Here is a 115,343-nt window from a genome sequence, read left to right as displayed (position 1 = left end):
CCACCTGCAGGTTGAACACGTCGGCCACCATCTGCCGCCACTGCGCGCTCTTGCTGCCGCCGCCGGTGAGCAGGATGGTGTCGAACTGCAGGCCGGCCGCCACGAAGGCGTCGAAGCCGTTGCGCAGGCTATAGGTCGCCCCTTCCATCGCGGCGCGATAGAAATGCGCGGCAGTGGTGTTGTGCAGATCCATACCGAACAGGCAACCGCGTGCATCGGGCAAGTTGGGCGTGCGCTCGCCGTTGAAGAACGGCAGCAACACCAGGCCGTCGGCGCCGGGCGCAGTGTCGGCGATCATCGCTTCGGTCTGATCGCGGGTGATGGAGAACATGCGCATCACCGCTTCGGTGGCGACGGTGCAATTCATCGTGCAGATCAGCGGCAGCCAGCCGCCGCTGGACGAGCAGAACGCGGCCCAGCGTGCCTCGTCGTCCACCACCGGGTGATCGGCGTAGGCGAACAAGGTGCCACTGGTGCCCAGGCTCATGGTCAGGCGGCCCGGCACCACGTTGCCGGTGCCGATGGCAGCCATCATGTTGTCGCCACCGCCGGTGGTGACGCGTACGCCGGCCGGCAAATTCAACGCCTCGGCCGCGGCATCGGACAATGGGTAAACCGCGCCGGTGTCCACCAGCGGTGGCAATGCATCGCGCAGATCGCGCTGCGCATCCACCGCGCCGAGCATGCGCTCGGACCACTGGCGCGTGCGTACGTCCAGCCAGCCGGTGCCGGAGGCATCGCCGACCTCGGCAAAGCGCTCGCCGGTGAGCCAGAAGTTGATGTAGTCGTGCGGCAGCATCACCGTGGTCATTGCGGCGTACGCCTCGGGACGGTGCTTGCGCGTCCACGGCAACTTGGAGGCGGTGTAGCCTGCCATGATCGGGTTGCCGGCGGTTGCGACACTGCCTGCCGCGCCGCCGACCGCATCCATGATCTCGTCGCATTCCAGCGCGGTGCTGGTGTCGCACCACAGCTTGACCGGTGCGGTGACGCTGCCATCGGCGGCCACCGGCACAAAGCCGTGCTGCTGGCCGGAGACGGAAATACCGCGCACGCGCGCACGCTGCTCGCCGTCGAGCTGGGCAAAGCAATGCACGATGCCGTCGATCCACCACTGCGCCTGTTGCTCGCGGGTGCCGTCGTCGCGGCTGATCAGCTCCATCGGCGCTGCGATGGTGGCGACCACGGCGCGGTCCTGCGCGTCGTAGGCCACCAGCTTGACGCTCTGCGTGCCCACGTCCAGTCCTACGTACAAGCTCATTGCTTCACCAATCGGTTGTTGTTGAGTCCCACCTGCTGGGTGCGGCCTGCGCCCAGTTCCAGGTCCAGGGTCTGCCCGGCGTAGGACAGTTGATAACGCCCGCCACGATCGCTGTGCACCCGTGCCTGCTGCAAGCGACCGGCGTCCCATTCCAGATCGACGCTGGCACCGCCGCGCACACGCAGGCCGCGCACGCTGCCGCGCGGCCAGGCGCTGGGCAATGCGGGCAGCAAGAACACGCTGCCGCCCCAGCTTTGCAACAGCATTTCGGTGATGCCGGCGGTGCCGCCGAAATTGCCGTCGATCTGGAACGGCGGATGCGCGTCGAACAGATTCGGATACGTGCGTTCGGGCGAGATCAGCAATTGCAGGATGCGATACGCATGCTCGCCATCGGCCAACCGCGCCCACAGGTTCAAGCGCCAGCCGATGCCCCAGCCGGTGGTGTTGTCGCCACGGATTTCCAGCGTGCGTTTGGCGGCGGCGGCCAGCTCGGGCGTATCACGCAGGTTGATCTGGCTGGACGGATGCAGGGCATACAGATGCGAAACATGCCGGTGCTGCATCTCCGGCGCCTGCATGTCCCAATCCTGCTGCCACTCCTGCAATTGGCCGGCCTTGCCGATGCGGTTGGGCGGCAACTGCTCGCGCAGCGTGGTCAGCTGCCGGGCGAAATCCGCATCCACGTCGAGCAGCTTGCTCATGGCGATGCACTGCGCGAACAGGTCACGCAACAGCTGCGCATCCATGGTCGGCCCGGCACATACCGCCGCGCCGAACGGGTGCTGGTTTTCCGGCGAGATCGAGGGGTTGGTGACCATCGCCCCGGTCTGCGGGTCGCGCATCAGGGTGGCAACGAAGAACTCCGCCGCGCCCTTGAACAGCGGATAGATCTTGCCCAGGTACGCGCGGTCGCGGCCGTAATCCCAGCGGTCCCATAGCTGCTGCAGCAACCACACCCCGCCCATCGGCCACAGGCTCCACTTGGCGCCATCGATCGGGCCGGCCTGGCGCCACAGATCGGTGTTGTTGTGCACCACCCAACCGGGCGCGTCGTAGAGCGCCTTGGCGGTATGCGCGCCGGTCTTGGCCAGATCGAACAGCATGGATTCCAGCGGTTCAACGCACTCGTGCAGCGCGTTGGCCTCGCTGGGCCAGTAGTTCATCTCGGTGTTGATGTTGATGGTGTACTTGCTTTCCCACGGCGGCTGCATCAGGTCGTTCCAGATGCCCTGCAGGTTGGCCGGCTGGGTGCCGGGCCGCGAGCTGCAGATCAACAGGTAACGGCCGTACTGGTGATACAGCGCGGCCAGTGCCGGGTCGTTGCCGCCTGCGAAGCGTTGCACGCGTTCGCCGGTGGGCAGGCGTGCCGCGTCGCTGCTGCCCAGGTCGATCGCCACGCGCCGGAACAGGCGTTGATGATCGGCCAGATGCGCACGCAACAGCGCCGGGAAATCCAGCTTGGCGGCTTTTTTCAAACTTGCTGCGGTCAATGCAAGCGGATCGCCATCGACCGCATCGAAGCGTTGGTAACTGGTGGCTGCCGTGAGCAGCAGCACCACTTCATCGGCCGCTTCGATGCGCAGACGGTCGCGCAACGCGGTGACCGTGCCGCCCTTCACCTGCGGCAATACCCGCAATGCAAACCGCAGCTTGCCCTCGATGCCGGCGAAGCTGCCGTTGCGGCCACTGAACAGCAAACCGCCCTGCTCCGCGGTGACCTCGCCGCTTTGCGGGCTGTCGATGCCCACGCGCAGGGAAATGGCGCGTGGCCGGTCGCACGACAAGCGCACCACGATGCAGTGCGATTGCGCCGAAACGAACACCTCGCGCGTGTGCACCGCACCGCCGGAGCGGAACGTGGTGGTGGCCACGGCGGTGTCCAGATCGAGCTGACGCCGGTACTCGCTGATGCCGTCGGCACGATCGAAATCCAGCAACAGGTCGCCCAGCGGTTGATACGGCATCTGCTTGAGCGGGCGCGAGAGCAGCTTGGCATCTGCCAGTTGTTCGGCCTGGGTATAGCGCCCGGCGAAGATCAGCGCGCGCACCTGCGGCAACGCCGCCAATGCGTCCGGGCTGGTGGAATCGTAGGGGCCGCCCGCATACAAGGTGTCTTCGTTGAGTTGCAGACGCTCGTGGGCGATACCGCCCCACACCATCGCACCGAGCCGGCCATTGCCTACCGGCAAGGCCTCCACCCATTCATTGGCCGGTTCGCGATACCACAGCTGCAAGGCACCGGCGGGCGCCACCGCTGGCAAACCGCCGGCGGTTGCAACACGCGCCGCCTGTGCAGCCACCGGCGCGGCGCCCAGGACCGCAAGCGCGGCCCCGGTCGCCTTGCACAGTTCGCGACGGGTCAGCACGGCCACCGCCGTGCTGCATCACCGGAACCGCCCGCGACTGCCTTGCGGCGTTCCGGCATCTGCTTGCTCATCGACTGAAGACAGCCTGCGATCATCGACGACGCGCTTTGCCGGACGCAATCTTGCGCTGCAACACGCTGACCGGCTTGCCGTCGTACTGGATGGTGGTGTCGGTCTTGGGCGCGAGTGCGCCGGCGTCGTCGCGCGGGCCATCGACGAAGCGCACGTTGATGGTGCGTTTGGCCTGCATGCCGGTCCAGCTGCCTTCGCGCTTGCCGATGCTCAGCTCGCCCTTGGCCTGGTTCCAGACCAGCGGAATGCGGCTGAACTCGCCCTTCTCGTAGCCATAGCCCTTGCCGTCGTCCTCATACAGCGAGAACTGGCCATCGGCGCCGGTGTAGACCACCACGGTGAGCGGCGCATCCGGGATCTGGTCCACGTATTCCTGCACCGGGCCGGTCGGCACGATGGAGCCGGCACGCACGAACAGCGGCATGCGTTCGATCGGCGCGGCGGCTTCGATGCTCTGGCCGCCCTCGTAGCGCTTGCCGGTGGCGAAATCCAGCCAGCTGGTGCCGGCCGGCAGATATACCTGCCGCGAGGTGGCGCCGAAGCTGGTGACCGGTGCGACCAGGAATGCCGGGCCGAACAGGTACTGGTCGTTGATGTCGCGCGCCTTCGCGTCGGTGGGGAAGTCCATCATCATGCCGCGCATGATCACGCCATCGCGCTGGTAGGTATCGCCGGCCAGGCTGTAGATGTACGGCAGCAATGCGTAACGCAGGCGGTTGTAGTACGCCATGCTCTCGTAGAACGGCGTGCCTTCCGGGGCGATGTTCCAGATTTCGCGGTACGGGAACTGGCCGTGCGAGCGGAAGATCGGCACGAACGCACCGAACTGGAACCAGCGCGTATTGAGCTCGCGCCATTCCGGCAGATGCGCCGGGTCCTGGTTCTCGTAGCGCTTCTCCACCGCAAAGCCGCCGATGTCGAAGGTCCAGTTGGGCAGGCCCGACAGCGCCATGTTCACGCCACCGGAAATCTGCTCGCGGAGGTCATCCCAGCGCGAGACGATGTCGCCGCTCCACACCGCCACCGCGTTGCGCTGCGTGCCGGCGTAGCCCTTGCGCGAGAGGATGAACACGCGCTTGTCGTCGGCCGCGCGATCACCCACGTAGACGCCGTGGGTGTGCGGCAGCGGATAGGAGTTGAAGTACTCGGTGGACGAGCCCAGCGCATTGGGCGTGGTGCGTGCCTTGCGCTCGGCGATGTCCAGGTTGGAATGCACGTCCGGCTCGTCGGCGTCCATCCACCAGGCATCGAAGCCCTTGCTGTTGAGCTTTTCGTTGACCTGACGCCAGAAGATGGCCTGGGCCTTTTCCGAATACGGGTCGTAGAACGAGTTCTTGTAGCCCTTGCCGATCCAGTCCAGCTCACCCACTTCCACGTTGCGCTTGAACATGAAGCCGGCAGCGTCCAGTTCCTTGTAGTTGGCGGTGGTGGGATAGAACTTGGGCCAGATCGAAATCATGATCTGCGCGTGCATGTCGTGCACGGCCTTGACCATGCCATCCGGATCCGGGAAGTGCTTGGGGTCGAAATCATGCGAGCCCCAGGCGTCTTCCGGCCAGTACGACCAGTCGAGCACGATGTTGTCCAGCGACAGCTTGCGCTTGCGGTATTCGGCCACCGCGCCGACGAGCTCGTCCTGGCTCTTGTAGCGCTCACGGCTCTGCCAGAAGCCATAGGCCCACTTGGGCAGCATCACCGACTTGCCGGTGAGTTCGCGGTAGCCGGCCACGGCCTGGTCGTACGAGTCGGCCGAGACAAAGTAGTAGTCGATCATCTGCCCCGCTTCGGACCACAGCGACAGGTCCTTCGCTTCGGCAGCCGGCAGCGGGTCGCGATGCAGCAACGCGATGTAGCTGGGGTCGATCAGGTCCCATTCGATCTTGACGGGGTGGCGTTGGCCCGGCTCCAGATCCAGGGTGAACTCGTGATTCCACGGGTTCCAGTTCTGGCGCCAGCGGTCGATCACCAGCTTGCCGTCCACATACAACTTGGCGTATTCGCTCGAATACAGCGAGAAGGTGTGTTCGCCACCGGTGAGCGCTTCGATCTCGCCCTCCCAGCTGACCTGCATGCGGCTGTCCTTGTCCTTGGTGATCGCCTTCTTGGGGAACTTGGTCAGGTCGCTGAGGTATTGATAGTTCACCTCGCTCTCGCGGCGCTCCAGTACCTGCTTGCCGTTGATGGCATAGCGCGCGGTCAGCGCGCCGGCCTTGCCCTTGGCGTCGTACAGCTTCAGCGTTTTCGGCAGCGGCTGCAGGCCGCGCGGGTCGCCCAGGCGGCTGATCGAGTTGTTGTCCCACAGCAGGCCGTAGTTGCGGCTGGACACCAGGTACGGCACCGCCATGTCGATGTTGTTCTGTTGCAGTTCGACATTGCGGCCCTTCTGGTTCATCCAGCCCTGCTGGTGCTGGCCGAAGCCGTACAGCGCTTCGTCATCGGGCGACTGGAAGCGCTGACGCACGCTCAGGTATTGCTTGCCTTCCACCTTCAGCGGCGCAAAGCTGCGCCCGCCGGCCACTTCGGCCAGCACCGGCTTGCCGTTGGCATCGGCAAAGCTGACGTGGCCATCGACGGTGGAGACGGTGGCGGTGACCTTGCCGGTCTTCAGCTGCACGTTGTCGCCCTGCTCGGCCACCTGGAAGGCGGTGTCGCCCTGCACCGGCACGCGCATCAGGCTGGGGCTGCGGGCGAAGTCGCCGTCCGGGTCCGCGCTGACGCGAATGATGCCGCTATCGACCACCTGCAGACGCACCGGCGCAGCGCCCTTGGCACTCGGCACCACGGTGACGCCATCGGCGGCCTTGCGGACTTCCTGCGCATGCGCGGCATTGGCCAGCAGGGCCAGCGACAACGCCAGGCAATGGGCCAGCGGTGTACGCCGGTTGGCGGGCACGGTGCCGGCGGAACGGATGGTGGTTTGCATGGTCACTCCCTTTGAATTGCGAAACAGGCTGCGGGGGCAGCGCTGCGTGGTCTTGATGATGGTGTGGTCAACCGCGTTGCAGGCAGTCGTCCGGTGGGCGTGGTAGCGGCCAGGTGCATCGGTGCACCATGCCGCGTCGGTCGCATCTGCTGCGCCGGCATGAGGCCGGCGCAGCGGGTGTCACCCACGCTTACTTGAAGGTGGCGAGCTTGATCTTGAGCAGCTGCGGCGCGCTGGAGAAATTGACGCCGTAATCGGTCTGGTCGCCATTCCAGTTGCGCTCGAACTTCCACTCCGTGCCTTCGTAGACGCCCTCTTCGACGCGGTCGTAAATCATGTTGGCAGTCGCTTCGCTGGCCGGGTGCAGGGTCACGCGCGCGTGGTAGCCGGTGACCAGGAACTCGTCCGGGCCCAGCTCGGCGATCAGCGCAGCACCGATCGGCTCCGGGTTGCCCGGCGGCTCGCCCTTGAACCAGAACTGCGGCACACCGTAAGTGATGGTGGCGCTCCAGCGGTCGTTGAGCTTGAGCTCCTGCACGGCCTGGCCGGGTTCTTCGGCGGTGCCGTGCAGCTTGCCTTCCGACGCGGCCTTGGCGAACGGACGCATGCCGCGCTTGACCAGGTCAAAGCCCAGCGCGAACGGCGCCAGGGTTTCTTCGTTGACGTGCTTGGCACCCAACGGGTAGTTGGAATAGCGCGTGTAATCCATACCGAACGCCGACCAGCCGATGCCGTCGTGGCCCAATGTCGGGAACAGGTAGCGCGCGTACTCCGGGCGGTTACCGGTTTCGGCAACGAACAAGGCATTGTCCGGCCGCGCGTAACGCTCCAGCACCGTGGTGTACATGCGGTATTCGGGCATGTAGATGTCCGGCGCCAGCAGGTCGATATGCGGGCCGGCGGCCTTCCACACATCCAGCACGTTGTCGGTGGGGCCACCGCTGGCGTACTGGCCGGGCTGGCCCGGATTGAACGGGCCACGCAGCGCGGCGTTGACGTACATCGGCAACGGATATTCGGCCTTGCCGGCTTCGGTCACCTGGTCGATGTAACGGCCGATCGACCAGGCATGGAAGAACTCATCGGCATCGGCACCGAACACCTGCGCCCAGCTGCCGGGCTGCTTGTTCAGGCGCTTGAGCAGTTCCTCCGGCACCGGGCCGTCGAACAGCTTCTGCGCCATTGGCGAGAAGTCGCGCACGCTGCCATAGGTGCCCGCCTCGTTCTCCGGCTGGATCATGATCACGGTGTGTTGCGGGTCAACTTTCTTCAGATGCTGCATGAAGGCGACGAACGCCTTGCGGTCGGCATCCAGGGTGGCCTGCGCATGCGGCGACAGCGAGCCGATCGACTTGCCTTCGCGCGTCACCACGCGCGGAAAACGCTGGTTGTCGGTCTTGACCCAATGCGGCGCGTATTGCGGGCCGTTGTTCTTCCAGGTTGCAAACCACAGCAGCACCAGGCGCACCTTGTGTTCGCGCGCCTGGGTGAGCAGCGTATCGACGAAGGAGAAATCGAACTTGCCTTCTTCCGGCTCCACCTGTTCCCAGGCGATCGGCACCTGCACGGTGTTGGGGCCCAGCACCTGGATCGCCGGCCACACCTTGTCCATCACGCCGGGATAGTTGCTGGAGTTGTTGACCTGCGCGCCCAGGATCAAAAACGGCGCACCGTCGACCATCAACGCATGCTTGCCGTCCTTGCTGACGAACTGCGGCATCGGCGTCTGCGTGGCCGGCGCTGTTGCGCCGCTTGCCGGCGTGGCGGCGGTGTTTGCGGCCGGTGTGGCGGCGGCGGATGTTGCAGCGGTGTCCTGCTCGCCGGACTGACAGGCCGCCAGCGCCAGCGTCAACGCAGACAGCAGCAGCGGACGCAGACAACGGCGCGCAGTGGAAGAAGAGATCACACGCGTAACGGGGGAATGCATGGACATAAGTCTCCGTGTCACCAAGTATCGGTGCGGAAGGGGGAAACAGGAAGGGCGTCGCGATTGACCAGGTTGGCGTCGTCGGGGTTCTCGCTCCAGCCGTAGCGCACCGCCACCGGTGCAGGCACCGCATCGCTGCGCACGGTCACGCGGTCGCCATCGATCTGCGCAGTGGCCGGATAGAAGCGCTGATCGGTGCCGGCAATGCGAAAGCCCTGCACTGCACCGCCGCCGCGCACCTGCAATGCGCTGCCCTGCAGGTCGAAACTCAGCACCGCCTTGCCGCCGTCAAAGCTCGCCCGCTTGAACACCGGCGCGCTGTACACCAGCGTCTGGCCATAGGCCACATGCCGCGCGGCCAGCGCCAGGCGATGCCCCACATCGCGCTTGTTGGTGGGATGGATGTCGGTGGGGTTGCCGATATCGATGATCACCGCCTGCCCGGTCGCCGGCAGCGCCAAGGTCTTGGACTGCGACTCACGCAGCAGGGCCCACGGGCTCAGCTCGCCCTTGTCGCCGCCGGCCTTGAAGTTGGCCAGCTGCACCCACAAGAACGGCAGCGTCTTGTCGCCACGCTCGGCGCGCCACTGCTGGATCATTGCCGCGAACTGCTCGCGGTACTTCACCGCGCCGCTGTCGGTGGCATTGGTTTCACCCTGGTACCAGATCACGCCCTTGACCGGGAACGGCTGCAGCGGGTGGATCATCTGGTTGTACAGCAGCGTGGGCAGCTGGTTCTTGTTGTCGGTCAAGGACACCCGCACCGCGGCGGGACGGAACTTCCAGCCGCTCAACGCGCGTTTGGCGCCCGCGCTGGTCTGCACGAAGCGCTGCTCATCCGGGCCATGCATGCCGCCACCGCCGCTGAGGTCTTCCACGCGCACCGCGATGTGGTTGACGCCGGCATGCAATGCGGACGCCGGCACGCGGTAGACGCGCGGCAGGTTCCACTGCTTCTCGGTGGTACCGACCTGCTGGCCGTTGACGTAGGTGATGTCCGAGTCGTCGATCTGGCCCACGCCCAGCGATACACCGGCCTTGGCCTCGGCAGCGCTCAGGGTCACCGTGGTGCGATACCAGGCGATGCCGTCCATGCCGTCATAGCCGCTGGCTTCCCATTGCTGGGTGGTCGGGATGCTGTCCCAGTCGCTGTCGTCGAAATCAGATTCGCGCCATTGCGGCATATCGCCGTCGACCTTGGGCCAGCGCGCGATGCGCTTGCCGGTGGCGGCCTGCGCGGCGGCGTCGCGTTGCTTGATCGCCTCGATCGCGCCCTGGTTCCGGTCGGCATTCAAACCAAGCGACGCCGCATCCATCCACGCTTCGATGGAACTGCCGCCCCAGGTGCTGTTGACGATGCCGATCGGCACGCCGGTGCTGGCACGCAGCTCCTTGGCGAAAAAGTAACCAACCGCAGTGAACTCACCGGCATTGGCCGGCGTGGCCGCCTTCCAGTCGCCGCCGGTCAGGCGTGCTTCCGGCTGCACCGACCACGACTTGGGCACCTTGAAATGGCGCAGCTGCGGGTCGTTGGCCGCGGCCACCGCCTGTGCGCCATCGCTGGCCTGGGCAAGCGGCCATTCCATGTTCGATTGCCCGCTGGCCAGCCACACGTCGCCCACCAGCACATCGCGCACCTGCACGTCGCCACCGTCGCCCTGCACACGCAGCACGTAGGGGCCCCCGGCGGTGTGCGCGGGCAGCCGGACCTTCCACTGCCCGCTCTCATCGGCCTTGGCGGTGGCGCGCTTGCCGTCGAAGCTGACGGTGATGGTCGCCTTCGGCGTCGCCCATCCCCACACCGGCATCGGCTGGTCACGCTGCAACACCGCGCCATCGGCAAACAGCACGGGCAGCGTCGGCTGGGCCAGCGCGAGCGGGCTGGCCAGGGCCAGACCCAGCAGGCATGCGCGGCGGACGAAAGGAACGGTCATGCAGTGATCTCCAGGGTCGGCGCGGCCGGTCGGCGCGCAACGGTTCGGCGGGGGATGAAGGCGGTCACGGTACGACAGCGCGATGACGCGCGCAGGCATGCAGCGCTCATCGTGGGTCGCCGTAGAAGATGCCACGCCCACCGGTGGCGAAATACACCCGACCGGGACGTCGTGGGTCGCCGGTGACGCTATAGGGCTTGCCGAAGCGGTGCGCGTCGTCGTTGATGCGCAGCCAGTGCGCGCCTTCGTCGTCGGAACGGAATACGCCATCCACGCCGTCCACGCGGCCGGCCAGGTAGAGCGCCGGCGGCGTGCCGTCACGCAGCGGCTTGCCGATGCCCAGCGAGCGCGCTTCGTCGGGCCTGGACAGGGTCTGCAGGCGTCCGTACTGCCACCGCATCACACCCAGCGACGGGCTGGCCAGATACACCACGCCGGCACGCCATGGATCGGGCCGCAGTTGCGGGCGGGCGCGCTCATCGCGTGCCGGATTGCCGACCTGCTGCCCGGTGTTGCGGAAGCTGGCCCCGCCATCGGTACTTGCATACAGGCCACCGCTGGCGGTATCGACGGCATACCAGCGCTGCGCATCGACGCGGTCGGCCGCCACGACCGCGGTGTCCGGCAGCCCCTGCACGCGCTGCCACTGCTTGCCCATCGTGGCCGTGCGCCAGTTGCCGCCGCCCTGCGGCGCCCAGATCACCTGCGAGGCGTCTGCTGCAATCGCGATGGTGCCTGCGCCCTGCCCGGCCGGCGGTTCACTGGCGAACGCCTCCCAGTGCGCGCCACCGTCGCGCGAGACCAGCGCGCGGATCTCGTTGTTGCGACGGTCGCGCACCGTGCCGCTGCGCACCACCGTCATCGGAACCTGTCCGGCGGCGTCGATGCTTTCGCCATTGGTCAGGCGCGGGCCTGCGTATTGCAGCTGTGCGGTATCCAGGTCGTCGTGGCGAAATCCATCGATATCGCCGAGCGCGCTGAGCAGATGGGCACCGGCCATCGGGCTGAGCAGATCCAGCGGCACGGTTTCTTCCAGCCCGCGGTCCTGGAACCACCACTGCAGTGGCTGCTGCGTACTGGCGAAGTCCTGCAGGTTGCGCGAGGCCCAGATGCCGTAACCGGTAACGAACAGGGCGTGGTTGCTGTCGAACGGATCGATGGCCAGCGCGCCCATCCAGTGCGGACGCGCATGCGAGGTCCACGGCGCGGCGCTGTGATCGAACACCGCGTCGGCCAATAGCGGCGTCCAGTGCTTGCCGCCATCGACACTGCGAAACAGCTCATCGCGCGGCGTGCGGCGACGGAAGGTGCTGGCCAGTAGCACCTGCGGCTGTTGCGGATCCACCGCCACCGCGCCCCAGCCGAAGCCGTCGCCATTGGCCGGTTGCGCGATCGGACTGATCTCGCTCCAGCGCGCCTGCGCGGGGGTGTATTTCCATAGCGCACCACCGGCCATCAAATCCGGGCCGGGCTGATCGCCATAGCTCAGATACCAGTGCCCGTCGCGGCCTCCATCCATATGGCTGGGACGCAGCCCCTGCGGTTGCCCGGGCACTGCCGACCAGCTGCGGCCGGCATCCTCGGAAACATACAGACTGGTCTGCGCGGTGGACACGCCGACGTAGATCCGCGGCGTGGGAGCACCGGCGCGGCCACTGGCGGCGTCGAACACCACAAAGGCGATCCCCACCGCCTGTTCGCGTCCGACATGGTTGCGCGCCGTGGCGCCGGCCAATGCCTCGGCCGGAAATCCCTCCACCCGTGCCCAGTGCGCGCCGCGATCGGTGCTGCGCCACAGGCCGGCATCACGCGAGCCCAGCAACAGCACACGGCCATCGTGCGGGTCCACTGCCAGCCGCTCGCCGTTGGCGCGCCCCAGTTGATTACCGCCGAGCTTGAACGGCAGATCGGCGCGCGCGAAGCTGCGGCCGCGGTCGAACGAGCGCAGCACGGCTGCATTGCCGGCACGCGCGTGCATGTAGGTCCCGGCAGCCAGGTAGATGGCCTCGGGGTTGGCAGGATCGATGGCGAAGGCATCGATCCCCATCAGGTTCCAGTCGTCGGCGCCCAACCAGTCGGTCAGTGCCACCCACTGCTGCGTTCGCGCATCCCAGCGGTACGCGCCACCGACATCGGTACGGGCATAGGCAAGATCGCGCTCGGCAGGATGAAACAGCACGCCGGTGACAAAGCCGCCACCGCCGATGGCGACGCTACGCCATTGATAGGGTCCTGGCGTGGCGGGCTCGGCCGCAGCCACGCTGGACGTCATGAAGAGCAACACCAGCGTCAGGCAAACAGCAGTCAGCCACGCATGTGCTGCGAAAAGGCGGCGCTTAGTAGGCGGATCGATCACGGCGATCATTCCTCCGGCTCCCCTCGCGATCGATGGCGTGGCCATCGATAGGAAAAACACCGGTCCAACGAGCTGCCTGCACAGCTCGCCGGACCGGAGACGCACTTCCTACGGCGCGTTCTACAGGCTGGCCCGCAACGTCAGGCCATACCGACGGTCGTTGATCACGAAGTCGCGGTAGCGCGACTCGTTACCCAGGTAGCTTTCGCGACGGGTATCGAGCAGATTCACGCCATCCAGCGAAATCGACCACACATCATTGATGTTGAAACGCAGCGAGGCATCCAGCTGGCCGAAGCCCTTGTTGTAGACCGGCAGGTTGCCGGTGCCGTTGCCTGCAGTGGTCACCAGCCAGTCGCTGCGCCAGTTGTAGGCCACACGGCCCTGGAAGCGCGAGGTTTCGTAGCTGAGGATCGCGTTGTAACTGTTCTTGGACAGGCCTTCCAGCGGCACGGTCAGCGCCTGGCCATTGGTGTCGGTGGCGGTGGGGCTCGGCGCCTCGCTGTCGACGTAGGTGTAGTTAGTCTGCAGGCCGAAGCCACTCAGCCAGCCCGGCAGGAAGTCGAAGAACTGCGTATAGCCCAGCTCAGCACCACGGATCTTGCCGGCATCGCCGTTGACCGGGCGGGTGATCTGCCACACCTGTCCGTCGTACACCTCGTTGAAGACGGCATTGGCGATGAAGCCTTCCACCTTCTTGTAGAACAGGGTGCCGTACATCATCGAGCCCTGGCCGAAGTACCACTCCAGCGCGGTGTCGAACTGGTCGGCCTTGACCGCTTCCAGGCTCGGGTTACCCGCGGTGCCGGTGAAGGTCGAGGCGCCGCTGGACGAGGTGCCGGTGCTCAGGCTCAGGTTCGGGTTCAGGCGGTCGAAGGTCGGGCGCGAAATGCCGCGCGAGGCCGCAAACCGCCACTGCAGCTGATCGCTCAGCATCCAGCGCAGGTTCAAGCTCGGCAGCACGTCGGTGTAGGTCTGCTGTGCATCCACCGGGATCAGACCGCCGCCTTCGGCATCGGTACCGGTGCGCACGCCGCGCGAGCCGACTTCGGTCCGCACCACGCGCACGCCGATGTTGCCGTCGAACGGGATGTCGCCATCCACGCCGAAGCGCAACACGCCGTACGCCGCGTAGGTCTTCTCGTTCTGGGTGTTGATATTGTTCGGGGCAAATTCCAGCGGGCTGGCACCGAAGGTGGCCAGGCTCTGCTCGTAATTGGCCACCGCTGCATCCGACGCGGTCAGCGTGCGACCGAAGGTGCTGCTCTCACCGCGGAAGAAGTCGGTGATGGGGTTGGCCACCAGACCGATGCTGGGGAACTGCGAGAACGGCGTGCCCGAGCAATCGTTGATGCACATGAAGCGCCACACGTTGCCCTTGGTCTCGGCATCGCGGTCGGTATAACGCACACCGGCCTTGAAGCTGCGCACGAAGTCGCTGTCGAACGCCAGATCCATGTCCGAACGCCAGGCAAACTCGGTGCCGGTGTTGTCGTCCTTGTTGTCCAGGTGCCAGCGCCAGCCGTCGTAGTTGTTGACGTCGGCCAGGTAGCCTTCCGCGCCGCTGGCATCGGTCACCGACAGGCGCGGCAGATCGCCACGGAAGTCGACGTTGAACTGCGGGCTGGTGTCCTGCCCGGTGGCGATGATGTAGCGCGTGCCCTTGGTGGTGGCATCGACGTACTGGAAGTCGGTGCTCAGGGTCAGCTTTTCGTTGACCGTCCACTTGGCGCCCAGCGAGTAATCGGTGGTCACCGAGTGACGCTCGGTCAGGCTGGTATTGGATTCGGTCGGCACATTCTGGAACGAGCCATTGACGAACTCGTTGCGGCTGTTGACCTGGATGCCGGGCAAGCCCTGCATGTTGTTGGCCCCGGTCAACGCGAAGAACGAATAATCGTGCCAGCTGAAGTCGTAGTCCGAACGCAGCACCTGCGTGTAGACCTCCACCGAATCGTTCGGGCGCCACTGCATCGCAAACGCGCCGGTCTTGCGCTCGCGCTCACCGACGGTGGTGTTGATGCCGGCACCGTGCGGTACCGACACGCCCTGCCCTTCGTAGCCCGGCAGATCGGTCTGGGTATACCACGGCTCGATCGAGATGGTGTCCTGACGGAACGGGCTCTTCTGCTGCGAATAGTTCACCAGGATGCCGATCTCGCCGATGCCGGTCTGCCAGCGGTCGCTGAACAGGCCCGAGAACGCCGGCTTGCCGTCGTCGGCCAGGTCGTAATAGTTGTACTGGACGCTGCCGGCGATCTTGCGGCCTTCATAGTCGAACGGCAGGCGCGTGCGCAGGTCGACGGTGCCGCCCAGGCCACCTTCGATCATATCGGCCGACGGGTTCTTGTACACGTTGACGCCGCCGAGCAACTCGGCCGACACGTCCTCGAAGCTCAGGCCACGGCCGTCGTTGGCGGTGAAGATGTCGCGGCCATTGAGCTCGGTGCGCACCTGGGTCAGGCCGCGGATGGCGATCGAGCTGCCTTCGCCGTAGTTGCGCGAAATCTGGATGCCGGAGATGCGCTGCAGCGCTTCGGCGACGTTGTTGTCGGGCAGCTTGCCGATGTCTTCGGCAACGATGGAATCGACGATCTGCTCGGCGTTCTGCTTGACCAGCTGCGCCTTGGTGACGCTGCTGCGGGTACCGGTGACCTGCACCGTGTCCAGCTGCTGGGTGGTCGCATCCGATGCCGGTGCGGCAGTGGTGGTCGCATCCTGCGCATAGGCCTGCGCGCTCAACAAGGTAGCCACACTGATGGCCATCACGGAGCGGCGGAAATCACGGATCGAACGCTGACCCACAGCCCGGCCTGCCGGAATGTGGCGATGTTGCACTGACATGGTGCTCCCTCCCAGGACGCATGTACTGCTTGTTTTTAGCGGGCCGGTGCGCGAACGCCCTGCCCGTCGTTGTTGCTGGCCCGTATCTGCGCCCGGGACACCGGGTAGGCGGATGCGCGGTTTGCCCTGGCGGGCGGACCTGCGGCTGCGGCGGGAGCATAGGGCGCGGCCGTCATGCCACACCAATGAAATATTCCTGGAAAGCTATTCGTTAAAACTATAGCAACACTGGAAAACCTGGCAGGTCCGGCATCACGGCCCGAACCTGCGGATGCATACCTGACGGGCCCGACCGTGCGGAGCGCTGCACAGTCGGGCCGTGACCGTGCGCACTTACCAATTCATGCGCAGCACCAGCGAGTAGCGCCGGTCGTTGACGAACTGGCTGCGGGTGTACAGCCGCGTATCCACCTCGCCGCCCTCATAGGAGGTGGGCCCCATCAACACCTTGGTCTCGGTATTGGTCAGGTTGTTGGCCTGGATCCCCAGCTGCAGGTGTTCGTTGAAGCGGTAGAAGAACGAGCCATCCAGCTGGCCGTAGTCGTCGGCCCAGGTTGGCAACCGGGTGGCCGCATCGCTGGTGGTCAGCAGGTAGCGCGAGCGCCAGTTGTAGGCCAGCCGCAGCGACAGCGGGCCCTTCTCGTAGATGCCGGCCAGGTTGTAGCTGCGCCGCGACAGGCCTTCCAGTGGCAGCTCCACGCCTTCCACCGTGGTGCGGGTGTACGGGTCGATGGCGGTGTTGGCGCCGCCCTTGCTGTCGACGAAGGTGAAGTTGGCATTGACGCCGAACCCGCTCATCCAGCCCGGCAATTCGTCGAAGAACTGCGTATAGCCCACTTCGGCGCCGCGGATGGTGCCCTCGTCGGTGTTGTAGGGCCGGGTCACCAGCCACTGCCGGTTATCGTAGGTCTCGCTGCGGGTCTGGGTGGAGAAGTAGTCCTTGACCTTCTTGTAGAACAGCGTGGTGTACAGCATGTCGCTGTTGTCGAAATACCACTCCAGTGCGGTGTCGAACTGGTTGGCGGTCATCGGCTTGAGGGTCGGATTGCCCGCGGTACCGACAAAGTTGGTCGCATTGCCGGCGTCGTCGGTCTCCACGTTGAGCAGCACGTACGGCTGCAGCTGGGTGTAGTCCGGGCGCGCCATCGCCTTGGAGGCGGCGATACGCCACTGCAGGCTGTCGGTGAAACGGAAACGCATGTTCAGGCTCGGCAACACATTGGTGTAGCTGCCCTGCGAGTTGTTGTCGAAGTACTGCCCGGTGTAGCGGGCCTGCAGCTCGGGCGAAACGTTCAGGCCCGACAGGTCCTGGAACTGGCCGAAGCCTTCGGCCTGGGTCTTGGTCTGCACGATGCGCACACCGATATTGCCGTCCACCGGCACGCCCCAGGCCTCGTCGTTACCGAAGTACAGCGCCGCGTAGGCGGCCTGGGTACGCTCGAACTGGCGGTTGGTGTCCTGCGGCTGGTAGGTGTCCGGTGCCCAACCGGAACCGCGCAGGGCCACGATCTGCTGCTGCAGCAGTTCCGAGGCGCGACGGTAGTTCTTGACCAGCCCGCCATTGGGCACCACCAGCGTGGTCGGCACGTTCACCCCGCCGCGGAAGAAGTCGGAGAAGGTGAACAGCGACGACTCGTTGGGCAGGTACTGCGACATGTTGGCCAGGCCATTGGCGCTGCCGGGGATGGCTGCCCAGTTGTCCGACAGCACGCCCCAGTTGTACCCGGAGTTCTTGTTGGTCTGATTGCGGTCGGTGGCGCGCATGCCGAAGCGCGCAAAGCGCAGCCAGCTGCTGTCCTGGAAGGTGTATTCCAGGTCCACGCGGGTGGACAGCTGGCGCCCGCGGTTATGCCCCAGGTGATCCATCGCCGCCGCCCAGAAATAATTGGACGGGTCCTGGGTGAAGCCCTGGTTGGCGATCTGCACGGTCGGATACTTGCCCGACACGTCATAGGTCAGCCCCGGCAGATAAGTCGCACTGAACACGGTGAAGTCGAGCTGGTCGTTTTCCGACTGCACCAGCTGCACGTCGCCCTTGATCTGCAGGTTGTCGTTGAAGTAATGGCTGAAGCCCACCGACAGGTCCGAGGTGGTGGTGCGCTGCTCGGAATAGCGGTTGTCGGTATTGAAGCGCACACCATCGCCGGTCAGCAGGCCGCGCCAGGAGTTGGACACCGGCGAGCCGCGCTGGAATACGCCGTCCTGGTCGTACTGGAAGGTGGTGCCCGGCGCCGGGCTAATGCTGTTGTTGCTGTCGTTGAAGAATGCGGCGCGCTCCTGCCAGTTCATGTCGTAGCGCGAACGCAGGTACTGCGCGTAGATCTCGGTCTGGTCGCTGGGCTTCCACTGGAAGGCTGCGGCGATACCGTCGCGCTTGCGCTCGAAATCCAGCTGGCGCCAGTTCACTCCGCCCGGCACGAACACCTCGCTGCGCCCGCTGCCGGCCAGCACCGCATCGTCGGTACGACGCACGTACGGCTCGACCTGGATGCCGTCCGAGCGGGTCGCCAGTTCCGAATGGGCGATATCGATCATGAAGCCCATTTCGCCGACGCCGGCGTCCCAGCGATCGCTGAACAGGAACGAGGCCGACGGCTTGTACTTCTTGCTCATGTCGCCCCAGTTGACGTCGACGTTGCCGCCGACGATCCGGCCCGGGTTGTCGAACGGCATGCGCGTACGCAGGTTGACCGTGCCGCCCAGGCCGCCCTCGATGATTTCGGCCGACGGATTCTTGTAGACATCCACGCCGGCCATCAGCTCGGCCGGCACGTCTTCGAAACTCAGGCCACGGCCGCTGGCGGCGCTGAAGATGTCGCGCCCATTGAGCTCGCCACGCACCTGGGTCAGGCCACGAATCATCACGCCACTGCCTTCGGCGGAGAAGTGATCCGGGTCGCTGCGCGCGGCGAAGTGGTCGATGGTCACGCCGCTGACGCGCTGCAGGGTTTCGGTGACGCTGCGGTCCGGCAGCGCGCCGATGTCTTCCGCGCTGACCGAATCCACGATCTGGCTGGAATCGCGCTTGATCACCTGCGACTTGATCAGGCTGGCGCGTACGCCGCGCACTTCCACCGTGTCCAGATCCACCGCGCTGGCACCGGCGGTGCCTGAAGGCGCACCCCTGGCCGCCGGCGCCTGCTGTGCGTATACCGGCGCAGCGAGCAGCAGCCCGATGCTGACGGCCATGGCCGAATGACGCAAACGTGGGGCACGGCACGCACGCACGCCCGTGCCTGCCAAGGCATGGCTTGAAAACTTGGACATCTGAATCCCTCCCAGGACGCAAGACGACTGAAGACTGGTTGTCGCGACGCAAGACGCCCCGCGTGATCGTATCGGGACCGGCGCCGAGGCCAGTCCCGCTTTCGCTGCATGGCGGCTTTGCCGCCGATCACCTGCCCGACTTCACGTGCGCTTCAGCGTGCGATCTGACGCACAGGTATAGGCGCGCGGTCTAGCGCCAGCCAATGAAAAATTCACAGGCTGGTATTACTCCGTGGAATACAAATGGAAGAGCTTGTTAGGTAAGGGATTCTGTCCCGCGCAGTCCCGGATACAGCCGTCGCGCCGTGGTGCGCAACGCCTGCAGGATGCGTTCGGCACCCGGCGGAAGGATGTAATCGCGCCGACGGATGATGCCGAACGATTCCATCCGCACGCCCAGTTCGATCGGCAGCACGGTCAGCAATTTGGCCTGGATCAGCGGCGCCACCGATTCCACCGGCAAGGCCGTCAGCATGTCGGTGCCACGCAGCAGGGTCGAGGTGACCGGAAGTGACGAAGTCTCGATGGCGTTGGTCGGCGTCTGCACGCCGTGCTCCATGAACATCGAATCCAGGCGTGCGCGCAGCACGCTGTCGGCCGGCGGCAGGATCCAGCCATGCCGCACCAGATCGGCATGCTGCAGGCCGGCCCGGCTGGCCAGCGGGTGGCCGGCCCGCGCGATCACCGAATGCGGCTCGTCGGCCAGCGGCTCGAACTCCAGTTCGCCCACGCCCTCCGGGCCGAGGATGCGCCCGATCACGATGTCCAGCTGCCCATCCAGCAACTTGGCCACCAGCGGGCGGCTGTAGTCCATCTCCACCCGCACCAGGATGTCCGGGAACTCGCGCTTCACCTCGGCAATGGCCTGCGGCACCAGATTGGTGCCCGGATTGACCACGGTCCCGATCGAGGCCTGGCCCATGCGGCCGGCACGCAACGCGGCGATCTCTTCCTGCGCCCGGCCGATCTCGGACATCGCCGCGCGGGCGCGCCGGATCAGCACATGGCCGTACCAGGTCGGCTCGACACCGCGGGCATGCCGCTCGAACAGTTTCACCCCCAGCATGTCCTCCATTTCCGCCAGCAGCTTGGAGGCCGCCGGCTGGGTCATGCTGGCGGCCTCGGCCGCACGCAGCACCGAGCGTTGTTCGTGCAGATGCAGCAGCAGCAGGAGTTGGCGCGTCTTGAGCCGGGCTGCGTTGAACCAGGGGGTACCGGAATTTGCCATGAGGTGCGGTTGCGGCCGTGTATTCGTCGGAGGAATAGAATATGCCGAAAATTTCATTTGCAGCACATATCTCCCCGCGCGAGGCTAGCGCTCGCCGCAGCAGGAGCCCCTACCTCCCGGGCGCGGCCAGAACAGACGTGACCCATCTTCGACGAGGTGGCAACACGCACGCCATGACCGCGGAGGTGGACGACGATGACGGTACCTTGCCGGCCACTTGCGGGCCGTCGCTCCAGGCGTGCTGCGCGCGCCACGCCGCCTCCGGCGCGTTGCGGCGCCTCTTCCCCGCCCTGCGTTTTTCTGCTGCATTGCGCAGCGGCGACGGCTTGTTGCCGCGCGCAGTGCGCAAGTTCCCCCGACGTTGCCGGCCACCGGGTCGCCAATGGCCGCTTTCCGCTCTATCGCGAGTAACCGCATGACCTCAGATACCACCGCCAGCCTGTTCGCCCTGCCCCTGGTCGCCATCCTGCGCGGCATCACGCCGGAAGAAACGCTTGACCACGTCGGCGCGCTGATCGACGCCGGCTTCGACGCGATCGAGATCCCGCTCAATTCGCCGCGCTGGGAGCAGAGCATCGCGCTGGCCCAGCAAACCTATGGCGAGCGCGCCTGGATCGGTGCCGGCACCGTGCTGCGCAATGAAGACGTCGACACCCTGGCAGAGATCGGCGCGCGCTTCATCGTCACTCCCAACACGCGCCCGTCGCTGATCCGTCATGCGGTGTCGCGCGGGCTGACCGTGGTGGCCGGCTTCGCCACCGCCAGCGAGGCGTTCGACGCCATCGATGCGGGCGCCACCATTCTCAAGCTGTTCCCGGCAGCGACCTATGGCGCCGCGCATGTGCGCGCATTGCGCTCGGTGCTGCCCAAGCACATCCCGGTCTACGTGGTCGGCGGCGTCAGCCCGCAGACCCTGGCCGGCTTCATCGCCCAGGGCGCGGCCGGCGCCGGCATCGGCGGCGAACTGTACAAACCCGCGCAATCGCTCGAAACAACCCAGACGCATGCACGCGCCTTCGTGCAGGCCTACCAGGAACTGCAAGGATGAAGATCACCCGCCTCACCACCTACCACGCCGCACCACGCTGGCTGTTCCTCAAGGTCGAAACCGACGAGGGCATCACCGGTTGGGGCGAGCCGGTCATCGAAGGCCGCGCGCGTTCGGTGGAAGCTGCCGTGCACGAACTGGCCGGCTATGTCGTCGGCAAGGACCCGGCGCGCATCAACGACCTGTGGCAGACGATGTACCGCGCCGGCTTCTATCGCGGCGGCGCCATCCTGATGAGCGCCATCGCCGGCATCGACCAGGCGTTGTGGGACATCAAGGGCAAGGCGCTGGGCGTACCGGTGTACGAGCTGCTGGGCGGGCTGGTGCGCGACCGCATGAAGACCTATCGCTGGGTCGGCGGCGACCGCCCCGGCGCCATCATCCAGCAGATCACCGACTACCGCGCGCTGGGTTTTGACACCTTCAAGTTCAACGGCACCGAAGAAATGAAGCTCATCGACAGCGCGCGCGCGGTCGACGCAGCCGTGGTCAAGGTGGCCGAAATCCGCGAAGCCTTCGGCAATACCATCGACTTCGGCATCGACTTCCACGGCCGCGTCGGCGCGCCGATGGCCAAGGCGCTGCTGCGCGAGCTGGAACCGTTCAAGCCGCTGTTCGTCGAAGAGCCGGTACTGGCCGAACAGGCCGAGTACTACCCGCGCCTGGCCGCAAGCACCTCGATTCCGCTGGCGGCCGGCGAGCGCATGTTCTCGCGCTTCGAATTCAAGAACGTGCTGTGTGCCGGCGGCATCGGCATGGTGCAGCCTGATCTCTCGCATGCCGGCGGCATCACCGAATGCGTCAAGATCGCCGCGATGGCCGAAGCCTACGACGTCGGCTTCGCCCCGCACTGCCCGCTCGGCCCGATCGCGCTCGCCGCCTGCCTGCACGTGGACTTCGTCTCGCATAACGCGGTGCTGCAGGAACAGAGCATCGGTATCCATTACAACGAAGGCGCCGACCTGCTCGATTACGTCATCAATAAAGACGATTTTCAGTGTGTCGATGGCAGTATCGCCGCCCTGCCCAAACCCGGGCTCGGTGTGGAGATCGACGAAGACATGCTCAAGCGCGCAAACGAAAACCCGCCGGACTGGCGCAACCCGGTGTGGCGCCATGCCGATGGCAGCATCGCCGAATGGTGAGCACGCCGGAGCACACCGCCGTACTGGCGGTCGATAGCCGCTGCACGCATGGCGAAGGCGTGCTGTGGTGCGAGCAGCGCCAGGCGCTGTACTGGGTCGACATCGTTGAAAAGCGCCTGTGGCGGCATCATCCGGCCACGGCGCAATCGCGCTACTGGACGCTGCCCGATCGCCCGGGCTGCCTGGGCCTGATGGACGACGGCCGCGTGCTGGTCGCCTTGGCCAAGGCGATTGGCGTGGTCGATCCGGACAACACCGACGCCGACCTGCTGCCATTCGAAAAACTGGCCGATATCGAAGCCGACAACCCGCTCACGCGCAGTAACGATGGCCGCGTCGACCGGCATGGCAATCTGGTGTTCGGCACCATGGACGAACACGACAGCAAGGCCGCGCGCGGCGCGTTCTACCAGTTTTCGCTGCGGCACGGCTTGCGTGCGCTGCCGTTGCCGGGCGTATCGATCCCCAACTCGATCTGCTTCAGCCTGGACTGCCGCACGCTGTACTACTGCGATTCCGTGCGCCCGCAGATCCTGTGCTGCGACTACGACCCGGAGACCGCGCAGACCAGCAACACGCGCGTGTTCGCCACCCTGGATCGCGACGACGCCGAGCCGGATGGCTCGATCATCGACAGCGAAGGCCACCTGTGGAACGCGCAATGGCGCGCCTGCCGCGTGGTGCGCTACCGCCCCGACGGCAGCGTGGAGCGCATCGTGCAATTGCCGATCAAGCACCCCACCTGCAGCGCGTTCGGCGGCGCGGCACTGGATCGCCTGCACGTGATCTCCTCGCGCCTGGACCACAGTGCCGATGAACTCGCGCGCATGCCCGACGCCGGCGGCCTGTTCGTCTGCGATGTCGCCATCGCCGGCCTGCCCGAGAGCCGGGTGGCCAGCGCATGATCGCCGTCGATTGGGGCACCAGCAGCCTGCGCGCCTATCTGCTCGACGCCACCGGCGCCGTGCTGGAGCAACGCCGCGGCAGCGACGGCATCCTGGCCTGCCAGGGCCGCTTCGCCGAGGTACTCACCAGGCTGATCGCAGGCTGGGACGGCCCGCTGCTGCTGTCGGGCATGATCGGCAGCCGCAACGGCTGGGTCGAACAACCCTATCTGCCCTGCCCGGCCGGCACCGCCGCGCTCGCCCAGGCGATGCGCAGCGAAGACGACCTGCTGCCCGGCCGCGCGTTGTGGTTCGTGCCGGGCGTGAGCACCGGCGAACACGACGGCGTGCCGGACGTGATGCGTGGCGAAGAAACCCAGCTGGTCGGCCTGATCGCCGCACTTGGTGACGGTGAGCATGTCGCCTGCCTGCCCGGCACGCACAGCAAGTGGGCGCGGATCGCCAACGGCCAGCTGACCGGGTTCGCCACCGTCATGACCGGCGAGCTGTATGCCGTGCTGCGTCAACACAGCATCCTCGGCAAGCTGATGGACGACGATCACGCCGAACTGGACGCCGCTGCATTCCTGCAAGGTGTCGACCGCAGCGCCGACGCTGGCGGCCTCAGCCACCATCTGTTCGGCACCCGCACGCTCGGCCTGTTCGAACGCCTGTCCTCTGCGGCACTGCCGTCCTACCTCTCGGGCCTGTTGATCGGCCACGAACTGCGCGAGCACCGCGGCGATCATGCCATCGTGCATCTGGTCGGCAGCCCGGCGCTGGCCCAGCGGTATGCCCTGGCGCTGCAGCATCTGGGCGTCGAAAGCCAGCTGCATCCGGAAGACCTGGCAGCGGCAGGGTTGTTCGCGCTGGCCAGGCAGCGCGGGCTGGTCTGACCGGAAAAACGCAGGAGCAAGAAGCCCCTCTCCTACGGGAGAGGGGTTGGGGTGAGGGTACGGAGGTAGCCACCGTGTTTTCCAGCTGCACGAGGCTTTGCCCGTACCCTCATCCGGCGCTGCGCGCCACCTTCTCCCGACGGGAGAAGGAACTAAAGCCCCTCTCCCTGCGGGAGAGGGGTTGGGGTGAGGGTACGGCGGCAGACAGCCAACTCGACGAACTCACCTAACACTGCTCAAAGCGAGCACCGCCGTCAGCCAACCTGACTAACCGACAGGCACTACTTGCGCAGGACGGTACGCGGCTGCCGCAGCAAAAATCGCAACGCCACCCCTAAAGATCATCCACTCCACACCCGTCCCCCGACTGCTTTAGAATTGACAGGCTAAACGCCGGATTCCGCCATGCCTTTTGTTGTCACCGAAAACTGCATCAAGTGCAAATACACCGACTGCGTCGAGGTCTGCCCGGTGGATTGCTTCCACGTCGGCCCGAACTTTCTGGTGATCGATCCGGACGAGTGCATCGACTGCACCCTGTGCGAGCCCGAGTGTCCGGCCAATGCGATCTACCCGGAAGACGACGTGCCAGCAGGTCAGGAAGCCTTCGTCGCGCTCAACGCCGAGCTGGCCAAGGCCTGGCCGGTGCTGACCGTGCGTCAGGAACCGCTGCTCGATGCGGCCGAATGGGATGGCAAGCCGAACAAGTTGCCGCTGCTGCAGCGCTGATCGCCGCGATCAGATGCGGCGCGGCGCCCACAGCGCAGCCGCAACCCAACCGCATAACGCAAAACGGGCGCCAGGGGCGCCCGTTTTGCTGTCCAGCCGTGTGCCCCGCTCAGCCGCCAAGCTTGCCCTTGAGCGAGCTGATCACCGCCACCGGCGCCGCTGCCGTGGCCGGCATGCCGCGCGGGTCTACTGCCGACACGTAGCTGCCCGCATCGACCTTGACCACGCGCACCAGGAAGCTGGAGCCTTCGTAGCTCACATCGTAGGAACCCAGCATCTGCGCCTTGCTGGCGATGGTCAGGCCCGGAATCTCGGCCAGCGCCGTGCCGACCTTGGCGAACACCTCATCGCGCTCGCCGGCCACGGTAAAACCGCTGTTGGCGCTCGCCGACGGCGGCGTGTTGGCGTTCTGTTGCGTGGTGGAGGCCAGGGTTGGCACCTTCATCGCACCGGAGGTGTCGGGCAGGTTCAGGTCCGGCGGCACTTCCAGCGGCCGGGCTTCCGGGGCCAGCGCATAGTCGCCGCGCGCGCCCTTGTGAAACCAGCTGCAACCGCTCGTGGCAGCGACGGTGGCGGTCGCCAGCAACGCGAGCGACAGCACGCGGACGGGGGAAACGGAATGACGCATCGATAGATCTCCTGGGTCAGGCCGCGAGCATTTCGCGGCTGGAAAGCGCTTCCAACGCAATGGCGTCGGCGGCAAGGCGGTCGGCGGCAGGCTGGTGCGCCGCGGAGAGTGGCAGCAGCGGCAAGCGCAGGCCGTGCCCGATCCCGGCGCGCTGCAGCAACGCCTTGACCGGGATGGGATTGGATTCGATCCCGCAGAAGCTGTGATATTCGCTCAGGCGCGCATCCCAGGCGGTGGCGGCCTCGCGCTGGCCATCGCGGGCCAGATCGCACAGGCGACGGTAGGCTGCCGGCAAGGCATTGGATGCCACCGACACCAGCCCCGCGGCGCCGGACAGCATCGCGTGCGCCGCGCTGCCGTCATCGCCGCTGAGCACCACGAAGCTATCGCTGCGCAGTGCCACCAGTGCGGCAATGCGCTCGGGCTCGCTACGGGCCTCCTTGATGCCGACGATGCTGGGGTGCCCGACCAGTTCGGCCACCGTCTCCGGCAGCAGGTCGCAGCCGGTGCGGCCAGGCACGTTGTACAGCACCACCGGCAAGCCGCCGTTGTCGGCCACCGCCAGGAAGTGTGCTTTCAGCCCGGCCTGGGTCGGACGCACGTACGGCGGCGTGACCACCAACGCGTATTGCGCGCCCAGCGCGGCGGCGCGACGTGTCTGCGCAATGGTCTTTGCCGTACCGGACAGCCCGGTGCCGGCGAGCACCGGTACCCGGCCGGCCACCTGCGCCACCGCGGCGCGCAGTAGCGTGTCGTATTCGTCGTCGCTCAGCGCGGCGGCTTCGCCGGTGGAGCCGGCAACCACGATTCCCTGCACGCCACCGTGCAGCTGCTGCTCCAGCAGCCGCCGCCAGGCATCCAGGTCGAGTGCGCCATCCGGGCCGAAAGGGGTCGCCAGCGCGGTGATGATGCCGGAAAGGGACAAGATTCTGCTGCTCTTACGTGACAGGGAAGGCCCGCGCGGGCGCGGGTTGAGACCACCCGCATGTTACTTGCGGCGCGAAACCACGGGCAAGTATGCTGGTCACCGCCAGGGCGCCTGCCCGGGCGGCCATTCAGCCTGATGCAATGCCGGAAGCCCCTTTGACCGACTCGACCCCCCGGCCTTTGCCGACCGAAAACCACCTCCTGATCAACGCCTACACGACGCATCCGGAGTCCCCCCTGTTGCCCGTCACCCGCCGCATCGCCGACAGCGGCTGCAATCTCGTGGACGCCCGTCTGGCCACGGTGGGGCGCGATGTCTCGGTTACCGCACTGGCCACCGGCTCCTGGGATTCGGTCGCCAAGCTCGAAGCGATGCTGACCCGGCTCGAACGCGAGGAAGGCCTCAAGCTGGTGTGGTACCGCACCGGTCCCAAGCAGACCCAGTCCAACCTGCTGCCCTACATCGTCGAAGTGATCGCCGCCGACAAGCCCGGCATCCTGTTTCAGCTGGCCGACTTCTTCGACCGCCAGGGCATCACCATCGAAAACCTGCAGAGCACGCGCTACCGCGCCATGCAGACCGGCGCGGAGATGTTCTCTGCGCAGGTGACGATCGGGGTGCCGGCCAACATGCACATCGCCGCATTGCGCGATGATTTCCTGGAATTCTGTGATCACCTCAATCTCGACGCGATCATGGACCCGATGAAGTTCTAAGGCAGACGTACCATGGCCATCGCCCAATCCGCGCTGAAACAGATGTTCGACCACATCCGCTCCGAGACCGACTGGAACCTCGATGGCCCGCTGCGCTGGGAATATTTTTTTGCCGATCCGGCGCAGGAACCGCTGCAGAAACTCGCCGAGCAATTGACCCAGGATGGCTACCGCGTCATCGATATCTTTCTCGGCGAACGCGACGAAGACGATGGCGACGACGAGGAGTCGTATTTCCTGCATGTGGACAAGAAAGAGCACCACACCATCGAGTCGCTGAATCAGCGCAATGCGCAGTTCGACGCACTCGCCAAACGTTTCCATGTGGCTGCTTATGATGGGATGGATGTCGGCCCGGCCTGACCGCGCCGCACGCCCCTCCCGCTGAGGCTGAGCAACGATGACCGACGCTGTGCTGGAATTACCCGCTGCAACCTTCGACCTGCCGCTGGCGCTGTCCGGCGGCACCCAGACCACCCTGCGCGACTACGCCGGCAAATGGCTGGTGCTGTACTTCTACCCGAAGGACAGCACGCCTGGCTGCACCACCGAAGGCCTGGACTTCAACGCGCTGCTGCCGCAGTTCAAAAAGGCCGGTGCGATGGTGCTGGGCGTTTCGCGCGATTCGGTGAAGTCGCACGACAACTTCTGCGCCAAGCAAGGCTTCACCTTCCCCTTGATCAGCGACAGCGATGAAGCGCTGTGTCGCGCCTTCGACGTGATCAAGGAAAAGAACATGTACGGCAAACAGGTGCTCGGCATCGAGCGCAGCACCTTCCTGCTGTCGCCCGAGGGGCATGTCGTGCAGGCCTGGCGCAAGGTCAAGGTCGCCGGCCATGCCGAGGCCGTGCTGGCTGCAGTGAAGGCGCACGCCAAACAGTGACCCCCCTCGCCTCCCGCGTCCTCCATCACCCTGCACCTGCAGGCGTGATGGCTCGCCCCTGCTCCATCACTTGGAAGACCCAATGACCCGAGGCAAGCGCATCTACGTGCTGGACACCAACGTGCTGATGCACGATCCCACCGCGCTGTTCAAGTTCGAAGAACACGATGTGTTCCTGCCGATGCAGGTGATCGAGGAGCTCGACAACGCCAAGAAGGGCACCTCCGAAGTCAGCCGCAATGCGCGCCAGGTCAGCCGGTTCCTGGACGAATTGCTGGAAAACACCAACGCCGAGCAGATCCAGGCCGGCATCCTGCTCAGCCACCCGCAGGGCATCCAGCTCAAGGGCCAGGCCGCGATCGGCCGGCTGTTTTTCCAGATCAAACCGATCGACCCGGGCCGCACCTTCGGCGCCATGCTGCCGGACAACAAGATCCTGGCCTCGGTGCTGGCGCTGCGCGAAGACCATCCGGACGTGCCGGTCATTCTGGTGTCCAAGGACATCAACCTGCGCATCAAGGCCTACATCAGCGGCCTGGTGGCGGAGGATTATCAGAACGACCGCGCGCTGGACGATTTCAGCCTGCTGTTCACCGGCGCCATCGAGCTGCCGGAAGACTTCTGGCAGAAGCACAACGAAGACCTGCGCAGCTGGAACGAACGCGGCCGCACGCACTACGAGATCGTGCTGGCCGAGGACGAAGACTGGTACCCCAACCAGTACCTGTACCTGCCTGGCGAAGACGAGGTGGAACTGCGTGTGGCCAAGGTGGGCGGCGGCAAGGCTACGCTGTGCCTGGTGGACGACTTCCGTAGCGGCCAGCATGCGGTGTGGGGCATCGTGGCGCGCAACCGCGAGCAGAATTTCGCGCTCAATGCCTTGATGGACCCGGAGATCGATTTCGTCACCCTGCTCGGCACCGCCGGCACCGGCAAGACCCTGCTCGCGCTCGCCGCCGGATTGGCGCAGACCATGGACCAGCAGCGTTACCGCGAGATCATCATGACCCGCGCCACCGTCAGCGTGGGCGAAGACATCGGCTTTTTGCCCGGTACCGAAGAAGAAAAGATGACGCCGTGGATGGGCGCGCTGACCGACAACCTGGAAGTGCTCACGCACAATCAGGAAGGCGGCGCATGGGGGCGCGCCGCCACCAACGACCTGCTGGCAAGCCGCATCAAGATCCGTTCGATGAACTTCATGCGCGGGCGCACCTTCCTGTCGCGGTATCTGATCCTGGACGAGGCGCAGAACCTCACGCCGAAGCAGATGAAGACGCTGATCACCCGTGCCGGCCCCGGTACCAAGATCGTGTGCCTGGGCAACGTCGAACAGATCGACACGCCCTACCTCACCGAAACGACCTCGGGTCTGACCTACGCGGTGGATCGCTTCAAGGCCTGGCCGCACAGCGCGCACATCACGCTACGGCGCGGCGAGCGCTCGCGCCTGGCCGACTTCGCCTCGGAGGTGTTGTGATGCGCGCGCTTCGCGGCGCGGCGGCGCTGGCCGTGCTCGCGCTGGCCGGCTGCGCCACCACGCAGGGACCATCCAGCGTGCCGACCAATCTCAAGAACGGGCAGTCGTGGATCATCACGCGCCAGGGCGTGGCCGAGCAGGTGCTGCAGACCTGCTCGCGCGACAGCCCGGCGCGTCATCCGGGCCAGATCACCGGCTACTGGGCACCGAACCATCAGCAGATCGAACAGCTCGAATCCCGGCAGGACGCGTTGACGCCCACCATCGCCGAGCCGCGCGAGTTCGACCGCCAGTACGTGGGTGTGGTGATCGGGGGCCAGCAGCTGATCTACATCAACGCCTTCAAGCTGCCGAACACGCCGCAGATGAAACCGGCCACCGAGGCGATCCAGGCCTGCGATGGCGGCAACATGTTCTGGGGTGCGTTGTACGACCCGCAGACCGGCGCGTTCTCGCAGATCGCGGTGAACGGGGCACCGCCGTGATCCTGCGGTAAGCGCTGGCAGGCGCAGGCAGCGTTCAGACACCGGTTCTGCACAGCTGCAATCGGACCGTGCAGAATCGGCGCATGACCACGCCCAGCACGCTGTCCGCATTGACCATCGCCGGCTCCGATTCCGGCGGTGGTGCCGGCATCCAGGCCGACCTCAAGACCTTCGCCGCGCATCGCGTGCACGGGTTATCGGCGATCACCGCCTTGACTGCGCAACATACCCGCGCCGTCACCGCCGTGCACATCCCGCCGCTGCCATTTCTGCAGGCGCAGGTGGATGCCTGCTTTGCCGATTTCCAGATCCAGGCCGTCAAGCTCGGCATGCTGGCCAATGCCGACGTCATCCATTGCGTGGCGGACCTGCTCGAACGGCATCGCCCACCATTCGTGGTGCTCGATCCGGTGATGGTGTCCACCAGCGGCGCACGCCTGCTTGAAGACGCCGCGCTGGACGCCTTGCGCACCCGTCTGCTGCCGCTGGCCACGCTGGTCACCCCCAACACGCCCGAAGCGGAGCTATTGACCGGCCGCCGCATCGACGACGCCGATGCCGCCGAACACGCCACCGCCGCGCTGCTCGATCTGGGCGCCAACGCGGTGCTGCTCAAGGGCGGCCATCTGCACGAAGGCGCACGTGTGTTCGATCGCTTCGATGACGGCGTTACCCAGGATGTCTTCATGCATCCACGTGTGCAGGTCGACGCGCATGGCACCGGCTGCAGTCTGTCGGCCGCGATCGCCGCACAACTGTGCCAGGGCCTGTCGCTCCTCAATGCCTGCGAAGCGGCCATCGACTACGTGGCACGCGCAATCCACCTCGGCCAACGCCCCGGGCACAGTGATGTGCTGGTGCTCGACCACTTCGGCGCTGCGCACGGCGCATGAGCGTACACAGCACCACCATGAGCGCGAGCGCCGCCGACGGGCACCGCTGGCAGGTGATGCGCTACGCGCCGGCACAGCCACTGGCCGCGCTGCTATGGCTGCCGGCCTTGGGCGTGGCGGCGCGGCATTATCAACCGTTCGCGCAGGTGCTCGCATCGGCCGGCATCGCGGTGTATCTGCACGAATGGCGTGGCAATGGCAGCAGCAGCCTGCGCCCGTCGCGCGAGTACGATTGGGGTTACCGCACGCTGCTGGCCGAGGATCTTCCGGCCAGCCACGCCTTGCTGGATCGGCACGACCCGCAACTTCCACGCATCCTGGGCGGCCATAGCCTGGGCGGCCAACTGGCCTGCTGCCACGCCGCGCTGCGGCTCACGCCGGCGACGCATGCCTCTCCGCTTGCACAGCTGTGGCTGGTGGCCAGCGGCTCGCCTTACTGGCGCCATTTCCCGCGCCCCATGCGCTATGGCCTGCCGTTGGCGTTTCGCGCCCTGCCGTGGCTGGCAAAGCTGCGAGGCGTGCTGCATGGGCGCAGGCTCGGCTTCGGCGGGACCGAAGCGCGCGGCCTGATCGCCGATTGGGCACAGGTGGGCCGCAGCAACCGCTATCGCGCCGCCGGCACGACCTGGGATCTGGAACATGCACTGGGTGCATTGACCACTTCGATCACTGCGCTGACCTTCGCACGCGACAACTTCGGCCCGCCGGCGGCGTTGCACGCACTGCTGGACAAGATGCCGCAGGCACATGCCCGGCTGCAGCACCTGCAGGATGCGCAGCTGGGCGTGCGCAGCGATCACTTCGCATGGATGAAGGCGCCCGCTGCAGTGGCTGCCGCGCTCGTTGGCAGCCTTGGTGTCGAGGTCAACGGCAATCGAAGTTCACAAAGGGATTGACGAGTACGTCGGGCATCCGCATAATTCCGCTCCTGACGAGGCGCCCGTAGCTCAGTTGGATAGAGTACCTGGCTACGAACCAGGCGGTCGGGAGTTCGAATCTCTCCGGGCGCACCATCTTCAGGAACCACAAAAGACAGCATTGAACCGCTGTCTTTTCAGTTGAACGTCCAGCTGTGTTGCAGCGGATGACAAGTCAAAAACAAGATATGCGCCCGTAGCTCAGTTGGATAGAGTACCTGGCTACGAACCAGGCGGTCGGGAGTTCGAATCTCTCCGGGCGCACCAATCTTGAAGAAAATGACCAGCTTGCTGGTCTTTTTTTTGCCTGTCGTTTGCTCCCTGCCCTGCACCTCCGGCATTGCAACCACGCAAGGCGAGCGGCGGCATGACGCTGGAAACCAGGACAAGATCGCCGTTGCGTTCAACACCCGGGACATGGATGGCCGCGCGCATCGCCGTGCAGGCAGAACGGTCGCACTGCCGAAGCAATCGGCTTTCACTGCGCACGTCGAACGCCTGCACACGACGATCAAGCCGTGGCGCGCACCGCTTCCGCGCCGCCCACCACCACGACCGGCAACAACGAGGTCACTGGATGTCCGGCGTCGCGCCATGCATCCAGTCCGCCGCGCAGCGGGCGCACATCGCGATAGCCACGCTCACGCATCCGCCCCGCCAACCAGGCCGCAGACACTTCGTCCGGGCATGCGCAATAAATCACCACACTGCGCTCGCGCGGCACGCTGGCCAGGATCTGCGCAAGCTGACGCTCGTCGGCAAATACCGCGCCAGGGATCGTGTAGGGCTGCAGGTCGCGATACCCCGGTGCCCGGATATCCAGCACGGTGGGCCGCAGGCTCTCATCGCCATCCAGCAACGGCACCAGCTCCTCCACCGCGATGCGCGCATGGTCCAGCGACCGCAGCAGGCTGTGGCGGCGCCACCAACGCCAGCCGACGTAGCCCGCCAACAGCGCTACGAGCACCGCCACGGCTCCGGAGCCCAGCTCCGACAGGAAGCCGAGCACATCCTGCACCTGATCGGCGAACACGGCCCCCAGGCCCAGCCCGACCAGGGCCCACAGCGAGGCACCGAATGCGTCGTAGCGCAGGAAGGCGCCGGGCCGTACCCGCATCGCGCCGGCCATGGGCACCGACACCATCGACAGGCCCGGCACGAACTTGGCCACCGCCAGCACCCGCACACCCCAGCGCGAGAAAAACCGCTCGGTCTGCTTCATGCAGGTATCGCGCGACAGCGACAACCGGCACAGCGACTGCAAGGTGCGGTTACCGAAACGACGGCCGGCCAAATACCAGGCCAGATCGCCCAGCAGGCTGGCCAGCACCGACACGCCCCACGCCGCCAGACCGGCCAGCCACGCATCGCTACCATCGCGCAGCGCGTAACCGGCCCCAACCAGCACCAGTGTCGGTAACGCCGGTACCGGCAGCCCGAGCGACAATGCCAGTACGTTGGCGAACACCAGCGCCAATCCGTACTGTTCGATCAAGCCTTGCATGCGGGGATCCTGCGCGACGGCGAGCGACCATTATCCGCCCTTGGTCATGCCACCGGCTGCCTGGCAGCAACGAAACGATACGTTTCGGCGAGCGCCTGCAACCAGTGCGCGAACAAGTGGTCCCGACGCAGGGCACGCCGCCACCACCCCAGCGCTTCGCCCTCCTCGCCCGGCCGCCACGCCAGGTAGAACGTCTCGTCGGCTTTGGGGGTTTCCACCGGCACCTCGACCAGCAGGCCGTCGTGCAGCGCGCCGCGTGCGTACGGCTCGGGCAGGAAGCCGTAGCCGGCACCGCCAAGCTGCAGCAACAGCTTGGTGTGCATGTCCGGCACGGTCAGCACATCGCGTCCGGACAATAGGCCGACGGTGCGCGGCAGCAGACGCCGCGCCGAGTCCGCCACGGCAATCGCCCGATGCTCGGCCAGCTCGGCCACGCCCAGTCGTTGCGCGCCCGCCAGAGGATGCGTGGCCGCCACCGCGAACACGAAGCGCAAGGTGCCGATCGGCTCGGCGACATAGCCGCCCCCGCTCGGCCCCTCGCCGGCCGCCACGATCAGGTCCACACGCCGGTCCAGCAAGGCCTCCCAACTGCCGGACAGCGACTCGCTGAGCACGCGCAGCCGGGTGCTGTCGGCCACCGTGTAGAAGTCCAGGATCTGCGGTTGCAACAACGCCGCCGGCAGGACCGCGTCCAGCCCGATCGCGAAATCCGACTCCCAACCGGAGGCTACCCGCCGCACCCGCACCTCCAGCTCCTGCGCGGCGCGCAACAGGTGCCGCCCTTCGCGCAATAGCTCGCGTCCGGCCTGCGTCGGCGTCGCCTTGGGGCCGACCCGCTCGAACAGCTGCACTCCCAGGTCCTCTTCCAGCTTGGACACCGTGTAGGAGATGGTCGAGGGCACCTTGAACAACACCTTGGCCGCTGCGGCAAAGGAACCACGGCGGTCGATCGCATCCAGGATCTGCAAGGCCTCGAGGCTGATTTTCATTGTTCGATTTTTTCGATGATAGCGACCAAATCTACTCGCTTTTTCTCCCGCGCGTACAGGCAGAGACTACGCATCAAGCCGCTGGGACAGCGATTCAGCCCCCAGCGCCAATTCGAATCTTTCAAGGAGCAGCATCATGTTGAATGTCCGCAAGAGCGAAACCCGTGGCCGCGCCGAACACGGCTGGCTGTCCTCGCGCCATACCTTCTCCTTTGCCAGCTACCACGATCCGCGCCATATGGGCATCGGCCCGCTGCGGGTGATCAACGAAGACAAGGTGGTCCCGGGCGAAGGCTTCGGCACCCACGCCCACCGCGACATGGAAATCATTTCCTACGTCCTGGGCGGTGCGCTGGAGCACAAGGACAGCATGGGCACCGGTTCGGTGCTGCACTACGGCGACGTGCAGCGCATGAGCGCGGGCAGCGGCGTGACCCATAGCGAGTTCAATCACTCGTCCAGCGAGCCAGTGCACTTCCTGCAGATCTGGGTGATGCCCGAGCGCAACGGCATCGAACCGAGCTACGAAGAAAAGCACTTCGATGCCGACAGCAAGCGCAACCAGCTGCGCCTGATTGCCTCGCCCGGCGGCGAAGACGGTTCGCTCCGCTTGCACCAGGATGCACGCCTGTATGCCTCGATCCTGGACGGCGACGCACGCCTGCAACAACCGCTGGCCGAAGGGCGCATCGGCTACGTGCAAGTGGCGCGCGGCAACCTGAGCATCAATGGGCAGGCGTTGTCGGCCGGCGATGCCGTGCAGATCATCGGTGAGCCGGAGATCGTGCTGGCCGATGCCCGCGATGCAGAAGTGCTGGTCTTCGATCTACCCAAGTAAGTGCCGATACGCCACTGCGGCACGCGCAGGCTTGCGCGGCCTGCAGCGGACGGGGGCACACGTCAAAACACAAAGCCCGCTTCTGCGGGCTTTGTGTCGTATGCGGGTGTGCTCGTCCTGTCATCCACGTCTGACGCCCCTGGCAGACATCATGCCGCGCTGATGCCTCCATGTACCGCCTTGTGCCTAGGCCGCCTGCGGCTTCATGTCCGCAGCGGCCGGTGCGCCGGCTGCTGCAGCGCCGGGATCGTCACCATTGACCAGCGCGAACAATGCGTCGGCATCGGCTTCCAGCACGCGCGCCGATCGCGCCAGATCATCGACCATCTGTGCCTGGTCGCGCGCCTGCACGCCGATCGATTGCAGCGCCGTGTTGGCGGTCGAAATGTCCTGCGCCTGCTCCTGGCTGGCCGCCGCGATCTGCTCCACGGTCGCGGTGACGCGCAGCACCGAGGTCACCACATCCTGCATCACGACACCAGCCTGTTCGGCCAGGCGCGAGCCATCGCCGACCTGGTCGGTCGCGTTGTCGATCAGCGAGCGGATTTCCCTGGCCGAAATGCTGCAGCGCTGCGCCAGACTGCGCACTTCGGTCGCCACCACGGCAAAGCCACGGCCCTGCTCGCCCGCCCGCGCCGCTTCCACAGCGGCATTGAGCGCCAGGATATTGGTCTGGAAGGCGATGCCGTCGATGACCTCGATGATCTGGCCGATCCGGTCGGTGGCCGAACGGATCCCGGCCGTGGTCTTGACCACGTCGGCAATCACGTCCGCACCGCGCCGCGCCACGGCAGCCGACTCCTCGGCCATGCGTCGCGCCGAGCCGGCATTGTCGGAATTGGCGCGCACCGTCGCGGCCAGCTGATCGATCGTGCCGGACGTCTGCGCCACCGCGCTGGACTGCGTGGACACGCGGTTGACCAGGTCCTGGTTGCTGGCGGAAATATGATGCGACTCGCGCTGCACGTTCTGCGCGATGCTCATGGTCTGCCGCATGAGGTCACGCATGCGTTCGGCCGAGCGCACCTGGTCGGTCACGTCGGTGGCGTACTTGACCACCTTGTACGGGCGTCCGGACACATCCAGGATCGGGTTGTAGGACGCCTGGATCCACACCGCACTGCCGTCCTTGTGCAGGCGGCGATACCGGCCCACATCGAACTGGCCGCGCGCCAGCTTCGCCCAGAAGTGGCGGTACTCGTCGGATGCGCGGTAGGCGGCATCGACAAAGACGCCATGGTGCTTGCCGATCGCCTCTTCCGCCGCATACCCGAGAATCGCCAGAAAGTTGTCGTTGGCAGCCAGTACGCGGCCGTCGAGATCAAACTCGATGACCCCCATCACCTTGTCGATGGCGCGCATGCGGCCATCCGCATCGGCAGAATCGATCACCTGGCGCGTCACATCGGTGGCGTACTTGACGACCTTGTATGGGCGACCCAATGCATCGAGGACCGGGTTGTAGGACGCCTGGATCCATACATCGGCACCGTCCTTGCCGATGCGCTTGTAGCGACCGGCGTCGAATTCCCCGCGACCAAGCGCGCCCCAGAACGCACGATAGGCAGCCGACTGACGCGTTTGCGCATCCACGAACATGCCGTGGTGTTTGCCACGGATCTCATCGAGCCGATAGCCCATCACCTGCAGGAAGTTCTGGTTGGCATCGAGTACCGTGCCATCCAGCGAAAATTCGATGACTGCCATGACCTTGTCGATCGCGTCGATCCGCCCTTCGAAATCGGCGGTCTGCCGCACCTGCTCGGTGATGTCCGTGGCGTACTTCACCACGCGGTAGGCCTTGCCCGCTCGGTCCAGCAACGGATTGTAGGAGGCATTGATCCAGACCTCGCGGCCGTGCTTGTCCAGACGGCAGAAACGCCCTGCGTTGAAATCGCCGCGCCGCAGCGCCGCCCAGAACTGGCGATAGCTCTCGCTGTCGCGATCGCTCTTGGTCACGAACATGCGGTGATGCTGGCCGACGACCTCTTCGCGCCGGTACCCCATCAACGACAGGAAGTTCTGGTTGACTTCGAGAATGCGGCCATCCAGATCGAATTCGATCACCGCCATCACCCGGTCCACCGCGTTGGCCTTGTGCTGCAGCCCACGGCTCCAGGAAGAGAACAGGCGTCCAAGCAACGATAGGCGCATCACATCGACATCCGAGATATGGGTCACCCCCTTAACGACCTGCGCACCGGTTACTTGACCGCAATTGCAACCGGCGTCTCGCGCGGTTCAGATGCAGCCACGTTGGAGGCCGACCCCAGCCAGACAGGTTCACCGTGGGGACATCCAGACGGCCGTCTTGGCTGCCAGCGTCACTGCCTCAATCGACAAGTAAACGCGCTTCAACAACTGGCATGTACGGGCGATGCCATGAGCTCCGGATCCAGATGCAACCGAGCCCACGAGCTGGATCTCGGATGCACTGCATGTGCGCAGGGGCAGCTCGCCGCGTCAGATCAGCCATTGCCTGAGTTGCACGCATCCCAGCGATGAGCACTGCGCGCACACGGAGTCTGGTTTGCCGCAATCAGCCGCAGTTACAGCACGTGACGGTCGATACCCGGCACCTGGGATCACTGGTTAGCCATCACTTCCAGGCGCAGGCCGCCTGCACGCCCGGCGACGTGACTGCGCTTTTCGCAGCACAGCTGCGCATTGCGTGCTCACTCATCGGGTTGGACGCACAAGAACGATACGTGAGTGCAATGCACGTCGTCGCCGTGCGCGATCGGCGTTCGGCATGGCAGTAGTGAGAAAAGTGGCACCCCGGATGACCAGATCATGCATTCGCTGCGATGGCTGCCACCCAGTCCGCGTTGCAGGCGCAAAGCAACCGGAATCGATCAGGAATCCCCAATTGGATGGAACGCAGAATGGAGTCGATGTGCCTTCATCCGCGATCTGCCATTGGCCGCTTTACCACGTGCCGCTTCGCAGACAGTCGCACGCCGGAACGCGCCTTACCCAAACCAAGAACAAAAACAAAAACGCCTGCAAATCAATGATTTGCAGGCGTTCGGAACACTGGCGGAGCGAGAGGGATTCGAACCCTCGATAGAGCTTTTGACCCTATACTCCCTTAGCAGGGGAGCCCCTTCAGCCGCTCGGGCATCGCTCCAGTTTTGCGTCCTGCCGCGATGTCCGTGGCAGGCCGCGAAGAATACCGGGTAACAGGGGCTAACGTAAACCCTTTATGACGATCAATTCGAAGAATCGTCGCCGTGATGCGCGCCAGAGGCGACCGGCTCGTCCCCACGTTGGATGCGCTGATAGATCTCTTCGCGATGCACAGCCACATCTTTCGGTGCGGTGATACCGATACGCACCTGATTACCCTTGACGCCGAGCACGGTAACAGTGACCGAGTCGCCGATCATCAAGGTTTCGCCTACCCGGCGAGTGAGGATCAACATTTTGCAAATCTCCTGGAACCGGTGGGTTTCCCACCAGCATCGACGGCCTCCTGAGTGAGACGCGCCCTAGGTAAAGGGAATAGACCAGAAATGGTAGCGGGACATCCTGCCAGCCATCAAGGCATAGCAGGACAAGTGTTCAGCCCAAGTGTTGCTTGACCCAGGAGGGCACACCGTCGAGTGCGGTCGCAAGGGCGGGCCCGTCCTCGCCACCACCCTGGGCGAGATCCGGACGGCCACCGCCCTTGCCACCGATCTGACTGGCGATATGGCCGAGGAGTTCCCCCGCCCTCACCTTGCCAGTTGGGCTGCCATTCACGCCGGCAACGAGCGCAACCTTGCCGGCCGATGCACCGGCCAACACGATCACCGAATCGCCCAGCTGCTGCTTCAAACGGTCCATCGCATCGCGCAGTGCCTTTGCGTCGAAACCTTCCAGGCGCACGGCAACCACCTTGACCCCGGCGACGTCGATCGCACCGGCACCGAGGTCGGCCGTCACGCCGGAGGCCAGCTTGGCCTTGAGCGATTCCAGCTCGCGCTCAAGGCGCTTCTGACGCTCGGTCAGCGCGCGCACCTTGTCGACCACCTCGGTGGTGTTGCCGCCGAGCAGACTGGCCGCGTCGGACAAACGGCGCTCTTCGTCGGCCACGTAGTCCAGGGCGCCCTGCCCGGTCACCGCCTCGATGCGGCGCACGCCAGAGGACACGCCGCCCTCGGAGGTGATCTTGAACAGACCGATGTCACCGGTGCGGGTGACATGGGTGCCGCCACACAATTCGGTGGAATAGCCGCCCATCTTCAGGACGCGCACGTTTTCGCCGTACTTCTCGCCGAACAAGGCCATCGCGCCGAAATCCAGAGCCTCCTGCATGGCCATGTTGTGCACTTCGACGCTGTGGTTGGTACGCACTTCGGCGTTGACCTTGCGCTCGATTACCGCCAGTTCTTCCGCGGTAATGGGCTGGAAGTGCGAGAAGTCGAAACGCAGGCGATCGGGCGCCACCAGCGAACCCTTCTGCTGTACATGCGTGCCCAGTACTTCGCGCAGCGCGGCGTGCAGCAGGTGCGTCGCCGAATGGTTGAGGATGGTCTTGCCGCGGCGCTGCACGTCGATGCCTCCGGCCAGCACATCGCCCAGCGCGAGCGTGCCTTCGGTAATGCGTCCCACATGGCCGTGGAACTGGCCGGCAAATTTCTGGGTGTCTGCAACCTCGATCGATACACCGGTATTGCTCAACTGCCCGCTATCGCCGACCTGTCCACCGGATTCTGCATAGAACGGGGTACGGTCGGTGAACACGATGACCTCATCACCAGCCTCGGCACGCTCGACCGGACGGCCCTGCTTGAGCAGCGCGACAACCTTGAGCGCGTCGGCGTCATGCGCCTCATAACCCAGGAACACGGTCGGCGACATGGTGGCAACCAGATCGGCGGGTAGCGCGACGCCGCCGCCGAACTTGCCTGCCGCGCGCGCGGTTTCGCGCTGCCGCTCCATCGCAAACTCGAAACCCTCCATATCGACCCGCATGCCGCGCTCACGTGCGATGTCGGCGGTCAGGTCGACCGGGAACCCGTAGGTGTCGTACAGACGGAAGGCATCGGCGCCGGGAATGACCTCCTGCGAGCGTGCCGCCACGTCGTCGAAGATCTTCATGCCGGCGTCCAGCGTCTCGGCAAAACGTTCCTCTTCCGCCAAGAGGGCGCGTGCCACGGTGTCCTGCGCGGCGGCCAACTCAGGGTAGGCCTCGCCCATCAGCTCGACCAGCGTCGGCACCATCTTGCTGAAGAACGGCTGGCGAACACCCAGCATCCAGCCATGGCGCAGCGCACGCCGGATGATCCGCCGCAGCACATAGCCGCGACCTTCGTTGGAAGGCAGTACGCCATCGACGATCAGGAACGAACAGGCGCGGATGTGATCGGCGATCACACGCAACGACTTGTTTTCAAGATCGGTGATGCCGGTCAGCGCACTGGCCGTGCCGATCAAGGCCTGGAACAGATCGATCTCGTAATTGGTATGGACGTGCTGCAGGATCGCGGCCAGACGCTCCAGCCCCATGCCCGTGTCCACGCACGGTGCCGGCAGCGGCACCAGGGTGCCGTCGGGCTGGCGGTCGAACTGCATGAAGACCAGGTTCCAGATTTCGATGAAGCGGTCGCCATCTTCGTCGGGCGAGCCGGGCGGGCCGCCGGCGATGTGATCGCCGTGGTCGAAGAAGATCTCGGTACACGGACCGCACGGACCGGTGTCGGCCATCTGCCAGAAGTTATCCGACGCATACGGCGCGCCCTTGTTGTCGCCGATGCGCACGATGCGGCTTTCCGGAATGCCGATCATGTCGCGCCATAGGGCGAATGCCTCTTCGTCGGTGTGATACACCGTGACCAGCAGGCGGTCCGCCGGCAACTTCCAGACCTGGGTCAACAGCTCCCATGCCCAGGCGATGGCGTCCTTCTTGAAGTAGTCGCCGAACGACCAGTTGCCCAGCATTTCGAAGAAGGTGTGGTGGCGCGCGGTATAGCCCACCGAGTCCAGGTCGTTGTGCTTGCCGCCGGCGCGCAGGCAGCGCTGGACGTCCGCGGCGCGCACGTAACTGCGCTTTTCCGCGCCAAGGAAGACGTCCTTGAACTGGACCATGCCGGAATTGGTGAACAGCAAGGTCGGGTCGTTACCCGGCACCAGCGGCGCGGATGGCACGATGGTGTGGCCCTTCCCCTCGAAAAACGCGAGGAAGTCACTACGGATCTGGGAAGTGCTGAATTTGGCAGGTGCGTTCATGAGCTGGCATTGGGCGGGCGGCAGTCCCGGTCACCCAATGAAATGTGGGCGCAGAGGAGCGGAACAACCTGAAACCACGAAGGGTAGCAGGCCTGACGCCCTCAGTCCTCAAGGTCGAAGCGGGTGGCGCGACGAATGCAGTCGCCGTCGAAACCGCGCCTGGCCAATAGATCGGCGGCCTTGCGCCGCTGCGGCAGATCGACCGGCCCTTCTTCACCAAACCGGCGCCGGATCAGATCACGTGCGTTCTCGATCCAATCGCCTTCAAACGTGGCCATGGCAGCACTGACGGCATCGCTATCCAGGCCATGGGTTCCCAGCTCGGCACGGATGTGCAGCGGGCCATAGCCCGACCCGGCGCGGTTACGGACCACTGCTGCGGCAAACCGGGCGTCATCCTGCCAACCTTCGCCCGCAAGCCGCTCGACCGCGGCCTGTGCGACCTCCGGCTCGATCCCGCGCGCCAGTAGCTTTCGGTTCAATTCCTTGCGTGAATGCTCGCGTCGCACCAGCAGGCCGAGTGCGCGCTGGACCGGCGTCTGCTCCTTGAACCGGCGTCCCCGCTTTGGTGCGGGTTCTTGCTCGTCCATCGTGACGTGTCCCCCTAACGCTGAATCAATGCGCCCTCCGTGGCGCCTGCCCTCCTGGCCTTCGATAGATCTACCGCGAGAAGCAACGGCACTGACTCCGCCGTCCTCGCGATAGAAAAACTTGGCGCGTCACCTGCAGCTGGCTAACAAACTGATCGAAAGCGCTTGAGTCCGCCGAGTCCATCACCGGACCCGGCCGGCCGTCTGCAGTGCCAACGCACCTGTCGCAGCCGGCCGCCAGCGGTTGCGCTTATTCCTTCTCAGCGTCGTCGCCTGCTTCGCGGGGCGCTTCGGCGGGCTGGAACTTCTCGCGCAGCTCTGTTTCGAGCTTGGCAGCGACCTGCGGGTTGTCGCGCAGGTAGCCACGCGCATTGTCCTTGCCCTGACCGATACGCTCGTCGCCGTAGCTGTACCAGGCACCCGCCTTGTCCACCAGCTTGGCTTCCACACCCATGTCGATCAGTTCGCCTTCGCGGCTGATGCCTTCGCCGTAGAGGATTTCGGTCACGATCTGCTTGAACGGAGGCGCCAGCTTGTTCTTGACCACCTTGATCTTGGTCTGGTTGCCGATGATCTCGTCACCCTTCTTGATCGCGCCGATACGACGGATGTCCAGGCGCACGGAGGCGTAGAACTTCAATGCGTTACCGCCGGTGGTCACTTCCGGGCTCTGGCCCGGCATCATCACGCCGATCTTCATGCGCAGCTGGTTGATGAAGACCACCAGCGTGTTGGATCGCTTGATGTTGCCGGTCAGCTTGCGCAGGGCCTGGCTCATCAGGCGTGCCTGCAGACCCGGCAACTGGTCGCCCATTTCGCCTTCGATTTCCGCCTTCGGGGTCAGTGCGGCCACCGAGTCGACCACCACGATGTCCACCGAGCCCGAGCGCACCAGCATGTCGGCGATTTCCAGCGCCTGCTCACCGGTATCGGGCTGCGACAGCAGCAGGTCGTCAACGTTGACGCCCAGCTTGGCGGCATAGATCGGATCCAGCGCGTGTTCGGCATCGATGAAGGCAGCCGTCCCGCCCTTCTTCTGGCACTCGGCAATTGCCTGCAGGGTCAGCGTGGTCTTGCCCGAGGATTCCGGGCCGTAGATTTCCACGACGCGGCCCTTCGGCAGGCCGCCGATCCCCAGTGCGATGTCCAACATCAGCGAACCGGTCGGAATGATCTCGACCGCCTCGATCACGCGGTCGCCCATGCGCATCACGGAGCCCTTGCCGAATTGCTTTTCGATCTGGCTCAGTGCGGCGGAAAGGGCGCGCTTCTTGTTCTCATCCATCTGGGTGATCCTTGTCAGTGATTTCGGTGTGGAGCTAAAGTAGCGGCGGTGTATCGCACAGGCTGAGACTGGCGGCGACACACTCAGATTAACGATGCAGACCCTGCGCTGGCAGCGGTGAATCCTGCGCTACCGGCTGAGAAAAAAGCCAGCGCGCACATCGGCGCAATCCTTAGCGATTGGGCCTCAGCAGCCCGCAATACAGGCCTTCGATGGCGAAATCCTGATCCGGCAGCACTTCGATCGGCGCATAGTCCGGGTTGCGCGGCAGCAGCCGGATCCGGTCCTTGCCGATCTTGAGCAACTTGACCGTGATCTCTTCCTCGATCCGGGCCACCACGATCTGCCCGGAGCGGGCGTCGCGGGTGCGGTGCACGCCAATCAGGTCGCCGTCGAAAATGCCCTCGTCGCGCATGGAGTCGCCCTGTACCTTGAGCAGATAGTCCGGTGAGGGCGAGAAGAACACCCGGTCGAGCACGACGAAGTCGTCCGAGCCGATATCGGCACCAATCGGCAAGCCCGCCGCCACGCGGCCCAGGACGGGCAAGCGCAGCACATCGTCGCGCGCCGGCTCGCTCACCGGCGGCGTGCGCGGCGGCGCGCCCTGCCCGGCCAGCCGAATCCCGCGCGCCTGTCCCGGCACGCGGCGGATCGCCCCGGCCTGCTCCAGGGCCTCCAGGTGATATTGCGCGGCACGCACGCCCTTGAAGCCGAAAGCGCGGGCGATTTCGGTCTGCGAGGGCGGAACGCCGTCGGTCTCGATGCGCTCGGCGATCAAGGCCAGAATGGCTTGCTGGGTATCGGTCAGGTCCATGGTTAGTAGTATTACTACTAACGGCACGCGACGCAATAGCCAGAGGCTGCGGTCGTTCGGCTGCGGTCGTTCGGCTGCGATGACCGGCTCCGCTATCGCCGGCTGCGCCAGATCGAGAACAGGATCCAGATGCCGCACAGGCCGGCACCGATGAACCCACCGACGCCCAGCCCGAGCAGCCAGCGGCTAGCGCTACCGCCGACGCTGTTCATGACGATCGACGAGCCGATCACCAGCGCGGCGGTGACGATGCCCATGGTGAGGCGATTGGCAGCGCGGTCGACCTGGTCGCCGAACTCGCGCAAGGCGCGCGTTTCCACCTGCAACTGCAGCTTGCCGCGCCGCGCGGCCTGGATCAGCCGCTTGAGATCGCGCGGGAGATCGCCGATCAGGTCGATAGCGCCGGTCACGGTGCGACGGCTGCGCCGCAACATGGCGCGTGGTGCATAACGCTGCACCACCACACGCTCCAGATAGGGCCGCGCTTCGGTGGCCATGTCGAAGTCCGGGTCGAGCTGGCGCCCCATGCCTTCGAGGGTGAGGAAGGCCTTGATCATCAGCGCCAGATCCGACGGCAGCGTCAGGCCGTGATCGCGCAGGATCGCGGTGACGTCGCCCAGCATCGCGCCGATGCGCAACTCCTTGAGCGGCACGCCGCGGTACTCGTCGACGAAGGCTCCGATGTCCTGCTGCAAACGCGCCTCGTCGATATCCAGACTGGTCCCTGCCCACTCCAGCAACACGTCGATGACCGCGTCGGCGTCGTAGCTCACCATGCCATGCAGCAGCTGTGCGACCTGAAACCGACGCTGCTCGGACACCCGCCCGACCATGCCGAAATCGATGACCGCGATCCGGCCATCGCGCAGGTAGAAAATGTTGCCCGGATGCGGGTCGGCGTGGAAGCAGCCGTGCTGCAACACCATCTTGAGCACGATGCCGGCGCCGGCCCGCGCCAGCGCACGGCGGTCCAGTCCCGCCGCATCGACTGCCTGCAGGTCGCGCCCGGGGATGCCGTCGATGAATTCCTGCACATTGAGCGACTCGCAGGTCCACTGCCAGTACACCGCCGGCACCACCACCTGCGGGTCGTGCGCGAAGTTGGCGGCGATGCGCTCGGCATTGCGGCACTCGGCGGCGAAGTCGAGCTCGCGCCGCAGTGAAACGGTGAACTGCTGCACCACTTCGGTCGGGCGATAGCGCTTGAGATCCGGTGCGCGTGTCTCGACGATATCGGCCAGCCGCGCGAGCAGGCGCAGATCCGCATCGATGGTGTCGCCGATGCCGGGGCGAAGGATCTTCAACACCACCGGCGTGCCATCGGCCAACCAGGCGCGGTGGGTCTGCGCCAGCGATGCAGCGGCCAGCGGGTGTTCGTCCAGGCGCGCGAAGACGGTGTCCGGTTCGGCGCCCAGCGCGGCCACCAGCTGGGGGCGGACCTGCTCGAACGGCAATGCGGGCACCGCGTTCTGCAGCTCGCTCAGCTCGTCGATCCACTCCGGGGGCAACAGGTCCACGCGCGTGGCCAGCACCTGGCCCAGCTTGACGAAGGTGGGCCCGAGTTCTTCCAGTGCGCGCCGCACGCGCACCGCCGCAGACATGCGCAAGCGACCTTCGGCGTTGTTCCAGTGCAGCAGCCGGCCGGCACGTTCGAGCACATCGGCCAGCCCGATCCGGCGCACCACATCGCCGAAGCCATACCGGATCAGGACCGCGGCGATTTCCTGCAGACGCCCGAGGTCACGGACGGTGCCCAGCGCTTCCCACATCAGTGCACCGCCTGCATGTAGCGGGCTGCGTGACCGTGCGCGCGGAACGGCGGCGGTGCAGGCGACCTGCGGGCATCCGGTCTATTCGCCTGCGGTCGATGCCATCGCCAGCATGTCTCCGCTGGCGCTGGACGCACGCAGCGCGCGTCAGAAACGCATGCCTGCAGGGCGACATCGGAACGGTCGCTGCATCCGCGTGCGTGCAACGCAACAGAACACACCGCAGCGGCCGCACAGCCGCCAGAAAAAACGGACGGCCACGCATCATCAACGGCAGTGGAAAGCAGCAGCAACATCGGCACGCAGGTCGGCAGGCAGACCCTGTTTGTAGCCGATCTCGGCGACGCTGTCGCGTCTTTGGCCGGGCCCAGGTTTGGCGCGACTCACAAATCGCGGCAGGCAGCAGCCAGGCGGATCTGGGCAGCGCAGACCGCCGGATGCAACCGGTTCGGCCCATTCGGGGCCGCGCCCGCGCCCGCTCGACGGCAGCACAGCGGCCTGCTGTCGCTCCAGGCAGGCAGGACTGCGCCTGTGCACCGACTACCGCGTGCGGGCAGTGGCGCGGTGTTGCGATGCGCTCAATAACGCAGCCGCAAGGTCACCCCATAGGTCCGCGGCGCGCCCAGGAACGCGTTCCAGGAGCCGGCCTGCAACGGTGTATCGATGACGATCTGTCGATAGGTTTCGTTGCCCAGATTCTCCGCCCAGGCTTCCAGCAGCCAACGCTTGTCGTCTGCACCGATGCCCACCCGCGCATTGAGCAAGGTGTAACCGGGTTGCGCTTTTTGCGGATCCAGATCCGAGCCGGCGTTGTACTCGGAGCTGTATTTGGCTCCGACGTTGGCGCGACCGGTCAAGCGGTTGCCCAATGCGTGCTCGTAGGTCACCGACAGGTTGGCCGACCAGCGCGGCGCAAAGCTCGCTCGGCTGCCGGGCAGCAACGCCAGCTCTGCATCGGGCAACACATCATCGCCATAGGTGGTGTCTGCATAGCTGAGCCCGCCCTGCACCATCAGCCCGGGCAAGGCGCCCTGCCAGAGCACTTCGGTATCGATGCCGCGCGACACCACGGTGGGAATGGCGCGAACCACGAAACTGGTGCCGAGAAAATTGTTGAGCTGGAAGTCGCTGAAGTCCTGGTAGAACAGCGCTGCGTTCACCAGCAGGTTGCCGCCGAGCCAGGTGGTCTTGGCGCCGAGTTCGTAGCTGTCGACGAATTCGCCCGGAAACGAGGTGTCGTCCACCGGCAGGATGCCTTGCACGCCGCTGGACAGGCCGTCGGAAGATTGCACGCGGTCGAGGTTGAAACCACCGGCCTTGTAGCCGCGCGCCGCCGACGCGTAGGTCATCAGTGATGCATTCCAGCGATACGCCAGCTTGGCGGTGCCGGACCACTCGCGTTCGGTGCGGCGCTGTTCGGTCAGGCGGCCGGCGTGGGCGATATTGGTCCAGGGCAGACAGCTGAAGCCGATGACCTGCGGCGCAATGGAAGGCACTGCAGCTGCGGGCACGCCGCGCGAGACGAGCGCAGCGCCGATGCGCCGCAACGCTGCCGGATCCACCTGCCCGTCGGAGGCAAAATAACTCGCGCAGGCCGGGCTCCCATCGGGGTTTTCAAACGCCGAGCGCAAGGCCTTGTGCTCGTAGGTATAGCGCAGGCCGACCACCACATCCAGCGCATCGGTGGCATGCCAGGTGTTGTTGGTGAACAGCGCGGCGCTGGTGCCGTCCTGCCGAAACCGGTCCTGGCTGCCCTGCCCGCGAAACAGGCTGCCGGCGGGCAGGCCGGTCGTATCGGCGAGAAAACGCGTTGCGTCGGCGCGTGCTGCCAATGCCGGATTGATGCGTGCAAGCATCACGCTGGACAGATAGGGCTCGTAGGCGCTGCCAAACCGGTAGGACTCGTTGCGGTGCAGGGTTTCGTCGGCATAAAACGCGCCGACCAGCCAGTCGACGCGCTCGGTGGACCCGGCCAGGCGGAGCTCCTGGCTGAAGGTCCTGAACTTGGTGAGCATCTCGTTCTCGCGCGCCTGGCGGTAGAGGATGTCGGCAGCGCCATAGTCGAAATCCAGGCCGTTGACCGACTTCCAGTCGCGCAGCGCGGTGATCGAGGTCAGCACTGCATCGCTCAGCCAGGGCGTGGTCCAGTCGACCTGCGCCGACACGCCCTTGTCACGGATGTCCTGCGCCGTGCTGCGGTTGCTGTAGGCGCGCCTGCGTTGCGGCTCTGCACGCGGGCTCGTGCCCTGCCCGCCAGGCGCCAGCGCATCGATCAGGGCGGCAGTGGGGCCACGCTCGGTGGTCACGGTGACGCAGCAGTTTTCCTTGCGACTGGTGGCATCGGCGGCAAGATTGATGTCCAGATCATCGCTGGGCTCCCACAACCACTGCACCCGCACAGTACGCAAATTCTGGTCGCCATCATCGGTTGCGGTACGGGGGCCGGCACCGGTCACCACCTGGTCGAAGCCGTCGCGACGACGTCTGGCTGCATACACGCGCAACGCACTGGTCTCGCCCAGCGCGTCGTTGAACGCGCCCGCCACGCCGAGCGCACCGTAATTGCCCGCGGTGATCTCGGCATCGGCACTGCGGGTGAAACTGGGGCGACGTGTGACCACGTTGATGACGCCGGCAGAGGTGTTCTTGCCGAAGACGGTGCCCTGCGGTCCTTTCAGCACTTCGATGCGTTTCAGCTCGCCCAGGTCGGCAAAGCTCACGCCATTGCGTGCACGCGCCACCCCGTCGATGACCACGCCGACCGAAGATTCGAGCCCAGCGTTGTCGCCCACCGTGCCGATGCCGCGGATGCGTGCAGTGGTCTGCGCTGCGCTCTGGCTGCTGGTCACGATCAAGCCCGGCACCAGCACCTGCAGTTCCTTGATGTCGTGCACGCCGCTGTCCTGCAGCAGTTGTTCGGGCAAGACCGACACGACCACCGGCACATCCTGCAGCGATTCCTCGCGCTTTTGCGCAGTCACCTTGAGCGCAGCCAGGGTCGCCGGCTCATCAGGCACGGTCTGCGCCGAGAGAGGCCGTGCGGGCAGCGCTGCCAACAGGGCAAGCGCCAGCACGGTGCGGTGGTGCCGTTGCATATCCATGAGTGTCCCCCGACGAGATCGCGTGCGCTGCCTGCAGCCAGTGCCGCAGCTATGCGCGCGGTGCCACCTTACCGGGTTCGACGCCCTGTCGCGTGCCACCAGCGGAATGCGCGGAGCGCCCGACGAACGCGGGCCGCACGCAGGATGCATGCAAGCCATGCGCCGCCAGCGGCAGGACTCATCGGCAATGGAGAACGGCAGTGCCCACGCTCACACTAAAGTCGCAATGCCCGCGATCCGCCGCGCGAGATGCCTGCTCGCGGAATCAAAGCAGTGCGCTCAGCCCACGCAACGCGGCCACCACGGTCTGGCGCCGTACCGCATCGCGATCGCCAGCGAACTGGAACAGATGCGCCGTGGCGTAGCCGCCGCGCCGCTTCCAGCCGATCCACACCGTGCCGACCGGCTTGTCGTCGCTACCGCCGCCCGGCCCGGCGATGCCGGTCACCGCGACTGCGATGCTTGCACCGGAGTTGACCAGCGCGCCGGAGACCATTTCGATCACGGTTTCGCGGCTGACCGCACCGTGCACTTCCAGCGTCTGTGGTCGCACGCCCAGCAAGGCCTGCTTGGCCTCGTAGCTGTAGGCGGCCATGCCGCAATCGAACCAGTGCGACGAGCCGGCGACATCGGTCACTGCCTTGGCGATCCAGCCGCCGGTGCAGCTCTCGGCCGTGACCAGTCGCTCGCGCGCAGCAAGCAGTTGCTGACCCAGGGTTTCGGCCAGCTGCTGCAACTCGGAATCGGCGGACAAGGACATGGGCACGGCGATGAAGGAAGGCAGCGGACGTTTTAGCCCAATTCGCAGCCCCTGTCTGCGGCTGGCCCGGCGCGCCGGCCCCGGCGGCGTAGCCGCGATTCAGTCGCACTGTGTTGCCTGGCAGCGGAAGCGAGGGCATGGCGTGCACAACGGCGCTCGCTGCGCCGCCGCTGCGGCGATATGACGTCCATCCGCCGCCGCCACGCCAATCCTTTCCAGACCGCCCTGCTCCAGCTTGCGCCGCCGCTGCAGCCCACCACGGGTGATCTGCAGCCGCGCCGGCGGAGACTGGTGCGCAGCTCGCCCATCAGCGCACGGGCGATGACCTGGCAAGGCGGCTTGCGCAGCAGCCGTAAACGAAGGACCTAGGTTTCCCAGTCTTCCCGGCGGTCCGGCAGCATCGCGCGCAGCGGCGCGCCATCGTCGCCTGCGGCAAGCCGCTCGGCTTCGACCATCGGCAGGTCGACGTCGAGCAACCAGCCGTCCTCGTCAGCCTGCTCGCCGCGGACCACTTCCAGCTGGTGCAGCTTGGAACGCAGGCGGCCGGCCGACGGCGGCAGCCGCAGTTGCCCGGTCACATGACGCAGATCCAGGCGTTGGCCGAGCGCGTGCTGCAGCTCTTCCAGACCGCGGCCGTCGCGCGCGGAGATCCACACGCGCTCGCGGCGCGCCGGGTCGGGAATCCCGTCCTGCGCGTCGTGACGCACTTCGGCGCCGTCGATCCTGTCGATCTTGTTGAACACCAGCAGCTGCGGCAGATCGCCCGCACCCACGGCATGCAGCACTTCGTCGACCTGCAGGATGCGCTCTTCGCGCAGCGGGTCGGCCGCATCGACGATATGCAGCAGCAGATCGGCCTCGCGCGCCTCCGACAGGGTCGAGCGGAACGCGGCCACCAGTTCATGCGGCAGATCGCGCACGAAGCCGACCGTATCGGCCAGGATCGCACTGCCGCCCGGCAACGCAATGCGGCGCACGGTGGGGTCCAGGGTCGCGAACAGCTGGTCGGCCGCGTAGGCGTCGGCGCCGGTCAGTGCGTTGAACAGCGTCGACTTGCCGGCATTGGTGTAGCCCACCAGTGCGATGCGCGGCAATTCACTGCGCAGACGCGCGCGGCGCATCTGATTGCGCTGCACCTCGACCTTTTCCAGCCGCTTCTGCAACTGCTCCACGCGCTTCTGCAGCAGGCGGCGGTCGGTTTCCAGCTGGGTTTCGCCGGGGCCACGCAGGCCGATCGCACCGCCGCGCTGGCGCTCGAGGTGGGTCCAGCCGCGCACCAGCCGGGTGGCCATGTGGCGCAACTGCGCCAGCTCCACCTGCAGCTTGCCTTCGTGGCTGCGCGCACGCTGCGCGAAGATATCCAGGATCAGCCCGGTGCGGTCGATCACCCGCCGCTCCAGGTAGCGCTCCAGGTTGCGCTCCTGGCCGGGCGACAAGGTGTGGTTGACCAGCACCAGATCCGCGCCGGTGGCCTCGGCCGCCGCCTTGACCTCTTCCAGCTTGCCGCTGCCGATCAAGGTCGACGGGCTGGGTTTGTCGATGCGCGCGGTGAGCGTTGCCGCCACCGTGGCGCCCGCCGACTTTGCAAGGTCGGCGAACTCTTCCAGCACATCGTCCTCGGCAGGCCCACCGGAGTGGGTCTGAATCAACAGCGCGTGTTCACCCTTGCGTGAGCGATCAAACACGCACTACTCCATTACTGCTCGACGTCGTCATCTTCCGCTTGATTACCTTCATTGGATTGCACGTACCCACCACCCGGCCCCACGCGCACATTGCGCGCCGGCACGACCGTGGAGATGGCGTGCTTGTAGACCATCTGACTCACCGTGTTGCGCAACAGGACCACGAATTGATCGAACGATTCGATCGTGCCCTGCAGCTTGATGCCGTTGACCAGATACACAGAGACCGGCACTCGCTCGCGCCGCAGCGCATTGAGGAATGGATCCTGTAAAGATTGCCCCTTAGCCATCGAAAACTCCTCGTCGTTCTTGTTCTTATTGTCCCGGTCGACACCCGCCATCCCCAGCCGGCCCCGGAAACGGGATGTTACACGCCTGAAGGCGACTGCACAGCGGGACGATGAGCGAGGAAGCCGACAAGTGCGTCATCCAATCGATGCCGATCACGCTCCGGGTCGAACCAGCGCGCGTCGAGCTCGCCACGCAGCCAGGTGAGCTGCCGCTTGGCCAGCTGTCGGGTCGCCTGCACCGCCTTGTCACGGAATTCGGCCAGGCTGCCGGCCCCATCCAGATACTCCCAGGCCTGGCGATAGCCCACCGCGCGCACTGCGGGCAGATCCAGCGGTGCGGCCACCGCCTGCATCTGTGGTAACGCCCGCAACTGCCGCACCTCTGCCAGAAAATCCTGCGCCAGCATCGCGTCCAGGCGGTGTTCGATGCGTGCATGCAGCACCGCACGCTCGCATGGCGCCAGTACCACCTTCAGCACCCGAACCGGCAGCCGCGGCCCCGGCGGTAGCGCCTGCCAATAACTGATGGGCCGCCCGCTGACGCGGTAGACCTCCAGCGCCCGCTGGATCCGCTGCGGATCGGCGGCGTGGATGCGTGCCGCCGCGACCGGGTCTACGTGTGCCAGCTGCGCGTGCAAGCCGGCCCAACCGAGCTGCTCGGCCTCGGCCGCGATGGACGCGCGCACCGTCGGGTCGGCCTCGGGCAATTGCGACAGGCCTTCCAGCAACGCACGGAAATACAGCCCGGTGCCACCGGCGAGAATCGGCAACTTGCCGCGCGCCACGATGTCGTCGATCGCCTTGCGCGCATCGGCGGCGAATTCGGCGGCCGAATAGACCTGCCAGGGATCACGCAGATCGATCAGGTGATGCGGCACCGCTGCCCGCATGCCGGCATCGGGCTTGGCCGCGCCGATGTCCAGCCCGCGGTACACCAGCGCCGAATCGACGCTGACGATTTCCCCATCCCAGCGCTGTGCAGCCTCCAGCGCCAGCGCAGTCTTGCCGCTGGCAGTGGGGCCCATCAGGGCGATCGCCAATGGGCGTTGGTCGGCAGGCATCAGTCCTCGTCCGGCCAACGGATCGTCGGCGCGGCCGATGCACTGACGCGCGGGACGGGAATGGCCGCCATGGCGTTCCACACCTTCAACGCATCCACGGTCGCCACCACATCGTGCACGCGCAGCAGCAGCGCACCGTGCTGTGCGGCGATCAGATGTGCCGCCACCGAGCCGTGGATGCGTTCGGCGGCGATCTCGCGCCCGGTCAACTCGCCGATACTGCGCTTGCGCGACAGCCCCGCCAGCACCGGCAGGCCGAATTCCTGCAGTCGCTGTAGCTGCGCCAGCAAGGTGAGGTTATGTGCAGTGGTCTTGTCGAAGCCGAAACCCGGGTCAAGGATCAGCCGTCGCTTGTCGATGCCGGCCATCTCGGCGGCGAAGATGCGTTCGGCCAGAAACCGGTGCACCTCACCGACCACATCGTCATAGTGCGGCGCGTCCTGCATGGCATGTGGCGCGCTGCGCGCATGCATCAGCACCACGGGGACGCGCAGGTCCGAAGCCGCCTCCAACGCTCCGGGCGAACGCAACGCATGGACGTCGTTGATCATGCCGGCGCCGGCCGCGACCGCCGCACGCATGACCTCCGGTTTGAAGGTGTCCACGCTGATCGGCACGCCGGTGCGCTGCGCCAATGCCTCGATGACCGGAATCACCCGCTGCAGCTCCTCTTCCACCGACACCGCTGTAGCGCCCGGGCGGGTGGATTCGCCGCCGATGTCCAGCACCGCGGCGCCCTGTTCCACCAGCAACAGCCCATGCGCGATTGCCGCTTCGCAGGTCGCATGCTGGCCGCCGTCGGAGAACGAGTCGGGCGTGACATTGACGATCCCCATCACCTGCGGTGCATCCAGTCGCAGGCTGCGGCCGGCGCAATCCAGTTTGAGGGCGGTATCGAACATCGGGCGGTGTCTCCGTGGGGTGGCTGCGATCGCTCGCACATGGGCCTTGATGCAGCCCGATAACGCATCAAGGCCGGGAATCGCTTCCCGGCCTTGATGGATGCATCTGCAGATCGGCGTTTGACCGGCTCAGATCTGCTCGGCGGGTCCGGCGATCGGCGGCAACGGACGCGGGCTGCCCTTGTCGTTGTTGTTGCCACCGTCCTTGTCGGACTTGCCCCAACCGGCCGGCGGCGGCGGCTCGCGGCCTTCCATGATGGCGTCGATCTGCGGTACGTCGATGGTTTCGTACTGCAGCAGCAGCTGCGACATGGCATGCAGCTTGTCCAGATTCTCGGTGAGGATGGTCTTGGTCTTGCTGTAGGCCTTGTCAAGGATCGAACGCACCACTTCATCGATCTTGCGCGCGGTCTCGTCGGAGACGTTCTTGTGCTGCGTCACCGAACGGCCCAGGAATACCTCGTCCTCTTCCTCGCCGTAGGCCACCGGGCCGAGCTCGTCGGACAGGCCCCACTTGGTGACCATGTTGCGAGCCATCTTGGTGGCCCGCTCGATGTCGTTGGACGCACCGGTGGTGACCTTGTCGCCGCCGAAGATCAGCTCTTCGGCAACGCGACCGCCGTACAGCGAGCACAGCTGCGATTCGATGGCGACACGGTTCATCGAATAACGGTCGCCTTCCGGCAGATACATGGTCACACCGAGCGCGCGACCGCGCGGAATGATGGTGACCTTGTAGACCGGATCGTGCTCCGGCACCAGACGCCCGACGATGGCGTGGCCCGCCTCGTGATACGCGGTGAGCGTTTTTTCGTCCTCGCTCATGGCCATCGAACGACGTTCGGCGCCCATCAGGATCTTGTCGCGGGCACGGTCGAAGTGATCCATACGGACCTCCTTCTCGCCGCCGCGCGCGGCAAACAGTGCCGCCTCGTTGCACAGGTTGGCCAGATCGGCGCCGGAGAAGCCCGGGGTACCGCGCGCAATGACCATCGGCACCACGTCGTCGGCCAGCGGCAGCTTGCGCATGTGCACGCGCAGGATCTGCTCGCGACCCTTGACGTCCGGCAGACCGACCACGACCTGGCGGTCGAAGCGGCCCGGACGCAGCAGCGCCGGGTCCAGCACGTCGGGGCGGTTGGTGGCCGCGATCACGATCACGCCTTCGCCACCCTCGAAGCCATCCATCTCGACCAGCAACTGGTTCAAGGTCTGCTCGCGCTCGTCGTGACCGCCACCCAGGCCAGCACCGCGATGACGGCCCACCGCATCGATTTCGTCGATGAAGATGATGCACGGCGCGTGCTTCTTGGCCTGTTCGAACATGTCGCGCACGCGGCTGGCGCCGACGCCCACGAACATTTCGACAAAATCGGAGCCGGAGATACTGAAGAACGGCACCTTGGCCTCACCGGCGATCGCCTTGGCAAGCAGCGTCTTGCCGGTACCCGGCGGGCCCACCATCAGCACGCCACGCGGAATCTTGCCGCCCAGCTTGGTGAACTTGGTCGGGTCACGCAGGAAGTCGACCAGCTCGCCGACCTCTTCCTTGGCCTCGTCGCAACCGGCAACGTCGGCAAAGGTGATCTTGATCTGGTCTTCGCCCTGCAGCTTGGCGCGCGACTTGCCGAAGCTCATCGCGCCCTTGGCGCCACCACCACCGCCCTGCATCTGGCGCATGATGAACAGCCAGAAGCCGATGATGAGAATGACCGGCAGGAAGTTGAGCACCAGCGACCAGAAGCCCGGCCCGGTGGACGGCTTCTGGCGGGTCATTTCGATGTTCTTGCTGTAGAGCACGTCGACCAGCTTGTCGTCGCGCGGACCGTAGACGGTGGCTTCGCTGCCGTCGGTGCGCTTGAAGCGGATCGCATTGACGGCGAGATTGGTCTCGTCGGTGTAATCCACCGACTTGACGCGCCCGGAGTCAACTTCTTTCAGAAACTGGGTGTAAGTGATCGAGTCGGCACCGACGCCACCCGCCATCCGCGGCGAGAAGCTCTGGAAGACAACCATCAGCACAACTGCGACGACCACCCACAGCAGCAGATTCTTGGTCAAGTCGTTCATCCTCATTGGCTCCGGTGCCCTCTACTCTTATGCTTGAAATACGGTGGTCATTGGCAGCTTACTTGATCTGGACACGCTTGCCCTGACCGAGCGCATAAACTTCCGGGGAGCGCTTGCGCGAGGCCGCCGGCTTGCGGATCGTCACCTTGTCATAGCGGCGGCGAAGCTCGCGAATGTAGTCGTCGGATCCCACACCCTGGAACAGCTTGATCAGGAACGCCCCGCCCGGTTTGAGGTGGGTATCGGCAAAGTCCATCGCCAGTTCCGCCAGGTGCATCATCCGCGGTTGGTCGACCGCATCCATGCCACTCTTATTGGGGGCCATGTCGGACAGAACAAGGTCCACCGGCACATCGCCCAACATCGCTTCGAATTGCGATAGGACGGCCTGCTCCCTGAAGTCGCCGTGAAGGAAGTCCACCCCGGCCAGCGCCGGCATGTCCAGGATGTCCAGCGCCAGCACCCGGCCGCTGTCGCCCATGGACTTGCGCACCTGCTGCGACCAGCCGCCGGGCGCGGCGCCCAGATCGACGACGACCATGCCCGGTTTGAGCAGCCGGTCGCGCTGCAGCAGCTCCTCCAGCTTGTAGGCCGCGCGCGAGCGCATGCCTTCGGCCTGGGCCTTCTTCACATAAGGGTCGGCGAAGTGTTCCTTGAGCCAGCGCTGGCTGCTTTTACTGCGGGAAGGCATTGGCAAAGGGGTCCGAACGGGCGGCCATGATACCCTGAACACCCTTTGCTTCCCTTCGATCCTGCATGTCCATTGTTCTCACCTCCGCCCAGAACCGTTTCCTGCGCGGCCAGGCCCACGACCTCAAGGCACTGCTGCAGACCGGCGGCAAAGGGGTCACACCGGCATTTCTGGCCGAACTCGAGGAAGTGCTCGAGCGGCATGAACTGATCAAGGTGAAGGTCGCCTCCGAGGATCGTGAGACGCGCGATGCATTGATCGCCGAGCTGGTCGAGCAGACCGGCAGCGCTCTGGTGCAGCGGATCGGCCACGTCGCCATCCTGTACCGCCCCAGCAAGGAAAAGCGCCAGATCGTGCTGCCGCGCGGCTGAGCCAGACGAGTTCGTTATGCCCCTGAGCCAGGAACATCCCGATTACGCCTATGCGCTGCGCGCGGCCGATGGCCGCCATGCCAAGGTCAACGACCAGATCCTGCAGCAGAGCTTCATCCTGATGCCCGATGTGCTGGTGGAGCGCTGGCCGGTCCAGACGCTGGAGCAGCTCCAGGTCAGCCACATGGAGGCGGTGCTGGCAATGAACCCCGCCGTGATCCTGCTGGGCACCGGCGATCAGCAACGCTTCCCCGACGCGCAGGTGCTGGCCGCCTGCCTGACCCGCGGCATCGGGCTGGAAGCGATGACCAACGCCGCCGCCGCGCGCACCTACAACGTGCTGGCCAGCGAAGGCCGCCGGGTGGCGTTGGCGATGGTGTTGCCGGGCTAATCGGGTGAGGCGGGATTTGGGAATCGGGATTGGGGATTCGTAAGAGCGGGCTGTAGCGAGCGGCGCGTTTATTCGCCTACCCCGGACCGATGCGTCACCAGGTGACCAGGCGAAACGTACCCGATGCCCGGGCATGAACAGCCCAAGGCGGTTGCGAATCCCGAACCCCGAATCCCAACTCCCCAATCACTTTTTCGGCAAGTACAGCAGCGGATCCACCGGCTTGCCGTTGTAGCGGATCTCGAAGTGCAGCATGTCGCGGGCGGCGCCGCTGCGGCCCATTTCGGCGATCTGCTGGCCGGCCTTGACGCTCTGGCCCTCGTTGAGCAGGCGCTTGCGGTTGTGGCCGTAGGCCGACAGCCACTGGTCGTTGTGCTTGATGATGATCAACTCGCCGTAACCGACCAGGCCGGCGCCGGAATACACCACCACGCCATCGGCAGCAGCACGCACGGCCTGGCCGCTGGCACCGGCGATGTCCACGCCCTGCTTGGTGGTTTCGCCGGTGACGAAGGTGCCGACCACCACGCCGTCGGCCGGCCAGCGCCACGCAAACCCGCTGCTGACCGGTGCGGCGACCGGTGCCGCCGGCCGTGGCGGGACTACGGTGCCGGCAACCGGGGCGCTGCTGCTGCCGGGCTTGCTGGCACCTGGCGGATACAGCTTGAGGGTCTGGCCGGGATAGATCGTGTTGGGCGAGGACAGGCCGTTCCACGCGGCCAGATCCGGCGCGGTGATGTTGGTGCGGCGCGAGATGGCATACAGGGTGTCGCCACGCTGAACGGTCACCGTTGCACCGGGGCGCGGCACCGACGGACGCGGCGCCGCAGATGGACGTGCGGACGAAGAACCACCACCGGCTCCCGGCGATCGCACCACCGTGGCGCTGCTGCAGGCGGCCAGCCCGGCCGCCACCATGAGCAGGACTGCTGTCTTGCGTACCGAATTCATCTGCAACTTGCTCATCCGTTGGTTGTCTTCCACACCAGCCACCCTGCTCCCACCGCCAGCACAGCCATCGCTACCCAGCCCAGCGGCTCGATCCAGCGATGCAGCGCGGCTTCGGCGCGCGCACCGCCCAGCCGGATCGCGCCGGCGACCAGATACACGCGCTTGCCGCGACCGACCAGCATGCTGGCGATGAACGGCAGGATCGGCACGCCGACCACGCCCGAAGCCCAGGTAAAGATCTTCAGCGGGATCGGCGTGAAGCCGACCAGCACCAGGGCCCAGAATGCCTTCCACGGCGACTCGGCCACCAGCGCGCGCAGGGTTTCGATCTGCGCCTGGATCTTTGCGCTCCAGCCCAGCCATTCAATCAGCGGCTGCAGCGCGGCGAAGGCGAAGTGGCCGAGCAGATAGCCCACCAGCGCGCCACTGAGCGAACCGATCAGGCTCAGCGTGGCGAACCATAGCGCGCGCTTGGGCTCGGCCAGCGACATCGGCGCCAGCATCACCTCCGGCGGCACCGGAAAGATGAAGCCCTCCACGAAACTGAGGCCGGTCAGCAGCGCCGGAGCGCGGCGGTGGCGCGACCAACGGATGGCCACGTCGTACAACGGCCCGAAAATCTTCATCGAGGAACTCTCATGGGGTCAATCCAGCATGCCCGACAACAGCGGGACGAACGTGACCGGGGCCAGAACCTGTTGTGCGATGGCGCCGTCGGCATCACGGGTGAGTTGCACCAGCGACTGCGAGGACGCACCGCCCACCGGTGCGACCAGACGTCCGCCGACCGCCAGCTGATCGACCAAGGCATCGACCAATGCCGGCGCAGCGGCAGTGACCACGATGGCGTCGTACGGGCCATGCTCGGGCCAGCCGATGCGGCCATCGTCATGTTTGCTGCGCACGTTCATGCCCAGATGGCGGAAGCGCTTGCGCGCCTGCCGCAGCAGGTCGCCGATGCGCTCGACCGTGTAGACCTCCAGGCCCAGCGCCGCGAGGATCGCGCCCTGGTAGCCGGAGCCGGTGCCCACTTCGAGCACCTTGGTCGGCGCCACCTGCAGCACCGCCTCGGTCATGCGCGCCACCACCCAGGGCTGGGAGATGGTCTGGCCATGGCCGATCGGCAGCGCGGTGTCTTCGTAGGCGCGCGAGGCCAGCGCTTCATCGATGAACAGATGCCGCGGCACGGTGCGCATGGCGTTGAGCGTGGCCTCGTCCTGGATGCCGGCCTCGCGCAGGCGCTCGACCAGGCGGTCGCGCACGCGCTGCGAGGTCATGCCAATGCCTACCGATTCCGGTTGCAGGCGCAGCCTCGGCGTCATGCCGGTCCATCCAGCGCAGCGGTCAATCCGCCCACCCAGCCAGCCACGGTGTCCAGCGCCTGGTAGCGGGTGAGATCGACGTGGATCGGCGTGATCGAGATATGCCCGGTACGCACCGCATGGAAATCGGTGCCGGCGCCGGCATCCTGCTCGGGGCCGGCCGGGCCGATCCAGTACACGGTGCGACCGCGCGGATCGCGCTGCTCCACGCAGGGCTCGGACCGGTGACGGTTGCCCAACCGGGTGACCTCGAAACCAAGCACATCCGACCAGGGCAGATCCGGCACGTTGACGTTGAGGATGGTGTCGGCGGGCAACGGGTCGGCCTTCAGGCGAGCGACGATTTCCACCGCAGCGCGCGCGGCGGTCGCATAGTTGTGCGCCTGGTGGTTGTGGGTGACCAAGGACACCGCAACCGCAGGCAGGCCGAGGAACCGGCCTTCCATCGCGGCGGAGACGGTGCCCGAATAGATCACGTCGTCGCCCAGATTGGCCGAGTTGTTGATGCCCGACACCACGATGTCCGGGTCGTAATCCAGCATCCCGGTCAGGGCCAGATGCACGCAATCGGTCGGGGTACCGGCCACCGCGCAGGTCTGCGCATCGATGCGGCGGGTGCGGATGGGTACATCCAGGGTCAGCGAATTGCTGGCGCCGGAGCGGTCGCGGTCGGGCGCGACCACCATCACTTCATGACCGGCATGGCGCAGCGCCTCGGCCAATACCTGGATGCCGGGGGCGTCGACACCGTCGTCGTTGCTAACCAGTACGCGCATGGGACTCCTCGGAAAACCGGGCCATGATACCGGATGCGTCCCTGGGCTTCGCGCTTGATCTTCGCGGACGTCTGAGGTTGGAACGGTTACGCTGTTGCCATGTCGCACCCTGAAGACGAAGACGACGCCGCGCTGTTTCGCGCGGCGATCGGCACGGTCAAGCCGATCCGCGAGGTCGCGCCGCCGGCCAACGCCAAGCCGCGACCGAAACCGCGCGCGCGCATGGCCGAGCGCGACGAGGCCGATGCGCACTCGGAATTTGCCCGCCTGCTGCGCGACAGCGGGCCGCTGGAGGCGGGTGACACTGCCAGCTACCGCCGCGACACGCTTCCGGCCCGCCTGTTCCAGCGACTCAAGCGCGGCCAGTTTTCGGTGCAGGACGAACTGGACCTGCATGGCGCCACCGCAGCGCAGGCCGAGGCGTTGCTGCGCCAGTTCCTGCTCGAGGCGCATGCGCACGAACATGGCTGCGTGCGCATCATCCACGGCAAGGGCCTGCAGTCGGACAACGGCACGCCGGTGCTGAAGAACCTGATGGACCGCCTGCTGCGCCAGCGCAACGATGTGCTGGCGTTCCATTCGGCGCCACCCACGCAGGGTGGCACCGGGGCCTTGCTGGTGTTGCTGGCGCGGAAGTAGTCGCAACCTGGCGAGGCCGCGCACGAGCGGTCCTGGCGGCGCGGGGCGCCGGAGACATGCTTGTCGCGGCCAGGGCCGCTCCTACGAGAACGACGCTCAGGCGTCGGTACGCAGCTGCGGCGCGGCACGGCCGGCGTCGCCGACTTCTCCCAATTCCCAAAGCACCGCGGTGGCGTAGCAGCCCGGCGGCAGTGCGAATTCCACCTGCAGGGTCTGCGCTTCCGGCCAGCGGTAATCCAGGCCTTGCGGACGCAACCGCAATGCGCGGCGCTCCTGCTTCAATCCTGCCGCTTCAAGGCCCTGACGCAAGACTTCCGACTGCGGATCCGACAGGGCGCCCTGCTCCACCGCTGCAGCCTGCCCGGTCGAGCGCAGTTCGCCCGCGCCCCACAACGGGCCGCTGGGATGGATATCGAACCGCGCCAGCCGTTCGGCCAGCACCTCGCTCCACGGCTCCGGACCAAACACGCTGCGCGAGCCGTCGAGCATCCACGCCTCGCCGTCCAGGCCGATATCCCAACTGCCCTGCTCCACACGTGCGCCCAGCACGCGATTGAACAGCGACGAACGCGCGGCCGACAGCAGGATCGAGCGTTGATCGTTGCGCAGGCGTCGCTTGGGGGCCGGGGCCAACGTGCCGTCGGCGTCCTGCGCGTAGCCGAACATCGCCAGCGCGGAGGCGACATTGCCGCCGTCGCGGCCGAAGCGCTGTTCGCCGAACCAGTTGGGAATGCCACGCGCCGCAATCGCCTGCAGACGTCGTTCGATGGTCTCGCGCTCACCTTGCACCTGTCGCAATGTCAGCACGAAGCGGTTCCCGAGCAGCGCGCCGCGCTGCAGCTTGCGGTGATGCCAGGTGCTTTCGACCACCTGCATCTGCGCATCGTCGAGCGTTGCCAGATCCGGCGCGATGCGTTTTGGCAGATGCACGCTGAAGCGCTGCGTGGTCACCGCATGGCGATCCTTCAAGCCGGCGTAGCTGACGCCCATCTCGGCGATGCCTGCCCAGTGCGCCAGTTGCTTGGCGACGTAGGCGGTGTTCTGGCCGCGCTTGCGAATGGTGAGCAGCAAGTGTTCGCCTTCGCCGGATGGCTCGAACGACGGTAACTCGTCGACCTGGAAGTCTTCCGGGGTGCTGCGCATTGCCGCGCTCAGCACTGCAGGCCCGTGTGCGCGTGGAAGCTGGGAGGCTTCGCTCATGGTGGTGTTCGCCTTTGCGCCGACCCTTCGCGCGCTGTGTGCCGAGCTCTGGGCGCGGGGAATGTGAGGACGCATGCCGATGCGCGGCATGCAGGAGCGCGTCTAGACGGCGATCTTGCCCAGCAGCACCGCCGCCTGCGCCGCGATGCCTTCGCTGCGACCGGTGAAGCCGAGCTTTTCGCTGGTGGTGGCCTTGACGCTGACCGCATCCAGCTCGATCGCCAGCAGGCCAGCGATGCGCTCGCGCATGGCCAACGCATGCGGGCCGACCTTGGGCCGTTCGCAAATCACCGTGATGTCCGCGTTGCCCACGCGCCAGCCGCGCTCGCGCAGCAACTGATCGCAATGCTGCAGGAACTGCGCGCTGTCAGCGTCCTTCCAACGCGCGTCGGAGGGCGGGAAATGCACGCCGATATCGCCCAGCGCCAGCGCGCCCAGCATGGCATCGCACAGCGCATGCAGCACCACGTCACCGTCGCTGTGCGCGAGCACGCCATGGCTATGCGCCACGCGCACGCCGCCGAGCATCACGTGATCGCCATCGCCGAACGCATGTACGTCGTAGCCCTGGCCGATTCGGAAATTGAAGGACATGGATCAAACCTCTTCGGGACCGGGAACCCGGGAACCGGGTCCCGGAACGGCAGATGCCAAGACAGTAGACGGTGGACCGAGGCTGTCCGGGTCCCGGCTCCAGGGCTCCGGGCCCCGCCTCGCCAATTCGAATTCGAAGCGCGCCAGATCCGTCGGCGTGGTGACCTTGAAGTTGTCTTCGGCGCCTTCCACCAACAGGGGGCGCAGCCCTAGGCGCTCCATCGCCATTGCCTCGTCGGTCACCTCCACCCCGGCCGCCGACGCTTCGGTGAGGCCGCGGATGAGTTGGTGACGCCGAAACAGCTGCGGCGTGAGCGCACGCCACAGGCGTTCGCGCGGTTCGGTGCCGTCGATGCCACCATCGTCGCCGGCACGCTTGAGCGTGTCGCGTACCGGTGCGGCCAGGATCGCGCCGACCGGGTCGCCGCGACCGATTTCCAGCAGCCGATCCAGATCGGCCAGCGCCAGGTTGGGCCGTGCGGCGTCGTGCACCAGCACGAAATCGTCTGCGCGCACGCTCTCGGGCAAGGCCAGCAATCCGGCCAGTACGGAGGCCGCACGCGTGGCGCCGCCGACGCAGGTCAGCACCGGTGTGGATTCCACCGCAGTCCAGCCGGGCCAGTCGGCATCGCCGGGGGCGATCGCCACCAGGATGCCGGCCACGGCCGGATGCGCGGCCAGCGCCGCCAGCGTATACGCCATCAACGGCTGACCGCCGGCAGGCAGATATTGTTTGGGCACCGGCCCGCCAAACCGCGTGCCGCGCCCTGCGGCCGGCACGATTGCCCAAATGGAGCCGGTCATGGGTGATCCACCGGATCGGTGGCGTCGGGCGCTTGCTGTGCGGGGACCGCTGCATCAGTGGCTGCGGGTGACGGCAGCGGCGCATCCTCGACCACGCGATAGAACGTCTCGCCCGGCTTGATCATGCCCAGCTCGCTGCGTGCGCGTTCCTCGATTGCCGCTTCGCCGTCCTTCAAATCCTTCACCTCTGCTGCCAACGCCTGGTTGCGTTGGCGCAGACCTTCGTTGTCCTGTGTCTGATGCGCGACCTGGGCTTCCAGCATCATGACTTCGCCGGAATTCCCAGGCCCGAACCAGAAGCGGTACTGCAGCCAAGCCAGCAGCACCGCCAGCACCAGCAGTAGCCAGCGCCAGTTGCGCACGGCTTATCGCTTGATCGAGACGAACGCATCGCGGCCGGCGTAACGCGCGCCGGACCCCAGTGCCTGCTCGATGCGCAGCAGCTGGTTGTACTTGGCGACGCGGTCGCTGCGGCACAGCGAGCCGGTCTTGATCTGCGTGGCGGTGGTGGCCACGGCGATGTCGGCGATGGTGGTGTCTTCGGTTTCGCCCGAGCGGTGCGAGACGATCGAGGCGTAATTGACCGCATGCGCCATGGCGATGGCTTCCAGCGTTTCGGTCAGCGTGCCGATCTGGTTGACCTTGATCAGGATCGCATTGGCGGTACCCGAGTCGATGCCCTGCTTGAAGATCTTCGGGTTGGTGACGAACAGATCGTCGCCCACCAGCTGCACCTTCTTGCCGACGCGGTCGGTGAGCAGCTTCCAGCCGGCCCAGTCGTCTTCGGCCAGGCCGTCTTCGATGCTGATGATCGGGTACTGCGCGACCCAGTCGGCCAGGAAGTCGACGAACTGCTCGCTGGTCAGGCGCTTGTTCTCGCCGACCAGGTTGTACTTGCCGTTGTCGTAGAACTCGCTGGAGGCCACGTCCAGGCCCAGCAGCACGTCTTCGCCGGCGGTGTAACCGGCCTTGCCGATCGCTTCGAGGATGGTGTCCAGCGCTTCAACGTTGCTGCGGAAGTCCGGCGCAAAGCCGCCTTCATCGCCCACCGCCGTGCTCAGGCCGTGGCCCTTGAGCACCGACTTGAGCGAATGGAAGATTTCGGTACCGGCGCGCAGCGCTTCGGAGAACGAGCTGCAGCCCACCGGCAGCACCATGAACTCCTGGAAGTCGACGTTGTTGTCGGCATGCGCGCCACCGTTGATGATGTTCATCATCGGCACCGGCAGCTTGACGTCGGCCTCGGTGATGGTGGACAGGTACTGCCACAGCGGCTGCTTGCGCGAGGCGGCCACGGCATGCGCGGCGGCCAGCGAAACACCCAGCAGTGCGTTGGCACCCAGGCGGCCCTTGTTCTCGGTGCCATCCAGATCGATCAGGCGACGGTCCAGACCCTGCTGGTCGGCCGCATCGAAGTTCTTCAGCGTCTCGGCGATGGTGCCGTTGACGTTGTCCACCGCGTGGCGCACGCCCTTGCCCAGGTAGCGGGTCTTGTCGCCATCGCGCAGCTCCACCGCTTCCTTGGTGCCGGTCGATGCGCCCGAGGGCACGGCGGCGCGGCCGAACGAGCCGTCGTCCAGCGTGACTTCGGCCTCCAGCGTGGGATTGCCGCGGGAATCGAGGATTTCGCGGGCGAGGATCTTGGCGATAGTGGTCATAGGTCGATCGGTTACCAGTAAGGGGGAAGTACACCGGAAACAAGCTGCCGGATTATCGCTGCACACCGGTCCATTGCCAAATCGCATTGGCCCGATGAGTGCCTGACCGGCAAGACTGTGCAGCTAGGCCTTCAGTCCCAGCAGCGACAAACAAGACAGCAGTAGCAAGAGCAGCAGCAGCGCCAAGCCCATGGCTGCAGCGCCCGGCTGGCGACGCAGCGAGAATGCGACCGGGCTGGCGACGAACCCGCCGATCGCCACCAGCGCGCCCACCAACAGCGTGACAACCATCGGAACGCGCGTGGCCTGCATCGCATGGTTGCCGTCGCCCGGCATGCCGATGCTGGCGGTTACCAAGAAGGCCATGACGGCCAGACAGGCCCATGCAGCAAGCGACATACCCAGCGCCATCCAGCCCCAGGGCCAGTGCCGCCAGTGCCGGCGTTGGCGACGCGATGCCGCCAACGCCCACGGATCGGAACTCATGCGAAGCGCGCGAACCCGTGCTTCTTGGTGACGGCGTCCAGTTCCATCAGCGTTTCCAGCAGCTCTTCCATGCGGTCCAGCGGCCACGCATTGGGGCCATCGGACAGCGCCTTGGACGGATCCGGATGGGTTTCGGCAAACAGGCCGGAAATACCGACCGCCACTGCGGCGCGTGCCAGCACCGGCACGAACTCGCGCTGGCCGCCGGAGCTGCTGCCCTGCCCGCCCGGCAACTGCACCGAATGGGTGGCGTCGAACACCACCGGGCACCCGGTGTCGCGCATCACGCTCAGCGAGCGCATGTCGCTGACCAGGTTGTTGTAGCCGAACGAGGCGCCACGCTCGCAGACCATGATCTGCTCGTTGCCGGTCGACTTGGCCTTGTCCACCACCGGCTTCATGTCCCACGGCGCCAGGAATTGGCCCTTCTTGATGTTGACCGGCTTGCCGGCGGCGCAGACGTTCTTGATGAAGTCGGTCTGGCGTACCAGAAAGGCCGGGGTCTGCAGCACGTCGACGACGGCGGCGACCTCGTTCATCGGGGTGTATTCGTGTACGTCGGTGAGCACCGGCACGCCGATCTGCTTTTTCACTGCGTCCAGCACCTTCAGGCCTTCCTCCAGGCCCGGGCCGCGGAAGCTGGTGCCGGAGGTGCGGTTGGCCTTGTCGAAGCTCGACTTGAAGATGAAGTTGACCCCGAGCTTGCCGGTGATTTCCTTGAGCTTGCCGGCCACGTCGAGCTGCAGCTGCATCGACTCGATCACGCAGGGACCGGCGATCAGGAACAACGGCTGATCCAGACCAACTTCGAAGTCACACAGTTTCATCAGGTCACCTTATTTCGATTGAAGCCCCTCTCCCATCGGGAGCGGGGTTGGGGTGAGGGTATGGTTTGCGAAGTACTGCTGAAGCATGATGGTTTGCCCTGGCTGGCGCGTAGCGACGCGCTCGTCATGGCTGCCACCTTCCAGTGCATTGCGGCGCGCCCTCATCCGCCCCTACGGGCCCCTTCTCCCGACGGGAGAAGGGAGTCGCCATGATCTGAGCCCCTCTCCCGTCGGGAGAGGGGTTGGGGTGAGGGTGCGGTTGCGAAGCACTGCTGAAGCATGATGGTTTGTCTGACTGGCGCACAGCGACGCGCTCGTCATGGCTGCCACCTTCCAGTGCATTGCGGCGCACCCTCATCCGCCCCTTCAGGGCACCTTCTCCTGACAGGAGAAGGAACAACTCACGCACGCGCTTCCTTCAACAACTTGCCGCCCGCCTTCTTCTCGCGCGCGGCGCGCACGAAGCCGATGAACAACGGGTGCCCGTCGCGCGGCGTGGACAGGAATTCCGGGTGCGCCTGGCAGGCCAGGAACCACGGGTGCGCATCGCGCGGCAGTTCCACCACTTCCACCAGCGTGTCGTCCATCGACTTGCCGGAAATCACCAGACCGGCGTCTTCCAGCTGGGTGCGGTAGCGATTGTTGAACTCATAGCGGTGACGATGACGCTCGGCCACCACGTCCTTGCCATAGACCTCGCGTGCCAGCGTGCCCGGCTTGAGCCGCTGCTCCTGCAAGCCCAGCCGCATGGTGCCGCCCAGGTCGGATTTTTCGTCGCGCTTCTCGACTTCGCCGGTGGCGGTGCGCCATTCGGTGATCAGGCCGATCACCGGATGCGGCGACTGGCGATCGTTCTCGGTGCTGTTGGCCGCGTCCAGGTCGGCAACATGGCGCGCATAGTCCACCACCGCCGCCTGCATGCCGTAGCAGATGCCGAAGTACGGCACCTTGTGCTCGCGCGCAAACTTGGAGGTCTGCACCTTGCCTTCGAAACCGCGGTCGCCGAAGCCGCCCGGCACCAGGATGCCGTCGATGTCCTGCAAGGCCGACATGTCGCTGCCCTCCAGATCCTGCGCCTCCAGCCACTTCAGGTTGACCTTGGTGCGCTGACGCAGGCCACCGTGGCGCAACGCTTCGGCCACGGACTTGTAGGCGTCCTGGTGATCGACATACTTGCCGACCACGGCGATGTTGACCTCGTCCAGCGGATGCTTGACCGCATCCACGACCGCCACCCACTCGGACAGATCGGCGGCAGCGACCTTGTCGCGCAGCTTGAACTGGTCGATGACCAATTCGTCCAGTCCCTGGCGCAGCAACTCCAGCGGCATACCGTACAGCACGTCGATATCCGGGCAGCTGATCACCGCGCGCTCGGAGACATTGGTGAACAGTGCGATCTTGCGACGCTCCGAATCCGGCACCGCCTGCTCGGAGCGGCACAGCAGCACGTCCGGCTGGATGCCGATCGAGCGCAGTTCCTTGACCGAATGCTGGGTCGGCTTGGTCTTCAACTCACCGGCCGCCGCGATGTACGGCACCAGGGTGAGGTGCATGAACATGGCCTTTTCGGCGCCGCGCTCGGTGCGTACCTGACGGATCGCTTCCAGGAACGGCAGCGATTCGATATCGCCTACGGTGCCGCCGATCTCGATCAGCGCCACATCGAACCCAGCCGTGGCCTCGTCGATGCAACGGCGGATTTCATCGGTGATGTGCGGGATCACCTGCACGGTGGCGCCCAGATAATCACCGCGACGTTCCTTGCGGATCACGTTCTCGTAGATCCGGCCGGTGGTCACCGAGTTCTTGCGCGACAGCCGCGTGCGCACGTAGCGCTCGTAGTGGCCAAGGTCCAGGTCGGTTTCGGCACCGTCGTCGGTGACGTACACCTCACCGTGCTGGAACGGGCTCATCGTGCCCGGGTCCACATTGATGTACGGGTCCAGCTTCATCATCGTGACCTTCAGGCCACGCGCTTCAAGAATGGACGCAAGCGAAGCTGCGGCGATGCCCTTGCCTAGCGAGGACACTACACCGCCTGTTACGAAAATCAGGGGAGTCATGGGGCTCAAGGCCTCCCGGAAAGCCATAGTTTAACGGGTGACGGGCGAATGCCCAAGGGTTGTGTGACGGCGAGGCCATCCAGCACGGAAAATTCGGCTACGCATCTGCAAATGCAGACGCCCCGGCCGAAGCCGGGGCGTCCATGTCACGCGATGACCTGACAGAAGACTCAGCGCGAGGGCTTTTCTTCTTCCTCTTCCTCGCGCGGAGCGCTGTCGGCCTTGGGCTTCTGCGCGGCGGCAGCGGCGCGGCGCTCGGCCTTGCGCTCGGCGTCGGTCTTGGCCTTGGCGTCGTCGCTCTTCTGCGCAGTGGCGCCCTGCCCGGCCTGCTGCGGTGCCGCCTGCGCCATGACGGGAAGTGCCGCCACGGCGGCCGCACCCAGGGTGAGCATCAGAATATGCTTGAACTTCATGGTGTCCTCCGGTTCGGTGACATCCTCAGGTGGGGACGTTTGGTTCCGAAACCAACGCCAGGGTAGCCACCGTCACCCCGCCCCGCACTGAACGCCTGCCACGTGCAAAAAGTTGCCTCAGCCCCCACACTTGCGCGTCGTTTCACGTGCCAACGAGATGCATGAACACCCGTTATAACGCCGCCGATATTGAAGTGCTGTCGGGCCTGGACCCGGTCAAACGCCGCCCGGGCATGTACACCGACACCGCGCGCCCGAACCACCTGGCGCAGGAAGTGATCGACAACTCGGTCGACGAGGCGCTGGCCGGCCACGCCCGGCAGATCGAGGTCACGCTGTACAAGGACGGCAGCTGCGAGGTGTCCGACGACGGCCGCGGCATGCCGGTGGACATCCACCCGGAAGAGAAGATCCCGGGTGTCGAATTGATCCTGACCCGCCTGCACGCCGGCGGCAAGTTCAGCAACCGCAACTACACCTTCTCCGGCGGCCTGCACGGCGTGGGCGTGAGCGTGGTCAACGCGCTCTCGACCAAGGTCGAGCTGTTCATCAAGCGCGAAGGCAGCGAGCACCGCATGGAGTTCCGCGACGGCAACGCCGCCTCCAAGCTCGAAGTAGTCGGCACCGTCGGCAAGAAGAACACCGGTACGCGGCTGCGCTTCTGGGCCGACCCGAAGTACTTCGACACGCCCAAATTCAATGTGCGCGCACTGCGCCACCTGCTGCGGGCCAAGGCGGTGCTGTGCCCCGGCCTGACCGTCAAGCTGCATGACGAAGCCACCGGCGAGCAGGACAGCTGGTACTTCGAAAACGGCCTGCGCGACTATCTGAAAGGCGAGATGGCCGAGCATGAACTGCTGCCGGCCGAGCTGTTCGTGGGCAGCCTGAAGAAGGACACCGAGATCGTGGACTGGGCCGCGGCCTGGGTGCCGGAAGGCGAGCTGGTGCAGGAAAGCTACGTCAACCTGATCCCCACCGCGCAGCACGGCACCCACGTCAACGGTCTGCGTTCGGGCCTGACCGATGCGCTGCGCGAGTTCTGCGATTTCCGCAACCTGCTGCCGCGCGGCGTCAAGCTGGCGCCGGAAGATGTCTGGGACCGGGTCACCTTCGTGCTCAGCCTGAAGATGACCGACCCACAGTTCTCCGGGCAGACCAAGGAACGCCTGTCGTCGCGCCAGGCCGCCGGCTTCATCGAAGGCGCCGCGCATGACGCTTTCAGCCTGTATCTCAACCAGAACGTGGAGATCGGCGAGAAGATCGCGCAGATCGCCATCGACCGTGCCAGCGCGCGGCTGAAGACCGAAAAGCAGATCGTCCGCAAGAAGGTGACCCAGGGCCCGGCCCTGCCCGGCAAGCTGGCCGATTGCATCAGCCAGGACCTGTCGCGTACCGAGCTGTTCCTGGTCGAAGGCGACTCGGCCGGCGGCTCGGCCAAACAGGCGCGCGACAAGGATTTCCAGGCGATCCTGCCGCTGCGCGGCAAGATCCTCAACACCTGGGAAGTGGCGTCCGGCAGCGTGCTGGCCTCCGAGGAAGTGCACAACCTGGCGATCGCGATCGGCTGCGACCCGGGCAAGGACGACATCACCGGGCTGCGCTACGGCAAGGTGGTGATCCTGGCCGACGCCGACTCCGACGGCCTGCATATCGCCACGCTGCTGACGGCGCTGTTCCTGCAGCACTTCCCTGCGCTGGTAGCCGCCGGCCACGTGTTCGTGGCGATGCCGCCGCTGTTCCGCGTGGACGTGGGCAAGCAGGTATTCTATGCGCTGGACGAAGAAGAAAAGACCACGCTGCTGGACAAGATTGCGCGCGAAAAGATGAAGGGCCAGATCAGCGTCACCCGCTTCAAGGGCCTGGGCGAGATGAACCCACAGCAGCTGCGCGAGTCCACCATCCATCCGGATACCCGCCGGCTGGTGCAGCTCACCATCGACGATGGCGAACAGACCCGTTCGTTGATGGACATGTTGCTGGCAAAAAAGCGCGCCGGCGACCGCAAGCAGTGGCTTGAGAGCAAGGGTGATCTGGCTTCATTGGAAGTTTGAAACCGCCGAAAACTTAAAACATTTCGGAAGTTGAAGCCCTCTCCCGCCCGAAGAGGGGTTTGGGGTGAGGGTACTGGGCGAAGCCACTGTGTAATGGATGACGCGAGGCTTCGCCGGCACCCCCATCCGCGCCTGCGGCAGCTCCCCCCCCCCATTAAGGCGGACTATGTCCCGAAGGGAGAAGGGCGCGCTTTTGGCGACGCGCATCCTTGCGCGGACCAGGCAACCTGCCTCGCAGGCCGCGTCGGTTCACACGGCATCCATGCCTGCCCGCGCATTCACCGGGCCCCAGGGGTCCAGCATCGGCACTGCTCCAACGTAAGCCCATTGACCCGCTCCGCAACGTTCCGACGCAGCGCGCCCGCGACCTGCTGCTGGACGGCAGCATCGCGCCGACCACCATGGCGATAGTGGACGTCGTCACGCGAGTGTCGGCAGAAAAGTCAGCGTGTCGACGCCGGGCGATGACCCGGCTGTATCCGGGGCTGCAGTGCCGCTCAGACCGCGCCGGGCTCGGTGGCTTTGACGTTCCAGCCCAGCCACTGGTAGACGCGGTAGCGCGCGATGCCCAGGTATTCGTGCAGGGCCACATCGGCCAGGGTGAAGTTGTAGCTCTGCGGCAGCACCGACCAGGAGGCGGTCAGCCAGTCCGCACGCACCGGCACGGCATCGATGCCGAAGTGGTGGAAGTACAGCTCGGCGCGGCGCAGATGCGTGGCCGAGGACACCAGCACGATGCGGTCGGGCCGGTGCGCGCGCAGCAGCGGCTGGCTGAACTGCGCGTTCTGCCAGGTGTTCATGCTGGAGGGCTCCATGATCAGATCCGCCCGCTCGATCCCCAGCCCGATCAACACGCGCTGATAGACCACCGCCTCGGACAGGCCCAGGCCGCGCGCGTCGCCACCGCTGATCTCGATCTTGCAATCGCCGCCGCTGCGGCGGCACTGCTGGTACAGCCGCGCCGATTCGACAATGCGGCCGTAGGCGAACATGTTGGCCTCGGCCACCGCGTCACGCCCCTCCGGGCGCACCGTGCCGGCGCCGAGCAGCACGATGACGTTGCGCGCGCCCCACGCGTTGAAGTCGTTGACCCCGGTGCGCTGCAGGTGTTGCAGCATCCATGACGGCAACGGGCCGCAGCCCACGGCAAACACCAGCGCCAGGCTGATGCCGCCCAGCACGCGCGAAAATCGCCGCAGGCCGCGGCGATCGATCAACCAGGCAAACCCGAACAACACGCACACCAGGGCAAGCATCATCGAGGCAGGGTCTCACTCAGAACGCACAGGCACACCGCCGGTGGCAGATCGCTTGCGCAAGGGCCGCATCGTGGTCGCGGTGCGTGACCGCACCGCGACACCGTGTCAGGTCCAGCCGAACAGCTCGAACATGCGCAGGATCAGATACGCCACACCGCCGGCCGCGGGAATGGTGAGGATCCAGGCCCAGACGATGCGCTCGATCACGCCCAGCCGCAGCGAGCGCGGGTTCTTGGCAAAGCCCACGCCCATGATGGCGGTGGAGATGCTGTGCGTGGTGGACACCGGCATGCCGAAGTGCGCGGCCACGGTGAGCACCGTGGCCGAGCTGGTTTCGGCGGCAAAGCCGTGGATGGGATGCAGCTTGACCATCTTGTGGCCGAGCGTCTTGATGATCTTCCAGCCGCCGGACGCCGTGCCGGCCGCCATCACCACCGCGCAGGTCAGCACGATCCACATCGGGATACCGGCACCGGCGGCCAGACCGGTGCCCGGGTGCAGGAACGACAGCCAGCTGGGCAGGTCATCCAGTGCGCCGGCCGACTGCGCGCCGATCAGGGTCATGGCGATGATGCCCATGGTCTTCTGCGCGTCGTTGTGACCGTGCGCGTAGCCCATGTACGCAGCCGAGGCGATCTGCGCCTTGCCGAAGAACGCATTGACCCAGCGCGGCCGCGCCAGCCGCCCGATCGGACCGCCAAGCCTGGACATGCCGGCGATGATCGCCCACAGCAGCACCATCACCACGATGCCGAGCAGGAAGCCGGCGATCGGCGAGGTGATCATCGGCACGAACACCTTCCACAACAGGCCCTTGTTCTTGGCCCAGTTGCCGATGTTCTCCGACCAGATCAGCGCGTCCCAGTTGTTGTGCGCCGCGGCCAGGCCGGCGCCGCACAGGCCACCGATCAGCGCGTGCGAGGACGACGACGGAAGGCCCTTCCACCAGGTGATCAGGTTCCAGATGATGCCGCCCAGCAGTGCGCACAGGATCACCTGCGGGGTGACCTCCACCACGCTGGTGTTGAGCAGGCCCGAGGCAATGGTCAGCGCCACTGCGGTACCGGTGAGGGCGCCGATCAGGTTCATGCCGGCCGCCAGCATCACCGCCCAGCCCGGCGACAGCACCTTGGTGGCGACCACGGTGGCGATGGAGTTGGCGGTGTCGTGGAAGCCGTTGATGAACTCGAACACCAACGCGGCCAGGATCACCACCAGAACAAGGGTAAGCACGCGGCGACCTCAGCTGTTCTTCAACACGATCTGGTACACCACCACCCCTGCCTCGCGGCAACGGTCAATGGCTTTTTCCAGGATCTCGAAGAACTCCTTGAGCAGGAACATCTGCAGCGTATCCAGGCGGCCGGAATAGATGTCGCGATACAGCTCGAGCATCAGACGGTCGGCCTCGTTCTCGAGCATGCGCAGCTTGTCGTTGAGCGCGGTCATGCGATCGATGTTCATGCGCGGCAGGTCGTCGACCATCTCCACCACCACCGCGGCAGCCTGCTCCAGCATCGCCGCGCGCGGGGCGAAGTCGATGTGTTCCAGGTGCTGGGTGGCCAGCGAATAGCGGTCGGCAAACTTCTCGACCTGCTTGGGAATCTTGTACAACGCCGAACCCAGCGCTTCGATGTCTTCGCGCTCGATCGGGGTCATGAAGCTGTCCACCAAGGCCTGGCCGATCTTGTCGGAGGCAGCGCGTTCGCGCAGGCGGGCGAGCTTGAAGGCGTCCAGTGCGGGCTGCCGGTCGGACTCGCGCATCATGGCGTGCAACGCCTTGGTGCTGTCGTAGGCGGCCTGCGCCGCTTCGTTCAGGAGCGAATAGAACTGCTTGCCGGAACCGAAGATGGTCTGCAACGAGAACATGGGTGGAGAACTTCCTGCCGTCGAGGGAGGACGGCACCAGGGGCGAATTATGACCGGTCCATGACCTGTCTGGGTATATCGACGCCGCCTGCGGCCTTCACGCCGGCATTTCCCGGCTCGAACCACCCTGTGGTTTGCTACCATGCTTGCGCGCCTTCGGGCGCACCCTATGGAAGACGACCCTATATTCCCCCGTTGCCGCCCCGCCCTTGCGCGCGCCGGCCAACTCCGTGCTTGCCCGCCCTCCCCTTCACTGACCGGGGAAGACGCCCGTGGTTGAGTTTCTGATTGTCATCGCCCTGATCCTGTTGAACGGCTTCTTCGCCATGTCGGAGATGTCGTTGATGACCTCGCGCAAGAGCCGCCTGAAGCAGATGGCCGGCTCCAGCAAGCGCGCCGCACGGGCGCTGGCCCTGGCCGAAAGCCCCGAGAACTTTCTGTCCACGGTCCAGATCGGCATCACCCTGATCGGCATCCTGACCGGTGTGTTCGGCGGCGAAGCCATCGGCGAGGCGATCAGCAGCTGGCTGCAGGGCGTGTTCCCGGCCTTGTCTGCCTCGTTCGAGCTGGTCGGCAAGCCGCGCCCCTACTCGGTGGTGATCGGCAGCACCCTGGCCGTGGCGCTGATCACCTTCCTGACGTTGATCTTTGGTGAGCTGGTGCCCAAACGGCTGGCGCTGCGCAACTCCGAGGATATCGCCGGGGTGGTCGCGGTGCCGATGACCTGGCTGGCCAGGATCGCCGCACCCGGCGTGTGGGTACTGGCGCGCTCGACCCGGCTGGTGCTGCGCATGCTGGGCATGGGCAAGGACGAATCGGCATCGGTGACCGAAGAAGAGATCCGCATGCTGGTGGCCGAAAGCCACGAGGCCGGCGTGATCGACGCGCACGAGCGCGACATGATGAATCGCGTGATGCGGCTGGGCGACCGTACCGCCGACAGTTTGATGACCCCGCGCAACCGCATCGCCTGGCTGGACGCCAACGCCGAGCCGGAACGGAACTTTGCGGTGATGCGCGAGCATGAATTCTCGCGTTACCCCGTGTATCGCGGCAGCGACCAGGACATTGCCGGGGTGCTGGAAGTCAAATCGCTGGTTACGCGCATGGGCGGGCACGGCGAGAACCTGTTCCAGGCGCTGCGCGAGACCTTGTTCGTGTCCGAATCCACGCACGCGATGAAGCTGCTGGAGATCTTTCGCGAAGAACAGCAGTCGATGGCCCTGGTGGTCGACGAATATGGCGAGATCCGCGGCCTGGTGACCATCAGCGACCTGATGGGTGCGGTGGTCGGCCGTCTGCAGGCGGTGGAAAATACCGACGAAGATGCGCTGGTGGTGACGCGCGCGGATGGTTCGCTGCTGATCGACGGCTCGCTGCCGGTGGAAGAGCTGCGCGAGGTGCTGGGTGCCGAACTGCCGGATGCCGACGAAGGCGACTACCACACGCTGGCCGGGCTCTGCATCTATTACTTCGGCCGGATTCCGCAGGCCGGCGAATTCTTCGACTGGGCGGGCTGGCGGATCGAGATCGTGGATCTGGACGGCGCGCGCGTGGACAAGTTGTTGCTGAGCCGCGTCGGCGACGAGGGCAGCGATGACATCGTCGGATAACGGCGCGCCGCCTTCGGAGGACGCCGGCAGCGAACAGATGCGTTACCGCAACGAAGGCATCCGCAGCCTACTGGCGGCCTTCAGCGACGGCGACCCGGAGCACGTGCTGCGTGTGCGCGAGATCCTGGCCGATCTGCAGCAGAGCGCATTCGGCGTGTTCCTGTTCCTGGCGATCCTGCCATCCTTCATTCCCATTCCCGGCGTGGCCGGCGGCATCAGCGGCCCGCTGACGGTATTGATCGGCCTGCAGATGATGTGTTGCCTGCGCAAGCCCTGGGTGCCGGGGTTCATCGGCGACCGTGGCCCGAAGCGGCGCACCAGCCAGCGCTTCGTGGCGAAGCTGGCGCCGACCCTGCAGCGGCTGGACCGTCTGCTCAGGCCACGCCTGCATGGTGTGCTGGACCGCATGCCGGCGCAGGTGTTCACCGGGGCGCTGCTGGTACTGGTTGGCGTCCTGCTGACGCTGCCGATCCCGTTCACCAACTATCTGTTCGGGCTGATTCTGCTGCTGTTTGCGCTGGCCCTGCTGGAGCGCGATGGCGCCCTGATGCTGGCGGGCTGGGCGGCGGCATTGATCTCGATTGCCGTGTTTGGCGTGACCTCGGATCAGTTGGTGGACCTGATTCGCGGCTGGTGGCCGGTGGCCTGGCGTTGAGGCTGCGGTCACCGGCGGGCATTGGTGTGCCTCGCTGATGTAGTTTGGCTGCGCGTGTGTCGGTGGTGGAGCGTGCGGTGTGCTGGCCCGCGGAGGTTTGGCGACGGTGCTGGCTGAGCTGGCTTGGTGAAAACTGTCTGGACAGTTCTCCGCAGCGCCGATCTGTTTCCGGGGCGCTGAGGTGATGCGAGCGACCTTACCCTCACCCCAACCCCTCTCCCGCAGGAGAGGGGCTTACGCGCGTTGCGCGCGGTGTTGCGCTACACGCGCGCCGGGGCCTGCACGACCCTTCGCTCTTGCTTGGAAGGGCTGATGTCTCTTACTTGGCAAAAGGGCTGCTCGTCGTCGCTACACCAGGTCAGGTCTTGCTTACTTCAGATCGACCACGCGGTTGTCCGAAAGGCTGGCGGTGTCGTCGGTCACGGCGGTCATGACGAAGTACAAGGCCTTGCCGAGCAGGCCGCTCGGGCCGTCCCAATATTCGGCCGATTCGGCGCGCACATGGATCAGACGCAGGTTGGGGTCGTCCTTGCCACCGGGGAAAAACACCTTCATTGCCGGCGACCACAATGCATCGATCTTGGCGCGGTCGTGGACGACACGCGCGGTTCCGGCGACCGACACATAGGTATTCCTGGATGCCGATGCGTAGGCCACGTTGACGCGCGAGTCGGCGGCGATCTCGGCCACCTTCGGGCTGTCGGCTGCGGTGGCAAACCACAGGTCGCCATCGAATTCCACTTCCTGCGTGCCCAGCGGACGGCTGACCAGCTTTCCGTCCGCCGACACGGTGGTGAACATCGCGATGTCCACGCCGCGAATCAATTCCGCCAATTGCTTAATGCTGTCGCTGCGATCCTGAAATTGCATGCCTGCCTTCCTGATGGAGATGCACGCATCTGAGCGGATCGCCGCGCAAAGCGACGTGAATCACGCAGTGGTCACGTCCAGCTCGCGGCAGGCAGCGGCCGCGAGTTCGAACGAGCGCAGACGTGCGCTGTGGTCGTAGATGTTGGCAGTGAACAACAACTCATCGGGCGCATGCCGATCGATGAAGGCCGCCACGCCGTGCGCCACCTGCTCCGCATCGCCCAGCACCGTGCATGCGAGCGCGCGCTCCACGCCGGCGCGCTCGTGCGGCTGCCAGAAGGCGTCGATGTCATCGATCGGCGGCGGAATCTTGCCGGGCTTGCCGCGTCGCAGATTGACGAAACTCTGCTGCTGGGTGGTGAACAGTCGCCGCGCCTGCGCCTCGGTGTCGGCCGCCACCACGTTCAGCGCAAGCATCGCGTGCGGCTTGGCCAGCTGTGCGGACGGGCGGAATTCGCGGCGGTAGATCGCCACCGCTTCGTCCATCGCGTCGGGCGCGAAGTGCGAGGCAAATGCGAACGACAAGCCCATCGCCGCCGCCAGCCGCGCACTGAACAGGCTGGACCCCAGCAGCCACACCGGCACGTCCAGGCCGGCACCGGGAACCGCCCGCACCAGCTGTCCCGGCACGGCGGGCGCGAAGTAACGCAACAACTCCGCCACATCCTGCGGGAACTGGTCGGCGCTATCGAAATAACGGCGCAAGGCGCGCGCGGTGGGCTGGTCGGTGCCGGGCGCGCGGCCCAGCCCCAGGTCGATGCGCTGCGGATACAGCGAGGCCAGCGTGCCGAATTGCTCGGCCACCTGCAGCGGGGCGTGGTTGGGCAACATGATGCCGCCGGCACCGACACGAATGGTCTTGGTGCCCCCGGCCACATGACCGATCAGCACGGCGGTGGCCGCGCTGGCGATCCCGGGCATGTTGTGATGCTCGGCCAGCCAGTAACGCTGGTAGCCCCAGCGCTCGGCGTGTTGCGCCAGATCGAGCATGTTGGCGAAGGCGTGGGTGGTGTCGCTGCCTTCGCAGACGGGCGCCAGGTCGAGCACGGAAATGGGCGTCATCGGACGGCTCCGGGAAGAATGATGTGCAGGAAATGGGGCTGCCCGGAGGGGATTGCCAGCGGTTTCATGGGCGCTGAGGGGATTACAGCATTCCAGCAGTCGGACAACGGGTGGGGTTATGGGACCGAGTAGTGGCAAGCATGCACTGGGGGCTGCAATGAAGCGGAGTGCTCCGTGGCCTGCCCGACTCTCGGCACAGGGGCCCTCACCCAACCCTTCTCCGGCGGGAGGGGCTATTCCTTCTCCCTCCGGGAGAAGGTGGCGCGTAGAGCCGGATCAGGGTAAGGGCGAAGCCTGGTGGACCTTGGGTGCACGCTTGTCGTGCTGTCCGCTGGTGTTCGTATGCTCAGCGCCATCTTGCTTGCAGGCGAACGCCTTGACTGCGCCGCGAAGCGTGGCCGCTGTGGGATCTGGGCACTGCCTATGATGGCGCCGCTCCGTCTACGACTGGCTGCACATGTCTCCGATTGCCGCGCCTGCCCTTGTACCGCCCTCGCCTTCTGCGCAGATCGCAGCGAGGATCGATCGCTTGCCGGCCAGCGCCACGCTGTGGCGGCTGGTTGGCCTGCTGGCGCTGGGCGGCTTCTTCGAGCTGTACGACCTGTTCCAGACCGCCTACATCAGCCCCGGGCTGATCGCCGACGGCATCTTTGCCAGCGGTGCCGACGGCGCGTTCGGCATGTCCGATCAGGCCGCGTTCGCGGCGGCGACCTTCCTGGGCCTGTTTGTCGGTGCTGCGCTGCTGAGCCCGTTTACCGATCGCTTCGGGCGCCGCCCGGTATTCACCTTTGCGCTGGTCTGGTATACCGCCGCGACCGTGGCGATGGGGCTGCAAGGCACCGCCACCGGCGTGATCGTGCTGCGCCTTCTGGTTGGCATCGGGCTGGGCATCGAGCTGGTCACCATCGATACCTACCTGTCAGAACTGGTGCCGCGGCACATGCGCAGCGCGGCGTTCGCATTCGCGTTCTTCGTGCAGTTTCTGGCGGTACCCGCCGTCGCCCTGGCCGCCTGGCTGCTGGTGCCGCACGCGCCGCTGGGCGTCAGCGGCTGGCGCTGGGTAGTGCTGCTGAGCGGCGTGTTTGCGTTGGCGATCTGGTGGTTGCGCAGCCGCCTGCCGGAATCGGCGCGCTGGCTGGCCGCGCAGGGCCGCCACGCCGAAGCGGACGCAGTGCTGGCGCAACTGGAAGCCCGCTGCATGCGCGATCTCGGCGCGCCGTTGCCGGCACCGCAGGCGGCCGCCGCACGGCCGACCGGCCAGACAGAGGTCTTGCGGTTGTGGCGCGCGCCGTATCGCGGCCGCATCGGCATGCTGGTGGTGTTCCATGTCTTTCAAGCCATCGGCTTCTTCGGCTTCGGCAACTGGCTGCCGGCGCTGATTGCCGCCCAGGGCAACGGGGTGAGCAGGAGCCTGGGATATTCGTTTGCGATCTCGCTGGCCTACCCGCTGGCGCCGCTGCTGTTGCTGCGCGTTGCGCAGCGCTGGGAAAACAAGTGGCAGATCACCGCATCGGCGCTGGGCGCGGTGGTGTTCGGGGTGGCGTTCTCGCTGCAGCAGCAGACCATCGGCATGGTGTTGTGCGGCGCCATGATCGCGTTCTGCAATGCCTGGATGAGTTTTGCCTATCACGGGTACCAGGCCGAGCTGTTCCCCACCACATTGCGCGCGCGTGCGGTGGGCTTCTGCTATTCGTTCAGTCGCCTGTCCACCGCGTTCAGCAGCGTATTGATCGGCTGGTTGCTGAGCCGCGTCGGCAGCCACGGCGTGCTGGGCTTCATCGTGATCAGCATGTCGATCGTGGCGAGCGTGATCGCCGTATTCGGCCCGCGCACGCGCAATCGTGCGTTGGAAGACATCGCCGGCTAGCGGGTGCGCGGTGGCGCTGCGCGCATCATGCGCCGCGCGTGGTGGCGAGCGCCGCCCTGCCCCGCGCCTGCGCGTCAGGCGCGGCGCCCAAGGCCACCGTGCGGTCGGCCACCGCGGCCAGGCTGGTGCGATGCGAGACCACGACCAGCGCAGTCTGCGGCAGACGCTGCCGCAGCATGCACAGCACCTGGTGCTCGGCATCTGCATCCAGCGCGCTGGTGGCTTCATCCAGCACCGCCAGGGCGGGCTGGCGCAGCAACACCTGCGCCAATAACAACCGCTGTACCTCGCCCCCGGACAGACGGCTGGGTTGCCCGTGGATGACGGTCTCAAGCCCCTGCCCCTCGCGCTGCAGGCGTGCGCGCAAACCGACGTCGCTCAGCGCGTCCCACATGCGCTCCTCCGGCACACCCGGCAGCGCCCAGTCCAGGCAATCGCGCACGCTGCGCTGCCACGGCCGCACGCCCTGCCCGAGGTAGGCGCCATGCCGGACCAGCTGCCGGTAGGCGGCAAAATCCAGCCGACGCCCGCCCATGTGTGCATCGAACAGCTGCGGTGACGTCTGCCCGGACAGCACATCCATCAGGCTGCTCTTGCCGATGCCGGACGGGCCTACGACCAGGGTCATTTCACCCGGCACCAGCACCAACGCAGCGATCTCCAGCCGGGCCAGCGGCGGCGCCAGCGCAATGCGCTCGATCTGCAGTGCGGCGGGCAGCGAACAGGCGGCGACGGCAGCAGCCGGGGCACGGGCGGCGCCCAGATCCACATGGCGCTGCCACAGTTGCAGGGCCGGCCAGGCAGAGCGCAGTTGCTGCACGCTTTGCCGCGTGGTGACCAGATAAGGCAGCAGCCGCCCCAGCAGCAGGCTGACCGTGATCAGCGCAGCACGCTCGCCGCCTCGCCACAGATTGGCCAGCACCAGAATGCCGGCGATGGCGGCCACTGCCGTGAGTTCGAGCACCAGTCGGCTGCTGGCCACCAGTGCCTGCTGTTGTGCATAGCCCTGGCCCAGGCGCGCGGAGATGCGCTCGTAATGCCCGGTTTCCACGTCCTCGCGCTGGAACGAACGCACGTGGCGCAGACGCCGCGGAAAGTCCTCGCTCAACCAGAACAACTGCGTCATGTCGGCCACGTAGTCGCGGCTGATGCGCGCCTGCGCCGCGCTGCTGGAAAGGCGCAGGCCCAGCCACGCCAGCAATGCCAGCAGCGGCGTGGCAAGCAGCAACGATGGTGCGATCAACACCGCAATGCACAGGCTCACGGCGGCCGTAATGCCGGCCACCAGCAACTGCAGCACGGCACTGAAGCCCTGCGTTGCGATCTCGATGTTATAGGTCAGCACATTGGCGATTTCGGCGGAGCTGGTACCCGCCAGCGCGGGCAGCGGCGCATCAATCAGGGCGGTATGCACACGTCGGCGCAGGCCCAGCGCATAGCGGCTGGTCAACCGCGCCGCCAGCCGGGCGCCCTGCCAGCGCAACGCGGCGAACACCAGGCTCACCAGCACAAACAGGCCGGCCTGCACCGGCAAACCACCCGGCACGGTGAGCCGATAGCCGGCCAGCTGCACGCCGTGACCGGGCTGGACCAGCGGAACCAGACACACCGCCACGATGCTGCCGACGCAGGCAGCCGCCAGCGACAGCGCCACGTACATCATCATCGATGGCACATCTGCCGGCACCAGCGTGTCGGCGAAGCGGCGCAGCACGGCCACCACGTCATGGCGAGCGATGGCCTTATGCATCAGCAGCGCGCAATGCAGTGCTGCGCCGCGTCCACAGCACTGCGACATGCCGGGGCGGGCGGCGCGCAGTCTGCGCACGGCCATTGCGGCGGTGGGTTCATCGCAACACCTGCAGCACCGCCTCCAGCGAGGCCTGCGGCTGCGCGCCACGACGCAGGGTCGACATGCCGATACGCTGCACCTGAGCGACAAACCGTTGCCACCCTGGCTGCCCGGCCGCATACGGCTGGTCGCGCGCCAGGCACTCGGCGATCTGTGCGGTGGGCACCGGAACCAGGCCCGGCGCGGACGTGCCGGACGATAGCGGGGAGAGCATCACCACCGCACACAGCTGCAAGGGCGTGGGCGCCAGCGTGGCCTGGCCATGACGGATATCCACTTCGAACTTCTCCACGCCGCTGCGACGGACAATGGTGGGTGAGGCACTGATCCAGGCGCGCGTGCGCGCATCGACCAGCGCAAGCGCCTCGGGCCGCAGATGCAGAAAGTTGGCCACGCCGGTGGTCAGCAGGCTGTCCGGGGCGACGAACACGCCGTCTTCGGCAACGAACTCCAGCCCATGCAGCAGGCAATGCAGGGCGAGCGTGGATTTCCCCGCGCCGCTGGCGCCCAACAACAGCACGCTGCGCCCACGACGGCCGACGCAGGCCCCATGCAACGGCACCAGCCCCATGCCACGCGCGGCCAGCAGGAACACGGCGAACTCGATCAGCTCGTAACGCACGTGATAGGCGTGCACCAGCATGTCCTCGGAGACCACCAGCATCGCGCGGCGCTCGGGCACCGAGAGCATCAGATAGTTGCAGGCATCCATGACCCCGCACACCAGCCCGCCGACGGCGTGCGTGCGCACCGGCGGCGGCACGGCAACACTGCCGTGCGATACGCGCGGCAGCAGATCCAGGCTGATGTGGAACTGCGGTGCACCGGGCAGGTGATGCGCCGGCAACCCGGCATACGCGGCATCGACCAGCGCCAGCAGCGCATGACTGTCGCTGCTGAAGTGGAACAGCGCACCGAGAATCTGCCGCTGCACGCTGAAACGACGCGGCCGCTGCTCGCCAAACGGATCGGCGGCCAGCACGCCCGGCGTGGCCAGGGCTGTGTGCTCGCCCGGCGGCATGTGTTGCGCCAATGCAGCCGACTGCGGCATGCCTGTCCATCCATTGCATCGATCAGCCGGTGGGTGCCGATTCGCTAGACAAAGGTTGCATCGACACGGGTGATGCATCGCCGCGCCGCCGTCCCGCCGCTGGCAGCGCGACAGCGCAACCAAAGACGCCTGCATGCGCACCTACTGCCGAGCCGAATGCCGGTGTCTGCGCACGCCGCCGCTGCGCGCCACCTGGCGACAGAACGAGAGCCTTGTGCAGATGCTAAAGATCCAGGTCAGTCATTCGTATTTCCTGCGTTACGACCCCAAGCAATGGGAGCGCGGCAAACCGTACCCGCCCTTGGCGACGCTGCAGATTGCCGCGCTGCTGCGCGGCCGTGGCCATGCGTTGCGCCTGTTCGATGCCATGCTGGCCGACGATGTCGAGGAGTACGCCAGTGCGCTGCAGGACGCGCAACCGCAGCTGGTGGTGTTCTACGAGGACAACTTCAACTTTCTCACCAAGATGTGCCTGAGCCGGATGCGCGAGGCGGCCTGCCGCATGATCGGGCAGGCGCATGCAGCCGGCTGCCGCGTGCTGGTGGCGGGCTCCGATGCGTCCGACAACCCGGATGTCTTTCTGGCTGCCGGCGCGCACGCAGTGCTGATTGGCGAAGGCATCGCGCCACTGATCGAACTGATCGAACGCCTCGAGGCCGACCCGCAGATCGCCACGAGCGAGTGGCTGGCCGGCGTTGCGCGCATCGCCACCCGCGATCCTGCCGTGGTGCGCGCGCATCCGGGTGCCCAGCCGCCGGACGCGCGCCTGAGTGGCCTGCCCGCCTGGGACCTGGTCGACATGCCGCGCTATCGGCAGTTCTGGCAGCAGCGTCATGGCTATTTCAGCCTGAACATGGCGGCCTCGCGCGGTTGCCCGTTCCGGTGCAACTGGTGCGCCAAACCGATCTGGGGCAACCATTACAAACGCCGCGGCGCCGAGGACGTGGCCGCCGAGATGATCCATCTCAAACGCAGCTTCCAGCCCGACCATCTGTGGATGGCCGACGATATTTTCGGCTTCCACATCGACTGGGTGGAAACCTTTGCGCAACGCCTGACCGAGGCCGATGGCACCATCCCGTTCACCATCCAGACCCGCGCCGACCTGGCCAGCGAACGCATGGCTGCGGCACTGGCGCGGGCCGGATGCGCGGAAGCCTGGATCGGCGCAGAAAGTGGCAGCCAACGCGTGCTGGACCGGATGACCAAGGGCACGCAGGTCGCCGAGGTGATCGCGGCGCGCCAACGCCTGGGAGCACAGGGCATCCGCGTGGGATTTTTCATCCAGTTGGGATATCTGGGCGAAGACCTCGACGACATCCTGGCCACGCGTGCGCTGGTGACGCAGGCCAACCCCGACATCATCGGCGTCAGCGTGTCTTATCCCCTGCCCGGTACCAAGTTCTACGAAGAGGTCAAAAACCAGCTGGGCGGCAAGACGCATTGGCAGGACAGCGACGATCTGGCGATGATGTTCCATGGTGCGTACGACTCGGAGTTCTATCGCAGCGTGCGCGACCTGCTGCACACCCAGGTCGATCTGCAACAGGCACGCGCCGGCATGGCCGCCGACGCATTTGCACGCGCGGCCGAGGCGCTGGAAGCACGTTGGTCTGCGCTGATCGCCGTTGAACATCGCCACCGGACCGAACCGCTTGCCACGCTGGCCGCACGACAACCACGGGCGTTGGCCACCGTGCTGGTGGGCTGAGCACATCCGTGGCGCGAGTTCGCTGTGCACGCCATGTAGCCACCTTCATCGCGGCACCCTGCGAGCCGCTTGACCGCACCACCCCCGCGACGCGTTTCAGACAACGACGCGTCGCGACACCTCCCTTCGACCTTCCGGATCACGCCCGCATGCAGCCTTCGCTCCGTACCATCAAACACGGCTTGCACACCGCCACCGAGCAGCTGGCGCACGAGCTGGCACAGCCGGGCGACAGCGCGCCGCAGTGGGACCGGCTGCAGTGGCAACTGGCGGCGGCCGCGGCGGCGGCACATGGCGTCTCCCCGCTGCTGCAGCGCCGCTCGTTGTGGCAGGACGCGCAATGGACGGCCTTCCTCACCGAGCAACGCCGCCATGTCGAAGACCGCCACCGGCGCATTGCCGTGCTGCTGGCCCGTATCGACAGCGCCGCCCGCAGTGCCGGCATTGCCCTGGTGGGATTGAAGGGCACCGCCTTGCACCGGTTGGGGGTGTACCTGCCCGGCGATCGCCCGATGGCCGATATCGATCTACTGGTGGAGCCGGACGCTGCACCCGCGGTTGCAGCGGTGCTGTGCGAGCTGGGCTACACCGCCTCGTTCGAACAGTGGAAGCACCAGGTGTTCAAACCCATCCGCGGCAATGCGGTGGCCGGACTGGGCGAGCATCGCGACGCTCCGATCAACATCGAGCTGCATACGCGTATCCAGGAGCGCCTGCCGGTGCGCGGCGTGGACATCACCGCACGCATCTGGCCGGAGCATGCGCAGCCGGGCCTGAACCCGTATCCGTCGACTGGCGCGCTGATGAGCCACCTTCTCCTGCATGCCGCTGGCGGCATCTGCCATCGCAGCATCCGCTTGATGCATCTGCACGATCTTGCGTTGCTGGCCACCCGCATGGGGCCGCGCGATTGGCAGGAACTGTGGGAAGACCCGGCGGTGTCGCCCTGGTGGGCATTGCCGCCGTTGTTGTTGTTGCAACGTTACTACCGCACGGTGGTGCCGCCTGCGGTGATGGCCCGCCTGCATGCGGAATGCCCGCGACTGCTGCGCAGGCGCGCCGCGCGACAGACCCTGACCACCGCGTCGTGCTCCAACCTGTGGTTGTCCGCACTGCCGGGGATCGAATGGTCCGGCTCCTTGCGCGAAGCGCGGCAGTATCTGCGCGAGCGCGTGGTGCCCTCGGCCGAGAGCCGCAAGGAGCGCGCGGACATGCTGCAGACCCAGCTGTGGCTGCAGGACCAGCCATGGGTGCGCCAGACCCAGGCACGCCGCCTGATGACGCGACTGACCCGGCCGGTGCCCCGCACCGACATGCTGTATGTGGTGCGTGCGGCGCTGGAGGGCTATCTGCAGCCGGCGTAGCAGCAAAGCGATTGCGTGTGTGCCATGCCACGCGACGTCTGCGCGGCGTCTGCTGCGGCCGAAGGTGCGGCTCAGCGGCGCGGCGTTGTACGCGCCGGTCGGGCCGTTACCGCCGCGTGCCGGCTGCCACGCGCTGCGCCACGGCCGCATCGGGCGCGATCGCCCGTCGGCCAGGTGCACGGCGCACTCCGCAGCTGCGCCACGGGTTGGGCACGCCCCAACGCCGACCGTCGTTCCGCGCTACGGCGCTGCACCCGACCCGTCAAGACAACGGTCGTGCGTCGCATACCTGCCGATAGAGCTGCTCGAACAGGCGGGTGGTGAACGCGGCATCTTCGCGCACTGCGCGGCACTGCGCCGCCCAGGCCAGGCGCAGGCGCAATTGGTCATCGCCGAGCACCTGCCGGACTGCCTCGGCCATTCCGGCCCAATCGCCGGGCGGCACCGCCAGTGCCGAAACCGGCGCCCATTCGACCAGATGGCCGACCGCCGTGCCGACCGTCGGCACACCGGCCACGGCCGCTTCCAGCAGCACCATGGGCCCGGCTTCGTGCAACGAGGACAGCAGCAGCAGATCGGCCGCCAGCATGATCGGGCGCAGCTCGCGCTGGGTCTTGAAACCCAGAAAGCGCACCTGATCCTGCAGGCCCAACGCCTGCACCAGGCGCTGCATGGCGCCATCCAGGGTGTCTACACCGACCATGTCCAGGGTAAAGGCGACCCCGGCGCGCTTGAGCGCGGCCATCGCCTGCAGCAGGGTGCGCTGGTCCTTGACCGGGTTGAGGCTGGCCACGTGCAGCAGGCGCGCCACCGCACCCTGGCGGACACGCGGTGGCGCCACCGGCCAGGCACGCAGATCCACGCCCAGCGGCACGCGTGTGGCAGCGATGCCCAGTGCCTGCAGCGAGGCGATGATGGGTTCGCTGGCCGCAGTGACCCGATCGGCCAGCCGCAGGATCACCGCCTCGCGCAGGCGGCCGCGCCATTTGCGGCGGCCGCCGTAGCCGATGGCGTGCAGCGCCACCAGCTCGCCACCGGCGATGTGCACCGCGCTGGGACGCCGCAACAGGCGCGCCGCCGCGACCGCGATGAGACTGCAGTAGCCGGAAAAAACCGCCTGGATCACATCGAACGGGGCGCGACGATGCTCCGCCACGATGGCTGCGACCGCACGCAGGCGCGTGCGCCGCGCGCCGATGTTGTGCACCGTGGCACCGCGCAGCATCCAGGTGCCCGGCAAGGGCTCCTGGTGCAGCACGAATACATGCACCTGGTGATTGCGCGCCAGCCAGTCGATCAGGGTCAGGAACACCGGGATCACACGCACCTCACCGCTGCGGTCCACCCCACCGGGCACCACCAGCGCCAGTTTCATGTCGCGCTCCCGCGCAGAGGTTTGAGCAGGCTGGCGTACGCCTGGGCCCAGCGCTGCCCGACTGCGGCAAACGACAGCCGCGCATCGAAATGCGCCCGCACCTGCGCACGGGCGGGCCGCTGCCGCGACACGCGCAACAACAGCTCCGACAGCGCACTGGCATCGCCCACCGGCCACAGTTCGCCCATGCTGCCGGCATCGCTGAGCGCGCGGAATGCGGGAATGTCGGTCAGCAACGGCAGCGTTCCACAGGCGTAGGCCTCCAGCGCGGCGTAGCCGCAGCTCTCCGCATGGCTGGCCGAGACGAACAGGTCGCTGGCCCGCAGCAAGTCCTGCACCTGCGCATGATCGACCTTGCCCAACAACCGCACGCAGCGCGCCAGCCGCGGGTCCTCGCGCAGGCGCTGGCGGACCTGGTTCATCAACGGCGCCTGATCGAAGACGCAATACAGCCGCAAGCCGGGCAGCATGCGCGCGGCCATGGCCACCGCGTCGAGCACGCATAACGGGTCCTTGGCAGCGCTCAAATGGCCGACCCAGAGCACGCAGGGGTCGCCCTGCAGCCGGGTCTGTTCGCGTGCCAGCAGGCGATCGCCGGGAGTAAAGCGGCTGCTGGATTCGGGAATGGCAACCAGCTGCGTCTGCGGGCGAAACAGGCGCGCGCGCACGAAGGGCTGCGCCAGCTGCAGCGAGGTGAACGCAATCCCGGCAGCGGCGCTGTAGCGCGCGCGCCACAGCAGCCTGCTCCACCAACGCGGCGGACGATTGGCGTGGTCCTGCAGCAGCAGTGGCACATGCGGCAGCCGGCGCGCCAGCCGCCGTGCATCGCCGGCAAATTCCAGCCCGTGCACGTGGATTACGTCGGCGTCGATCTCGCGTAGCAGCGCGCATAGCGTGCGCGCCCGTGCGGCGCTGCCCCGCGGGCCAAGTGGCGCGAAGCGATAGTCGATGCCGCCCTGGACGATGTGCCGATCCAGCGCCGAGGCCTGGATCACCGTGACCCGCACGCCGGCACTGGCGACGGCCTCGGCAATGTCGGCCAGCGACGGCCATTGCGCGAACACCTGCGCCGCGCTCAGACCGTGCGGGGTAGGAACCAGATTGAGCTGGGCCACGTGCAGGCTCATGACGCGCAGATCGCCCGTGTCGAATGATGCGTGCGGCCGCAACCCGCAGCCGCGCAAGACGCGAGGTGGGCGCAGTGCAGCCTGGTCTGGCCACTCAGCGTGCGGCCGCACACGGCCACTGCAACCGCACCGGTCACGCGACGCGACGCAGGCGCAGCACCAGCGCCACCGGTACCTGCAACGCGGTGCGGTCGAAGTTTGCGCCGGCAGGAATGTCGGCCGGGTCCAGCATCGGCTCGGCCACCGCTTCGATCGCAAAGCCCAACGCGGCGCAGGCCGCATGCCAGTGACTGTACAGATGCTGGGTGTGGCGCACGGCGTAGTGCCGGCCATCGGCCTTGAAATCACGACGCCACCCCAGTGCATGGCCGATCGGATGCACGTCACTGCACATCACCAGGCCATCGGGACGGGTCACCCGATGCAGTTCTTCCAGCGCCGGCCACAGGCGCTGCAGGTGGCCCACCACCAGGCCGCAGACACTGAGGTCGGCCACCGCATCGGCCAGCGGCAACTGGTCCAGGCTGCCCTGCTGCAGGCTGACGCGCGCGGGCGGCCACTGCTGTGCCAGTTCGGTACCGGCGCGCTGCAACATCTGCGGCGACAGGTCGACACCGGTCACATGCCGTGCGCTGCGGCGCAATGCATGCTGCATGTAACGGCCACTGCCACAGCCGGCGTCCAGCACGTGCTGGCCCTGCAGGCTGGCCGGCATCAGGCCCAGCATGGCGCGTTCTTCGGCCAGCATCACCGGGTTATGCGCATGCGGCGGATACGCCTGTGCCCACAGCGCGTATGCGGCAGCGGGTTCGAGCACCGGAACGGCATTCACGACGCCACTCCCATCGCGCTCACTGTGCCCGTTGCCCTGGTGCTCGCAGGTGCGGGCGGCTGCACACTGTGCAGACCAGGCTCCAGCGCCAGCACGGCGGGATCGGCAAGCGCCGCATCCAGCAACTTAGGCCGGCCATCCAGCACCACCGGCACGGCCGGAACACCGGCTGCCGCGAACCACGGCGCAAAATCCGGGTCTGCAATGCGCGGCTTGCCGTTGCGGATCACCGCACGCAGCTCGCTGCGTTGACAACCGATGACGCTGTCGGCGGGCTCGCCGCCGCAGTCGCGCACGATCACCAGATCCGCAGCGGCGCCCGGCGCGATGCGCCCGCGCCTTGGCATGCGCAGGATGCGCGCGGACCGGTCTGTGACCAGGCCCAGCAGCAGGTCGGGCGCCAGCCCGCTGTCGGCGGCGATGCGCAGTTCTTCGAGCAGATCGCGCGCGCCGCTGACGCGCGAGTCGCTGCCCAGCGCCAGCCGCCCGGCCATGCACAGCCGCCAGGGGTCGAGCGTGCGACCCAGCAACGCCAGATTGCTCGACGGGCACCACACCACCGCCGCACCGCGCGCGATCACCCGTTCGATCGCCTGCTCGCCCAGGCCCACGCCGTGGATCAACACCGTGTTGGCAGCCAGGCAACCGAGGCGGTCCAGGTCGTCCAGCTCCGCCCGTGCCACCGCATCGGTGCCTTCTGCCAGGTGGATCATCCACGGATGCGTGGAGGGCGTGGCGGCGAAACTGGCCTGCACCGGCGGGCCGTAGCCGGTCCAGCCGAGTGCGTAACTCCAGCCGAATTCGTTGAGCACGCCGACCGGGAAATCCGCCTCATCCAGGGTGGCGTGCCAGGGGTCGTGCTGGGCCACGCAGGTGACGCCGGCCAGCAGGTTCTTCAGCCCGCCGTGGCGCAGCCGCACCGCCTTGGGCACGCGCAGCGCCGCAGCGACGGCCGGATGCTGGAAATGCGCCTGAAATGCTTCGATCCAGGCGTAGCTGTTGGGGAAAGGCGCACGCTGCGGCAGCGGCGGCACGCAGTTCACCTGCAGATGCTCGTGCGCATTGACCAGCCCCGGCGCCAGCACATGGCCGGACAGATCCAGGCGCAGGGTCGCGGTGCCCACGGTGCCGCCGAAGCGGCCTGCGCGCAGGTTCAGCGCCGCGCGCGACGGGCCGGCCAGCGTGATCGAGCGCGCACCCTGCAGACAGACGTCGGCCATGGACATCGGCGTCTCCACTCAGCGCTTGCGCATCACGATGAGGAAGTGATCGCCCATGTCGCGCAGCAGCGGCAGGCCGCCGAACCGGTCGTCCAGCCGCCCCAGTCGCTCGGCCAGGCGCGGGTGCCGCTGGCAGACATCCACCAGATAGGGCGGTGGCAGAAACAAGCTCAGCGCACGATAGCGCTCCAGTACGAAGTGTGGTTCGAACGCGCGATAGAACTCGCGCGGCAGGTGGTACCAGGTCCAGATGGTGTGCCCGTTCATGCCTACCGCCGTGGCGCCCGTTGCCGCACGCACCGCCGCGCGCCTGAAGCGCCCACGCAAGGCGTAATGGCCGATTTCCCACGGGCAGATCCGCCCGATCACCGAAAACACCAGGCAGCCATCGGCCCGCAACAGACGTGCGCACTGGGCGGCTACCGCCGGCAGGTCCGGTGCGCAGTTGAGCGGGCCGAAGTTGGAGTACATACCATCGAAGGTGCCCTGCAACTGATCCAGCTGCTGGATGCCGACATGCGCGGCCGCCAGGCGTTCTTCCAGGCCCTGGGTGGCCGCACGCTGGCGGGTGCGCTCGACCATGGCCGGCGACCAGTCGGTGGCCAGCACGCGATAGCCGCGCCGGGCGAACTCGCCGGCATCCAGACCGGTACCGCAGCCCAGGTCCACCAGCCGCGCGCCTTGCGGCAACTCGGCAGCGACCGTGTCCCACAAGGTGGTGCGCATGCGCTGGATCAGCGCATTGTTGCCGCGCGGGCCGTCATAGTCGGGGGCGACGCTGTCGAATGCACGCTGCGTTTCCAGCAACTGTTCCGGCGCGACCGTGCCGCCGCGCGCAGCATGCTCATTGACCAACGACATGCATCGCCTCCCACACCTGTCCTGCTGATTCCACGGCACTCTCCGGACGCAGTGCCGCCAGCGCGGCATCGCTTGATAGACCCGTGAGTGCGTCCGGCTGCCGGTTTGGTTGCAGTCGCACCGCCTGCCAACCACGCGCCGGGCCGGGGCAACGCCCGCGTGCCGTGATCAAGGACCGAACGAGGATGCGCTTACGCGCGCGGCGCACAAGACCTGGAGCTGGCAATGCTGCGATCGGTCTGCGCTGCGACGCGTTGCGGAGCGTGGATGCCCAACACTCAGCCGGCCGCGGTGACGCCTGCCATGCGGTGGCGACGCCACGCATTGCGCAGCACCGCCGCCACCGTGCCCAGCCCGGCACCGCCCAGCAGGGCGACTGCCCAGACCATCACTGCATTCGGGAACGCCCGCTGTTCTGGCACGTACAGCGGCCACGCCAGCGAGGTCTGGTAGGTATACCGTGCGGTCAGCCGCGCGATCAGATCGTCGCGCTCGGCCTTGATCGCGCGGATGGCAGTGGTGTTCTCGGTCAACAGCACCCCGGCCAGCACCTGCGCAGGTGTCGCACCGGACCCGCCCTGCCCCGCGTGCAGCTGCTGCTGCAGCTGCTGGCGGGTGAGCGTGGCAACACGCAGGTCTTCGCTCAGCCCCTGCAGGCGGGTACGTGCCAGCGCGAGCGCGGCGGTGTTGGTGTCGCCATGCAAGGTCTGCAGGACGGTCACGGTCGCCATGGCCAGGGTGCGCGCCTGCTGCACCGATTCGGCACGGACGGTGATGCCGATCAGGTTGGCGTACGGGTCCGGGTCCGGCTTGAGGCTGCGGCGGTACACCTGCGCGGCGCGGCTCTTGAGCGGCACGCCGGCCTGGCGCAGCACCGCATCCTGAAACAGCCGCGTCTTCATGCGGTCGATCACCCGCTGGAACGGCTCCACCTTGGGGTCGCGGCCCGCCGGGGTCGGGCCGATCTCGCCCACCTGGATCCATGCAGTGGCTTCCCATTGCGGTGTAGCCACGCGCAGGAAAACGAAAGCCAGGCCAAGCACCAGCACCAACGCAGCCAGCGCCCAGCGCCATTCGCGCCGGAGGATGCGCCACAGGTCGATCAGATAGATTTCGTCGTGTTGATTCATGGTGCGCAGGCTCTGAAACGTGAGAGAGGACGTGGCGGTGTACTTACACGGCAGACGGGCGTGGGGCATGGCGGTTGGGCAGCAGCACGGTGCAGGCATGCAACACCAGGCACAGCGCAATGAAGCCGAAGTTGGTCCAGGTAAACGCCTGTGGTGCAAAGGGCGACATCACGCAGGCATAGGCGATGCGCAGGAAGATCAGCACATGGAAGATCGACAACGACCGGTTGAGCCGGCGCACGCTCCACACCAGGCCCGCATACAGCGCCAGCAACGCCAGCAAGGCACCGGGGGCGCCCCAAGCCATCAAAAACGGGAAGAACTCGGTGCCCACGTTGATGTTGGGCGCGTCCAGCGGAATGCCGGTGCCGGCAGTGGCAATCGAGCCGCTGAAGGGCACCAGCTGGTTGATCAGGAAGCTGGCGTTGACGTAGCCCTTGGCGAGCATCGCGCCGAAGTTGTAGGGCCCGGCGCTGATGTACAGCAGCAGCCACTGCAGCCCCTGCGGCATGGCGCGGTAGAACGCACTGAACGGCAGCGCCACGGTGGCCAGCGAGCCGGACCGCAAGGCGCCAAGCACCGAGAACACGCCGCCGCCCGCCAGCAGCAACAGGCCGATGGTCTTCCACGGCAAGCGGCGTGCCGCATCGCGGCACAGCAGCATCACCAGCACGAAGGAAAACAGCCCGGCAAAGATGCGGTTGCGATCGATCACCACGATCGGGAAGACAAACCCCAGCGTCACCATCGCCGCGCGCAGGCCGCGGTGGCGCACGCATAGCAGCGCGATCGGCGGCAGGATCCAGCACATATTGGAGATGTGCCGCACATGCGAGCGCGCCGGGCTCAAGGTTGCGTAAGACGCGGGATCGCTGAACAGCGGAATCGGAAACAGCACCACATCGGCGATGCAGAACACGGTGACTACCGCCGCCAGGGTCAGTGCCAGGAAAGCGTCGCGGGTGCCGGCGTAGCGGTAGCGGCGGAAGTGCTCGATATCGGGCAAGTGTGTCCGCAGGAGCGCATCGAGCGCACAGGTCGACGCCGCAGCGACTGCGAGCAACGCCACGCCCGCGCCGTAGCCATCGGGGAGCGTATAGGTGAGCCACGTCAATGCGCAGCTGAGCAACATCGGTAACGCCAGATAGCTTGCCGGTCGTCGCAACAGCCTCGTCATACCGGCTCCGTCGCGCGCGCCGCATGCCCCGGTCGCCAGCGTGCCTGCAGCGATAACCAGGCATAGGCCAGCAGATGGCCGGCCAGGGCAAGCGGCCGGCGTTGCAGGTAGGCCACCTTGGCGGCGATGTAGCGCGATTGCGCACGCAACAGCGTGCGGTCAGATTCTTCGTCGAACAGCTTCGCGCAGCGCAGCGCAACCTGCCGCGACTCGCTCAGATTGGCGATGCGCGCACGCACGTCGACGGTCTTGCTGAGATTGCTGCCATGCAGGCGGTAGGCGCACACCTGCATGTCGACAAATCCCAGCGCATCACGTGCAGCAAGGCGCAGAAAGAAGTCCCAGTCTTCGATGCGCAACGACTCGTCCCAGCCGCTGCGGGCATCGAAAGCACTGCGCCGCAACAGCGCCACTGCACCGCTGACCGCCCAGTGCCGGATCACCGCACGCCGGATCCCGGGCCCGGAGCGATACAGATCGACGTCCACACCGTGCAGGTCGCGCATGGCACTGTCGTGCAAGCGCTGCCCGTGCTGATCGACCACGCAGGCATCGCCGATCACTGCCAGCTTTTGTGGGTGCGCACGCAGGTAACGCACCTGTGCATCGAGACCGCCCGCCAGCAGGTAATCGTCGCTGGCACCCAGGCGCAGATAGTCGCCGTTGGCACGCAGGGCCAGCTCGTTGAGCGTGGCAGCCACACCCCGGTTCTCCCGCTGCACAAATTGCACCGGCAGCCGGTGCCCGTGCTGCGCGACCCACTCACCGATCTTCTCTGCGGTCGCATCGCTGGAGCCATCGTCAATGATGACGATCTCCTTGCACGGGTAAGGTTCTTCCAGCACGCTGTCCAGGCAACGCTGGACGAAGCGCGCGTGGTTGAATGCCGGGATCAGCACCGACACCAGCGGCCAGTGTGCACGCTCCGACAGGGGCATTCGTTCGCTCACGCCGGTTGCACCAGGTAGCGACGCACCACCACGATGTTGAACAGCAGGTACAGCACGTAGTTGGCGACGAACGCGTACATCGCACCGACCAGGCCGAAGTGCGCGGTGCACAGGTACACCAACCCCAGGTAACTGGCCGCAAATACGCATTCGGACAGCACGAACACGCGCGTCATCGCCTTGGCCAGCATCACATACGACAACACGAAGGCGGCAATCTTGACCACGTCGCCGAGCAGTTGAGGCGCGTACAACGCCCTGGCCGGGGAAAATCCTTGGTCGAACAGCACCCAGGTCACCCAGTCGCGGCAGATATAGACGCCCAGGGCCATGCCGATCACCGCAGGCATCACGTAGCGGTACGCGGCGCGCAGCTCGCGCCCCAGCGCGGCACGCTCGTGCAACGAGGCCAGCTTGGGCAGGTAATACACATTGATGGCGGTGGTGAAGAACAGCAGGTACGCATCCGACACCCGGCTCACGGCCTGCCAGTAGCCGACCTGCTGCCAGCCAAACTGCGCGACCAGATGGTCACGCACCAGCATGACCACCATTTGCGGCACCAGCGTGGAGGTCAGCGTCATCACCGAAAACGCGGCCAGACGGCGCGCCATCGGCGCATCGAAGCGCATGCGCAGCATCTCGCGTCGAAAGTAGGGGCTGGCCCGCAAGGCCGGCACGCCGGCCAGCAGCCACAGCACCTGTCCCAGCACCAGCGCCAGTAGCGCGCCCTGCAACTGGGCCCGGCTGGACCACCACGCCACCAAGGCCACACTCAATACCGCACCGCTCACCTGCACCACGGCCAGGCGGCGCACGTCCATGAAACCGTTGATCACGGCAAGAATGTAATTGACCACTGCAATGCCCAGCTGCGCGATCGCCAGCACGCAGATCAGCGGCCGGTAGCCGGCATCGCCCAGCAGACGTTCGGCGAGCGCCTGACTGAACAGCAGTGCCAGCACGGCCAGCACGCAGGAGGCGCAAAACGCATACCACAGCGCCGTGCCCAGCAGGCGTGCCTGGGCCTGCGGGTCGCCGCGATATTCGGCCACATACTTGACGATCCCGGCGCTGATGCCGCCACCGGCCAGCACCGCCAGCACCGACATCAGATTGAGGAACTGCCCGAGCCGGCCCACCCCTTGCGGCCCGGCATGGATGGCCACCAGCTTGACCACCACCAGTGCAGCGAGCAGCTTGGCCAACGTCGCAACGCCGGTGTAGGCGCCGCTGCGCAGCAGATTCATGTGCGGGCGCCGAAGGATTGGCATGCGTCAATCACCCGCTGCACCGACGCGGCGTCCAGCGTCGGGCTCATCGGCAGACTGAGCACCTCCGCATGCAGGCGCTCGCTGACCGGCAGGCAGGCATCGCCCAGCGTGGCGTAGGCCGGCTGCCGATGCGGCGGCACCGGGTAATGAATCTGGGTGTGGATGCCATGGCGCAGCAGATGCGCCTGCAACGCATCGCGCTGCGGGCTACGCACCACGAACAGATGCCAGACATGCTGCTCGTCGCTGACCACGGCCGGCAGCGTGATGGAGGGGTTGTCGATCCCCTGCAGATAGCGCTGCGCCACCTCGCGCCGCAGCGCGATCTCTTCGTCCAGATAGCCAAGCTTGACCCGCAGCAAGGCGGCCTGCAGCTCATCCAGGCGCGAGTTCACGCCCTGATACAGATGGTGATACTTCACCTCCGAGCCGTAGTTGCGCAGCGCGCGAATGCGCTCGGCCAGATGGGTATCGGCGGTGACCACCGCGCCGCCGTCGCCCAGCGCACCAAGATTCTTGGTCGGAAAGAAACTGAAAGCGGCGGCATCGCCGAAGGCACCGGCACGCCGGCCGTGCGCCATCGCACCGTGCGCCTGCGCCGCATCTTCGATCAACAGCAGCCCGTAGCGGTGCGCCAGCGTCTGCAACGCCGCCATATCGGCCAGCTGACCGTACAGGTGCACTGCCATGATGGCGCGGGTGCGTGGCCCGATCGCCTTTTCCACACTGGCCGGATCCATGTTGAAGGTGGCCGGATCCGGCTCCACTGGCACCAGCACCAGATGGTTCTGGCTGATCGCCAGAAAGGTGGCAATGAAGGTGTTGGCAGGCACGATGATCTCATCACCCTCGCGCAGCGCGCCCAGCTCCCGATAGCCACGCAGGATTAACGACAGCGCATCCAGGCCATTGCCCACGCCCACGGCATGGGCGACGCCACAGTAGCTGGCAAACTCTTCTTCGAACCCGGCCAGCTCCTGGCCCAGCACGTACCAGCCGGCATCGATCACCCGCGCGGCGGCGGCCTTGAGTTCGTCCGCATACCGCGCATTGACCGCGCGCAAATCCAGGAAAGGCACATCCATTACAAGGTCCATCGATAGACATCCTGTACCACGGCCCGCGCGCCGAAGCGCTCCTTTTGTTCGACCAGCCCCTCGTTGAGCACCAGCCCCCCCTGCTCGGTGGAAATGCCGAAGCTGAAGTAATCGCGCGCCGCATACACCTGCGTGATCAGCTCGGCCAGCAACAGGCTCAGCGCATCCAGCTGGCGCCCGCGCTCGGAAACCGCCAGGTACTGGGTGTGCACGCTGCGCCCGAAGTCGTAGACCAGTGCCGCTGCCAGCAACCGCCCCTCGGCACGCGCTTCATGCAGCACGATGTGATGCGGGAAGCGCCCCTGCAGCAGCTGCAACTCCTCCAGGCGATGCGTGGGCGCCACGGCATGGCGCCGCAACACATCGCTGAGCAGCGCATGAAACTCTTCCAGCCCGGTGCCGGTCTGGATCTGCACACCGGCCTTGCGCGCCTTGGCGATCGACCGCCGCCGCTCGGCACTGAAGGCAAAAGGCTGACGCAATGCAATCACTGACGACAGGTCGCGCCGAGACAGCTGCGCGCCTACACGATGCAGCGCGTAGAGGTCTTCTTCGGCCGGGTACGCATGAAAGACATGTGGCACCGGCTTGTAGACGATCTCACGCACACCTGTTGCCCGGTAATGCGCTGCGATCAGCTCGAACACCTGCAAGCTCGCGCCTGCGCGCAAGGCCGTCGAGACGAGCAGACCGGCATAGGTAAGACCGGCGTGGCTGCTGACGCAGTCGCCGTGCACACTGGCCGGAAACACCGCCACCACCTCGCCGCCACGTTCCACCAGCAGCGACGCGTCCACGAATCGGTCTGCGTGATAGTCCATGTAGCCGCGCCGATGCAACAGATTGCCATTGCGCGAGCAGGTGACAAGCGCGTCCCATCTGGCTGCATCGCTGGTGGTATAGGGCCTAACCGAATACATGGCAGCCCTGCAGCTCCACCGGCAACGCAGCGTCGGCCAGGCCGAAGCCGGCCTGCCCCATCGCATTGCCGTTGTAGAACATCAACACACGCTCGCCGTGCTGGATCAGTGCCGGATAACACAGCGTCTGCGCATCCCAGCCGGTCTCGGACAGTCGCAGCCCAAGCTGGCGGTCGTCCCGCTCCCAGTGCACGCCGTCGTGGCTGAAGGCGATGCCCGGGAAGTAACCACCCGCGGTATCGCCGCGGGTGAAGTACATCAGATAGCGTCCGCCAAGGCGGTAGACGCGCGGACGTCCGATTCGGTATTCCGTGCCCTGCGGGCGCAGGCACACACTATCGTCAAGGGGAATGCAGCTCAACGCATCGGTCTCGGCATAGCGGATGTGATATCGCGGATACGGCTGGCCGCCGATATATTCCCAGTCATCGCCAACCGCGTACCACAGCCGCCAGCGTCCATCTTCATAGCGTGCCGAATGCACCGCTGCGATGATGCTGCGGCCGGGCGCACGGTCCAGCAGCGGCGTGTCCTGGTGGCGCTGAAACGTCTCGCCGCCATCGTGTGAGACAGCCAGGCCGGTGAACGCCAGGAACTTGGCCTTGGCCACGCGCTGAAAGCCGACATAGAACATGTACAGGCCATCCGGCCCGTCCACCACGTCGCCCAGGATCATGCCGTTGTCGTCGAAGCGGCCGTCGCGCCCGATGTCCAGCACCGGCCTGGCGCTCACGCCAACGATCTGCGTCGGCGCATCGGCACGCACATCCACGTAGCCGATCCGGCTCACTCCCTGCGTGTCGCGAAAGCCGGCATACACGCGCAGCACCTGCGCGGACAGCCGGTACGGGGTGGGCGTCAACGCCGCATGCTGCATCCAGCCGCCCACGCCATCACGTGCGACGTCGAACACCAGGCCTCGCTTGGTCCAGGCGAACATGTCTACAGCTCCACGTCGAACGCGGATCTGCCTGCCACGGCGCGTGCCGGTGAGCCGACATACACGCGTTCGGGCTCGGTATGCCGGGTCACCAGGGCGCCCGCGCCAATGATGTTGTGCGGGGCAATCCGCACCTTGTCGCTGAGCGTGGCGTTGACGCCGACGAAGCTGCCCTGCCCGATCTCGCAATAGCCGGAAATCACCGCATGCGAGGCAATGAACACGTGGTCCTGCACCACGGTGCGATGGCCGATATGGTTGCCGCTCCACAGGATGCAGTTGTTGCCGATACCGGTGAAGGGCTGGATGACATTGCCTTCAAAGACAAACGTGTTGGCACCGATCTCGGCATTGCGCCACACGAAGGCACGCGAGCTGACATAACTGGCGCAGCGATAGCCGCGACGCACCACATCCGCGTAGAACCGCGCACGCAGGCGGTTCAACTGCGTGGCAGGAATCGCAACGAAGACCTCGTACGCCGCAGGCGGGTAGCGCTGTTCGAGGTCTTCGTAAGCCACCACCGGCAGCTCGGCCAGACTGGGCCGCAACAGGAAATCGCGCTCCACGCTGAAGGCGACCACCTCGTAGTCGCTATCGTACCGAAAGTACTCGCAGGCGATCTGGGCGAACTCGCCCGCACCGACGATCACCAGCGGCTTGCGCGTGCTCATGCTTCCAACCTGCGTGCATCGTTGCGATGGCCACGCACTTCGCTCAGGAATTGGTCGTAGTCCAGGATGTAGTCGCCCGGGTCGTAGAACTGGTCGGCCAGCACCATCAGCACGCAGTCGGGGCTGAAGTGATGCAGGTCGCGCCACACCATGCGGCCCAGCAGCAGGCCTTGCGCCGGGTCGTCCAGCACCACTTCGGTCGGGCCATCGCCTTTGCCCTCGTCCAGCAGGATCCTCACCGAGCCGTGCAAGGCCACCGCAAGCTGGTTGAGCTGGCGGTGCGCGTGCTGTCCACGGTGCACGCCACTGCGGGTGCCGAACAGGTAGTACACGCGGCGTATCTCGAACGGGACATTGCGCTGCTGCTCCAACGACACGAGCAGGCCGCGATCATCACCGTGGGTATGCAACTGGATGGGTTCGAAGGCCATGATCCGGGGGCGTTACCGCTGACTGCACGTAGTGCGACATGCCTGAGTGCGCCGCGATGCGCGAAAGGTTGCGCCACGCCGGGGCCCTGCGAAGCGGCGTGCGCGCAAGCGCAGCAGCACGCGTGGCGCAGCGCCGATGTCCCGCCGCCGCGATAAAAATTCGTTGTGGCGATGCAACCTTTCATCGGCATCGCCGCACATATCGGTGCACGTTCACCTGGCCGCAGCTTGGCCGGCGTGGGGAGCCAGGCCTGGCAGCGCGACACGCATTGCCGGAACCAACGACCACCACCGGTGAGGACACCGACCAGATGCGTTCTTCCCCTCAAGCTCCCGACCCGGCGGCCAGCGCCGATGCCACCGCGCTGCCATCGGCGCCAGACACCGCGCCGGCCGCGCGCGTCATTCCGCTCCCCAAACCGATGCGCGTGCTGCACTGGCTCACGGTGCTGTGCCTGGTGATGGCGGCCAGCCTGATCCTGCTGCGCGCCGAACTCGATGGTCGCGCATTGCGTCAGTGGCTGCTGGAAGGCCACCGCCACTTCGGCCTGATGGTGTTGCTGCTGTTCGTGTTGCGCGTCGCCCTGCGCCTGCGTCTGCGCAAGCTGCCGCCCGGCCCGCCCGCCCCGCTGATCACCCGCTTGCTGGCCGGTGCCACCCACCTGGCCATGTACGGCCTGATGCTCGCACTGCCGCTGATCGGCTGGTCGCTGAGCAACGCCTTCGGCAAGACGGTGTATCTGTTCGGCCTGCCGCTGCCGAACCTGATCGAGGTGGACGCGGATCTCGGCGACACCCTGGGCACCTGGCACTTGAATGCGGCCTGGGCGCTGCTGGCGCTGGTGCTGCTGCACATCGGTGCCGCGCTCTGGCATCACCTGGTGTTGCGCGATGGCCTGTTGCGCCGCGTGTTGCCGGGCAAGCACGCATGAGCCCTCACCCGTTCTCCGCACGCATCCACTCCGTTGCATTCCGTCCCGCCGAACAAGGACTTTCCATGCCTAACTCCCAGCTAGCTCCGCGCCGCGCCACCGCCTCGCGTGCCGCCTCCCTGACGTCGTTGCTGTGCGTCACCGGCCCGTTGCTGCTGATGGCGAGCAACCAGGCGCAGGCGGTTGCCGCCTTTGCACGCCAGACCGGTTCGTCCTGCGCCGATTGCCACATCGGCTCGTACGGCCCCTCGCTCACGCCGTATGGCATGCGCTTCAAGCTCGGCGGTTTCACCGATACCGACGGCAACGGCACCAAGATCCCGGTGTCCGGCCAGCTCACCTGGTCGCGCAACAATCCCAGCCGTGGCGACAGCACCGCACGCCTGACCCAGGCCGACCTGTATCTGGCCGGCCGCGTCAGCGACAACGTCGGCGGCTACTCCAAGATCCGCTCCAACAACAGCGGCAATGCCACCTTCGATACCCGCCTCGACGACGTCGATCTGCGCTTTGTGACCAAGCCGTTCCAGCTGGCCGGCAAGGACACCATGGTCGGTGTCAGCGTCAACAACAATCCGGGCATCTCCGACCCGATCCACGTGTTGCCCAATGCCTCCACGCTGACCCCAGCGTCCAACGGCGGCGCCTCCACCATGCTCAGCTCCTCGTCGCTGTCCAACCGCGTCATCGGTGCCAGCGTGTACGGGCTGTACGACAAGAACTGGTACGGCGAAGTGGGCAGCTACAGCGCCTTGTCGCCGTCCGCACAGGACCGTCTCGGCTGGCCGATCAACGGCGACCCGGGCAAGCTCAGCGACACCACCTACGCGCGCGTGGCCTACATGAAGGACATGAAGCGGCAGTTCTTCTCTGTGGGCCTGACTGCGCTCAACACGCGTCGCCAGCGCCCGCGCAACGGGCCCAGCGACGACCTCACCGACTTCGGCTACGACCTCACCTACCAGTTCCTCGGCACGCGCGAGCACGTGGCGTCGCTGGCCTACGTCAACATCTACGAGCGCCGCAAATACGGCAGCCCGCTGATTCCGTCCGACCCGACCATGCCGGCGCTGGACCGCGGCAGCGTGCGCGATCAGACCTTCAGCGTGAACTACGCCTTCAAGCAGACCTATGGCGTGCTGGCCGCGCACATGATCAACACCGGCTCGTTCGATGCGGCGCGCTATTCGCCGGTGGGCATCCCCGACACCACCAGCAATCTGATCCTGCTGTACTGGAGCCCGTTCGGCCGCGAAGGCACCTATACCACCAACGCCAACCTGCGCGTTTCCGCTGGCTGGTTCCGGTTCGACAAATTCAACGGCAGCACCTCCAACGTGTTCCGTGGCCCGCCGATCACCAATCCGCGCGATCTCGACAGCTTCTCGCTGTCGGTCAACCTGGCGTTCTGATCCCCCACCGTTGCACGCAACCGTACGGACTCATATGCACCCATTCCACAAAACGTTGTTATGCGCACCGTTGGCCGGCCTGTTGCTGGCCGGCGCAACCCTGGCCACGCCGGCGCGCGCCGCCGATGGCAAGAGCGTCTTTGCGACCGAATGCGCCGAATGCCATAGCGCCACGCAGGGCAAGAACAAGAAGGGTCCCTCCCTGTTCGGCATCGTCAATCGCCCTGCCGGCGCGGTGGCGGACTTCAGCGGCTACTCCCCTGAGCTCAAGGCAAGCAAGCGCACCTGGGATGCGGCCGGCCTCAAGGCCTTCCTGAGAGCGGATTCGAAGAAGGCGATACCGGGTACGAAGATGAAGTACGAAGGGCTTGAAGACGAGAAAGAGCTGGACGCCCTGATCGCCTACCTCAACACCCTGCACTGAGACGAACGGCAAGCCATGCCGGAAACGCCGGCCGGCGGGGGTGTCACTGCCGGCACGGGGACGGCAAGGCAGTCGGGTCTGCCCAAGCCATCGCTGCATGTGTCTGAAGACCGCGCTCAGGCAGGGGCGATCGCTTCAAGCCCGGTACAGCCTGCCGGCCGCAGTCTCCGCGGCCGGCAGCCGATCACATGCCGCACCAGGACGGGTGCGCGGTATCGCGTTGCCTGAGCCGACACCTTCGCGTATACGGACGGAACCGCCACAGCCGGGGCGGTCTCGTCCTGCGTGATGGGTCACTATCGCGCCCCGCTTCGTGTCCATGCCCTACGCCCTTGCCGAACCTGCTGTCCGCCAAGCAGTCTCCGTACCCACCGCGACGCCTCTGCGCCTGCGGGGGGCGGCCGTGGGCGGCATCGCACGGCCCTGCACCGTCATACTCCTCGTCGCCTCGATGCGTGCCCTGCCTGCACGCGCATTGCAGAACGCCGGCACCGCAGGCCCGGCGCTTACAGCTGCGCCATGCAGTCATGCTCGCCCTGCTCCTGAGCCCCTGCGGCAATGCACTGGCCGATAATCTTGGCGGTGCGGTCGCAGTCGCCTCCTCCCTGATCGATCGCGGCATTGCGATTGCGCCCAACCGCGTCACCCTGCAGACCGCCGGCTACTGGCTGCCGTCGCCGGGCTGGTCGACCTCGGTCTCTGCCGCACTGCAGTCGCCGTCGCTCAGCAAGCCGGTGGCATTCACCATCCAGGGCGCGCGCGCCTGGATGCTGGACGACCGCTGGCAGATGCAGGCCAGCCTGCTGTACTACGCCTACCCGGCCGACCGCCAGTCGCGCACCTTCGACCGCCAGGAAGCGAGCCTGGCCTGGTCCTACCGCGACATGCTGACCTTTTCGCTGTCCACCTTCAATTTCCCGCGCGCGCAGCGCTCGCCCTGGAACAAGGTGATCGACGTCACCGCCAGCGTACCGCTGTCGTCCAGTTTCAGTCTCTCCGCCGGCGCCGGCATCTCCGATTTTCCGGCGATGACCTACGGCGCCGCCAGTTCCGGCCGCTATCGGTATGGCCAACTGGGCCTGAAATGGAACCGCGCCGCATGGACCGTGAAGCTGGACCGGATCCTGACCAGCAGCAACACCCCGCGCGCGCAGGGCGGCCCCGGCGAAACGCCCTGGGTGGGCATGGTCTCGCGCGCGTTCTGATCCACCCGCAACCTTTTGCCCGCCTGCGGGCACTCAAAGGTGTCCTACGCCATGCCTGCCTCGATGAATGACACCGACACCCTGGGCGATGCCACCGACCGCATGCTGTTGCGCCGCATGGCGGCGGGCGATCGCGACGCGTTGGCCAGCATGTACACCAGTTATCACGGGCGGTTGTGCCGGTTTCTGTCGCGCCTGACCCGCCGTCCCGACATCATCGAGGAGGCCATCAACGACTGCTTCTGGATCGCCTGGCAGAAAGCCGGCGACTTCCGCGGCGATTCGCAGGTGTCGACCTGGATCATGGGCATCGCCTACCGCTGCGGGCTCAAGTGCCTGCGCCAGCATGACGGTGAAGCCATCGACGACACCGCGGTGGTGGAAGAGCACGCCCCCAGTGCAGACGACAACGACGACCGCGAGCTGCGCGACTGGCTGGACAAGGGCATGGAGCGCCTGTCGCCGGATCAGCGCCTGGTGATCGAACTGGTCTACGGCGTCGGCCACAAGCTGGAAGAAGTCGCCGACATCATGCAGTGCCCGGTGGGCACGATCAAAGCCCGGCTGTTCCATGCACGGGTCAAATTACGCAACGTGCTGCCCGGCCTGGCCGGCAGCGCGCCTTACACGGAGACCATGCAATGAAGACGTTTTTCATCGCGCCTGGCAAGGAATGCTCGCACGCGTGGGAGCTGATGCCAGCCGTCCTGCTGGACAGCGCCACCGAGGAAGAACACAGCTGGCTGATTGCGCACGTGGCCAAGTGCGCCTCATGCAGCGCCGAGTTCGCGCAGCAAAATCGTCTGCGCCAGGCGCTGGCGCTGCCATCGGCCGTCACGCTGGACCCCAATGCCGGGCTGCAACGCCTGCTCGGCCGCCTGGATGCCCCCGAACAGCGCACCGCGCCGGCACCGGCAGTACGCCGCTCCGGCAGCTGGACGGTGCGCGCACTGGCCGCCGCCGCGTTGGTGCAGGCCATCGGCCTGGGCGTCATGGGCGTCAAGCTGGCCTCGCCGGCCCCCACGCACGACTACCGCACGCTGAGCAGCGCAACCGCGTTGCCGGTGCCGCAGGGCGCCATCCGCGTGGTGCCCGATGCCAGGATGACCGTGGCCGACTGGGATCGCCTGCTGCGCGCGCAGCAGTTGCAGGTCATCGCCGGACCCAACGACCTGGGCGCCTACACCGTGGTGCCGGCCGCGCCGCAGCCGCAGCCGCAGCCGCAGCAGACCGTGCAGAAACTGCGCGCCAATCCGGCCATCCGGCTGGCCGAGATCGTCTCCGCCCCATGAGCCGTCTTCTCGCCATCGGCCTGTGCGTCACCCTCATCGGCCTGGGCCTGCAGGGCAGCGCGCACGCTGCCGCGCCCACGCAGGACACTGCGAACATGGCCGCCATCGCCGCGGCGTCTGCCCCGGCCGATGCGCATACACCCGATGCCAGCCGCGACATCCTGCTGGCGGTGGCCAATCCGCTCAGCGCACCACCGGCGCGTGCCGGCTCCAGCCTGATCGGCTACGCCTCCAGTTACTACGGTGCCGGGCAGAAGGCCGCCGTGCGCATGGAAGCCATCAAGCGGCGCTACAAACTGCGCGAGGTCTCCGGCTGGCCGATCACCTCGCTGGGGCTGTACTGCGCGGTGCTGCAGCCGCCAGAAGGCGTGTCGCGCGATGCGCTGGTCAGCACGCTGTCCCACGACGACGGCGTGGAGCTGGTGCAGCCGGTGCAGGATTTCTCGGTATTTTCTGCCGATGCCGCCGAAAAGAGCACCCCGCTGTCGGGCTACAACGACCCGTACGTGGACATGCAGCGCGGCTTCATCGACACCGATGCCGCCAGCGCGCAGACCGTCACCCAGGGCCGTGGCGTGGTGGTGGCCGTGGTCGACACCGGCGTGGATACCAGCCACCCCGACCTGAAGACGCGCATCCGCGACGTGCACGATCTGGTCGACGACACGCCGGTCATGACCAGCACCGATTCGCACGGCACCGAAGTGGCCGGCATCATCGCCGCCGGCAGCAACAACCATCAAGGCATCGTCGGCATGGCGCCCAAGGCCATGCTGAGCATCTACAAGGCGTGCTGGTATGCGCCCACGGTCGGCGCCACCGCCCGCTGCAACACCTTCACCCTGGCCAAGGCGCTGGCGGCGATCAACAACAGCTCCGCGCGGGTGGTCAACCTGAGCCTGGGCGGCCCGGCCGACCCGCTGCTGAGCAAGATGCTGCTGCACCTGGTGCAGCAAGGCCGCATCGTGGTGGCAGCCATGCCGCCCAACGGCCGGCTGGATGGGTTTCCCAACGACGTGCCGGGCGTGCTGGTGGTGCGCAGCAGCAGTGCCAGCGCGGCGATGCCGGGGGTGCTCAGCGCACCCGGCAAGGACATCCTGACCACCCAGCCCAACGGCCGTTACGACTTCACCTCCGGCTCGTCGATGGCCACCGCGCACGTCAGCGGCATGGCCGCGTTGTTGTTGTCGCTGTCGCCGTCGATGGACGCCAGCGCGCTGCGCGAGCTGTTGCAGCGCACCAGCAAGGTCTCCGATGGCCAGCTGCAGGTCAATGCCGGCGCGGCGGTCGACGCGTTGTCGCCTTCCAAACATTCCAACTGACGACACCGGCATGGCCAAGTGGATCCCGTTGTGGCTGCACAAGCTGAGCTCACCGCCGCTGTTCTACCGCTTTGCCGGGCGCGTGCGTCCCTGGGCGCTGGCGCTGGCCCTGGCCCTGGGCACAGTGGCCGCTTATGGCGGGCTGGTGCTGGCGCCGCCGGATTATCAACAGCACGACGCTTACCGCATCATCTTCATCCACGTGCCCAGCGCCTGGATGAGCCTCTTCATCTATGCGGCGATGGGCGTGTCGGCCTTCATCGCGCTGGTGTGGCGGATCAAGCTGGCCGAGGTGGTGACCATGGCGTCGGCACCGATCGGCGCGGCCTTTACCTTCATCACCTTGTGCACCGGCGCGCTGTGGGGCAAGCCGATGTGGGGCACCTGGTGGACCTGGGACGCGCGGCTGACCTCGGAATTGCTGCTGCTGTTTCTGTATCTGGGCGTGCTGGGCCTGTACTACGCGGTGGAAGACCGCCGCCAGGCGATGCGCGCGGCCGGCCTGCTCGCATTGGTGGGCCTGATCAACCTGCCCATCGTGCATTACTCGGTGGTGTGGTGGAACACGCTGCACCAGGGCTCCACCGTGCGCCTGCTCGGCCCCTCCAAGATGGGCGCGGACATGCTGTGGCCGTTGCTGACCATGATGCTGGCCACCAAGTGCTATTACATCGCCAGCCTGTTCGGGCGGGTACGGGTGGAGTTGCTGGCACTGGACAGCGGCAAGGACTGGGCACGCCGCATCGTGCTGGCGGAACGCACCGCATGAGCAGCTTCCTGGCGATGGGTGGCTACGGTCACTACGTGTGGACTTCGTATGCGGTGTTCGTGCTGGTGCTGCTGGCCGATCTGGCATCGCCGTGGTTGCGGGGCCGGCGCCTGCCGCGCGAGCTGCGCGGTCAACTGCAGCGGCAGACGCCGCGCCGCCAGCGCAATGTGCCCTTGCCGACACTGGAGCGCGACGCACCATGAATGCCACCCGCAAGCAGCGCCTGTGGCTGGTCATCGGCGTGCTGGCCGCCGCCGCACTGGCCGGCACGCTGATCGTGTTCGCATTGCAGCGGAACATGAGCTATCTGTTCACTCCCAGCCAGGTACACGCCGGCGAAGCGGCCGGTTACCAGCAATTCCGGTTGGGCGGCATGGTCAAGGCCGGCTCGATCCAGCGCGCCAGCGACTCGTTGAACGTCAGCTTCACCGTCATCGATAAACACGCAGCCACCCAGGTCGAGTACACCGGCATCCTGCCGGACCTGTTTCGCGACAACCAATCGGTGATCGCCAACGGGCGCATGCAGGGCGGGCGCTTTGTCGCCAACCAAGTGCTGGCCAAGCACGACGAAACCTACATGCCCAAGGAACTGAAAGACGCGATGGCCGAAGGCCATGTCGGCAAGCCGATTGCTGCCACCGCCGTGCCGCTGTCTGCGCCGCGCTGATGCGTTGTCGGCTGGCGCAAGGCACTGCAATGACTCTTCTTGGTTACACCCAGCGACCTATCCATGACGCCTGAACTCGGCCAGATCGCACTGATCCTGGCGTTACTGCTGTCGCTTGCCCAGGGCGTGTTGCCGCTGATCGGTGCCTGGCGCGGCAACGCTGCACTGATGGGCATTGCGCGCCCGGCCGCGCTTGGCCAGGCAGTGTTCGTGTGGATGGCCTTCGGGCTGCTCGCGTGGTCGTTGCTGTCGCTGGATTTTTCGGTGCAATACGTCGCCGCCAACGCCAACATCGCCCTGCCCTGGTACTACCGGTTTGCCGCAGTGTGGGGCGCGCATGAAGGTTCGCTGCTGCTGTGGATCGCCATCCTCGCCACCTGGACGGTGCTGCTGGCCGCCTTCAGCCGGCATCTGCCGCAGCACTTCGCCGCCCGCGTGCTGGCGGTGCTGGGGCTGGTGTCGGTGGGCTTCCTGGCCTTCATCCTGCTGACCTCCAATCCGTTCGGGCGGCTGTCACCGATCCCGCTGGATGGCAACGAGCTCAATCCGGTGCTGCAGGACCCGGGCATGACCTTCCACCCGCCCGTGCTGTACACCGGCTACGTCGGCTTCTCGGTGGCGTTCGCGTTTGCGGTCGCCGCGCTGCTGGGCGGCGAGCTGGAACAGGCCTGGGTGCGCTGGGCGCGGCCGTGGACCAACGTGGCCTGGGCCTGCCTCACCGCCGGCATCGTCGCCGGCAGCTGGTGGGCATATGCGGAGCTGGGCTGGGGCGGCTGGTGGTTCTGGGACCCGGTGGAAAACGCCAGTTTCATGCCGTGGCTGGTCGGCACCGCGTTGATCCACACGCAGGCGGTCACCGAAAAACGCGGCAGTCTGCGCGCGTGGACCATCCTGCTGTCGATCCTGGCGTTTTCGTTGTCGCTGCTAGGTACCTTCCTGGTGCGCTCGGGCGTGCTGACCTCGGTGCACGCGTTCGCGGCCGACCCGCGCCGCGGCCTCTACATCCTGATCTTCCTGGTCGCGGTGGTCGGCGGCTCGTTGCTGCTGTACGCGCTGCGCGCGCCCAGGATCGCCAGCGGCAAACCGTTCGCTGCGGTCTCGCGCGAGACCGCGATCCTGATCGGCAATCTGCTGCTCACCGTGGCCGCCGCCATGGTGCTGCTGGGCACCTTGTTCCCGCTGATTGCCGATGCCTTCGGCCTGGGCAAGGTCTCGGTGGGGCCGCCCTACTTCGGCCTGTTGTTCCCGCTGTTGATGCTGCCGGTGGTGCTGTTGCTGCCATTCGGCCCCTACCTGCGCTGGGGCCAGGCCGATGCCGCGCCATTGAAGGCGCTCGGCACCCGTGCCGGCATCGCGGCGATGGCCTGTGCGCTGGTCGGCAGCATCGTTGCCGATGGACAGGCCAAGGCCATCGCCGGCATCGGCGTGGCGACCTGGGTGGCCGCCGGTACCGCGCTGTACGTTTACAAGCGCTGGCGCGAGCTGCCGCGCGGCCGGCGTTTCCCGGCTGAAATGGCCGGCATGCTGATCGCGCATGCCGGCGTGGCGGTCTTCGTTGCCGGCGTGCTGGTGTCCGAAAGCCTGTCGGTCGAACGCGACGTGCGCCTGGCACCTGGGCAAACCGCCGAGATCGCCGGCTACAGCTTCCGCTTCGACGGCGTGCAATTGATCGATGGTCCCAACTGGAAGGCCGAACAAGGCAGCGTGCAGGTCAGTCGCGATGGCCAGGTGGTGGCGCAACTGCATCCGCAAAAACGCCTGTACAGCAGCGAGCGCATCCAGACCGAATCGGCGATCGACCCCGGCATCACCCGTGACCTGTATGTCGCACTCGGCGAGCCGCTGGACGATCAACACATCGAATACGACTGGACGCTGCGGCTGTACTACAAGCCCTTCATCCGCTGGATCTGGGCCGGCGGCCTGCTGATGATGCTGGGCGGTTTCGTCAGCGCCTGCGCACGGCGCTTTCGTGCACCGGCCAGCGCCGCCAGGCCTGCCGCAGTCCCCGCACACGATGGCATGGTCATCGCGCAGGAGTCGCACCCGTGAATCGCATGCTGCCCCTGCTGGGGTTTTTGGTGGTGGCCGCCCTGTTCGGCTTCGGCATCTACTGGACGATGCAGCACAACCCGCGCGAGGTGCCCTCGCCGCTGATCGGCAAACCGGCCCCGGCGTTCTCGCTGCCGCAGCTGGATCAGCCCGCGCGGCACGTCTCCCGTGACCAGCTGCTGGGCAAGCCGTATGTGCTCAACGTGTTCGGCAGCTGGTGCGCCGAGTGCGTGCACGAGCACCCGGTGCTGATGGCGCAGGCCCAACGCCTTGGCGTGCCGTTGATCGGCTACAACTACAAGGACGCGCCGGCCGATGCCACCGCCTGGCTTGCACGCCTGGGCAATCCGTATGCCGTGGTGCTTGCCGACGAAACCGGCCAGACCGCAATCGACTTCGGCGTCTACGGCGCGCCGGAAAGTTTCCTGATCGATGCGCACGGCATGATCCGCTACAAGCACATCGGCGTGCTGACCCCGGATGTCATCAACGACGAGCTGCTGCCGGCCATCGCTGCGCTGCCCAGGGGGGCGCCGTGATCGGGCGTTACCGCGGGCTGCAGGCGCATCTCCAGCAGCAGGCGCGGCAGCTGCGGCTGTTGCTGGTATTGCTGCTGGGCGTGCTGATTGCGCCCGGTCTCCAGGCGCAGGCAGTGGACCCGCTGCCGTTCAAGAATGCCGCCGAACAAGCGCGCTATCAGCGGCTGACCGCGCAGCTGCGTTGCCTGGTGTGCCAGAACGAGAACCTGGCCGATTCCAACGCCAGCCTGGCGCGCGACCTGCGCCACCAGGTCTTTGCGCAGCTGCAGGCCGGCAGCAGCGATGCGCAGATCAAGCAGTACATGGTCGACCGCTATTCGGACTTCGTGCTGTACGACCCGCCGGTCAAGCGCGGCACCTGGTTGCTGTGGTTCGGGCCGGCACTGATGTTGGTCGCCGGCGCGGTGGTGGTGGCCCACACCGTGCGCCAGCGCGCGCGCGCCGGCACCCCGGTGGCGCCGCGGCCGGAGGACGACTGGTGATGACAGGCTTCTATCTCGCAAGCGCCGCGCTGGTGCTCCTTGCGCTGCTGCTCTTGCTGCTGCCGCTGTTGCGCAAGCCCACGCGCCATGGCGCCGCGCACTACACGCTGCCGGTACTGCTGGCGCTGGGGCTGCCACTCGCCACTGCCGGGCTGTATCGGCTGGTGGGCACACCCGATGCGATCGCACCGCGCATCGACGCCGCGCCGCCGCAGAGCACGCACGCCGCCGTTGCCGCCCCCTCACAGGCACAGGCCCCGGTTGCCGACGACGCCCAACTGCAGGCACTCGATGCATGGATGCAGCAGGCCAAGGATCACGAACAGAACAACCGCCCCGCCGAGGCGCGCGACGCGTACGCACAGGCCCTGAAGCTTGCGCCGGACACCAGCGCAGCCATCGTCGGCTGGATTGCTGCCGACATGGCCACGCATGACGATTTTGCGATCGACGCGGCCGCACGCACGCGCCTGCAACAGGTGATCGTGCGCGAGCCGGACAACCAGCGCGGGCTGTGGCTGCTTGGCATCAGCGATTTCCAGCAGCACGACTACGCGGCCGCTACCACGCACTGGCGTCACCTGCACGGTTTGCTGGAGACCGGCTCGCCCATGCAGAAGGCGGTGGCAGACAAGATTGCCGTGGCGCAAGCGCTGGCCACCGAGCGGCAATCCGGGCGCGCTGCGCGCTAGACCTCCACCGCGACCTATCGCTCACGGCGGCCGGCTCGCGCGACGCGTCTCGCCCGCCACTGCCGCAAGCCTTACTGCGGCGCTTGTGTGTGCCGCGGAGCGCAGCAACACGACGCCGCGATTGCGGTCACCGCCGCAGACCGGCAACCGCGCGCCGGGCTGCGCGCAGCGGGCTCACGGCGATGGCCCGAGCACCTCATGCAATTTGCCGCTGAACTCGCCCAGCGTGAAAGGCTTGGCGATCATGCTCATGCCCTCGGCCAGAAACTCGCCACGGTCGCGCGCGGTTTCGGCGTAGCCGGTCATGAAGATCACCGGCAGATCGCGGCGCGACTGCCGCGCGATTTCCGCCAGCTGGCGGCCGTTGAGCCCGGGCAGGCCGACGTCGGTGACCAACAGGTCGATCCGCCGCGGCGATGCCAGGATCGGCAACGCGGCATCCGCATCGGCCACCACTTCGGCCTGGTAGCCCAATTCGCCCAGCAACTCGGTCACCAGCAGGCGCACCTGTTCGTCGTCCTCCACCACCAGCACCTGCTGCCCCTGCCCGGCTACCACCGCACCGCTCTGCGGCTCGGACACCGCACCCGGCACGGACACCCCGGCCGGCAGGTACAGGCTGACCGTGGTGCCCGCGCCAATCTGCGACTCCACCCACACCTGCCCGTTGGACTGCTGCATGAAGCCGTAGATCATCGACATGCCCAGGCCGGTGCCCTGCCCAATCGGCTTGGTGGTGTAGAACGGCTCGAACACCCGCTCCAGCACATCGGTCGGCATGCCGGTGCCGGTGTCGGTGACCGACACCACCGCATAGTCGCCCGGCGCCAGGCTGATGCCACGGCCAAGCTCCAGCCCTTGCGCCTGTACCTGCAGATGCCGCGTGGCGATGCGCAACAACCCACCGTCGGGCATCGCATCGCGTGCATTGATGGCCAGGTTGAGCAGCGCGCTTTCCAGCTGGTTTTCGTCGACGTAGGCCTGCGGCAACGCACTGCACAGATCGGTTTCCAGGCGTACCGATTCGCCCAGCGTGCGCGCCAGCAGATCCTGCAGCGACACCACCAGATCGTTCAATTGCAGATGCCGCGCTTCCAGCGATTGCCGGCGCGAAAACGCCAGCAGCCGCTGCGTCAACGCGGCCGCACGCAGCGCCGAGGCCGACGCCACATCCAGGAACCGCCCCAGCCCTTCGGTGCGCCCCTGATCGATGCGCAGGCGCGCCAGATCCAGCGCAGACAGGATGCCGGTCAGCATGTTGTTGAAATCGTGCGCGATGCCGCCGGTCAGCTGGCCCACCGCTTCCATCTTCTGCGCCTGGCGCAGCGCCGCCTCGCTGGACTCGCGCGCCTGCATCTGCTGCTGCAGCTCGGCCGTGCGCTCGGCCACCTTGGCCTCCAGCACGGTGGCTTGCTGCTGGATCGATTCCATCGCCAGCGCCCGAGCGGTGACATCGGTCGCGAACACATGGAACCCGTCCACCTGGCCGTTCGCATCGAAGCGCGGCATGTAGCGGATCTCGGCATCGCGGCGACGCCCATCGGCATGCGGCCAGCTGGTCTCCACCGTGAGCGCGCGCCCGGCCAGTGCCGCCTCGATCCACGCGCGACGCTCGGCCACCACCGCAGGCCCCACCACGTCCACCAGCGGCCGCCCGATCACATCCTGCGGCGGGATCCCGATCCAGTCTTCATACGAACGGTTGGCGAAGCGGTAGACCAGGTGCTTGTCGATGAACGCGATCAAGACCGGTAGAGCATCGGTGACACGACGCAACTCGGCTTCGCTGAGCGCCAGCGCCGCCCTGCCTTCGGCCAGCTGGGCCATCTGATCGCGGATCACGAACTGCTTCTGGCGCGAGCGCAGCGCGGTAGAAATCGCACTCAGCAACGACGACGAACTCAGTGGCCGCTCCAGCTCGATGACGTTGGTCATCTCCGGCGGCAGGCTTGCCCGCCGCCCGGGGTGGCTGCCGCGCGGCGCACGCAGCAGCACGAACGGGATGTCCGACCAGGCCGCCTGGGCCTGCAGGATCTGCTGCAGCTGTTGCAGATCGCCACCCACCGCCTCTTCGGTCAGGACCACCACACCGGAACTGTCGAGCAGGTCGCCGGCCAGCGCGGCCAGCGTGCCATACACCTTCTCGGTCAACCCGTGTTCGCCGACGATGCCGGCGATGCTTTGGGCATCGCGGCCGAACGGCGCGATGATGTGAACGATCGAGCCGTCTGCCTCACAACTGGTCAAGGGGACGCCCCAGCAACGGCGCATCGTCTCCGACGAACTGCGGAGTGCCGGTCAGCACGCCATGGAATTTTTGCAGCGGCTCGCTCAGCTGCAGACCGCCCGTGCTGATCTGCAGCTCGCGGATCGAATCTTCGTGCGCGCCGCTGCGGTTCTTGATCACCGACAAGGCCTTACGGATGCGGCCCTGCGCTTCGAAGAAGCGGAACAGGACGACGGTATCGGCCATGTAGGACACGTTGAGGTTGCCGGTGGACATCGTCCCCACCAGGCCATGCTGCGGATTGATCAGGAAGGTGGTCACGCCGCTCTGGTTGAGATACGACAGCAGCTCGTGCATCTGCAACATCAACTGCTTTTCCTGCGGCATCGACGACAGGTACCCGTTGAGGCTGTCGATCACCAGCACACGGCAGTTGCGCTTTTCCACGCTTTCCCGCACGGCCCAGGCAAACTCGCCGGGTGTCAGTTCGGCCGGATCCACCTGATGCAGCTCCAGCAAACCCGACTGCAGATGCTTGCGTAAATCCATGCCCAGGCTTTGTGCACGCGTCAACAATGTGCCGGTGCGCTCATCGAACTCCAGCACGCAGCAGTGCTCGCCACGCTCGCAGGCCGCGTTGACATATTGCAGCGCCACGTTGGTCTTGCCGGAGCCGGCCGGCCCGGTCAGCAGCGTGCTGGTACCGCGCAGCGGGCCGCCATGCAGCAGCGCATCGATCCGCTCCACGCCACTGGACACCGCATCGCCAACGAACGGCACGTGATGGTTGGAGGCAATCAAACGCGGATAGATATGCAAGCCACCGGTCGCGATCGCCAGATCGTGGTAGCCGGCGATGAAATTGACCCCGCGCAGCTTTTGCACCTGCATGCGCCGCCGCGCAGCACCGAAATCCAGTGTCATGCGCTCCAGCGAGACCACACCGTGACAGAGGCTGTGCAGATGGGCATCGCGCTCGCCATGTTCACCGGTCAGGTCGTCCACCAGAAACACGGTGATATTGCGTGGGGCAAAGAATTGCTTGAGCGCCAGCACCTGCCGCCGGTAGCGCAGCGAATCCTGCGCCAGCAATCGCAACTCGGACAAGGAATCGAACACCACGCGTGTGGGCTTGACCCGATCGACCTCGGCCTGGATGAGCTTGATCGTGCCATCCAGTTCCATTTCCCAGGGATGCAGGATGGACTGCTGACGTCCGT

General features: G+C 66.3%; 99 protein-coding genes, 3 tRNA genes and 1 pseudogene (2 of these 103 cut by a window edge). 38 read left to right on the top strand and 65 right to left on the bottom strand.

Going from position 1 to position 115,343, the window contains the following annotated elements; all coding sequences use genetic code 11:
• The 9 genes from xylB to ACCQ10_RS08935 all read right to left on the bottom strand — a co-directional run.
• A protein-coding gene (xylB, locus tag ACCQ10_RS08975; RefSeq protein ID WP_372362830.1) for a xylulokinase crosses the window boundary here: on the bottom strand, positions 1-1,261 show its 5' portion. 233 nt of this gene lie to the left of the window's left edge; the window shows 1,261 of its 1,494 coding nt (coding positions 1-1,261); its start codon is at positions 1,259-1,261; its stop codon lies off the left edge, out of view.
• Complete coding sequence (locus tag ACCQ10_RS08970) at positions 1,258-3,630, bottom strand: glycoside hydrolase family 95 protein (RefSeq protein ID WP_372362829.1); 2,373 nt, start codon at positions 3,628-3,630, stop codon at positions 1,258-1,260. The genes xylB and ACCQ10_RS08970 overlap by 4 nt, the downstream gene beginning before the upstream one ends.
• A gap of 91 nt (positions 3,631-3,721) precedes the next feature.
• Complete coding sequence (locus ACCQ10_RS08965) at positions 3,722-6,625, bottom strand: TIM-barrel domain-containing protein (RefSeq protein ID WP_372362828.1); 2,904 nt, start codon at positions 6,623-6,625, stop codon at positions 3,722-3,724.
• Between the two features lie 190 nt (positions 6,626-6,815).
• Complete coding sequence (gene galD, locus ACCQ10_RS08960) at positions 6,816-8,558, bottom strand: GH35 family beta-galactosidase GalD (protein ID WP_372362827.1); 1,743 nt, start codon at positions 8,556-8,558, stop codon at positions 6,816-6,818.
• 11 nt (positions 8,559-8,569) lie between these two features.
• A complete protein-coding gene (locus ACCQ10_RS08955; protein ID WP_372362826.1) occupies positions 8,570-10,486 on the bottom strand; it encodes a sialate O-acetylesterase in 1,917 nt (638 codons plus the stop codon).
• Positions 10,487-10,592: 106 nt separating this feature from the next.
• Positions 10,593-12,851, bottom strand: coding sequence for a sialidase family protein (locus ACCQ10_RS08950; protein ID WP_372362825.1), 2,259 nt, complete (start codon positions 12,849-12,851; stop codon positions 10,593-10,595).
• Between the two features lie 111 nt (positions 12,852-12,962).
• Positions 12,963-15,686 (bottom strand): TonB-dependent receptor, encoded by a 2,724-nt coding sequence (locus ACCQ10_RS08945; RefSeq protein WP_104580149.1) that lies wholly within the window; start codon positions 15,684-15,686, stop codon positions 12,963-12,965.
• 333 nt (positions 15,687-16,019) lie between these two features.
• A complete protein-coding gene (locus ACCQ10_RS08940; RefSeq protein ID WP_372362824.1) occupies positions 16,020-18,953 on the bottom strand; it encodes a TonB-dependent receptor in 2,934 nt (977 codons plus the stop codon).
• A 256-nt stretch (positions 18,954-19,209) separates the two neighbouring features.
• The gene (locus tag ACCQ10_RS08935) at positions 19,210-20,181 is read right to left on the bottom strand and encodes a LysR family transcriptional regulator (RefSeq protein ID WP_372362823.1); all 972 of its coding nucleotides are present in this window, start codon (positions 20,179-20,181) and stop codon (positions 19,210-19,212) included.
• A 415-nt stretch (positions 20,182-20,596) separates the two neighbouring features.
• Here ACCQ10_RS08935 and ACCQ10_RS08930 point away from each other — a divergent pair, with 415 nt between their 5' ends.
• The 5 genes from ACCQ10_RS08930 (at position 20,597) to fdxA (ending at position 24,883) form a co-directional block, all read left to right on the top strand.
• Complete coding sequence (locus ACCQ10_RS08930; protein WP_104580144.1) at positions 20,597-21,229, top strand: 2-dehydro-3-deoxy-6-phosphogalactonate aldolase; 633 nt, start codon at positions 20,597-20,599, stop codon at positions 21,227-21,229.
• Entirely contained in the window at positions 21,226-22,374 is a 1,149-nt protein-coding gene (dgoD, locus tag ACCQ10_RS08925; RefSeq protein WP_039404273.1) for a galactonate dehydratase, read from the top strand. Before ACCQ10_RS08930 ends, dgoD begins: the two co-directional genes overlap by 4 nt.
• Positions 22,368-23,279: an SMP-30/gluconolactonase/LRE family protein gene (locus ACCQ10_RS08920; protein WP_372362822.1), complete on the top strand. Its 912-nt coding sequence runs from the start codon at positions 22,368-22,370 to the stop codon at positions 23,277-23,279. The genes dgoD and ACCQ10_RS08920 overlap by 7 nt, the downstream gene beginning before the upstream one ends.
• Positions 23,276-24,154, top strand: coding sequence for a 2-dehydro-3-deoxygalactonokinase (locus ACCQ10_RS08915; RefSeq protein WP_372362821.1), 879 nt, complete (start codon positions 23,276-23,278; stop codon positions 24,152-24,154). The genes ACCQ10_RS08920 and ACCQ10_RS08915 overlap by 4 nt, the downstream gene beginning before the upstream one ends.
• Positions 24,155-24,559: 405 nt before the next feature.
• Positions 24,560-24,883 carry a ferredoxin FdxA gene (gene fdxA, locus ACCQ10_RS08910; protein WP_372362820.1) on the top strand — a complete coding sequence of 108 codons (324 nt, stop codon included), beginning with the start codon at positions 24,560-24,562 and terminating at the stop codon, positions 24,881-24,883.
• Between the two features lie 109 nt (positions 24,884-24,992).
• Here the strand turns inward: fdxA and ACCQ10_RS08905 are convergent, their stop codons facing one another.
• The gene (locus tag ACCQ10_RS08905) at positions 24,993-25,511 is read right to left on the bottom strand and encodes a hypothetical protein (RefSeq protein ID WP_372362819.1); all 519 of its coding nucleotides are present in this window, start codon (positions 25,509-25,511) and stop codon (positions 24,993-24,995) included.
• A gap of 16 nt (positions 25,512-25,527) precedes the next feature.
• The gene (gene dapA / locus ACCQ10_RS08900) at positions 25,528-26,436 is read right to left on the bottom strand and encodes a 4-hydroxy-tetrahydrodipicolinate synthase (RefSeq protein WP_179455183.1); all 909 of its coding nucleotides are present in this window, start codon (positions 26,434-26,436) and stop codon (positions 25,528-25,530) included.
• 92 nt (positions 26,437-26,528) lie between these two features.
• On the opposite strand from dapA, the gene ACCQ10_RS08895 reads away from it, so the two are divergent.
• The 9 genes from ACCQ10_RS08895 (at position 26,529) to ACCQ10_RS08855 (ending at position 32,080) form a co-directional block, all read left to right on the top strand.
• Positions 26,529-27,155, top strand: coding sequence for a glycine cleavage system transcriptional repressor (locus ACCQ10_RS08895; protein WP_081419256.1), 627 nt, complete (start codon positions 26,529-26,531; stop codon positions 27,153-27,155).
• A 12-nt stretch (positions 27,156-27,167) separates the two neighbouring features.
• Entirely contained in the window at positions 27,168-27,518 is a 351-nt protein-coding gene (locus tag ACCQ10_RS08890; RefSeq protein ID WP_039404257.1) for a ribonuclease E inhibitor RraB, read from the top strand.
• A 37-nt stretch (positions 27,519-27,555) separates the two neighbouring features.
• Positions 27,556-28,038 carry a peroxiredoxin gene (locus tag ACCQ10_RS08885; RefSeq protein WP_372362818.1) on the top strand — a complete coding sequence of 161 codons (483 nt, stop codon included), beginning with the start codon at positions 27,556-27,558 and terminating at the stop codon, positions 28,036-28,038.
• 82 nt (positions 28,039-28,120) lie between these two features.
• On the top strand, positions 28,121-29,518 hold the full coding sequence (locus ACCQ10_RS08880; protein WP_372362817.1) for a PhoH family protein: 1,398 nt from the start codon (positions 28,121-28,123) through the stop codon (positions 29,516-29,518).
• Positions 29,518-30,003, top strand: a complete 486-nt coding sequence (locus ACCQ10_RS08875) for a hypothetical protein (RefSeq protein WP_372362816.1) — start codon at positions 29,518-29,520, stop codon at positions 30,001-30,003. The genes ACCQ10_RS08880 and ACCQ10_RS08875 overlap by 1 nt, the downstream gene beginning before the upstream one ends.
• 83 nt (positions 30,004-30,086) lie before the next feature.
• Positions 30,087-30,896 carry a bifunctional hydroxymethylpyrimidine kinase/phosphomethylpyrimidine kinase gene (gene thiD, locus ACCQ10_RS08870; protein ID WP_184387129.1) on the top strand — a complete coding sequence of 270 codons (810 nt, stop codon included), beginning with the start codon at positions 30,087-30,089 and terminating at the stop codon, positions 30,894-30,896.
• Entirely contained in the window at positions 30,893-31,792 is a 900-nt protein-coding gene (locus ACCQ10_RS08865; protein WP_372362815.1) for an alpha/beta hydrolase family protein, read from the top strand. The genes thiD and ACCQ10_RS08865 overlap by 4 nt, the downstream gene beginning before the upstream one ends.
• 40 nt (positions 31,793-31,832) lie before the next feature.
• Positions 31,833-31,909: transfer RNA gene (locus ACCQ10_RS08860), tRNA-Arg, on the top strand.
• Positions 31,910-32,003: 94 nt separating this feature from the next.
• Positions 32,004-32,080 (top strand) — tRNA-Arg (locus tag ACCQ10_RS08855).
• Between the two features lie 244 nt (positions 32,081-32,324).
• Here ACCQ10_RS08855 and ACCQ10_RS08850 read toward each other — a convergent pair.
• Together ACCQ10_RS08850 and ACCQ10_RS08845 are read right to left on the bottom strand one after the other, a co-directional pair.
• Positions 32,325-33,317, bottom strand: a complete 993-nt coding sequence (locus ACCQ10_RS08850) for a DedA family protein/thiosulfate sulfurtransferase GlpE (protein WP_372362814.1) — start codon at positions 33,315-33,317, stop codon at positions 32,325-32,327.
• Between the two features lie 44 nt (positions 33,318-33,361).
• Positions 33,362-34,306 (bottom strand): LysR substrate-binding domain-containing protein, encoded by a 945-nt coding sequence (locus ACCQ10_RS08845; RefSeq protein ID WP_104580134.1) that lies wholly within the window; start codon positions 34,304-34,306, stop codon positions 33,362-33,364.
• A gap of 136 nt (positions 34,307-34,442) precedes the next feature.
• Here ACCQ10_RS08845 and ACCQ10_RS08840 point away from each other — a divergent pair, with 136 nt between their 5' ends.
• Entirely contained in the window at positions 34,443-35,144 is a 702-nt protein-coding gene (locus ACCQ10_RS08840; RefSeq protein WP_372362813.1) for a pirin family protein, read from the top strand.
• Positions 35,145-35,330: 186 nt separating this feature from the next.
• On the opposite strand, the gene ACCQ10_RS08835 is transcribed toward ACCQ10_RS08840, so the two are convergent.
• The 16 genes from ACCQ10_RS08835 to rlmE form a co-directional block, all read right to left on the bottom strand.
• Positions 35,331-37,274 carry a methyl-accepting chemotaxis protein gene (locus ACCQ10_RS08835; protein WP_372363086.1) on the bottom strand — a complete coding sequence of 648 codons (1,944 nt, stop codon included), beginning with the start codon at positions 37,272-37,274 and terminating at the stop codon, positions 35,331-35,333.
• 907 nt (positions 37,275-38,181) lie between these two features.
• Positions 38,182-38,274 (bottom strand) — tRNA-Ser (locus ACCQ10_RS08830).
• 82 nt (positions 38,275-38,356) lie between these two features.
• On the bottom strand, positions 38,357-38,569 hold the full coding sequence (gene csrA / locus ACCQ10_RS08825) for a carbon storage regulator CsrA (RefSeq protein WP_003481884.1): 213 nt from the start codon (positions 38,567-38,569) through the stop codon (positions 38,357-38,359).
• A gap of 139 nt (positions 38,570-38,708) precedes the next feature.
• Positions 38,709-41,357, bottom strand: coding sequence for an alanine--tRNA ligase (alaS, locus tag ACCQ10_RS08820; protein WP_372362812.1), 2,649 nt, complete (start codon positions 41,355-41,357; stop codon positions 38,709-38,711).
• Positions 41,358-41,458: 101 nt separating this feature from the next.
• Positions 41,459-41,947, bottom strand: coding sequence for a recombination regulator RecX (gene recX / locus ACCQ10_RS08815; RefSeq protein WP_372362811.1), 489 nt, complete (start codon positions 41,945-41,947; stop codon positions 41,459-41,461).
• 250 nt (positions 41,948-42,197) lie between these two features.
• Positions 42,198-43,232: a recombinase RecA gene (gene recA / locus ACCQ10_RS08810; RefSeq protein WP_372362810.1), complete on the bottom strand. Its 1,035-nt coding sequence runs from the start codon at positions 43,230-43,232 to the stop codon at positions 42,198-42,200.
• A 172-nt stretch (positions 43,233-43,404) separates the two neighbouring features.
• Entirely contained in the window at positions 43,405-44,046 is a 642-nt protein-coding gene (lexA, locus tag ACCQ10_RS08805) for a transcriptional repressor LexA (RefSeq protein ID WP_372362809.1), read from the bottom strand.
• Positions 44,047-44,138: 92 nt separating this feature from the next.
• Positions 44,139-45,815, bottom strand: coding sequence for a 2-polyprenylphenol 6-hydroxylase (gene ubiB / locus ACCQ10_RS08800; RefSeq protein ID WP_372362808.1), 1,677 nt, complete (start codon positions 45,813-45,815; stop codon positions 44,139-44,141).
• A 578-nt stretch (positions 45,816-46,393) separates the two neighbouring features.
• Entirely contained in the window at positions 46,394-48,916 is a 2,523-nt protein-coding gene (locus ACCQ10_RS08795) for a TonB-dependent receptor (RefSeq protein WP_372362807.1), read from the bottom strand.
• A 265-nt stretch (positions 48,917-49,181) separates the two neighbouring features.
• The gene (locus ACCQ10_RS08790; RefSeq protein ID WP_372362806.1) at positions 49,182-49,676 is read right to left on the bottom strand and encodes a CinA family protein; all 495 of its coding nucleotides are present in this window, start codon (positions 49,674-49,676) and stop codon (positions 49,182-49,184) included.
• A 365-nt stretch (positions 49,677-50,041) separates the two neighbouring features.
• Positions 50,042-51,361 carry a ribosome rescue GTPase HflX gene (gene hflX, locus ACCQ10_RS08785; RefSeq protein ID WP_104580130.1) on the bottom strand — a complete coding sequence of 440 codons (1,320 nt, stop codon included), beginning with the start codon at positions 51,359-51,361 and terminating at the stop codon, positions 50,042-50,044.
• An 11-nt stretch (positions 51,362-51,372) separates the two neighbouring features.
• Complete coding sequence (gene hfq, locus ACCQ10_RS08780) at positions 51,373-51,651, bottom strand: RNA chaperone Hfq (RefSeq protein ID WP_005915027.1); 279 nt, start codon at positions 51,649-51,651, stop codon at positions 51,373-51,375.
• 77 nt (positions 51,652-51,728) lie between these two features.
• On the bottom strand, positions 51,729-52,712 hold the full coding sequence (miaA, locus tag ACCQ10_RS08775) for a tRNA (adenosine(37)-N6)-dimethylallyltransferase MiaA (protein ID WP_372362805.1): 984 nt from the start codon (positions 52,710-52,712) through the stop codon (positions 51,729-51,731).
• Positions 52,712-53,614, bottom strand: a complete 903-nt coding sequence (gene folP / locus ACCQ10_RS08770) for a dihydropteroate synthase (RefSeq protein ID WP_372362804.1) — start codon at positions 53,612-53,614, stop codon at positions 52,712-52,714. Before folP ends, miaA begins: the two co-directional genes overlap by 1 nt.
• 129 nt (positions 53,615-53,743) lie before the next feature.
• Positions 53,744-55,684, bottom strand: coding sequence for an ATP-dependent zinc metalloprotease FtsH (gene ftsH / locus ACCQ10_RS08765; RefSeq protein ID WP_039404201.1), 1,941 nt, complete (start codon positions 55,682-55,684; stop codon positions 53,744-53,746).
• 58 nt (positions 55,685-55,742) lie between these two features.
• Positions 55,743-56,375: a 23S rRNA (uridine(2552)-2'-O)-methyltransferase RlmE gene (gene rlmE, locus ACCQ10_RS08760; RefSeq protein ID WP_047694093.1), complete on the bottom strand. Its 633-nt coding sequence runs from the start codon at positions 56,373-56,375 to the stop codon at positions 55,743-55,745.
• Positions 56,376-56,440: 65 nt separating this feature from the next.
• Between rlmE and yhbY the strand changes: the two genes are divergently transcribed.
• Entirely contained in the window at positions 56,441-56,746 is a 306-nt protein-coding gene (gene yhbY, locus ACCQ10_RS08755) for a ribosome assembly RNA-binding protein YhbY (protein ID WP_047694092.1), read from the top strand.
• A gap of 16 nt (positions 56,747-56,762) precedes the next feature.
• Positions 56,763-57,137 (top strand): Mth938-like domain-containing protein, encoded by a 375-nt coding sequence (locus ACCQ10_RS08750; protein WP_372362803.1) that lies wholly within the window; start codon positions 56,763-56,765, stop codon positions 57,135-57,137.
• Between the two features lie 186 nt (positions 57,138-57,323).
• On the opposite strand, the gene ACCQ10_RS08745 is transcribed toward ACCQ10_RS08750, so the two are convergent.
• Genes ACCQ10_RS08745 through surE form a run of 4 tightly spaced genes read right to left on the bottom strand, consistent with a single transcriptional unit; the run spans position 57,324 to position 60,186 of the window.
• Positions 57,324-58,103, bottom strand: coding sequence for a peptidoglycan DD-metalloendopeptidase family protein (locus ACCQ10_RS08745; protein WP_372362802.1), 780 nt, complete (start codon positions 58,101-58,103; stop codon positions 57,324-57,326).
• Positions 58,100-58,714 carry a YqaA family protein gene (locus ACCQ10_RS08740; RefSeq protein WP_047694088.1) on the bottom strand — a complete coding sequence of 205 codons (615 nt, stop codon included), beginning with the start codon at positions 58,712-58,714 and terminating at the stop codon, positions 58,100-58,102. Before ACCQ10_RS08740 ends, ACCQ10_RS08745 begins: the two co-directional genes overlap by 4 nt.
• A gap of 18 nt (positions 58,715-58,732) precedes the next feature.
• Positions 58,733-59,410: a protein-L-isoaspartate(D-aspartate) O-methyltransferase gene (locus ACCQ10_RS08735; protein WP_047694086.1), complete on the bottom strand. Its 678-nt coding sequence runs from the start codon at positions 59,408-59,410 to the stop codon at positions 58,733-58,735.
• Complete coding sequence (surE, locus tag ACCQ10_RS08730; protein ID WP_104580124.1) at positions 59,407-60,186, bottom strand: 5'/3'-nucleotidase SurE; 780 nt, start codon at positions 60,184-60,186, stop codon at positions 59,407-59,409. The genes ACCQ10_RS08735 and surE overlap by 4 nt, the downstream gene beginning before the upstream one ends.
• A 99-nt stretch (positions 60,187-60,285) precedes the next feature.
• Between surE and ACCQ10_RS08725 the strand changes: the two genes are divergently transcribed.
• Positions 60,286-60,825 (top strand): Smr/MutS family protein, encoded by a 540-nt coding sequence (locus ACCQ10_RS08725; protein ID WP_039412067.1) that lies wholly within the window; start codon positions 60,286-60,288, stop codon positions 60,823-60,825.
• A 96-nt stretch (positions 60,826-60,921) separates the two neighbouring features.
• Here ACCQ10_RS08725 and truD read toward each other — a convergent pair whose 3' ends face one another.
• The 9 genes from truD to ACCQ10_RS08680 all read right to left on the bottom strand — a co-directional run bounded on the left by truD (position 60,922) and on the right by ACCQ10_RS08680 (position 68,873).
• Positions 60,922-62,025 carry a tRNA pseudouridine(13) synthase TruD gene (truD, locus tag ACCQ10_RS08720; protein ID WP_372362801.1) on the bottom strand — a complete coding sequence of 368 codons (1,104 nt, stop codon included), beginning with the start codon at positions 62,023-62,025 and terminating at the stop codon, positions 60,922-60,924.
• Between the two features lie 102 nt (positions 62,026-62,127).
• The gene (ispF, locus tag ACCQ10_RS08715; protein ID WP_104580121.1) at positions 62,128-62,619 is read right to left on the bottom strand and encodes a 2-C-methyl-D-erythritol 2,4-cyclodiphosphate synthase; all 492 of its coding nucleotides are present in this window, start codon (positions 62,617-62,619) and stop codon (positions 62,128-62,130) included.
• 3 nt (positions 62,620-62,622) lie between these two features.
• The gene (gene ispD / locus ACCQ10_RS08710) at positions 62,623-63,423 is read right to left on the bottom strand and encodes a 2-C-methyl-D-erythritol 4-phosphate cytidylyltransferase (protein ID WP_372362800.1); all 801 of its coding nucleotides are present in this window, start codon (positions 63,421-63,423) and stop codon (positions 62,623-62,625) included.
• Positions 63,420-63,785 (bottom strand): cell division protein FtsB, encoded by a 366-nt coding sequence (gene ftsB, locus ACCQ10_RS08705; RefSeq protein ID WP_123137357.1) that lies wholly within the window; start codon positions 63,783-63,785, stop codon positions 63,420-63,422. Before ftsB ends, ispD begins: the two co-directional genes overlap by 4 nt.
• Positions 63,786-63,788: 3 nt before the next feature.
• The gene (eno, locus tag ACCQ10_RS08700; protein ID WP_372362799.1) at positions 63,789-65,081 is read right to left on the bottom strand and encodes a phosphopyruvate hydratase; all 1,293 of its coding nucleotides are present in this window, start codon (positions 65,079-65,081) and stop codon (positions 63,789-63,791) included.
• 123 nt (positions 65,082-65,204) lie between these two features.
• On the bottom strand, positions 65,205-65,492 hold the full coding sequence (locus ACCQ10_RS08695; RefSeq protein WP_372362798.1) for a hypothetical protein: 288 nt from the start codon (positions 65,490-65,492) through the stop codon (positions 65,205-65,207).
• A 71-nt stretch (positions 65,493-65,563) separates the two neighbouring features.
• Entirely contained in the window at positions 65,564-66,394 is an 831-nt protein-coding gene (kdsA, locus tag ACCQ10_RS08690) for a 3-deoxy-8-phosphooctulonate synthase (RefSeq protein ID WP_008571228.1), read from the bottom strand.
• A 401-nt stretch (positions 66,395-66,795) separates the two neighbouring features.
• Positions 66,796-68,460, bottom strand: a complete 1,665-nt coding sequence (pyrG, locus tag ACCQ10_RS08685; RefSeq protein WP_372362797.1) for a CTP synthase — start codon at positions 68,458-68,460, stop codon at positions 66,796-66,798.
• Positions 68,461-68,630: 170 nt separating this feature from the next.
• Positions 68,631-68,873 (bottom strand): hypothetical protein, encoded by a 243-nt coding sequence (locus ACCQ10_RS08680; protein ID WP_372362796.1) that lies wholly within the window; start codon positions 68,871-68,873, stop codon positions 68,631-68,633.
• A 161-nt stretch (positions 68,874-69,034) separates the two neighbouring features.
• Here ACCQ10_RS08680 and parE point away from each other — a divergent pair, with 161 nt between their 5' ends.
• Positions 69,035-70,924 carry a DNA topoisomerase IV subunit B gene (parE, locus tag ACCQ10_RS08675; RefSeq protein ID WP_372362795.1) on the top strand — a complete coding sequence of 630 codons (1,890 nt, stop codon included), beginning with the start codon at positions 69,035-69,037 and terminating at the stop codon, positions 70,922-70,924.
• Between the two features lie 497 nt (positions 70,925-71,421).
• On the opposite strand, the gene ACCQ10_RS08670 is transcribed toward parE, so the two are convergent.
• The 3 genes from ACCQ10_RS08670 to ACCQ10_RS08660 form a co-directional block, all read right to left on the bottom strand.
• Positions 71,422-72,183 (bottom strand): YdcF family protein, encoded by a 762-nt coding sequence (locus ACCQ10_RS08670; protein ID WP_372362794.1) that lies wholly within the window; start codon positions 72,181-72,183, stop codon positions 71,422-71,424.
• Between the two features lie 105 nt (positions 72,184-72,288).
• Positions 72,289-73,416 (bottom strand): inorganic phosphate transporter, encoded by a 1,128-nt coding sequence (locus ACCQ10_RS08665; RefSeq protein WP_184557192.1) that lies wholly within the window; start codon positions 73,414-73,416, stop codon positions 72,289-72,291.
• 9 nt (positions 73,417-73,425) lie between these two features.
• Positions 73,426-74,052 (bottom strand): DUF47 domain-containing protein, encoded by a 627-nt coding sequence (locus tag ACCQ10_RS08660; RefSeq protein ID WP_039412104.1) that lies wholly within the window; start codon positions 74,050-74,052, stop codon positions 73,426-73,428.
• A gap of 272 nt (positions 74,053-74,324) precedes the next feature.
• Between ACCQ10_RS08660 and ACCQ10_RS08655 the strand changes: the two genes are divergently transcribed.
• Together ACCQ10_RS08655 and ACCQ10_RS08650 are read left to right on the top strand one after the other, a co-directional pair.
• On the top strand, positions 74,325-75,665 hold the full coding sequence (locus ACCQ10_RS08655) for a hemolysin family protein (RefSeq protein ID WP_184374157.1): 1,341 nt from the start codon (positions 74,325-74,327) through the stop codon (positions 75,663-75,665).
• Positions 75,649-76,320: an exopolysaccharide biosynthesis protein gene (locus ACCQ10_RS08650; RefSeq protein ID WP_166743137.1), complete on the top strand. Its 672-nt coding sequence runs from the start codon at positions 75,649-75,651 to the stop codon at positions 76,318-76,320. Before ACCQ10_RS08655 ends, ACCQ10_RS08650 begins: the two co-directional genes overlap by 17 nt.
• A 369-nt stretch (positions 76,321-76,689) precedes the next feature.
• Here the strand turns inward: ACCQ10_RS08650 and ACCQ10_RS08645 are convergent, their stop codons facing one another.
• Together ACCQ10_RS08645 and ACCQ10_RS08640 are read right to left on the bottom strand one after the other, a co-directional pair.
• Positions 76,690-77,190, bottom strand: a complete 501-nt coding sequence (locus ACCQ10_RS08645; protein WP_372362793.1) for a pyridoxamine 5'-phosphate oxidase family protein — start codon at positions 77,188-77,190, stop codon at positions 76,690-76,692.
• A 60-nt stretch (positions 77,191-77,250) separates the two neighbouring features.
• The gene (locus ACCQ10_RS08640) at positions 77,251-78,252 is read right to left on the bottom strand and encodes an LLM class flavin-dependent oxidoreductase (protein ID WP_372362792.1); all 1,002 of its coding nucleotides are present in this window, start codon (positions 78,250-78,252) and stop codon (positions 77,251-77,253) included.
• Positions 78,253-78,703: 451 nt separating this feature from the next.
• Here ACCQ10_RS08640 and ACCQ10_RS08635 point away from each other — a divergent pair, with 451 nt between their 5' ends.
• A complete protein-coding gene (locus ACCQ10_RS08635; protein ID WP_372363085.1) occupies positions 78,704-80,119 on the top strand; it encodes an MFS transporter in 1,416 nt (471 codons plus the stop codon).
• Between the two features lie 25 nt (positions 80,120-80,144).
• Here ACCQ10_RS08635 and ACCQ10_RS08630 read toward each other — a convergent pair whose 3' ends face one another.
• On the bottom strand, positions 80,145-81,869 hold the full coding sequence (locus ACCQ10_RS08630) for an ATP-binding cassette domain-containing protein (RefSeq protein ID WP_372362791.1): 1,725 nt from the start codon (positions 81,867-81,869) through the stop codon (positions 80,145-80,147).
• A 97-nt stretch (positions 81,870-81,966) separates the two neighbouring features.
• The gene (locus ACCQ10_RS08625; protein ID WP_372362790.1) at positions 81,967-83,022 is read right to left on the bottom strand and encodes a phosphoenolpyruvate carboxykinase (ATP); all 1,056 of its coding nucleotides are present in this window, start codon (positions 83,020-83,022) and stop codon (positions 81,967-81,969) included.
• A 156-nt stretch (positions 83,023-83,178) separates the two neighbouring features.
• Between ACCQ10_RS08625 and ACCQ10_RS08620 the strand changes: the two are divergent.
• Positions 83,179-84,733 (top strand): annotated as a pseudogene (locus ACCQ10_RS08620) (B12-binding domain-containing radical SAM protein).
• Between the two features lie 149 nt (positions 84,734-84,882).
• On the top strand, positions 84,883-86,097 hold the full coding sequence (locus tag ACCQ10_RS08615) for a nucleotidyltransferase family protein (RefSeq protein ID WP_372362789.1): 1,215 nt from the start codon (positions 84,883-84,885) through the stop codon (positions 86,095-86,097).
• Positions 86,098-86,359: 262 nt separating this feature from the next.
• Here ACCQ10_RS08615 and ACCQ10_RS08610 read toward each other — a convergent pair whose 3' ends face one another.
• The 14 genes from ACCQ10_RS08610 to ACCQ10_RS08545 form a co-directional block, all read right to left on the bottom strand.
• Positions 86,360-87,472: a glycosyltransferase family 4 protein gene (locus tag ACCQ10_RS08610; protein WP_372362788.1), complete on the bottom strand. Its 1,113-nt coding sequence runs from the start codon at positions 87,470-87,472 to the stop codon at positions 86,360-86,362.
• Positions 87,469-88,599, bottom strand: coding sequence for a glycosyltransferase family 4 protein (locus ACCQ10_RS08605; protein WP_372362787.1), 1,131 nt, complete (start codon positions 88,597-88,599; stop codon positions 87,469-87,471). Before ACCQ10_RS08605 ends, ACCQ10_RS08610 begins: the two co-directional genes overlap by 4 nt.
• Before the next feature lie 133 nt (positions 88,600-88,732).
• A complete protein-coding gene (locus tag ACCQ10_RS08600) occupies positions 88,733-89,431 on the bottom strand; it encodes a class I SAM-dependent methyltransferase (protein ID WP_372362786.1) in 699 nt (232 codons plus the stop codon).
• Positions 89,428-90,657 carry an amidohydrolase family protein gene (locus ACCQ10_RS08595; RefSeq protein WP_372362785.1) on the bottom strand — a complete coding sequence of 410 codons (1,230 nt, stop codon included), beginning with the start codon at positions 90,655-90,657 and terminating at the stop codon, positions 89,428-89,430. The genes ACCQ10_RS08600 and ACCQ10_RS08595 overlap by 4 nt, the downstream gene beginning before the upstream one ends.
• A gap of 12 nt (positions 90,658-90,669) precedes the next feature.
• Entirely contained in the window at positions 90,670-91,512 is an 843-nt protein-coding gene (locus ACCQ10_RS08590; protein ID WP_372362784.1) for a class I SAM-dependent methyltransferase, read from the bottom strand.
• 278 nt (positions 91,513-91,790) lie between these two features.
• Complete coding sequence (locus tag ACCQ10_RS08585; protein ID WP_372362783.1) at positions 91,791-92,642, bottom strand: Wzz/FepE/Etk N-terminal domain-containing protein; 852 nt, start codon at positions 92,640-92,642, stop codon at positions 91,791-91,793.
• Positions 92,643-92,685: 43 nt separating this feature from the next.
• Positions 92,686-93,819, bottom strand: a complete 1,134-nt coding sequence (locus ACCQ10_RS08580; protein WP_372362782.1) for a hypothetical protein — start codon at positions 93,817-93,819, stop codon at positions 92,686-92,688.
• The gene (locus ACCQ10_RS08575) at positions 93,816-94,757 is read right to left on the bottom strand and encodes a glycosyltransferase (protein ID WP_372363084.1); all 942 of its coding nucleotides are present in this window, start codon (positions 94,755-94,757) and stop codon (positions 93,816-93,818) included. The genes ACCQ10_RS08580 and ACCQ10_RS08575 overlap by 4 nt, the downstream gene beginning before the upstream one ends.
• A gap of 8 nt (positions 94,758-94,765) precedes the next feature.
• The gene (locus tag ACCQ10_RS08570) at positions 94,766-96,019 is read right to left on the bottom strand and encodes an O-antigen translocase (RefSeq protein ID WP_372362781.1); all 1,254 of its coding nucleotides are present in this window, start codon (positions 96,017-96,019) and stop codon (positions 94,766-94,768) included.
• A complete protein-coding gene (locus tag ACCQ10_RS08565; protein ID WP_372362780.1) occupies positions 96,016-97,128 on the bottom strand; it encodes a DegT/DnrJ/EryC1/StrS family aminotransferase in 1,113 nt (370 codons plus the stop codon). The genes ACCQ10_RS08570 and ACCQ10_RS08565 overlap by 4 nt, the downstream gene beginning before the upstream one ends.
• Positions 97,128-98,060 (bottom strand): GNAT family N-acetyltransferase, encoded by a 933-nt coding sequence (locus tag ACCQ10_RS08560; protein WP_372362779.1) that lies wholly within the window; start codon positions 98,058-98,060, stop codon positions 97,128-97,130. Before ACCQ10_RS08560 ends, ACCQ10_RS08565 begins: the two co-directional genes overlap by 1 nt.
• Positions 98,047-99,000 (bottom strand): glycoside hydrolase family protein, encoded by a 954-nt coding sequence (locus ACCQ10_RS08555; RefSeq protein ID WP_372362778.1) that lies wholly within the window; start codon positions 98,998-99,000, stop codon positions 98,047-98,049. Before ACCQ10_RS08555 ends, ACCQ10_RS08560 begins: the two co-directional genes overlap by 14 nt.
• Before the next feature lie 2 nt (positions 99,001-99,002).
• Entirely contained in the window at positions 99,003-99,674 is a 672-nt protein-coding gene (locus tag ACCQ10_RS08550; RefSeq protein ID WP_372362777.1) for an acetyltransferase, read from the bottom strand.
• Positions 99,671-100,105 carry a sugar 3,4-ketoisomerase gene (locus tag ACCQ10_RS08545; RefSeq protein ID WP_166750463.1) on the bottom strand — a complete coding sequence of 145 codons (435 nt, stop codon included), beginning with the start codon at positions 100,103-100,105 and terminating at the stop codon, positions 99,671-99,673. The genes ACCQ10_RS08550 and ACCQ10_RS08545 overlap by 4 nt, the downstream gene beginning before the upstream one ends.
• Before the next feature lie 311 nt (positions 100,106-100,416).
• Between ACCQ10_RS08545 and ACCQ10_RS08540 the strand changes: the two genes are divergently transcribed.
• The 14 genes from ACCQ10_RS08540 to ACCQ10_RS08475 all read left to right on the top strand — a co-directional run bounded on the left by ACCQ10_RS08540 (position 100,417) and on the right by ACCQ10_RS08475 (position 111,896).
• Positions 100,417-101,037 carry a cytochrome b gene (locus tag ACCQ10_RS08540; protein ID WP_372362776.1) on the top strand — a complete coding sequence of 207 codons (621 nt, stop codon included), beginning with the start codon at positions 100,417-100,419 and terminating at the stop codon, positions 101,035-101,037.
• A gap of 65 nt (positions 101,038-101,102) precedes the next feature.
• Positions 101,103-102,449, top strand: coding sequence for a cytochrome C (locus ACCQ10_RS08535; protein WP_372362775.1), 1,347 nt, complete (start codon positions 101,103-101,105; stop codon positions 102,447-102,449).
• A 34-nt stretch (positions 102,450-102,483) separates the two neighbouring features.
• On the top strand, positions 102,484-102,873 hold the full coding sequence (locus tag ACCQ10_RS08530; protein ID WP_047696832.1) for a c-type cytochrome: 390 nt from the start codon (positions 102,484-102,486) through the stop codon (positions 102,871-102,873).
• A 527-nt stretch (positions 102,874-103,400) separates the two neighbouring features.
• Positions 103,401-104,078: a hypothetical protein gene (locus ACCQ10_RS08525; RefSeq protein WP_372362774.1), complete on the top strand. Its 678-nt coding sequence runs from the start codon at positions 103,401-103,403 to the stop codon at positions 104,076-104,078.
• A gap of 51 nt (positions 104,079-104,129) precedes the next feature.
• The gene (locus ACCQ10_RS08520) at positions 104,130-104,723 is read left to right on the top strand and encodes an RNA polymerase sigma factor (RefSeq protein ID WP_179455132.1); all 594 of its coding nucleotides are present in this window, start codon (positions 104,130-104,132) and stop codon (positions 104,721-104,723) included.
• Positions 104,720-105,370, top strand: a complete 651-nt coding sequence (locus ACCQ10_RS08515) for an anti-sigma factor family protein (RefSeq protein WP_372362773.1) — start codon at positions 104,720-104,722, stop codon at positions 105,368-105,370. Before ACCQ10_RS08520 ends, ACCQ10_RS08515 begins: the two co-directional genes overlap by 4 nt.
• Positions 105,367-106,692 (top strand): S8 family serine peptidase, encoded by a 1,326-nt coding sequence (locus ACCQ10_RS08510; RefSeq protein WP_372362772.1) that lies wholly within the window; start codon positions 105,367-105,369, stop codon positions 106,690-106,692. Before ACCQ10_RS08515 ends, ACCQ10_RS08510 begins: the two co-directional genes overlap by 4 nt.
• Positions 106,693-106,702: 10 nt before the next feature.
• Positions 106,703-107,461, top strand: a complete 759-nt coding sequence (gene ccmC / locus ACCQ10_RS08505; protein WP_372362771.1) for a heme ABC transporter permease CcmC — start codon at positions 106,703-106,705, stop codon at positions 107,459-107,461.
• On the top strand, positions 107,458-107,664 hold the full coding sequence (gene ccmD, locus ACCQ10_RS08500; RefSeq protein WP_372362770.1) for a heme exporter protein CcmD: 207 nt from the start codon (positions 107,458-107,460) through the stop codon (positions 107,662-107,664). The genes ccmC and ccmD overlap by 4 nt, the downstream gene beginning before the upstream one ends.
• Positions 107,661-108,131 carry a cytochrome c maturation protein CcmE gene (gene ccmE / locus ACCQ10_RS08495; RefSeq protein WP_372362769.1) on the top strand — a complete coding sequence of 157 codons (471 nt, stop codon included), beginning with the start codon at positions 107,661-107,663 and terminating at the stop codon, positions 108,129-108,131. Before ccmD ends, ccmE begins: the two co-directional genes overlap by 4 nt.
• 63 nt (positions 108,132-108,194) lie before the next feature.
• The gene (locus tag ACCQ10_RS08490; RefSeq protein WP_372362768.1) at positions 108,195-110,183 is read left to right on the top strand and encodes a heme lyase CcmF/NrfE family subunit; all 1,989 of its coding nucleotides are present in this window, start codon (positions 108,195-108,197) and stop codon (positions 110,181-110,183) included.
• Positions 110,180-110,722 (top strand): DsbE family thiol:disulfide interchange protein, encoded by a 543-nt coding sequence (locus ACCQ10_RS08485; protein WP_372362767.1) that lies wholly within the window; start codon positions 110,180-110,182, stop codon positions 110,720-110,722. The genes ACCQ10_RS08490 and ACCQ10_RS08485 overlap by 4 nt, the downstream gene beginning before the upstream one ends.
• Positions 110,719-111,204: a cytochrome c-type biogenesis protein gene (locus ACCQ10_RS08480; protein ID WP_372362766.1), complete on the top strand. Its 486-nt coding sequence runs from the start codon at positions 110,719-110,721 to the stop codon at positions 111,202-111,204. Before ACCQ10_RS08485 ends, ACCQ10_RS08480 begins: the two co-directional genes overlap by 4 nt.
• Positions 111,204-111,896: a tetratricopeptide repeat protein gene (locus ACCQ10_RS08475; RefSeq protein ID WP_372362765.1), complete on the top strand. Its 693-nt coding sequence runs from the start codon at positions 111,204-111,206 to the stop codon at positions 111,894-111,896. Before ACCQ10_RS08480 ends, ACCQ10_RS08475 begins: the two co-directional genes overlap by 1 nt.
• Positions 111,897-112,070: 174 nt before the next feature.
• Here ACCQ10_RS08475 and ACCQ10_RS08470 read toward each other — a convergent pair whose 3' ends face one another.
• Complete coding sequence (locus ACCQ10_RS08470) at positions 112,071-114,143, bottom strand: PAS domain-containing protein (protein ID WP_372362764.1); 2,073 nt, start codon at positions 114,141-114,143, stop codon at positions 112,071-112,073.
• Positions 114,130-115,343, bottom strand: partial view of an ATPase domain-containing protein gene (locus ACCQ10_RS08465; RefSeq protein ID WP_372362763.1) — the 3' portion only. The gene runs 301 nt beyond the window's last position; the window shows 1,214 of its 1,515 coding nt (coding positions 302-1,515); the start codon falls outside the window, past its right edge — the gene reads right to left on this strand; the stop codon is at positions 114,130-114,132. The genes ACCQ10_RS08470 and ACCQ10_RS08465 overlap by 14 nt, the downstream gene beginning before the upstream one ends.

Origin of the sequence: Xanthomonas sp. NCPPB 1325, assembly GCF_041477645.2 — a bacterium.
Classification (GTDB): Bacteria; Pseudomonadota; Gammaproteobacteria; order Xanthomonadales; family Xanthomonadaceae; genus Xanthomonas; species Xanthomonas cannabis.
This window is presented reverse-complemented; position numbering and strand designations above follow the sequence as displayed.

Bases quoted from the DNA above. Each gene is read 5' to 3' on its own strand.
- ACCQ10_RS08965 (WP_372362828.1), bottom strand. From the start codon at position 6,625: ATGCAAACCACCATCCGTTCCGCCGGCACCGTGCCCGCCAACCGGCGT.
- galD (WP_372362827.1), bottom strand. From the start codon at position 8,558: ATGTCCATGCATTCCCCCGTTACGCGTGTGATCTCTTCTTCCACTGCG.
- ACCQ10_RS08955 (WP_372362826.1), bottom strand. From the start codon at position 10,486: ATGACCGTTCCTTTCGTCCGCCGCGCATGCCTGCTGGGTCTGGCCCTG.
- ACCQ10_RS08950 (WP_372362825.1), bottom strand. From the start codon at position 12,851: ATGATCGCCGTGATCGATCCGCCTACTAAGCGCCGCCTTTTCGCAGCA.
- ACCQ10_RS08945 (WP_104580149.1), bottom strand. From the start codon at position 15,686: ATGTCAGTGCAACATCGCCACATTCCGGCAGGCCGGGCTGTGGGTCAG.
- ACCQ10_RS08940 (WP_372362824.1), bottom strand. From the start codon at position 18,953: ATGTCCAAGTTTTCAAGCCATGCCTTGGCAGGCACGGGCGTGCGTGCG.
- ACCQ10_RS08935 (WP_372362823.1), bottom strand. From the start codon at position 20,181: ATGGCAAATTCCGGTACCCCCTGGTTCAACGCAGCCCGGCTCAAGACG.
- ACCQ10_RS08930 (WP_104580144.1), top strand. From the start codon at position 20,597: ATGACCTCAGATACCACCGCCAGCCTGTTCGCCCTGCCCCTGGTCGCC.
- dgoD (WP_039404273.1), top strand. From the start codon at position 21,226: ATGAAGATCACCCGCCTCACCACCTACCACGCCGCACCACGCTGGCTG.
- ACCQ10_RS08920 (WP_372362822.1), top strand. From the start codon at position 22,368: ATGGTGAGCACGCCGGAGCACACCGCCGTACTGGCGGTCGATAGCCGC.
- ACCQ10_RS08915 (WP_372362821.1), top strand. From the start codon at position 23,276: ATGATCGCCGTCGATTGGGGCACCAGCAGCCTGCGCGCCTATCTGCTC.
- fdxA (WP_372362820.1), top strand. From the start codon at position 24,560: ATGCCTTTTGTTGTCACCGAAAACTGCATCAAGTGCAAATACACCGAC.
- ACCQ10_RS08905 (WP_372362819.1), bottom strand. From the start codon at position 25,511: ATGCGTCATTCCGTTTCCCCCGTCCGCGTGCTGTCGCTCGCGTTGCTG.
- ACCQ10_RS08895 (WP_081419256.1), top strand. From the start codon at position 26,529: ATGCTGGTCACCGCCAGGGCGCCTGCCCGGGCGGCCATTCAGCCTGAT.
- ACCQ10_RS08890 (WP_039404257.1), top strand. From the start codon at position 27,168: ATGGCCATCGCCCAATCCGCGCTGAAACAGATGTTCGACCACATCCGC.
- ACCQ10_RS08885 (WP_372362818.1), top strand. From the start codon at position 27,556: ATGACCGACGCTGTGCTGGAATTACCCGCTGCAACCTTCGACCTGCCG.
- ACCQ10_RS08880 (WP_372362817.1), top strand. From the start codon at position 28,121: ATGACCCGAGGCAAGCGCATCTACGTGCTGGACACCAACGTGCTGATG.
- ACCQ10_RS08875 (WP_372362816.1), top strand. From the start codon at position 29,518: ATGCGCGCGCTTCGCGGCGCGGCGGCGCTGGCCGTGCTCGCGCTGGCC.
- thiD (WP_184387129.1), top strand. From the start codon at position 30,087: ATGACCACGCCCAGCACGCTGTCCGCATTGACCATCGCCGGCTCCGAT.
- ACCQ10_RS08865 (WP_372362815.1), top strand. From the start codon at position 30,893: ATGAGCGTACACAGCACCACCATGAGCGCGAGCGCCGCCGACGGGCAC.
- ACCQ10_RS08850 (WP_372362814.1), bottom strand. From the start codon at position 33,317: ATGCAAGGCTTGATCGAACAGTACGGATTGGCGCTGGTGTTCGCCAAC.
- ACCQ10_RS08845 (WP_104580134.1), bottom strand. From the start codon at position 34,306: ATGAAAATCAGCCTCGAGGCCTTGCAGATCCTGGATGCGATCGACCGC.
- ACCQ10_RS08840 (WP_372362813.1), top strand. From the start codon at position 34,443: ATGTTGAATGTCCGCAAGAGCGAAACCCGTGGCCGCGCCGAACACGGC.
- csrA (WP_003481884.1), bottom strand. From the start codon at position 38,569: ATGTTGATCCTCACTCGCCGGGTAGGCGAAACCTTGATGATCGGCGAC.
- alaS (WP_372362812.1), bottom strand. From the start codon at position 41,357: ATGAACGCACCTGCCAAATTCAGCACTTCCCAGATCCGTAGTGACTTC.
- recX (WP_372362811.1), bottom strand. From the start codon at position 41,947: ATGGACGAGCAAGAACCCGCACCAAAGCGGGGACGCCGGTTCAAGGAG.
- recA (WP_372362810.1), bottom strand. From the start codon at position 43,232: ATGGATGAGAACAAGAAGCGCGCCCTTTCCGCCGCACTGAGCCAGATC.
- lexA (WP_372362809.1), bottom strand. From the start codon at position 44,046: ATGGACCTGACCGATACCCAGCAAGCCATTCTGGCCTTGATCGCCGAG.
- ubiB (WP_372362808.1), bottom strand. From the start codon at position 45,815: ATGTGGGAAGCGCTGGGCACCGTCCGTGACCTCGGGCGTCTGCAGGAA.
- ACCQ10_RS08795 (WP_372362807.1), bottom strand. From the start codon at position 48,916: ATGGATATGCAACGGCACCACCGCACCGTGCTGGCGCTTGCCCTGTTG.
- ACCQ10_RS08790 (WP_372362806.1), bottom strand. From the start codon at position 49,676: ATGTCCTTGTCCGCCGATTCCGAGTTGCAGCAGCTGGCCGAAACCCTG.
- hfq (WP_005915027.1), bottom strand. From the start codon at position 51,651: ATGGCTAAGGGGCAATCTTTACAGGATCCATTCCTCAATGCGCTGCGG.
- miaA (WP_372362805.1), bottom strand. From the start codon at position 52,712: ATGCCTGCCGACCAACGCCCATTGGCGATCGCCCTGATGGGCCCCACT.
- folP (WP_372362804.1), bottom strand. From the start codon at position 53,614: ATGTTCGATACCGCCCTCAAACTGGATTGCGCCGGCCGCAGCCTGCGA.
- ftsH (WP_039404201.1), bottom strand. From the start codon at position 55,684: ATGAACGACTTGACCAAGAATCTGCTGCTGTGGGTGGTCGTCGCAGTT.
- rlmE (WP_047694093.1), bottom strand. From the start codon at position 56,375: ATGCCTTCCCGCAGTAAAAGCAGCCAGCGCTGGCTCAAGGAACACTTC.
- yhbY (WP_047694092.1), top strand. From the start codon at position 56,441: ATGTCCATTGTTCTCACCTCCGCCCAGAACCGTTTCCTGCGCGGCCAG.
- ACCQ10_RS08750 (WP_372362803.1), top strand. From the start codon at position 56,763: ATGCCCCTGAGCCAGGAACATCCCGATTACGCCTATGCGCTGCGCGCG.
- ACCQ10_RS08745 (WP_372362802.1), bottom strand. From the start codon at position 58,103: ATGAGCAAGTTGCAGATGAATTCGGTACGCAAGACAGCAGTCCTGCTC.
- ACCQ10_RS08740 (WP_047694088.1), bottom strand. From the start codon at position 58,714: ATGAAGATTTTCGGGCCGTTGTACGACGTGGCCATCCGTTGGTCGCGC.
- ACCQ10_RS08735 (WP_047694086.1), bottom strand. From the start codon at position 59,410: ATGACGCCGAGGCTGCGCCTGCAACCGGAATCGGTAGGCATTGGCATG.
- surE (WP_104580124.1), bottom strand. From the start codon at position 60,186: ATGCGCGTACTGGTTAGCAACGACGACGGTGTCGACGCCCCCGGCATC.
- ACCQ10_RS08725 (WP_039412067.1), top strand. From the start codon at position 60,286: ATGTCGCACCCTGAAGACGAAGACGACGCCGCGCTGTTTCGCGCGGCG.
- truD (WP_372362801.1), bottom strand. From the start codon at position 62,025: ATGAGCGAAGCCTCCCAGCTTCCACGCGCACACGGGCCTGCAGTGCTG.
- ispF (WP_104580121.1), bottom strand. From the start codon at position 62,619: ATGTCCTTCAATTTCCGAATCGGCCAGGGCTACGACGTACATGCGTTC.
- ispD (WP_372362800.1), bottom strand. From the start codon at position 63,423: ATGACCGGCTCCATTTGGGCAATCGTGCCGGCCGCAGGGCGCGGCACG.
- eno (WP_372362799.1), bottom strand. From the start codon at position 65,081: ATGACCACTATCGCCAAGATCCTCGCCCGCGAAATCCTCGATTCCCGC.
- ACCQ10_RS08695 (WP_372362798.1), bottom strand. From the start codon at position 65,492: ATGGCGCTGGGTATGTCGCTTGCTGCATGGGCCTGTCTGGCCGTCATG.
- kdsA (WP_008571228.1), bottom strand. From the start codon at position 66,394: ATGAAACTGTGTGACTTCGAAGTTGGTCTGGATCAGCCGTTGTTCCTG.
- pyrG (WP_372362797.1), bottom strand. From the start codon at position 68,460: ATGACTCCCCTGATTTTCGTAACAGGCGGTGTAGTGTCCTCGCTAGGC.
- ACCQ10_RS08680 (WP_372362796.1), bottom strand. From the start codon at position 68,873: ATGAAGTTCAAGCATATTCTGATGCTCACCCTGGGTGCGGCCGCCGTG.
- parE (WP_372362795.1), top strand. From the start codon at position 69,035: ATGAACACCCGTTATAACGCCGCCGATATTGAAGTGCTGTCGGGCCTG.
- ACCQ10_RS08670 (WP_372362794.1), bottom strand. From the start codon at position 72,183: ATGATGCTTGCCCTGGTGTGCGTGTTGTTCGGGTTTGCCTGGTTGATC.
- ACCQ10_RS08660 (WP_039412104.1), bottom strand. From the start codon at position 74,052: ATGTTCTCGTTGCAGACCATCTTCGGTTCCGGCAAGCAGTTCTATTCG.
- ACCQ10_RS08650 (WP_166743137.1), top strand. From the start codon at position 75,649: ATGACATCGTCGGATAACGGCGCGCCGCCTTCGGAGGACGCCGGCAGC.
- ACCQ10_RS08645 (WP_372362793.1), bottom strand. From the start codon at position 77,190: ATGCAATTTCAGGATCGCAGCGACAGCATTAAGCAATTGGCGGAATTG.
- ACCQ10_RS08640 (WP_372362792.1), bottom strand. From the start codon at position 78,252: ATGACGCCCATTTCCGTGCTCGACCTGGCGCCCGTCTGCGAAGGCAGC.
- ACCQ10_RS08630 (WP_372362791.1), bottom strand. From the start codon at position 81,869: ATGCATAAGGCCATCGCTCGCCATGACGTGGTGGCCGTGCTGCGCCGC.
- ACCQ10_RS08625 (WP_372362790.1), bottom strand. From the start codon at position 83,022: ATGCCGCAGTCGGCTGCATTGGCGCAACACATGCCGCCGGGCGAGCAC.
- ACCQ10_RS08615 (WP_372362789.1), top strand. From the start codon at position 84,883: ATGCAGCCTTCGCTCCGTACCATCAAACACGGCTTGCACACCGCCACC.
- ACCQ10_RS08610 (WP_372362788.1), bottom strand. From the start codon at position 87,472: ATGAAACTGGCGCTGGTGGTGCCCGGTGGGGTGGACCGCAGCGGTGAG.
- ACCQ10_RS08605 (WP_372362787.1), bottom strand. From the start codon at position 88,599: ATGAGCCTGCACGTGGCCCAGCTCAATCTGGTTCCTACCCCGCACGGT.
- ACCQ10_RS08595 (WP_372362785.1), bottom strand. From the start codon at position 90,657: ATGTCCATGGCCGACGTCTGTCTGCAGGGTGCGCGCTCGATCACGCTG.
- ACCQ10_RS08590 (WP_372362784.1), bottom strand. From the start codon at position 91,512: ATGTCGTTGGTCAATGAGCATGCTGCGCGCGGCGGCACGGTCGCGCCG.
- ACCQ10_RS08585 (WP_372362783.1), bottom strand. From the start codon at position 92,642: ATGAATCAACACGACGAAATCTATCTGATCGACCTGTGGCGCATCCTC.
- ACCQ10_RS08580 (WP_372362782.1), bottom strand. From the start codon at position 93,819: ATGACGAGGCTGTTGCGACGACCGGCAAGCTATCTGGCGTTACCGATG.
- ACCQ10_RS08575 (WP_372363084.1), bottom strand. From the start codon at position 94,757: ATGCCCCTGTCGGAGCGTGCACACTGGCCGCTGGTGTCGGTGCTGATC.
- ACCQ10_RS08570 (WP_372362781.1), bottom strand. From the start codon at position 96,019: ATGAATCTGCTGCGCAGCGGCGCCTACACCGGCGTTGCGACGTTGGCC.
- ACCQ10_RS08565 (WP_372362780.1), bottom strand. From the start codon at position 97,128: ATGGATGTGCCTTTCCTGGATTTGCGCGCGGTCAATGCGCGGTATGCG.
- ACCQ10_RS08560 (WP_372362779.1), bottom strand. From the start codon at position 98,060: ATGTATTCGGTTAGGCCCTATACCACCAGCGATGCAGCCAGATGGGAC.
- ACCQ10_RS08555 (WP_372362778.1), bottom strand. From the start codon at position 99,000: ATGTTCGCCTGGACCAAGCGAGGCCTGGTGTTCGACGTCGCACGTGAT.
- ACCQ10_RS08550 (WP_372362777.1), bottom strand. From the start codon at position 99,674: ATGAGCACGCGCAAGCCGCTGGTGATCGTCGGTGCGGGCGAGTTCGCC.
- ACCQ10_RS08545 (WP_166750463.1), bottom strand. From the start codon at position 100,105: ATGGCCTTCGAACCCATCCAGTTGCATACCCACGGTGATGATCGCGGC.
- ACCQ10_RS08540 (WP_372362776.1), top strand. From the start codon at position 100,417: ATGCGTTCTTCCCCTCAAGCTCCCGACCCGGCGGCCAGCGCCGATGCC.
- ACCQ10_RS08535 (WP_372362775.1), top strand. From the start codon at position 101,103: ATGCCTAACTCCCAGCTAGCTCCGCGCCGCGCCACCGCCTCGCGTGCC.
- ACCQ10_RS08530 (WP_047696832.1), top strand. From the start codon at position 102,484: ATGCACCCATTCCACAAAACGTTGTTATGCGCACCGTTGGCCGGCCTG.
- ACCQ10_RS08525 (WP_372362774.1), top strand. From the start codon at position 103,401: ATGCTCGCCCTGCTCCTGAGCCCCTGCGGCAATGCACTGGCCGATAAT.
- ACCQ10_RS08520 (WP_179455132.1), top strand. From the start codon at position 104,130: ATGCCTGCCTCGATGAATGACACCGACACCCTGGGCGATGCCACCGAC.
- ACCQ10_RS08515 (WP_372362773.1), top strand. From the start codon at position 104,720: ATGAAGACGTTTTTCATCGCGCCTGGCAAGGAATGCTCGCACGCGTGG.
- ACCQ10_RS08510 (WP_372362772.1), top strand. From the start codon at position 105,367: ATGAGCCGTCTTCTCGCCATCGGCCTGTGCGTCACCCTCATCGGCCTG.
- ccmC (WP_372362771.1), top strand. From the start codon at position 106,703: ATGGCCAAGTGGATCCCGTTGTGGCTGCACAAGCTGAGCTCACCGCCG.
- ccmD (WP_372362770.1), top strand. From the start codon at position 107,458: ATGAGCAGCTTCCTGGCGATGGGTGGCTACGGTCACTACGTGTGGACT.
- ccmE (WP_372362769.1), top strand. From the start codon at position 107,661: ATGAATGCCACCCGCAAGCAGCGCCTGTGGCTGGTCATCGGCGTGCTG.
- ACCQ10_RS08490 (WP_372362768.1), top strand. From the start codon at position 108,195: ATGACGCCTGAACTCGGCCAGATCGCACTGATCCTGGCGTTACTGCTG.
- ACCQ10_RS08475 (WP_372362765.1), top strand. From the start codon at position 111,204: ATGACAGGCTTCTATCTCGCAAGCGCCGCGCTGGTGCTCCTTGCGCTG.